Below are 115,343 nucleotides of genomic sequence, written 5' to 3'. Positions count from 1 at the left end.
CGACCCGATGGAAATCTTCGCCACCCAGAGCGCGGTGATGGTTGAAGCGCTGGCCCAGGCCGGTCTGCATCACGATCAGGTGGCCGCCATCGGTATCACCAACCAGCGTGAAACCACCGTAGTCTGGGACAAGACCACTGGCCGTCCGGTGTACAACGCGATCGTCTGGCAGTGCCGCCGCAGCACCGAGATCTGCCAGCAGCTCAAGCGCGATGGCCACGAAGAATATATTCGCGACAACACCGGCCTGGTCACCGACCCGTACTTCTCCGGCACCAAGCTGAAGTGGATCCTCGACAACGTCGAAGGCAGCCGCGAGCGTGCGCGCAACGGCGAACTGCTGTTCGGCACCATCGATAGCTGGCTGATCTGGAAATTCACCGGCGGCAAGGTGCACGTCACCGACTACACCAACGCCTCGCGCACCATGCTCTTCAACATCCATTCGCTGGAGTGGGATTCGAAGATGCTGGAAATCCTCGACATCCCGCGCGAGATGCTCCCGGAAGTGAAGGCTTCTTCGGAAATCTACGGTCGCACCAAGAGCGGCATCGCCATCGGCGGTATCGCCGGTGACCAGCAAGCCGCACTGTTCGGCCAGATGTGCGTCGAGCCGGGCCAGGCAAAAAACACCTACGGCACCGGCTGCTTCCTGCTGATGAACACCGGCGACAAAGCGGTGAAATCGCAGCACGGCATGCTCACCACCATCGCTTGCGGCCCGCGCGGCGAAGTGGCTTACGCCCTGGAGGGTGCGGTGTTCAACGGTGGCTCGACCGTGCAGTGGCTGCGCGATGAACTGAAGATCGTCAACGACGCTCACGACACCGAATACTTCGCCAATAAAGTGAAGGACAGCAACGGCGTGTACCTGGTACCGGCCTTCACCGGTCTGGGCGCTCCGTACTGGGATCCGTATGCCCGTGGCGCACTGTTCGGCCTGACGCGCGGCGTGCGCGTGGATCACATCATCCGCGCCGCGCTGGAATCGATCGCCTACCAGACCCGCGACGTGCTCGACGCCATGCAACAGGACTCCGGCGAACGCCTCAAGGCCCTGCGTGTGGACGGCGGTGCGGTCGCGAACAACTTCCTCATGCAGTTCCAGGCCGACATCCTCGGCACCCAGGTCGAGCGCCCGCAAATGCGCGAAACCACCGCGCTGGGCGCAGCGTATCTGGCCGGTCTGGCGTGCGGTTTCTGGGGCAGCCTGGACGAACTGCGCGGCAAGGCTGTCATCGAGCGCGAGTTCGAGCCGAGCCTGGATGAAGTCGAGAAAGAGAAACTGTACAAAGGCTGGAAAAAAGCCGTCAGCCGCACCCGTGACTGGGCGCGTGAGGACGCTGAATAAGCCAACCTTCAGAGACTGATAGGCAACTAACTGGTCGGGAGGAGATTCCTGCGGCATCATGGGCAAATTTTGCACGGCAGCCCAAAGGAAGCCCCATGAATCTGCCTCCCCGTCAGCAGCAAATCCTCGAGCTGGTCCGCGAACGCGGCTATGTGAGCATCGAGGAAATGGCTACGCTGTTCGTTGTTACCCCGCAAACCATCCGCCGCGATATCAATCAGCTCGCGGAAGCCAATCTGTTGCGTCGCTACCATGGCGGCGCGGCCTATGATTCCAGCGTCGAAAACACCGCCTATGCGATGCGCGCCGACCAGATGCGCGATGAAAAACAACGCATCGGCGAAGCCATCGCCGCGCAGATCCCCGATCACGCCTCGCTGTTCATCAACATCGGCACCACCACCGAATCGATTGCCCGCGCCCTGCTCAATCACAACCATCTGAAGATCATCACCAACAACCTGCACGTCGCCTCGATGCTCAGTGCCAAGGATGATTTCGATGTGCTGCTGACCGGCGGCAGCGTGCGCCGTGACGGCGGTGTGGTGGGTCAGGCGAGCGTGGATTTCATCAACCAGTTCAAGGTTGATTTCGCGCTGGTGGGCATCAGCGGTATCGACGAAGACGGCAGCCTGCTCGACTTCGACTATCAGGAAGTGCGCGTCTCCCAGGCGATTATCGCCAATGCGCGGCAGGTGATTCTGGCGGCGGACTCCAGCAAGTTCGGGCGCAATGCGATGATTCGATTGGGTCCGATCAGCCTGATCGACTGCCTGGTGACCGATCAGCAGCCGGTGCCGGCACTGGCGCAACTGTTGAGCCAGCACAAGATTCGTCTGGAAGTCGTTTAAACCCTACTTGGCGCAGCTCCCCTGTGGCGAGGGAGCTTGCTCCCGCTGGGCTGCGAAGCGGCCCCAAAACCATCCAGCCCAATTCATCCAGCCACGCCTTGCGCACCGGATTTACGACGGCTGCGCCGCCGAGCGGGAGCAAGCTCCCTCGCCACAACAGTGCTTCAGCAAGTCTAAATGTTCGAAAATTTTCTTTTAGCCGCCCTTCGATGAGTTTTTTCAATCGAACGTGACTGGCTGTGCGCGTCTTTATGGGCTACCATTTTCGCAAATGAACATTTATGTTCGATTTCCAAGACAGAAAATCAAAAGAGCCCGAGGCCAGCCGATGTCCACCTCTACCTTGCGTACGCCCCCTATCGCCGAGATCTACGATGTTGCCGTTATTGGCGGCGGGATCAATGGCGTGGGGATCGCAGCGGATGCCGCCGGTCGCGGTCTCTCGGTGTTCCTTTGCGAAAAGGATGACCTGGCCAGCCACACCTCGTCGGCCAGCAGCAAGCTGATCCACGGTGGCCTGCGCTACCTCGAACATTACGAATTCCGTCTGGTGCGTGAAGCGCTGGCCGAGCGCGAAGTGCTGCTGGCCAAGGCGCCGCACATCGTCAAACCGATGCGCTTCGTGCTACCGCACCGTCCGCACCTGCGTCCGGCGTGGATGATTCGCGCCGGCCTGTTCCTCTATGACAATCTCGGCAAGCGCGAAAAGCTCCCGGGTTCGAAGAGCCTGAAGTTCGGTGCCGACAGCGCGCTGAAAAGCGAAATCACCAAGGGCTTCGAATATTCCGATTGCTGGGTCGATGACGCCCGCCTCGTCGTTCTGAACGCCATGGCCGCCCGGGAAAAAGGTGCCCACGTACACACCCAGACCCGTTGCGTCAGCGCCCGCCGCGCCAAGGGCCTGTGGCACCTGAACCTGGAACGCGCCGACGGCAGCCTGTTTTCGATCACTGCCAAAGCCTTGGTGAACGCCGCCGGCCCGTGGGTCGCCAAGTTCATTCGTGACGACCTGAAAATGGAATCGCCGTACGGCATCCGCCTGATTCAGGGCAGCCACATCATCGTGCCGAAACTGTACGAAGGCGATCACGCGCACATCCTGCAAAACGAAGATCAGCGCATCGTCTTCACCATTCCGTACCTGAACCACTTCACCCTGATCGGCACCACCGACCGCGAATACACCGGCGATCCGGCGAAAGTGGCAATCACCGACGGCGAAACCGATTACCTGCTGAAAGTGGTCAACGCTCACTTCAAGAAGCAGATCAGCCGCGACGACATTCAGCACAGCTACTCGGGCGTGCGTCCGCTGTGCAACGACGAATCCGACAACCCGTCCGCCGTGACCCGCGATTACACCCTGGCGCTGTCTGGCGGCGGCGAAGAAGCACCGTTGTTGTCGGTGTTTGGCGGCAAGCTGACCACCTACCGCAAACTCGCCGAGTCGGCGATGGCTCAGTTGATGCCGTACTTCACCCAGATGCGCCCGAGCTGGACCGCGACCGCGACCGCGACCCTGCCCGGCGGCGAAGACATGACTACCCCGCAAGCCTTGAGCGCGCAGATCCGCGACAAGTTCGACTTCGTCCCGACCGAGATCGCCCGCCGCTGGGCCACCACCTACGGCAGCCGCACCTGGCGCATGCTCGAAGGCGTCGAGTCGCTGAATGACATGGGCGAACACCTCGGCGGCGGTCTCTACACCCGCGAGGTCGATTACCTGTGCAGCGAAGAATGGGCCACCACCGCGCACGACATCCTGTGGCGCCGCAGCAAGCTGGGCCTGTTCACCACCCCGGCCGAGCAAGAGAAACTGGCGGCGTACCTGAGCAAGGTCGAGCAGAACCGCAAGATTGAAGCGGCCTGACGTTTACAGCGCTTGAAACGAAGCCCCTGAATCTGACGATTCAGGGGCTTTTTTGTTTATCCGCGCCGGACGCTTTACCTGTGGCGAGGGAGCTTGCTCCCGCTGGGTCGCGTAGCGGCCCCATTCATAAAAGCGGGCCTGCTGCGCAGTCCAGCGGGAGCAAGCTCCCTCGCCACAAAGGTCGCGCTACCGAAAACAACCGACGATTGATCGTTCGGTTTTCCGAACGCGACCTCCCGGTCGATTCGGATAACCGGATCAGTTTCAGCCAAAAACACCGACACAAAACTTTAATCACCTTAAAAATCAATCAATTAGCTGCCATAGACTGCTCTGGCACGACTCATGCTCTACACTCTCTCGACGAATGCCTGCCGTGCCAACACTTCAGGAGCCGTCAGGCATTCGAAGCACAAAAGGGCCGACGAACTGGCTCCATAAAAAAAACAATTCGAGGAAAATTTGATGCGCATCGTTCCCCATATCCTGGGTGCAGCCATTGCTGCCGCTCTGATCAGCACACCAGTTTTCGCCGCCGAACTCACCGGCACCCTGAAGAAAATCAACGATTCCGGCACCATCACGCTCGCTCACCGCGACAGCTCCATCCCGTTTTCCTACATCGCGGATGCTTCCGGAAAACCCGTGGGCTACTCCCACGACATTCAAGTGGCCATCGTTGAAGCCCTGAAAAAAGACCTGAACAAGCCAGACCTGCAGGTCAAGTACAACCTGGTGACCTCGCAAACCCGTATCCCGCTGATCCAGAACGGCACCGCGGATATCGAGTGCGGCTCCACCACCAACAACGCCGAACGCGCCCAGCAAGTCGACTTCACCGTCAACATCTTCGAAATCGGCACCCGTCTGCTGGTCAAGAAAGACAAGGATGGCAAGCCGTCCTACGCTGACTTTGCCGACCTGAAAGGCAAAAACGTCGTGACCACCGCCGGCACCACGTCCGAGCGCATCATCAAAGCGATGAATGCCGACAAGCAGATGGGCATGAACATCATCTCCGCCAAAGACCACGGCGAATCCTTCAACATGCTGGAAAGCGGCCGCGCCGTTGCCTTCATGATGGACGACGCGCTGCTGGCCGGTGAAGAAGCCAAAGCCAAGAAGCCGACTGACTGGGTCATCACCGGTACTCCACAGTCCTTCGAAGCCTACGCGTGCATGGTTCGCAAAGACGACCCGGCGTTCAAGAAGGCTGTCGATGACGCCATCGTCGCCCTGTACAAATCCGGCGAGATCAACAAGATCTACAGCAAGTGGTTCGAGAGCGCGATCCCGCCAAAAGGCCTGAACCTGAACTTCCCGATGAGCGACAAGGTGAAAGAGCTGATCGCCAATCCAAGCGACAAGCCTGCGCCTGACGTAAAAATCTGATTCCTGACTAACCTGTCGTCTGAGGGAGCAACCTCCCTCAGACGTCTGTTACTACCTGCTGGCTTTACAGTGGAACACTCGACCTGGCGGTTTTCGAGCCGATCGCGTGTGCCCGGCGTTCAACGTCGGACGGGAAAGGATCTTCCCCAAGCGGGTGCTTGTACATCGATCGATTTCGAGGGGAGACCCTAATGAATTACAACTGGGACTGGGGCGTGTTCTTCAAGTCCACCGGCGTGGGCAGCGAGACTTATCTCGACTGGTTCATCTCCGGACTGGGCTGGACCATCGCCATCGCTGTCGTGGCATGGATTATCGCCTTGCTGCTGGGCTCCGTTCTTGGGGTCATGCGCACCGTACCGAGCCGCCTCGTGTCGGGCATCGCGACCTGCTACGTCGAACTGTTTCGCAACGTGCCGCTGCTGGTTCAGCTGTTCATCTGGTACTTCCTGGTACCCGACCTGCTGCCGCAGAACCTGCAGGACTGGTACAAACAGGATCTGAACCCGACCACCTCGGCCTACCTGAGCGTCGTCGTGTGCCTGGGCCTGTTCACCGCCGCCCGGGTCTGCGAGCAAGTGCGCACCGGCATCCAGGCGCTGCCACGCGGCCAGGAATCCGCCGCCCGCGCCATGGGTTTCAAGCTGCCGCAGATCTACTGGAACGTGCTGCTGCCCCAGGCCTACCGCATCATCATTCCGCCGCTGACCTCGGAATTCCTCAACGTCTTCAAGAACTCCTCCGTGGCGTCCTTGATCGGCCTGATGGAACTGCTGGCGCAAACCAAGCAGACCGCCGAATTCTCGGCCAACCTGTTTGAAGCCTTCACCCTGGCCACGCTGATCTACTTCACCCTGAACATGAGCCTGATGTTGCTGATGCGCCTGGTCGAGAAGAAAGTCGCAGTGCCCGGCCTGATCTCCGTGGGGGGTAAATAATGGACTTCGATTTCAGCGGCATCATCCCCGCGATCCCGGGCCTGTGGAACGGCATGGTCATGACCTTGCAGTTGATGGTCATGGGCGTGGTCGGCGGCATCGTGCTGGGGACCATCCTCGCGCTGATGCGCCTGTCGTCGAGCAAACTGCTGTCGCGCGTCGCCGGCGCCTACGTGAACTACTTCCGCTCGATCCCGCTGCTGCTGGTGATCACCTGGTTCTACCTGGCGGTGCCGTTCGTGCTGCGCTGGATCACCGGCGAAGACACCCCGATCGGCGCGTTCACCTCCTGCGTCGTGGCCTTCATGATGTTCGAAGCCGCGTACTTCTGTGAGATCGTCCGGGCCGGCGTGCAGTCGATCCCCAAAGGCCAGATGGCCGCGGCCCAGGCGATGGGCATGACCTATGGCCAGACCATGCGTCTGATCATCCTGCCCCAGGCGTTCCGCAAGATGACCCCGTTGCTGCTGCAACAGTCGATCATCCTGTTCCAGGACACCTCGCTGGTCTACACCGTGGGTCTGGTGGACTTCCTCAACTCCGCCCGCTCCAGCGGCGACATCATCGGTCGTTCCAACGAGTTCCTGATCTTTGCCGGTGTCGTCTACTTCATCATCAGCTTTTCCGCCTCGCTGCTGGTCAAGCGTCTGCAAAAAAGGTTTGCCGTATGATCTCCATCAAGAACATCAACAAGTGGTATGGCGACTTCCAGGTGCTGACTGATTGCAGCACCGAGGTCAAGAAAGGCGAAGTGATCGTGGTCTGCGGTCCGTCGGGCTCGGGCAAGTCGACCCTGATCAAGTGCGTCAACGCGCTGGAGCCGTTCCAGAAAGGCGACATCGTTGTCGACGGCACCTCGATTGCCGACTCCAAGACCAACCTGCCGAAACTGCGTTCGCGCGTCGGTATGGTGTTCCAGCACTTCGAGCTGTTCCCGCACCTGACCATCACCGAGAACCTGACCATCGCGCAGATCAAGGTGCTGGGCCGCAGCAAGGAAGAGGCGACCAAGAAAGGTCTGCAACTGCTTGATCGCGTCGGTCTGTCGGCGCATGCCCACAAGCACCCGGGGCAACTGTCCGGCGGCCAGCAACAGCGTGTGGCGATTGCCCGCGCGCTGGCGATGGACCCGATCGTCATGCTGTTCGACGAACCGACCTCGGCGCTCGACCCGGAAATGGTCAACGAAGTGCTCGACGTGATGGTGCAACTGGCGCAGGAAGGCATGACCATGATGTGCGTGACCCACGAGATGGGCTTCGCCCGCAAAGTGGCTGACCGCGTGATCTTCATGGACGCCGGCAAGATCATCGAAGACTGCCCGAAAGAGGAGTTCTTCGGCGACATCAGCGCCCGCTCCGAACGCGCGCAGCATTTCCTCGAGAAAATCCTGCAGCACTAAAAGCAACACACTGAACTCTGTGGTGAGGGAGCTTCTGTGGTGAGGGGATTTATCCCCGATGGGCTGCGAAGCGGCCCCAGCATTCCAAAGTCAGACCGCATGCAATGGTTTGACGACTGCTGCGCAGCCGATCGGGGATAAATCCCCTCGCCACAGGTTCCGCGCTCGAACAAACCAGGATGCTGTTAGCCATGCTGGTTGACCCAAGGCAACTGTGATGAAATGCGACCCCAATCTCTATCGCGCAGCGCCGCCATCACTTGCCGTGAAGCCCCGTCTGATTCGCCATCTGTTCCTGCCGCCGCTGATCATCATCCTGATGATCGGACTGGGTTACATCGGCTTCTGGACCAGTGAACATTTCGGCATCCGCAGCCTCAGCGAAAACGGCCAGCGTCAGCTCGAACTGCACGCGCGCACGGTCGAAAGCGAGATCAGCAAATACACCTACCTGCCCAGCCTGCTGGAACTGGAAACCAGTGTCCCGCAACTGCTGGCCGACCCGACCCCGGAACACCGGCAGACGGTCAATGCTTACCTCGAAGGCCTGAACCGGCGCAGCCGCAGTCGGGCCATCTACGTCATGGACACCACCGGCCGCGTGATGGCCACCAGCAACTGGCGCGACGTCGACAGTTACCTCGGTGAAGACTTGTCCTTTCGCGCCTATTTCCAGAAAGCCGTGCGCGGCGAGCCCGGACGTTTCTACGGGATCGGCAGCACCAGCGGCGAGCCCGGTTACTACCTCGCCCATGGCCTGGAAGAACACGGCAAGATCATCGGCGTCGCCGTGGTCAAGGTGCGCCTCGAAGCGCTGGAAGAGCGTTGGCAACGCGCCCGCCTGGAAGCCTTCGTCAGCGACGAGAACGGCATCATCATTCTTTCCAGTGATCCGGCGCGACGCCTCAAGTCCGTAGTACCGCTGAGTGATGAAACCAAAGAAAAACTCGCGCGCAGTCTGCAGTACTACTGGTTCCCGCTCAACGAACTGCAACCGCTGGCCCGCGAAACCCTCGCCGAAGGTGTAGAGAAACTGACTTTCCCGGCCAACAGCGAACTGAGCGCCGATGACGACAGCATCAGCTATCTGGCGCAGACCCGGCCGCTGAGCGACACACCGTGGAATTTCACCCTGCTCACGCCATTGCAGGACTTGCGCCGTGAAGCGATCAACCAAGGCATTCTGGTGGCGGTGGCCTTCGCCCTGGTGGCGTTCCTGCTGATCGCCTGGAACGAACGGCGCAAGGTCATCGCCACCCGCCTCGCCGCTCGCGAAGCCTTGCAGGAAGCCAACAATCAACTGGAGCGTCGGATTACCGAACGCACCGGCGATCTGCGCGCCAGCAACGAACGGCTGAAGAGCCAGATCCGCGAACGGCGCCAGGCCGAGGAAACCCTGCGCCGCGCTCAGGACGAACTGGTGCAGGCCGGCAAACTCGCGGCCATCGGCCAGATGTCGACCAGCATCGCCCACGAACTGAACCAGCCGCTGGCGGCGATGCGCACCCTGTCCGGCAACACCATTCGCTTTCTGGAACGCGGCCAGCTCGACGTCGCCAGCACCAACCTCAAGACCATCAACGACCTGATCGACCGCATGGGCCGGATCACCGCCAGCCTGCGCTCGTTCGCCCGGCGCGGCGACAACGAAGGCCAGGCCAGTCTCGGCAAAGCCGTGGACGCCGCCCTGCAACTGCTCGGCGCACGGGTCGAGAGCATGGCGCTGCAACTGCACCGGCAGTTCAGCGACGTGCAGGTGCAGATCGACCAGACCCGCCTCGAACAGATTCTGGTCAACCTGATCGGCAACGCCCTCGACGCCATGCAGGCGCAACCCGCGCCGCAGCTGTGGCTGGAAGGCGAAGAGTTCAACGGCAAATATCGCCTGCGGGTGCGCGACAACGGCCACGGGGTCGACGCCGAAGCGCGCAAGCATCTGTTCGAGCCGTTCTTCACCACCAAACCCGGCGAACAGGGGCTGGGCCTCGGCCTGACCCTTTCCGCCAGCCTCGCTGCCGCCACCGGCGGGCATCTGGGTGTCGAACACCCGGCCAGCGGTGGCACCACCTTCGTCCTCAGTTTACCGTTGGTAAGCCCTACTCCTGCCGAGCCAATATGAACCACGACCTTAGTGTGCTGATCGTCGAAGACGACCCCCATGTGCTGCTCGGTTGCCAGCAGGCGCTGACCCTGGAAGACATTCCCTGCATTGGCGTCGGCAGTGCCGAAGAAGCGCTGGAGCGGGTCGGCGACAACTTTGCCGGGATCGTCATCAGCGACATTCGCCTGCCCGGCATCGATGGCCTGGAACTGCTGACCCGCCTCAAGGCGCGCGACCGCAGTTTGCCGGTGGTGCTGATCACCGGTCATGGCGATATCTCCATGGCGGTCGGTGCGATGCAGAAAGGCGCTTACGATTTCATGGAGAAACCGTTCTCGCCGGAGCGTCTGGTGGATGTCGCTCGTCGCGCGCTGGAGCAACGCAGCCTCGCCCGCGAAGTCTCCTCGCTGCGTCGGCAACTGGCCGAACGCGACTCCCTCGAAGGCCGGATCATCGGGCGCTCGCCAGCCATGCAGAACCTGCGCGAGCTGATCGCCAACGTCGCCGACACTTCGGCCAACGTATTGATCGAAGGCGAGACCGGCACCGGCAAGGAACTGGTCGCCCGTTGCCTGCACGACTTCAGTCGTCGGCATGCCAAGCAGTTCGTCGCGCTGAACTGCGGCGGCCTGCCGGAAAACCTCTTCGAAAGCGAGATCTTCGGCCACGAGGCCAACGCCTTTACCGGTGCCGGCAAACGGCGCATCGGCAAGATCGAACACGCCGACGGCGGCACGCTGTTCCTCGATGAAGTGGAAAGCATGCCCCTGCCGTTGCAGATCAAATTGCTGCGCGTGTTGCAGGAACGCACCCTCGAACGCCTCGGCTCGAACCAGAGCGTGGCGGTGGATTGCCGGGTGATTGCCGCGACCAAATCCGACCTCGACGAAGCGAGCAAGGCTGGCGAGTTTCGCAGCGACTTGTACTACCGCCTCAACGTGGTGACGCTGGAACTGCCGCCGCTGCGCGAACGCCGTGAAGACATCCTGCAACTGTTCGAACACTTCACCCAGCAGTCGGCGCTGCGTTTCGACCGCGCCCTGCCGGAGCTGGACAACCAGACCCTGTCGAACCTGATGAGCCACGACTGGCCGGGCAACGTGCGCGAACTGCGCAACGTCGCCGAGCGTTTTGCCCTCGGCCTGCCGGCGTTCAAGAAGTCCGGCGCCAGCAGCGGCGGTCAAGGTCTGGCGTTCGCCGAAGCAGTCGAAGCCTTCGAGCGCAACCTGCTCAACGATGCCTTGCAACGCAGCGGCGGCAACCTGACCCAGGCCAGTCTCGAGTTGGGCATGGCCAAGACCACGCTGTTCGATAAAGTGAAAAAGTACGGGTTGAGCCACTGATGGATCTGATACTCAAAGCGGCACTTGGCGCGGCAGTGGTGGTGATTCTCGCCGCGCTGTCGAAGACCCGAAACTATTACATCGCCGGACTGGTGCCGCTGTTTCCGACCTTCGCGCTGATCGCCCACTACATCGTCGGCAACAGCCGTTCGATCGATGACCTGAAGGCGACCATCGTGTTCGGCATGTGGTCGATAATTCCGTACTTCATCTATCTGGCGACCCTGTACGTGATGGTTGACCGCATGCGCCTGGAGGCGTCGCTCGCCGTGGCCGTTGTCGCGTGGTTGATCGCCGCCACCGTGCTGGTCTCGGTGTGGGTGCGCCTGCACGCCTGAGGCAATGGCTGGCCCGGCCCTTGCATTTACCCGCAAAAGCCCTGCCCGGCTGGTGCTCATGCTCGATGAGGCCGGTGTCTGGCAGGGTCTGCCAAGGGTAAATAGCGACCTTGAATATTTTAGATCTCGACCACAGCCTGACCGCTCAGGCGCCGATTGCGCGACTGCTCGACAGTGGCCGCGCCAGACGCCTGGACCTGCTCGACCTCGGCCCGAAACTCCGGCTCTGGTCCAGCGAACGCACCTGGCGACGCTTCGCCGAACGCTTGCAGCAGCGGCCGCGGCACACCGGCCCGGCGCCGGAAATCTTCTTCGTCGGCTCCGGTGACTATCACCACCTGACCCCGGCGTTTCTTACCGATCTGCCAAGCCCCGTCAGCCTGATCCATTTCGACAATCACCCCGACTGGGTGCGGTTTGCGCCGCGTCGGCATTGCGGTTCCTGGGTCAATCAGGCGCTGAAACTGCCGAACATTCGCCGCATCGTGACCCTCGGCCCGTGCAGCGATGATCTGCAAAACCCGCAACTGAAGGGTGGCAACCTCACGGCCCTCAAACGCGGGGTTCTGCAGCTGTTTCCGTGGCAGCACGCGCCTTCCAAAGTCTGGGGGCGGATCGGTGACGGCGCCGGGCATGAGCAACAGGAAAACATGCTGCACTGGCACAACCTGTCGCAAGTGGACTGGACCCTGTTCCTCGACAAAATGATCGCCAGCCTGCCGACCGATGCGGTGTGGATCACCATCGACAAGGACGTGCTCGCCAGCGAAGACGCCGCCACCAACTGGGATCAGGGCGGCATGCGCCTGAACCATATGCTCCAGGCCCTGCGCGCGCTGGCGGCGAGCAAGCGGATCATCGGCATCGACATCTGCGGCGAGTACGCCCGTCCGGCCTTCAGCAACGTATTCAAACGCTGGGAGGCGAAGACCGATCAGCCGCCGGCCGAACGCTGGAGCGAGGCCGATATCCTGCGCAACTCCACCACCAATCAAGCCTTGATCGACCTGTTCGAGGAACTGTATCCATGACTTTCACCGTGATCGTGCTGGTGGCCCTGTCCATTGTTCTGGATGTGCTCGGCCAGCTGTGTTTCAAACTGGGCCTCGATCGCTTGCCGGAGCTGGAGGGTGGTTTTCGGCTTCAGGTGTTCTGGGGCCAGGTGTTCAACGCGCCGCTGCTGTGGGCCGGGATCGGCGCTTATGCAATCGAGTTTTTCGTCTGGCTCGGCGCCCTGTCGCGGGCGCCGTTGAGTCTGTTGTTTCCGGCAGCCGCGCTGGCCTATTGCGGCGTGGTGCTGGCGGGCAAACTGGTGCTCGGTGAAACCGTCAGTCGGCGGCGCTGGCTGGGCACGCTGGTGATTACGGCGGGCGTGATGCTCGTGTGTGCCGGCCATGTCTGACGCGCACCTGGAACTGCAAAGGAACGACGCAATGCATTGGCTACACGGGCGCGTGGGCACCATCGTGCTCTGGGCGCTGTTGATCATTCTGGAAAGTGGCGGGCAGATCGCGAGCAAGGTCGGTGGCGATCAGTTGGGCCAGATGGACTTCAGCCTGCAATGGCTGCAAGGCATCGTCATGACGCCCGGGGTGTGGGTCGCGGTTGGCTGCTACATCGGCGCGTTTTTCGTCTGGATGCTGATTCTGCGACGCAGCAGTCTGTCGCTGGCGTTTCCCCTGAGTTCGCTGGTATTTGTCGGCGTGCTGCTGGGGTCGTGGCTGGGGCTGGGCGAGCAGATCAGTCTGCTGCACTGGCTCGGCGTGGCGGTGATCATGGGCGGGATAGCCTTGCTCGCCGAGGGCGAAGAGCACTGAAATCCCCCGGTAGGAGCTGCCGCAGGCTCGGGCCGCGATCGGACGATCTTTGCTTTTCAAGATCAAAAGATCGCAGCCTGCGGCAGCTCCTGCACAAATCGGTCAGGCGTCAGGCTTTTGGTGGTTCAGCAGGAAGCCCAAACCGTGCGCCAGCGGAATATCCTTCACCCCCGCCTCCTGCTGTTGCCGGGCGATCTGCCGGTGATAGGCCTTGATCTGAGTCCAGTGCATTTTCGGCCGGTAGTGGTGCTCGGCGTGATAGCCGTTGTTCATCCACAACAGATTGTACAGCGGGCTGTAGGCACTCACGCCCCAGGCAATCGGCAAGTCCGGGTTGCCGCCAAAATGCTCGTAGTAACCGTTGAGCGATGACAGCGCCTGGCCCAGATACCAGAACGGCAACAACACCAGCACCGCCTGCCAGTCATACACCGCCAGCAGCAGATAAAACGCTACCGTCACATAGATCTCGACCTGAACCCAACGCGCATCCTTCGGGCGTTTGCGGCGCATTTCGTTGTAGATCGGCTTGGGATCGTCGCGAAAAAAACTCAGGAAGGTGTAGGCCCAGGGATTCTCCGGCTGACCGTTCTTGCCGCGCAGATAGATCGACAGCGGATCAATGGTCTTGCCGTCCGGCCCCGGCAGGTCCGAATTGCCCCGGTGATGGCGGTTGTGGATATCGCGATAGAGGGTTTGCGAAAAACCAATGGTCACCGACAACAGCAGATCGAACGCCCGGTTCAGCCACGCCGGGGTGAAGTAGGCGTTGTGAATCTGGTTGTGGGAAATGCTGTTGATGCTCCACGACAGGCTGATCGCATAGCCCAGCGCCAGCGGCACAAAGGCCCACCAGGACAGATCGTGAAAGGCCGCAACCAGCCACAGGACGAAAGCGAAATGGGCCAGGCCCAAAGCGACGGGGATCAGGTCCCACAATGAATGAGCCAGCAGACGGTAAGCAGGGCGAGCCATGAAGGACATCCTGAAGGAATGGATTCGACATGGCTGTCTGCAAACCGCAGACCAATTTGCCCGCGCGCGTAATCAGTCGAACTTGTAGGCGATGGCCGCCTGCACTTCGCCCTGATTGGTATCGCCCACCGCTTTGACGATGCTGCTGTCCGCCGCCGAGCGAGTCAGGTGAATCCAGCTCGCGCTGGTGACCAGCGACCAGTGTGGCGCCAGAGGGAACTCGAAGCTCTGGGTCAGCGCCACGTTCTGCAAACCGCCGCCGGCGTTGTAAGCGCGGATGCCCGAGGCCTGCGCCTCGCGATCACTGACACCGAAGAAGGTCTGGGTGCCCTGCGCATCGGAAAAATGCGCGGTCAGGTTGCTGCTGCCGATCACCCCGCCGCCCAGTGGATAGCCAATTTCACCGCCCACTTTGCCAAACACGCCGCCCTGCCCGCTGCCACCGCCGACGGCCTGGCCAACGAAGGCGAATACGCGCCAGAAATCGGCCGGAGCGTATTGCACGAAGCCGCCAGCCTCGGCCATGTCGGGCACATCACGCAGGCCGCGCAACTCGCCGTTGGCGGTGCGCCCGGAGAGGTAATTGATGTACGGCCCGGCGCTGAAGCCGTTGCTTTTCAAGGCGCTCCAGGTCAGGCCGTCGTCGGTGCCGAGGCTGACATCGCCCCAGTCCAGATCGAGATACGGTATCGGCCGGGTTTCGTAACGGCTGCCGGTGGGATCATGAGGTTGGTAACTCAGTCCCAGGCCGGCTTCGCCGGTGATGCCATCCGCCAGCGCAGCCCCGGAAAAGCAGGCCAGTGCGGTCATTAACGCCAGTGTATTCCTCTGCATGAGGCCATTCCTTTTCTGAACTTGCGCGCATCAACCCCCGGATAGAGCCCTCGGCGCAAGCACTCATGTTGTTTGTAGCAAGCTACAAAAATTGTAGCTCCACTTCACGAAAACCGTGCGTAGGCCCCGCCATTACGGGGTTTTGCAGATTTGGCACAGTCCCTGCTCCCACCCTTGCCAGGCGCAGACCGCGCACCCTGACAACTGCCTCGACCCAACAGGTACTGCAGATGATTGACTGGCATATCGTGTGTGATTTCGACGGGACGATCACCCGTACCGACGTAATCGACAGCATCCTTGAACGCTTCGCCGACCCGAGCTGGGAAGCCATCGAAAACGAATGGCTGGAGGGCAAGATCGGTTCCCGTGAATGCCTCAGCCGTCAGCTGGCGCTGATCAAGGCCACGCCTGCGCAACTGCTCGAATTCTTCGACAGCATCGACATCGATCCGGACTTCCCCGACTTCGTCGACCACGTGATCGGCCTCGGCGCTTCGCTGGAAGTGGTCAGCGACGGCATCGAACAAGGCATCGCGCGGATTCTGGCGCGCAACTACGTGACGCTGCTGCCGATCCTCGCCAACCGCCTGCGCCAGATCGATCACGACAAATGGCGCATCGACTTTCCCTACGCCAGTGACGCCTGCCGCGCGGCCTCCGGCAACTGCAAATGCAAATCCACCCCCAGCAGCAAACGCGTGCTGGTGATCGGTGACGGCCAGTCCGACATGTGCGTGGCGTCCACCGCCGATTTCGTCTTCGCCAAGGACCGCCTGGCCGAGCACTGCGAGCGCAACGGCATCGCCTACGCGCGCTTCGACAGCTTCGCCGAACTGCCGCAACTGCTGGCCCGCCTGCCTCTGGCCCCGGCCGCCAACGCCGTCAATTTCAGCACCGAATCCACTTCTGAAGCACAGGAAACCCTGCACCATGTCTGATATCCGCATTGCGACAGCCGAAGACAAAGTCCTTCTGGAAAAAGAAGCCAAATACTGCTCCTACGGCGACACCGTTCACTACATCGAACCGCCGCGCATCTTCAGCCGCTGCGAAGGCTCCTACGTCTGGGACACCGAAGATCAGGCCTACCTCGACCTGCAAATGTGGTACTCGGCGGTCAACTTCGGTTACGCCAACCCGCGGCTGAACAATGCGCTCAAGCAACAGATCGACACCCTGCCGCAGATCGCCAGTCAGTACCTGCACAAAGGCAAGATCGAGCTCTCGGAAATGATCGCGGTCGATGCCAAGAACAAGTTCGGCCTCGACGGTCGGGTGCACTTCAACGTCGGCGGTTCGCAGTCGATCGAGGACTCGCTGAAGGTCGTGCGCAACGCCACCAACGGCAAGAGCCTGATGTTCGCCTTCGAGGGCGGTTACCACGGGCGCACCCTCGGCGCGTCGTCGATCACCTCCAGCTACCGCTATCGCCGCCGCTACGGTCACTTCGGTGAGCGTGCGCAGTTCATCCCGTTCCCGTATCACTTCCGCGGCCCGAAAGGCATGACCAAGGAAGAGTACGGCAGCCACTGCGTGCAGCAATTCGCGCGGTTGTTCGAGACCGAATACAACGGCGTCTGGGACCCGAAAGTCGGCCAGAGTGAATACGCCGCGTTCTACGTCGAGCCGATCCAGGGCACCGGTGGCTACGTGATCCCGCCGATGAACTTCTACAGCGAACTCAAGCACGTGCTGGATCAACACGGCATCCTGATGGTGGTCGACGAAATCCAGATGGGTTTCTATCGCACCGGCAAGCTGTGGTCGATCGAACACTTTGACGTCAAACCCGACGTGATCGTCTTCGGCAAGGCGCTGACCAATGGCCTCAATCCGCTGGGCGGCATCTGGGCCCGCGAAGAGCTGATCAACCCGAAAGTCTTCCCGCCAGGCTCGACCCACTCCACCTTCGCCTCCAACCCGCTGGGCACTGCCGTGGGTCTGGAAATGTTCAAGATGACCAGCGAAGTCGATTACGGCGCAATGGTCATGGCCAAGGGCAAATACTTCCTCGAAGGCCTGCAGGATCTGAAAAAACGCTACCCGATCATTGGCGATGTCGACGGTCTGGGCCTGGCGCTGCGTTGCGAGATCTGCACCGAGGACGGCTTCACCCCGGACAAGGCCACTCTGGATTACATGGTCGAAGAAGGCATGAAGGGCGACATCGAAATCGACGGTCGTCGCCTCGGTCTGATCCTCGACGTGGGCGGCTACTACAAGAACGTCATCACCCTGGCACCGTCGCTGGAAATCAGCTATCCGGAAATCGACCTGGGCCTGGCCCTGCTCGACCGCCTGCTGCATCGGGCGATGAAACGATGATCGACGCAGAGATCGATATGGGCGAAGGCAACGCCGGTTTCGTTCTCGGCGACGGGGAGGTCGCGGTGCTGTTGATCCACGGCCTCACCGGCACCCCGACGGAGTTGCGTCGGGTGGCCGTGGGCCTGGCGAAAGCCGGGCACACGGTCTATGTGCCGACCCTGGCCGGGCACTGCGGCGGCAATGCCGACCTGCAAGCCACCGGCTGGCGCGACTGGTACGAAAGCGCACGCAACACCTTCGTCGGTGTACGCCGCAAACACCACAAGGTGTATGTCGGTGGTTTGTCCATGGGCGCGGTGTTGTCGATGTACCTGGCCGCCGAACACCCGGGACAGATCGAGGGTTTGCTGCTGTATTCGACCACCCTGCGCTACGACGGCTGGAGCATCAACAAACTGGCGTTCCTCACCCCGTTGCTGATGAAAATCCCGTTCGGCGTGCACCTGTGCAGTTTCGAAGAAAAGCCGCCTTACGGCATCAAGAACGAGCGCCTGCGGGCCATCGTCGAACGCCAGATGAAAGAAGGTCAGAGCAGTCAGGCCGGGTTGCTGACCATGGAAGGCGTCACGGTGCGCGAACTGCACCGGCTCAACGCCGTGGTGAAAAAACGCATGCCGTCGATCACTACGCCGGCGCTGGTGCTGCACTCCATCGAGGACGACATCACTAGCCGCTGGAATGCCGATTACGTCGAACGCAAGCTTGGCGGACCGGTGACCAAAGTGTTGCTCGACGACTGCTATCACATGATCACGGTCGACCTGCAGTACCGCCGTGTCGTGGAGTTGAGCATCGACTTCATACAGCGACGTTTCATGCAGCAGATCAGCAGCCCCGTTGCGCCGCTGGAGTACCGGCAACTGGCTTGAGCAGTTGCCGGCAGACATCCTGCGACACAGGCCGAACACCACGACTCGCCGACATAAGGAAACGACGTGATCACCGCTCAAGCCTTCTCAACGATCGAAGCGATCGACCGCTGCGCCTGGAATGACTGCTTCGTCGATGAGCTGGAGGACTGGGATTACTACCGCGCCGTTGAACGCGCCGGCATTGACGGCTTTCACTGGCGCTACCTGACGCTGCACGAGGACGGCCGCCTGATCGCGGCCACCGTGGCGTTCATCACGGCCTACTCACTCGATACCACGCTGCAGGGCGCGGGCAAACGCGTCAGTCAATGGCTGCGCCGACATCTGCCACGGCTGTTCGACATCCGTCTGTACGCCCTCGGCTCGCCGGTGGCGGAGCAGTGCCATGTCGGCACGGCTTCGCACATTGGGGCGACGCACCGCCCGTCACTGCTCCGTAAGTTGCTGGAGCTGGCAAGACAGGATGCCGAACACGCCGGGATCGGCCTGTTCGCGGTGAAGGATGCCTCGCACCGCGATCCACAGTGGCTGGAGGTCTGTCAGCAGGCCGGCCTGCAAAGCATGCCCGGGTTGCCCGGTGCCGAACTGCCGATCAGCTTCGCCTCGGTGGACGCTTATCTGGGTAGCCTGGGGAAATCCACGCGCAAGGATCTGCGCCGAATCTTGCGCAACCAGGGGCCGCGTACGGAATGGCGACGCTCGGTGCACGACTTGCTGCCGCGCATGATGGAACTCTACGAAGCCACCCTCGCCCGCAGCGATCTGGCCTTCGAATGCCTGCCTGCGGCGTACTTTCGCGAAGTCCTCAATCACCTCGATAATCGATCGGCGTGCGTGCTCTATTGGGTCGGCGACGAACTGGTGGCGTTCAATCTGGTATTGCTCGACGAGCAGCGGTTGGTCGACAAGTTTTTTGCCCACGATCTGGCCCGCACGCGGCAGTACAATCTTTACACCCGTAGCTGGCTGGAAAATGTCGACTACTGTATTGAGCACAAACTGGCGATCTATGTGTGCGGGCAGGCCGGCTATGCCAGTAAGCTGCGTCTGGGCTGCTCGTTTGTCGGTAACACCGTGTTCTTCCGCCATCGCAATCCGCTGTTCGACCAACTGTTGCGTCTGGTGAAAATATTCGTCCGCCCGGATCGCAGCGATCCGGCCCTGGCAGCTGCAATAAGCGAAATCCAATGATCAATGACCGACGCGCCACGCCCCGACCTTTCGCCCTTTCCGGCTGGAGCCTGCAACGCAAACTGGTGTTGGCCTTCTGGCTGGTCAGCGTGATTCCGACCATGATTGCTGCGGAACTGGCGGCCACCACGCTGTCGCAGATCTTCGACAGCAACGTGCGCATCTGGCTGCAGGAATCGTCGAAGATCGTCGAGGACGAAATCAGCGAAATCCTGCGCGACAACGCCCGCGCCGCTCAGCTGTTTCTGCGTTACACGCGCCCTCCCACCGATCGTCAATCGGCCAAGCACAACAAGCTGACCGCCGACGTCGCCGACTCCATGGGCATCGACGTCGTGGCGCTGGTACGCAACAGCGATCACAAAGTGGTGTACAGCACCGCCGCCGACGACATCGTCAGCCAGATCAGCACCGCCCCGAAAGCGGTACTGCAAACCCTGCAGGTGGGCGGTGTGGCCACCGGCACGGTGATTTCGACGTTCGAGACCGAACAGAGCGGCATCGAATACAAATTGATCATCGGCACTTATCTGGACGACAGCTTCCTCACCAGTGTTGCCGACGTGCATTCGCTTGATCTGCGCCTTTACCTGGCCAAGGGCGATGACTTCTCGGAGATCTTCTCGACCCAGCGCTTTGAGGATCACCCCTTGCAAGTGCCGAAAGGAATTGAACAGAACCTGCGCGAAAGCAAGCGGCCGTTCGAGCAATTCACCAACCGCTACAGCGGCATCTACCGGCCGATCTTCAACGAAAACGGCCAGCTGCAAGGGGTGATTTTCAGCGGACTGCTGCGCCACACCAGCCTGGTCGGCCTGGTCAATCAGAGCAACCTGTTCATCCTGATTTTCCTGCTCAGTTCGGCGGCGTCGCTGGCGGTTGGCTGGCTGGTCTCGCAACGTCTGACCAAGCCGTTGCGCGGTCTGGCCAGAGGCGTACAAGCGGTGATTGCCGGCGACTATCATCAGCGCCTGAGCGTGAATGGCGGCGACGAACTGGCAGAACTGAGCAGCACGTTCAACCACATGAGCGAACGTCTGGAGGAGTTGCAGCATCTGGAGTCGCAACTGCGCCGCCGTGATCGCCTGCACGCGCTGGGCGAAGTCGCCATGGGTCTGGCCCATGAAATCCGCAATCCGCTGGGCATCATCAAAACCGCCACGCAACTGCTGCACCGCCGTGCCGACCTGCCGGAAACCGACAGGCGACATCTGGAATACGTGGTCAAGGAAGTCAGCCGGATCAACGATCTGATCACCGAGTTTCTCGACTTCGCCAAACCCAGCGCGCCGATCCGCGCCACCCAGTCAGCGCGCGCCCTGGTCGACGAACTGGCCGGTTTTTGCGAGCCGGAGCTGGCCAGCCACAACATTGATCTGCACATCGACGATCAGGCGCCGGGGGCGACGATCTACGCCGATGCCAAGCAACTCAAACAGGCCGGCCTGAACCTGATCGTCAACGCCATCGACGCGATGCCTGATGGCGGCCGACTGACCCTGAGCATCGCCAGCGACGCCAAATACACCATCGTCAGCGTGGCGGACACCGGTCAAGGGATAGAAGCCGACATGCTGGAGCGCATCTTCACCCCGTTCGTCACCACCAAGGCCTCGGGCACCGGGCTGGGCCTGGCCAAAGTGTTTTCGGTCATGGAAAACCATAACGGGCGCGTAGAATGTGTCAGCGAAAAAGATGCCGGCGCGACCTTCAGCCTGTACATTCCGGCCAATGGCGAGGACTTCGACGAGAGCGACGATGACGCATAACATTCTGGTGGTGGACGACGAACCGAAACTCTGCGATCTGCTGGCCTCGGCCCTCGGGCAGAACGGCATCAGCGTGTTCACCGCCGGCAATGGCCTGCACGCACTCAAGGTGCTGGAAAGCGAAGACATCGATCTGCTGATCAGCGACTGGCGCATGCCCGGCATGGACGGTCCGCATTTGCTGGCAGAGGTGAAGAATCGCTATCCACAGTTGCCGGTCATCGTCATGACCGCCTACAGCACGGTGAAAAATGCGGTGGAATCAATGCGCAATGGCGCATTTGATTACATCGCCAAACCGTTCGACATCGACGAGCTGGACATCACCGTCAGCAAAGCCCTGCAATTTCGCGACATCCTCAAAGACAACCAGCGCATGCGCGCCGAGCTCGACGAGCATCAGCAGATCGACAGCCTGATCGGTGACAGCCCGAGTTTTCGCAACGTGCTGCAAGCGGTGGACTCGGTACGCGAAAGCGCCGCGACGGTGCTGCTCAGCGGCGAAAGCGGCACCGGCAAGGAGATGGTCGCCCGGGCCATCCACAAGCATGGCAACCGCGCCGACAAGCCGTTCGTGGCGGTGAACTGCGCGGCCATCCCCGAGGGGCTGCTGGAAAGCGAAATGTTCGGCCACCGCAAAGGCGCGTTCACCGGCGCCGTGGCCGATCGCATCGGGCGCTTTCAGCAGGCCGACAAAGGCACATTGTTTCTTGATGAAATCGGTGAAATGCCGCTGGCACTGCAGGCCAAGATCCTCCGCGCCCTGCAGGAGCGGGTGATCGAGCCGGTGGGCGATACCAAGGAACGCAAAGTCGATGTGCGGGTGATCGCCGCCACCAACAAAGACCTGTTGCAAGCGGTGGCCAACAAGGAGTTTCGCGAAGATCTCTACTACCGCCTCAACGTGTTTCCGATCCCGCTGCCAGCGCTGCGCGATCGGGTCGAGGACATCGCCCCGCTGGCCCGGCATTTTGCCCACACCCTGGGCGCCGCGGCCGGCAAACGCATCAGCGGTTTCAGCGCGCAAGCCTTGCAGGCGATGACCCGCTATTCATGGCCAGGCAACATCCGTGAACTGCAGAACTGCGTGGAGCGCGCGACCATCGTCGCCTCCGCCAACATCATCGAGGAGCAGGATCTGCCGGCCTACCTGTTCGCCGCGCAAGCCTCGGACAGCAGCGGCCCGCTGAGCGAAATCAACGGCGTGCCGGCGGATCTGGACGCAGCACTCGCCGAAGTCGAGAAGGCCTACATTCTTGCGGCCCTGCAACAGAGCAACGGCGTGCAGGCCGCCGCCGCGCAGTTGATCGGCATCTCCGAACGCAGCTTCTGGTATCGCCTGAAGAAACTCGGGATCCACGTCGACAAGATCGTGCGTTAAGAGCGCTGGCTCAATTGACCGTGCCGCCTTTGGTTTCACTCATGATCTGCCGAATCGCCCCGACAAAGGTGTCCACCGGTTGCCCGCCCGTCACCGCGTACTGACCGTTGAACACCACGGTCGGCACCGAACTCACGCCGCGTTGCAGCCACAACTGCTCTTCTGCACGCACCTCATCGGCAAACTCGTCGGAGGCCAGAATCGCCTGCGCACGCTGCCGATCCAGGCCCACGCTTTCGGCAATCTGCGCCAGTTGCGCGTGATCGGACGGATTACCGCCATCCGTGAAATACGCCTTGAACAGCGCCTCTTTCAACTTCAACTGCAAACCTTCAAGACCCGCCCAATGCAGCAGCCGATGAGCATCGAAGGTGTTGTAGATGCGGCTGTTGCCATCGGTGCGAAAGGCAAATCCGACCTCGGCGCCACGGGCACGAATCGCCTCGCGGTTCTTCTGTGACTGTTCCGGGGTCGAGCCGTATTTCTCGCCGATGTGCTCGGTGATGTTCTGCCCGTCCGGGCCCATCTTCGGGTTCAGTTCGAACGGCTGGAAATGAATCTCGGCCTGCACTTCATCGCGCAGAACCTCCAGGGCTTGCAGCAGGCTATTGAGGCCGACGACGCACCACGGGCAGGAAACGTCGCTGACAAAATCGATTTTCAAAGCTGAACTCATCACACACCTCGCGGGCGGAAATCGTGCGGGAAAGTTTGCACGATACACCTGCCTGCTCTTGCGATGACAGTGATGGCCCCTTCGCGAGCAAGCCCGCTCCCACATTCGGAATACGGTTCCCCTTGTGGGAGCGGGCCCCTTCGAGCAAGCCCGGCCCCACATTCGGAATACGGTTGCCCTTGTGGGAGCGGGCCCCTTTGAGCAAGCCCGGCCCCACATTTGGAATACGGTTGCCCTTGTGGGAGCGGGCTTGCTCGCGAAGAGGCCCGAATCAACACCGCCAAAACCTCGCCTACAGCAGGTTGCCGCTTGCCACCGGCTCGATCTGCGCCCAGTGCGACGTGTCCTCACGGTGCTGTTGCAAATACGGCAACACCGCCGCCAGCAACGGCGCCTTGAACGCCTCTTGAAAACGATGGGCCAGCCCCGGAATCAGCTTAAGCTGACTGCCACGGATATGCGCCGCCAGATGTACGCCGTGCATCACCGGCAACAACGGATCGGCCGTGCCGTGTACCACCAGGGTCGGCACCCGCAGTTGATTGAGCAAGGTGACACGGCTCGGCTCGGCAAGGATCGCCATGATCTGCCGCTTCACCCCTTCAGGGTTGAACGCCCGGTCGTAGGCCACTGCAGCCTGATGCAGCAACGCCTGCCGATCATCAGTGACTGACGGGCTGCCGAGCGCCGCCAGCAGATCGGCCTGCTGCTCCAGTGCCACCTCGCGATTCGGCGCGCCGCGCCGCGCCAGCAGTTGCACCAGCGCCGCACTCGGCGCCGGCAATCCTTCGGCGCCGGAACTGGTCATGATCAGCGTCAGACTCTCCACCCGCTGCGGCGCCATCGCCGCCAGGTGCTGGGCGATCATCCCGCCCATGCTCGCGCCCAGTACGTGAAACTGGTCGACGTGCAGCGCGTCCATCAAGCCCAGCGCATCGTCGGCCATGTCGGTCAGCGAGTAAGGCGCCGACACCGGCAAGCCGAGCTTGTAGCGCAGCACTTCAAAGGTCAGGTTGGCCTCGGCGGGCGCTTGACGCCAGGTCGACAGACCGACATCGCGATTGTCATACCGAATCACCCGAAAACCCTGCTGACACAGCGCAACCACCACTTCGTCGGGCCAGTGGATCAACTGACCACCCAGGCCCATGACCAGCAACAGCGCCGGATCCGAGGCACGGCCGATGCTCTGGTACGCCAGGCTCACCTGTGCCAGATCGACCCGTTGGGTCGGTACATTGACGTCGCAACGCGAAGCCGCCATCGACGGCAGGCCGAACAACAGCGCGGCCAACAAAAGAAATAAACGCATGAAGAAACACCGAAACGCAGAACCCCAGTAGAGCGCGAGTCTGATGAAGTTTGTTCAAGCGCGCTGCCACAGTTGCGTGACAGTTTGATGAAGTTTGCCGAGTGGTCATGCGCCACGAGCCGTGACGTTCGTCGCGCCTGTCATTTCTGTCGGTGGTACGCAGCAGGACGTCGGTCAGACCTGTTCACCTTGACCGCATGAGGGTGTGGCTGAACGCCTGACCGGGACACCCTCTGAAACGAATGCCCGCGCCAGCGATAAATATGTACCGCAAGGCCCTGTCACAGCTCGCCTCTAATGGGCATGACCAGCGGAATCACCCGGTGGTCATGCCTTTTGGAGCCCCGGCGCATGTTCGATGCCCTTTCCCCTGTAACGGTCGACTTCGGCCTTGATCCGCCACTGCGGCCAACCCCTGACCAAAACCTCTGTCTTCTGGCGACGACGCGCTTGAACGCCTGTCACCAGCAATGGCTCGACCTCATGGCGCAGCATCACGGGTTGCCCGACAGCGGCTGGTGGAGCGCTCGTGCGCGCGGTACTGCGCTGTCACGGCGCGATCATGCCGCAAGCCTGTACCGCCGGCATTTCGAAGCGGCCTGTGAGCTGGCGATTGCCGAAGGCCGGCTCAGCCGTTCACAACAACCCCGGCTGGCGCAGTTGCTGACGCCATCGAACAAAATCGCGGCGGATCTGCGGGTCGCGCAACCGGTGCTCAACCGTGTCGGTGGCAACCGTGTGCGCCTGCACGGTGCCCTGATGATCCGTCTCGAGGACGCGGTGTATCTGCTTTATATACCTGCCCAGGCACAACCGCTGATCCGCTTCGAAGATCAGGCCGGGCTTGAGCACTGGCTGATTGAGCAGTACCCGCATCCGGTGCTTGGCACTTCGCTGGACTTCATCGAATTCGGCCACGAACCGTTCACCCGCGGGCTTGAGCCGCTGATGTCCGGCTCGGCAAGCAGCGTCGGTAGCTGGATCGAGGTGGGCAGGCTTTTCCCCGCGGCGCCAGCCCTGCCCGATAGCTCCGGGCAGAATGCCGACGAGGTTGCACCGTTCGGTTTGCTGGTCGCCGACATTCCTCTGGACCTGCGGCGGCAGGCACTGGCTGTTGAACACCTGGCGCTCGATCGTCTGTTTGGCGAGTCCGATCTGCACGCCCCGCAGCGTCAGCAACTGGCCGGTGCTTTCGATGCCTTTGGCCAGGCCCGGCAAGCCAGCCACGATGCGGCGTCGGCGCTGCTCGACAGCCGGGATCCGCTGACGATGCTCGAACTGCGCCGCCACGCGAACGTCCATTACACCGCCCTGTTGCAGGCCCGGATCGCGGGGCTGCGCGCCGAAGTCGAATGGCAACGGGCACTGGAACAACTGACGGCGCAGGAGCATCGGCAGCTCATCACACTGCTGGACGCACCGGGGCACAACCTGCCGGCATCCGAAGGGGTGATCGCGCGCGTGTCGTTGTCGGCGACAGACCAGGGCCTCACCCGGGTCGAAGACCTGCCCGGCGTACTGATCATCGCGGCGCCTTCAGCGCTGGCGCCGGACTCCACAGACAGTCTGCTGCTTTACTGGCCCGGGCAGTGCGGTGGACTGCAACGCTTCACCTCGCGTCAGGCGCTGGAGCAAAAGCTGTTCAAGCGCTCGCCGTACGACCGTGAACTGGCCCTGCACCTGACGCCACTGTCCGGCGATGCCCTGACCTGGTCCCTGGATCAGCAGCTCTATCAGTGCGAACAACAGGCCGCGACCATCATCCGCGATCACCCGCTGCCCACGCATGCCGAGACGCGCAAAGCCGCGATGGAACAGCTGTGTGAACAGCATCTGTCACGCTTGACCGTCGCGCTGGCGCAAGCCCGCGCACGGGCGTTTGCCGAGCGTCAGGAGCAAGACCAGAGCGCTGCGCTGGCCGGCAACCTGCCCGCATGGTTCAACACACTCGACGACGACAGGCGTACACGGCTCAAGGCGCTGATCAATCGCTATCTCGCAGCAATGCGACACGCTCATGCGCTGCTCGAACGAGAACTGCCACCGCGTCAGACCTTCGCCGATAAACGCATCGACGCGCGCTTGCGCCACGACTTTGCACTGGTGAAAAGCGCGCGTGTGAGCCTTGATCTGCCCGACTCCACCTCCTGGCAAAAAACCCTGATCGAGGGCGCCGCGCCCGGCACGCCGCAACGCAGTGTCCTCACCGCCAGCGCCGGGCGCAGTGATCTCAGCCTGGAACAACTGGCCCAGAACAACATCGACCAGGACATGTGGTGGCGACTGTCGTTCATGCAAGTCAAGGTCAGTGCCGAGGACGAAGGTGATCGGCAGCGTGTCGAGGCGGGCATCAACCCGGTCTATCTGCGTCAGCTGGTGACGCAACTGGATCTGGCCGGACGCTACGAAATCCTGATTCGCCAGGCGTTTTTCGGCACGCCGACAGAACCCGCGTTCACCCAAGCCTGGCGCCGCGAATGCCTGAGCGAGCCGTGGCGCCTGATGCTCGAACTGCAGGGTGAGTTCGCCTTGCTGCAGCAGCACATCGACAGCGCCGGCCATGCCGTGCTGAAAATCGCCATCGGCGCGACAACGGCTCAGGCCTATGCCGTCGACGGCAAGCGCATCGCGTTGCTGCCGGTACACCTGACGGTCGGCGGTACGGACACCGCACATCAGGGACCGAGCACACTCGCCGGGGTCACCTTCATCGTCGAGCAGGTCAGTGGCCTGACCCTGCTGTACCTGCCCGACAGCAGCGACGCGATCTTCCTGCGGCAGTACGCAACACTCGAGCAGGCGCGTCTGGATCTGTTCCGGCGCTGCGTTGACCGCAACATGGTCAACTACTTGGCCGGGCGTGCCCTGAGCGGCGATTTCGCCAGCCATGTCAGCCGGATCAATGAAGCGCAACTACGCAACTTCGATGCCCTGATCGGCGTCGGCATGGCCTGGCCGGCGACCACTTCGCTGGCCAGTCATCTGCTGAACGTACACATGGGCCGCTTGCTGGAAGCTCATCGCGACAGTTCGCGCTCCAACGATGCGTTGTATCTGGAACATTGCGCACTGAAGTCCGGCGCCCTGTTCAACTATCTGAAAATGGCCATCGGCATGCTGCCGTTCGTGGGCACAGCGGTGGCGTTGTATGACGCTTGGCAAAGCGCCAACCTCGCCGTGGCGGCGTTCTTGCGCGGTGAACTCGGCCACGGTCTGGCGGAAGTGGAAGCGGTTCTGTTGTCATTGATCGACGCCGCTATGGACGTGCTTCCGGGCACTGTCAGCGCGCCCGCCGCCGCACGCCTGGCAACCCGGCAGCGGCAACAGGCGACACTGGGCAGGTCCGCCGCACTGCGCACGTCCTGGCAATGGTCCCGCCAGGCGCTCGACCGTTTCAAGGGCTACGAATACGAACACGACATTTCCCTGGCCGGCCTGAGTCCGGCGACCGAAGGCGTTTACCGCAATGTCTACCGCCATGCCGAGGGTGACTTCATCCTGCGGCTGGGCCGCGTCTATCGCGTCCAGCTCAGCGAACAGCCACGCGGCTGGCGTTTGTACGGGACGTGGATGCGCGGCTACAAACAGCCGATCGCCCTCGACGAATTCGGCCAGTGGAACACCCACTACGCGGTATACGGCACGGTGATGGACGGTGGCGGCGCAGGCGGTGGCGCGGTGCTCGGGCATCTGGCCGATGGCCTCCAACCGCTCTGGCCCGAGGCCATCCGCCGCTGGCTGCCAGAGTGGTGGACCAATCGCCAATTGCGCCGGCAATTGACCCTGAACAACACCATCGACGCCTACGCCCGCCGCCTGCAGAACCAGACACGCACCACCAATCAGTTGCTGGAAAACTACCAGAGACTCGACTTTGTCCAGCGCAAGCCGCTGCTGGCAGAGGTCGACACGGCCTGCGTCAATGACATCGACAAAGCCATCGAGCTGTTCCAGAGCTCGGACGAACTGCTGCACCTGAGCCGCGGCAACAAAGTCCAACAGCTCAAGGAATTAAAGAGCCGCAGTGCCCTGGTGGTGGTGGACCGCGCAGTACAACGCGCGACCGTGGCCCGCGATCGCTTGCTCGAATACCTGAACCGGGTCGATGCGCTGGTCGCCGAATCCGATGCCACGCCTTACAACCAGACGGCAGCGCACGTGCAACTGCTGGCCCGACGCAAATGGGTGCGCAAGGCTTTTCTCGAGGAGTTCGATCAACTGCACGCGATCATCGAACAGGCCAACCTGTGGAACAGGCGCATCACCAACAATACCCAGAGGGCGAAGATGGCCGCCGACATCACGGCCCTCAACCGCAACTTCGGCGATCGCAATCACCACTACCTCAGAACCGCCCACCTGCTGGAGATCATCACCCGCTACGAAGCGGTCGACGATCTGTACTGGATGTACTTTCACACACAGATGAAGGACGCCCGGATAAAAGTCGGACGCGCACTGCTGACCCAGCATCATCTGCCCGAGACCAATGCCAGCGTGGCCCAGCGCAACCGGATCATCGAGGATTCCCTGGAAATTTATGCCGGTTTCCGCCGTCAGTTGAAGGCCTGGACACTGGGCTATCCGCAGCATCTGGAGCTGGAGCAGATCGCACCGTTTCTCGACAGTCTGAGCAAGGTCGAAGAGCACGCGCGGCATGCGCTCAAACAGCCGCCGCCGATCAGACGCCGCGAGCCTGGGGCCAGGCAACTGTTCGAAACCGAGGACAACCAGTTGCTGATCGGCACCGAGACCCTTGATGAAAGTACCCGCCAGGTACGCTACATCGTGGCTGGCGACGGCTTCCATGAAACCTGGCTGCGGCGCCCGAGCGGCAAGTATCACTTACAGACGCGCCACACCGCGACCACGCCGTCCCTGCCTAGCGATGTCAGACCCTTGCTGGCCGAAGCCCGGCAGCGGCTCGCCGCTGTCACCGCCTACCAGGACAAGGTGAATGGCTACGCCCGTCAGGACATGTTGCCGGTGGACCTGGAACACATGCTCGTCAGCGAAGCGACGGAACTGAGCTCTCGGGCGCAGGCGATCGAGCGGCTGTCGCCGACCGACCCACTGGTCGCGCAGTTGCACTCCACGGCGCAGGCGTTGCAACGGGCCGGGCGCACGTTGCGCATCGACCAGTCACTGCGCAGCAAGACCCCCACTGAAGGCTATCTGGACTATCTGCTGCAACAGCAAGTGGTGGATATCCGCAAGGAAGGTGAACTGCGGGCCCTGGGCAGGCGCGCCGACAGGAACAAGGATTTCCTCCAGGAGTACGAAGTCCGCGACCTGACCAGCCATCCGCCGCGCACGCTATGGTATGCGCACTTTCACTACACCTCGGACAGGGCGCCGTTCGGGGATTTCGCCAAAGCTCATCTGAAATTGCCTGAACAACGCAATCTCGGCCTGCAATGGCAACAGGCCCAGGGTGCTGGCGGCGCACAGGTCGAGGCAATCTGGCGTGGGGATATCGGTAAACCGCTGGGCATCCAGCACTTCGCCCACCTCTGAAGCAAAAAACAGCGGGGCACGGGATGTGCTCCGCTGTACTCCAAGCAGTCGACAGCCCCGCTAACATGAGACAAACTCACCGCATTAGCCTCAATCACAAATTTTGTTCATGGAGCCTGCGGTGCTTGAAATCCGTCATCTGAAAACCCTGCATGCCCTGCGCGAGGCCGACAGTCTGGTGGATGCCGCCGACCGCCTGCACCTGACGCAGTCGGCGCTTTCGCACCAGTTCAAAGAGCTGGAGGAGCGCATGGGCATGCCGCTGTTCGTACGCAAGACCAAACCGGTGCGCTTCACCAGCGCCGGCCTGCGTCTGCTGCAACTGGCTGACGCGACCCTGCCGCTGCTGCGTGCCGCCGAACGCGACATCAGTCGCCTCGCCGGTGGCACCGCCGGGCGCCTGCACATGGCGATCGAATGCCACAGCTGTTTTCAGTGGCTGATGCCGACCATCGACCAGTTCCGCGACGCCTGGCCGGAAGTCGAACTCGACCTCGCCTCGGGCTTCGCCTTCGCCCCGCTGCCGGCGCTGGCCCGGGGTGATCTGGACCTGGTGGTGACCTCCGATCCGCTGGACATCATCGGCATCACCTACGTGCCGTTGTTCACCTACGAAGCCATGCTCGCGGTCGCCAACCAGCATCCGCTGGCAAGCAAACCGTACATCGTTCCGGAAGACCTGCTGAGCGAAACCCTGATCACCTACCCGGTGGAACGCGATCGGCTGGACATCTTCACCCGCTTCCTCGAACCGGCCGACATCGAACCAGCGCAAGTGCGCACCTCGGAACTGTCGGTGATGATGATGCAACTGGTCGCCAGCGGCCGTGGCGTCTGCGGCATGCCGCACTGGGCGCTGCACGAATACAGCTCACGCGGCTACGTGAAGGCCAAGCGCCTGGGCGAGAAAGGCCTGTTTGCCACGCTGTACGCGGCGATTCGTGCGGACATGCTCGATGCACCGTACATGCGCGATTTCCTGCTGACCGCCAAGGACACTTCGTTCTCCACACTGGATGGCGTCAGCGCGGTGCGCTGACACACATCCCCCTATGGGAGCGGGCTTGCTCGCGAAGGCAATCTGTCAGTTGACGGGTGCTGCACTGACCCACCGCATTCGCGAGCAAGCCCGCTCCCACAGGGGAACTGTGTGATTTCAAGAGGTGGTGATGGGCGGTGAAGCACAGGCTCGACAACATTGATCCCCCTGCCTGAAACACGCATCCCCCTGTGGGAGCGGGCTTGCTCGCGAAGGCGATCTGTCCGTTGACGGGTGCTGTACTGAACCACCGCATTCGCGAGCAAGCCCGCTCCCACAGGGGAACTGTGTGGCGTCAGAGCTGGCGCCACATGTGGATCTTGTCGAAGTAGTCTTCACCCACCCGTACCGCCAGCGGCTCCAGTCCGAACTGGATGAAGCCGCAGCGCTGGTACAGCTTGAACGCGGCGTCGTTACCGGCGCTGACGGTCAACTGGATCAGTTTCAGTTCCGGATGGGTGTGTGCTTCGGCGATGGCGGCCTGGACCAAATCCTGGCCCAGACCGTGCTGGCGAAAGTCAGCTGACACGTACATGCCGAACAAGGTGGATTTGTGCCGGGCCTTTTCTCTGGGTTCGAAAGCCAGGCCGACGATGCCGGCCAATGTGCCCGCTTCGAACGCACCGAGCACCACGTCGAGTTTGCTGGTCAGCCGCCCTTCCCACCAGCTCAACGGCATCACCGCACGCTCGCGCACGCTGGAGGTGAACGCCTGCGGGTGGCGGTCGTAGGCCTCAAGCATCAGCTCGCGGTAAGCCAGGGCATGACTGGCGTCCAGCCGCTCGATCCACATGCTCACGCCGTCCTGCGTTGTTCAAGCATCAGGCGCACCGCCAGACCGGCGAGTACAAAACCCATGAAATAACGCTGCAGCGCCAGCCATGTCGGGTTGCGCACAAACCACGAGGCGATACCCGCCGCGAACAGCGCGATCAGCAAATTGACGCAGAAACTGACGCTGATCTGGGTCAGGCCAAGGATGATGCTCTGGGTGAACACCGAGCCGTGTTCCGGGCTGATGAATTGCGGAAACACTGAAAGATAGAACACCGCAATCTTCGGGTTCAGCGCACTGGTGAGAAAGCCCATGGTAATGAGTTTGCGTGACGAGTCCGGCGGCAATGGCTGCGCTTCGAACGGCGAGCGCGCGCCGGGTTTCACCGCTTGCCAGGCCAGCCACAACAGGTACAACGCGCCGGCCCATTTCAGCACTTCATAGGCCATCGGCACCGCGAGAAACACCGCCGTCAAACCGGCGGCAGCCGCGAACAGGTGCACGAAAAACCCCGCCACCACGCCAAGCAACGAAGTGACCCCGGCCTTGCGCCCCTGACAGATCGAACGCGAGATCAGGTAAATCATGTTCGGCCCCGGCGTCAGTACCATCAACAGCGCGGCGGCAGCGAAGATCAGCAGGTCTGGAAGCGGGATCATGGTGGGCGTCCTGTGCGTGAATGATCAGGCAATCGCGGTGAGCGAGTGGCGATAAAACGGCAGGATCAGATCCCGTGTCAATGGCGCCAGAACGACAGCAGGATCAGTGGCCGGATCGACCCAGATCATTTCCTCGATTTCGGCAGCGGGCGTCACGTCGGCATCGATCGTCAGCTGAAAAATCTCCGCGTGAACAACAAACCCCGGCTCGTTGGCAGCAGGCGCCGAGAACTGCCCGAGAAATGTCGCCTGCGCCGGATCAATCGCCAGCCCCAGCTCTTCTTCCAGCTCGCGGGCCAGTGCGTGCACCGGCAACTCATGGGCTTCGATCTTGCCGCCCGGCTGCATGAACGCCGTGGTGCCGCGCTTGCGCACCAGCAGGGTCTGACCGTCGGGGTTGAGCAACAGGGCAGCAGCGATGCGAATGATTTTTTCGTTGGGAAACGTCGACATGAAGAGCAGGCCCCTGGCGCAAAAGCCACAAGCATCACATGCCCGGCGCCGGACGCAAAGTCTCTGTGGTAGCGGGCGCGGTTGCACTGATTTTTTGGGGCAGGCAGGTGTGTTGTCCATCAGGCCGCCTTCGCGAGCAAGCCCGCTCCCACAGGACGTACGCGATCATTGTGAGAGTGTATTCCCAAAGGGGAACGCGGTCACTGTGGGAGCGGGCTTGCTCGCGAAGGCGTCAGCTCGCTCGACACGGAATCCGGATCAGCGCAAAGGAATCAGCAACTCGCGCAGTCCCGAAGCGTGCTCCAGCACTTCCCCCGGCAGCTTCAGGCGCTGATCCTGCAGATAGCGATAATCCTTGCGCGCAACCTCCAGTTGACTGAAATCCAGCTCGACGCTGAACTGCCCTTCTTCACGACCGGCCTCGAACAGCAGCGTCCCCAGCGGATCGACCAGCGCACTACCACCGGCAAACATCAAGCCGTCGTCCCCGGCCTCGACGCGGTTGACCATCAGCGCAAACGCCTGGTTCTCCTGAGCGCGGGCCATGATCGCGGTGCGATGGGTCGGGCCGTACGGGTCCATGTTGCCGTTGGTCACGATCAGCCACTCGGCGCCCAGTTGCGCCAAGGCGCGGGCGGATTCGGGGAATTCGATGTCGTAGCAGATCAGCAGTCCGACGCGCACGCCGTTCCACTCGCAGGTGGAATAGCGGTCGCCCGCCTCGAACACGCCGCGATCCGAGGCCCACAAATGGGTCTTGCGGTATTTCAGGGCGATGCCTTCTGGGGTGATCAGCAGCGTGGTGTTGTAGAAGCGCCCGTTGTCATTCTCGGCCAGGCCGATCACCACGGCGATGTTGCGCTCACGGGCGGCGGCCAGCACGGCGGTGACGGTCGGGCCGTCCACCGGCTCGGCGATCTGCGCCACGGTCTCGGCCGTCGGGAAGCCCATCAAGTGGGTTTCCGGGAACACGATCAATTGCGTATCGGCCGCGCACGCCGCAATCGCCGCGAGGGCGCGTTCGAGGTTGTACGCGGTGCCAGTGTCACGGCCCGCCAGTTGGGCGAGTTCGACTTTCATGAAGATTCCTTGTTGTGGGCAGCGGGCGCCGAAAGATTGCCCGGTGGCTGACTGTGGGCCAGTATGCGCAGCTGCGACCGGCCGGGGAATCACGCGGCCGGGGTAACCCGACAGGGGTAGATCCATGACCGTTTCACTTGATGACATCACCTGGCACCGCGCCGTCGGGCAACTGATCGAGGCGCTGGACAAGCCGAATTTCTGGGCGCAACTGGTGCGTCTGCTCGACCAGTACGTGGCGTTCGATAGCTGGGTGGTGCTGCTGTTCAGCGCCGATCAGCACCCACAGGTCTTCGCCGAATGCCCCGGCGAGGACGGCAGTCCCGACCCGTTGTTTCAGGACTATCTGCGCGGGTTGTACCGGCTCGACCCGTTCTACATTGCCTGCCGCGAGCAGTCGCGCACTGGCATGTACCGCTTGTCGGAGGTGGCGCCGGAGCATTTCGAGCTGACCGAGTATTACCAGCGATACTTTCGTCTGAATGTGGTCGCCGACGAAATCCAGTTCAATTGCCAGCTCGAAGGCGAGCGCACGCTGTGCCTGTCGCTGGGCAGTGAAAAACGTTTCACTGGCGAACAGATTGCTTTGCTGTCTTTGATCCAGCCTTGGGTACTGGGCCTTTTGCGCCAGCGCCTGCCGTACGAAATCAATGAAACCGTGGCCCTCGCTGCCGCGCCGGCGCAGGTCGACTGGCGGGTGCAACTGGAAGCATCGGTGCAACGACTCAAGGGCACGCAACTGACCACCCGGGAACTGGATGTCGGGCGTTTGATGCTCAGCGGTTGCTCCAGTAAAGAAATCGCCCGTAAGCTGGAAATCTCCGTAGAAACCGTGAAAGTCCATAAGAAACACATGTACAGCAAGCTGGGGATCAAATCCCAGTCGGAGCTGTTTTCGATTTTTCTCCAGGCGCAGAACGCCTGAAAAGCCTTGGCACGCAGGAGATCTCTGAAGCTTGGAATCCCCTGTGGCGAGGGAGCTTGCTCCCGCTCGACTGCGCAGCAGTCGCAAAGCCTGGTCACGCGATGCATCAGACAGACCGTGATGGCCAGGTTTGGGGCTGCTGCGCAACCCAGCGGGAGCAAGCTCCCTCGCCACAAGAGCAAGCCAGTCTGCGCGCCATGGGTAACCATTGAGTCCGAACCAAGGAAACCGTATGAGCCTGTCACTCCTGAGCCGCTACGCCTTCTTTGCCGTCTGCGTGATTTTTACCCTCGCCAGCCTGCCCTTTCTCGAACACGACTGGCTGTGGCCGATCACCGCCGTCACCGGTGTGCTGAGCCTGCTCGGTGTGTTCGATTTGATGCAGGCGCCGCACGCGGTGCGCCGCAACTACCCGATCCTGGGCAACATCCGCTATCTGGTCGAAGGCATCCGCCCGGAAATTCGTCAGTACCTGCTGGAATCCGACAGCGACGCCCTGCCCTTCTCCCGCGCCCAGCGCTCGCTGGTGTATTCGCGGGCGAAAAATGAAAGCGCCGACAAACCCTTCGGCACGCTGATCGACGTCTATCAATCAGGCTTCGAATTCATTGGCCACTCGATGCGCCCGGCACCGTTGAGCGACCCCAACAGTTTCCGCGTCACCGTCGGCGGCCCGCAGTGCACCCAGACCTACTCGGCGTCGGTGTTCAACATCTCGGCGATGAGCTTCGGCTCGCTCAGCGCCAACGCGATCCGCGCGTTGAACCAGGGCGCCAAACTCGGCAACTTCGCCCACGACACCGGCGAAGGCAGCATCAGCCCGTATCACCGCGAACACGGTGGCGACCTGACCTGGGAACTGGGCAGCGGCTACTTCGGCTGCCGCACCAGCGATGGCCGATTCGACCCGGAGCGCTTTGCCACCCAGGCGCAGAATCCGCAGGTGCGGATGATCGAAATCAAAATGAGCCAAGGCGCCAAACCCGGCCACGGCGGGATTCTGCCCAAACACAAGGTCACCCAGGAAATCGCCGACACCCGTGGTATCCAGATGGGCGAAGACTGCATCTCGCCGTCACGCCACAGCGCGTTTTCCACGCCGATCGAAATGATGCATTTCATCCAGCAACTGCGTGAACTGTCCGGCGGCAAACCGGTGGGCTTCAAGTTCTGTCTCGGGCATCCGTGGGAGTTCATGGGCATCGCCAAGGCCATGCTGGAAACCGGCATTCTTCCGGACTTCATCGTGGTCGACGGCAAGGAAGGCGGGACCGGTGCCGCACCGGTCGAATTCACCGACCACATCGGCGTGCCGATGCGCGAAGGCCTGCTGTTCGTGCACAACACCCTGGTCGGCCTGAACCTGCGCGACAAGATCAAACTCGGCGCCAGCGGCAAGATCGTCAGCGCCTTCGACATCGCCAGCGTCCTGGCCATCGGCGCCGACTGGGCCAACTCGGCGCGCGGTTTCATGTTCGCCATCGGCTGCATCCAGTCGCAAAGCTGCCACACCAACAAATGCCCGACCGGCGTCGCCACGCAAGACGCCCTGCGCCAACGCGCCCTCGTCGTCCCGGACAAGGCCCAGCGCGTCTACAACTTCCACCGCAACACGCTCAAGGCGCTGGCAGAAATGCTCGCTGCCGCCGGCCTCGAGCATCCGTCGCAACTGTCGGCCAAACACCTGGTGCGACGCATGTCGGCAACCGAGATCAAACTGTTTTCGCAGTTGCATGTGTTTCTGAAACCGGGGGAATTGCTCACCGGCGAGGTGAATGGCGAGTTCTATTCGCGGATGTGGCAGATGGCGCGGGCGGACAGTTTTGAGCCGCAGGAAGTGGCAGTGGCGTAATTGCACTTGGGCGTACATACGCTGTTGAGTATGTACGCTCCCCTGCAGGCTCATGGTTTCAGTGAACGAAGCTCTAACAAGCGCACCTCATTCATCTCTTCCTTGCTGACAAGTACCAAATTGAATCGCTTTAAAAACTCCTCATTCAGCGCCAAACTTTTGAAATAGGTCGTCTCTAGAAAATAAAATTCTTCCGGCGGACTGGCAGACCCCAGATCGGTCTCAAGCTTGGCTAAATCTTCAACATGCACTTTAGACCCTAGCAGCTTGAAATAAACTCCGAACTGAATATCATCACTCGAATAAACCGGAAGTGCACTTTTTTTGCCAATAACCGACCTGACAATTTCACGTATCTGCATACCATTAGCACCTGAACTTTTTTCATCCGCGAACTTACTAATATCTTTAAGTATTGGTGTCGCAGAAAAACACAAGAAAAGTGTCAGCACCAATGCCTTTATCACCTTATCTCTGATGCTATCGACAGCAAAAGCCATGACTAACAAAACAGCTGGCAGCAAAATGATGAAATTTCGATAGGTTGTCACTGGCAAAAAATAAACTGAACATATATACGGCACAGCCACACCTAATACCAACCAAAACACCAGCAATCGAAAAGGCTCTTTTCTCTGGTCATTTATTGTGAACAAAATGAACCCTGCAATGAAAATCATCGCTGCCAAAAATGCCAGAAAGGCATCACCGAAATAGACTAAAAAAATTCGAAAGAAAAACATGTCTTCCGGCGGAGAAATCCAAAAATCATGCCGCGCCAAAGCCCTTTTCGTATAAGAAAAACCCGGAACAAACGTTAACGCTGTAAAAAAGCCTGCTCCCATAAACCTGTAAAAAACACCAGCAGGGAGACTCTTTTCCAACAGTGAACAGAATACCCAGCTCGCCTGAACAAGCACTATCAAGTAGCCATAATAATGCGTATTAACCAATAGAGCGGAAACAACAGAATAACAACAAAAATCAAAAAAACCTGATTGCCTGACGCAACGTAAAAATACAATAAAAGAAACAACCGTCAAAAAAACCAAAAGCGCATAAGAACGTGTCTCATGAGAATAACCAATCAAGAAATAATTAATCGCCACAAGCCAGGCGAACACCAGAGCTACTCTTTCATCCAGTAATTTTCGCCCGAGGACGAACACACTCGGGATCAACAACACCCCCAGCCCGGCGGACAAGTATCGCCCCGAGAATTCACTAAAACCAAAGCAATGATAATAGGCCCATAACAGGATCTGGTAAAAAGGCGGATGAACATCACTCAACGTCGCCCGAAAAACATCAATAAAGCTATTATCTGGATCACTGACCGCAACACTAAATGCCTCATCAAGCCACAGACCTGTATCCTTGATATTACGCAGTCTCAAATAACAACCTACTAATACAGCGACTGCGAGAGCGCAATAAGTCGCTATCGAACCTTTTCTAAGATTAATCCCCATGCTAATCATGCTCCTTTAAATCGTCGGGCGAATCGCCCATCTTCAACCTTGGATTCTGGATAACGCGACCGCGCCCAACCCCACCGCCATCCACAACGTCGCCAATCGCAACAACACCGTCGCCGCAATCGCATCCGGCAACGCAACACCACCCGACACCAGCAATGCCGCCATCACCGCCTCGGCACTGCCCAACCCACCGGGCATGAAACTCAAGGCACCGGCCAACATGGAAACGGCATAAATGAACATCGCGAACGTCAGAGGTACGTCCGTGCCCATGGCATCGAGAATCCAGTAAAACGCCAACGCTTCCAGGCCCCAGGCCAGAAGACTCAACAGCGTCGTGCCGATCTGCCGGCGTGGGGTGTGGCAACTGCGAGACTGGTGCAACACTTGAACGACGTGGCGCAACAAGCGGGGGAGCCAGCCGCTGCGTTGATCCATCTGTCGATCAATGGCACTGACAAGTGCTGGTCGGGACACCAGCAATAGGCAGCACGCCAACAGCACAAGACAGGCAACGATCATCGATAACCATTCGGGGTGGGCGCTCAGGCCGAACAAGGCCAACGCCACCATTGCCAGCAAATCCGACAGACGCTCACTGAACAGCGCAGCAAAACTGTGTGGATAAGGCACGTCCCAACGCTTGAGCAAAACCCCGCGCAATGCTTCGCCCGCCTTGCCTGGGGTAGTTGTGAGGGCGAATCCTGCCAGATAGATTTTCAGACTTGGCCACCACGGCAGTGGATGACGCAAAGCGTTGAGGTAGACCTGCCACCGCAAAAAACGCAGAGCATAGCCAAGCAGAACCAGCCCGACTATTTGCCCCCCCCTCCACCACCCCACTCGACTGACAGCCGCACTCACCGCCGGCCACCCGCCCCACAGGGACACTGCCAGATACGCGAGAGCGGAGCAGACCACTGAACCGATCAGGATCCGATAGCGCCACCCGGCTAGCATCAGTACCTGGCTCACAGGTTCAGCCTTTTGAACAGCGGTTGCGGTATGGCCTTGATTGCCCACATGACCCACTGCCAGAACCCAGGCACGTAAAGCACCGCCGATTTGCGCTCTATGCCTGCTACGATTCGGCGAGCTACGGTATCCGGTTGCGCGATCAGCAGTGCCGGTAGCTTCAGCCCCTGCGTCATCGGGGTGGCGACAAAACCGGGTTTGATGGTGATGACATGCACGCCCGACTTGAACAGGCGCGCACGCAAACCTTCGCAAAATGTCGAAACCGCTGCCTTTGCCGCGCCATACAAGTAATTGGAAGGACGACCGCGATCCCCGGCAACTGAAGAGATGACCGCCAGCGTGCCGCTGCGCTGGACAGCCATTCGGTTCGCCAGCAACGTCAACAGTGCGATCACCGACCCGGCGTTGTTGGCAAAGGCTTCCATGGCTCGTCCAACGCTTTGTTCGCACTCGTGTTGATTTGGCAAAGTGCCGTAGGCAATCAAGCAGATATCCACCGTTTGCAACGTCGTCAGGCCTTGTTCAAGCATGACCGGATGCGCTGCAACATCGCTGGCATCCATCACGTACGGGGTGACCGCTCGCGCACCTCGGATCTGCAAATCAGCGCATATTTGCTGGAGTTTCTGCTGGTCTCTTGCGACCAGGAAAAACTCGTTCTCCTGCGCCGCCCATCGCTTCGCGCAAGCAATGGCGATAGCGGATGTAGCCCCCACAATCAGTATTTTTTTCATTGGATGACTCGCTGCCAGAAACGTGAAATCAGGGCCGGGTCGCGCATTGCTTCCAACTGCTCCCAAGCAGGATAGGCCTGGCGAAAATCACTGCCGCTCATGTGCGCATCCTTGGCGGGATACAAACGGCCCCCTGCCTCTCGGACGATGGCATCGAGACGCGGCAGGATTTTTTTTGTCAGGGCGCTGTTCTGCGGAAAATCCAGTGCCAGTGAGGTACCCGGCATCGGAAACGACAGCCAACCCACTGACGGGATGTCGCCACAACGCTTGAGCACTGCGAGAAAGGAGCCGGTGCCACTGCGAGCGATGGATTTGAGCAAATCGGCCAATGCAGCCTCTGCCACCGTTGTCGGCAATACACACTGAAACTGCTGGAAGCCTTTGCGTCCGTAGATACGGTTCCAGTGCTCGATACGATCCAGTGGATAGAAAAACGGGCTATAGGCGAGCGTTCGGGATTGTCTGTTCAGCGGTTGCCGTTGCCAGTAATGACGGTTGAACAATTTCAGGCTGACTGGATTGATCAGTGATACCGGTGGCCGGATCGGCACAGAGAGTGGATACGGCACCGCGGGCACAAGCGGCCCCGTTTCACAATGATCACCAGCGGTGAATACACCACGCCCTTGCGCACTGCCTTTGGCCAGACAATCGATCCACGCGACGCTGTATTCGTGCCGGGCATCCATTTCAGCCGACAGGGCAAAGAAATCATTCAGACAGTCAAAACGCACACGTGTCGTGTCGATCAGACTGGACTGGATCCTGCGCAGACGGATGCTGACCCAGGTGATCACCCCCGTCAGACCCAGTCCTCCGATGGTGGCGGCAAACCACTGTGGGTTTTCCACAGGAGAGCAGACCATCGGCGGCTGCATTGATCGGTGCAGGCCGAAACTCATCACCGAATGAGCAAACGTACCGCAGCGATGGTGATTCTTGCCGTGCACATCATTGGCCACTGCTCCCCCCAGGGTTACATGCCGTGTACCAGGCGTGACTTGCAAGAACCATCCGCGCGGGATGGCCAGTTGCAGAATCTCGCCCAAAGTCACTCCTGCTTCGGCGCAGATCTCACCGTTTTCCCAGTCAGCGTCGATAAAGCGATTCAGCGGGTGTATCTGCAACACATGGCCGCTGCCGGCCAAACAGCTGTCGCCATAACTGCGGCCATTGCCGAACGGCAATGTTGTGCCATGGGCCTCACTCACCTGCTGCATCAGCGGCCCGATATCGGTTTGCCAATGGCAGGGATGGCCGCTTTGCGGGGCAAAGGGGTAGTTGCCCCAGGAACTCAGTGGTGTGTTCATGCGGCGGACCAGAAAATCAGACAGAACACCACGCCCATTGCCAGACTCAAGCGATCACGCAGTGCGAAGACCACAGGGTCGTCGTTCATTCGGCCACGGTGGGTGAGCAGCCAGATCCGGGTGATCCACAGCAACAGCACAGGGCATGCAAGCCAGATCCACCGGGGATGCGCGTACAGCACGGTAGTTGCACTGTCATGAATGTAGAGCGCCAGCACCATGACAGCGAGGTAACCGGATGCCGCACCCAAAGAGGAGATCATCGCCAGATCGGCGGGAAAGTAATCCCGTCCACCGGTTTTCCCGGTAATGCCGCTGTGTAGCGCCAGCAACAGTTCGGCATAGCGTTTGACTAACGCCAGGCTCAAAAACATGAACATGGAGAAAGCCAGCATCCAGCCCGTCAACTCCAGCTCGAAAGCAGCGCCACCAGCAATGATGCGCAAGGTATAAAGCAGTGCCAAAGCAATCACGTCGAGCGCCATCAACCGTTTCAACACCAGCGAATACACCAGAGTCAGCAGGTAATAACAGGCGAGTGCCGCGACGAACTGACGAGGAAGCCACAACGAGGCGCCGATGAAAGACACCAGCAAAAGCGCCGGAAAAAGCACCAGTCCTGATCGGATCGACAAAGCCCCGCTGGCAAACGGTCGGTGGCGTTTGTTTGGATGCTTGCGGTCATCGGCAAGGTCAAGCAGGTCGTTCAGGACGTAAACACCCGATGCACATAATCCGAATAACACGAAGGCCAGCGCCCCATGCCACAGCATCAGCGGATTGGCCAGTTGATGCGCAGCAAGCAGAGGGACAAAAATCAGCGCGTTCTTCATCCATTGATGAATGCGCAAGGCTTTGTAAAAACGACTCAGGCTCCTGGCCTCAGAGCGAACCACCTGGACAACGTTGCCCAAATGCCGAGTGGCGCGCTCAACGCCGGGTGACGGATTGACGATGTAAGCCTGGCGGGCCGAATGCCAGATCGGTAGATCGTCAAACGAGTTACCGACGTAATCAAAACCTCCTTCACCATACAACGTCACCAGCACATCTCGTTTGTGCGTCCCGGACAAGTTGCGCTCAAGGGTTGTCCCGAATACCTCATCAAATACGTTCAGATGCTCGGCAATGCGCAGTGCCAATGAGTGATGGCTGGCCGTGGCCAGGACGACTTTCCGGCCGTTGTTGCGCTGTGCCTCAATCATCCGGAGCACGTCGGGATCGTAGGGCAAGGTGCAGACATCGACGTCCGAAGCCTGAGCCAATCGTTCTTTCAAGTACGCCTTGCCGTGAGTGAGCCAGGCCAGAGGCTTCAGAAATTGCAAAGGCTTATTGCGCACGAAAGACATTGCGCATTCAAACAGAAGATCGGACTTGAGCAAGGTTCCGTCCAGATCAACCACAAAGGGTATTGACGCTTCGCAAGAGACTGCGGGTCTGAAATGAGGCAGAGGTACGGTCATACCTGAGACCTCCGAAACAGCACAAAGCGGAAAAAGCCGTAACCCAACATCAGGTTCAACGCGGTAAACACCGTGACCGTCAGCAGCCCACTCCAGTCACGCGTATCGGCAATCCTGCCGATACCAAAGCTTGCGCCCCCCATCAGCCCCATAAACAGCAAGTAGCCGAATACCGGGGTTTTGCTGTCGAAGGTGTAGAGCATGTTCACGTAAAACGAGAACGCCGCCGCCACGCAGAACGCAGCGAAGTTGCTGGCTGCCTGGGTCAGCCCGGCGGCGCTGCACAGGACGAAAAAAATCTGCCAGTGGATCAGGGCATCGGCAATTCCAATCACTGTCAGCGCAGGAAATCCTTTCATTACGGTTCCTTGCCATGGCTTCGTCCGGGGGACTTTCGAAGCTAGGGCAAGGCGCTTGAACGGTCTACTGTCAGAAATTACAGGTGGTGGCCATAATCAGATGAACGGTCGCTCATTCACCACTGCAACAATCTGCCGTGGGGCGGTTCCTTCATGACGATGAAGCCGTAATCACCGATCAGGTAAATCCGGTAATACAGGCTGTCCACCAGCGCTGGAAAACCCTGGTAGCCGACGTGGGTGGCGTTGCGCCGTTCGCGTTCGGCGACCACGTTGGTGATGCCCGCTGCCGGCAGATTTTCCGCAAGCACGAAGTAATCGACGTTGAGCAGATAGGGCAGCACCGGTAACCGTTTGAATGAACCGGCCGCACTGGCCAGCCAGCGGTCGGAGTAGCTCACCGACAGATAAATCCGCTTGGCTTCACGCAGTTCGCGATGTTCGGCGATGTCGTGGCTCAGGCTGTACAGCGCACTGGTGGAGAAGGTTTTCTGCAGGCTCAGCACCCGGCCGTACGCGAAGGACAGCGAGAGTGTCGCCAGCAGCGGGATGATCAGCAGCAACGGCAAGCGACGGTGCCCGGATGCCAGCTCAACGTGCGCCAGGTAGAACAAGCCCGACAGCAACACGCCGAACCCCATCAGGGTCCGCGCACCTTCATTGAAATCCCGGAACAGCAGGGTGATCCCCGGCACCAGCAAGGCCAGAACGGGCAGCGTCAGCAAGCCCAGCAGCAAGCTTTGCCAACGAGGCTGACGACGCTGAACCAGCCGCACGCAGCCGGCGAGCGCACACAACACCAGCGCAGCGAAAACCCACAGGTAGCCGCCGTGAAACAACAGCGCGACTTTCTCCAGGACCCGCGCGAAGTTGACGCCAATCTGCAGCAGCGGCTGGGCGTCTCCGTTCAGCAGATCCGTTTTTCGTAATGTATCCATGAACGGGTAAGCGGTGACGCTGTAGATCAGGATGCCCAAAACCGCTTGTGCGAGTTTCCAGCCCAGCATGCGCAAGGTGTCCGTCCATCGGCTCTGCTGGTGAACGGCCCTGAGCAGTTCCACGCAACACAGGCCGAGAAACACATTGAAGCTGATCTGATAAAGACCGATCGCCAGCGCCAGCAACGCCGCCGGCACCAGCCAGCGCTGCACCCGCGATGAACCTTCGAACGTGATGGCGTAGATCACCGCGACCATGCTCAGGGCCATGATCGGGCCGTCGTATTGATAAGACAGGTTCTGCAACAGGAACGGGTTGTACCAGAGCGGCAACGGCACCAGACAACAGGCCAGCGTCGGTTCGGCGAAGTAGTGAAAGGTCAGGCGGGTCAGCGCCAGCGACATGGCAAGGGTGGCGAGCAGCAGGGGTAACGGATAGATGTTCGGCGCGGCACCCGTGAACGTCAGCGCCTGATAAAACCAGTCGGCAAACAACCGCCCCTGCCCGGCCCAGGCATTGCCGGCGGCCAGCGTGCGCCAGTTGTCGTCGATATAGGGGAAGTCGGCGAGGATCAGTGGCAGGACGTACAACGCGGTGGCGAGCAGGAAGAACAGCAGGGCTTGCCGGTGACTGAGCTCTCGTTCGAGAAGTGCGCTCGCCCTCATGTCTGCGCCTCGGTTCACTGCCGCGCGGGATTGCAAAGTGATACAGGTTTGAGCCTTGGATGCGGGGTTTGTATCGCTCTTTCAGACCGGCGGTAAAACGGCAAAAGATCGCAGCCTGCGGCAGCTCCTACAGGGTGAATACATATCCCGTGTAGGAGCTGCCGCAGGCTGCGATCTTTTGCTTTTGCTATCGCGCTACATCAACTGGCCGAACGCACCGCGCCTTGCGATTCACCAGTCGGCTGCAACTTGAACACGTAGAACAACACCGTCAGCAGCACCAGGAACGCCGGCCCCACATAGAGCGCCACGCGGGTGTCCGGGAAGTACGCCATCAGACCGACCACCAGCACCAGGAACGCCAGCGCGAAGTACGAGCTGACCGGGTACAGCCACATCTTGTATTTCAGGCCGGCACGTTCGCTGGCGCTCAGGCCTTTGCGGAATTTCAGTTGCGCCAGCAGGATCATCACCCAGGTCCAGATCGCGCCGAAGGTCGCAATCGAGGTCACCCAGACGAAGACTTTCTCCGGCACCAGGTAGTTGAGCAGCACGCCGATCAGCAAGGCGAAAATCGACAGCAGCAACGCCCGACGTGGCACGCCGTTGGAGGTCTTGGCGAAACCGGCCGGAGCCTGACCGTTCTGCGCCAGGCTGTAGAGCATGCGCCCGGTGCTGAAGATGCCGCCGTTGCACGACGACAGTGCCGCCGTGATCACCACGAAGTTGATGATGCCGGCGGCGGTCTTGATCCCCAGACGTTCGAAGGTCATCACGAACGGGCTGCCCTGGGTGCCGATTTCGTTCCACGGGTAGATCGACAGGATCACGAACAGCGCGCCGACGTAGAACAGCAGAATGCGCCAGAACACCGAACCGATCGCATCGGGAATGGTTTTCTGCGGGTTCTTCGCTTCACCGGCAGTCAGGCCGATCATCTCGACACCGAGGTAGGCGAACATGACCATTTGCAGGGACATCAGCACCCCGGTCACGCCGTTGGGCATGAAGCCGCCGTGGGCCCACAGGTTGGAAATCCCCAGTGCCACGCCGTCGTTGCCGAAACCGAAGGCGATCACGCCGATGCCGCCAATCACCATGGCGATGATGGTGACGATCTTGATCAGGGCGAACCAGAACTCGAATTCACCGAAGGCTTTTACCGCGATCAGGTTGATCGAACCCATGCTGACCAGCGCCGCGAGGGCCCAGATCCAGCGCGGTACATCGGGGAACCAGATGCCCATGTACACGGCGACGGCGGTGATTTCCGCGACGCAGGTCACCAGCCACAGGAACCAGTAGTTCCAGCCGGTGAGAAAGCCCGCCAGCGGGCCGAGGTAGTCCTGGGCGTAGCGGCTGAACGAACCGGCCACCGGGTTGTGCACGGCCATTTCGCCGAGGGCGCGCATGATCACCAGGATCGCCAGGCCGCCGAGAATGTACGACAGCATGATCGCCGGACCGGCCATTTCAATGGCCTTGGCCGAACCCAGGAACAGGCCGACGCCGATACAGGCGCCGAGCGCCATCAGGCGGATATGCCGTTCACCGAGTTCGCGTTTGAGCGGGCCGCCGTGAGCGGACTCGCCATGGGGCAGGTGATTGCCGACTGGCATAGGGATACAACCTCGTCTTGTTATTGGATATGACCACCGAGTGGCGAAGCGTCGGCCGATAGGCCTCATCTTCCCGAAACCGCATCCACCTCGTGGGCAGACACGTCTCGCAGGTCCCGACCTGCAAGATCAGCGGGGCGTGCAGTATAAAAAGCTTGTGACAGGGCTTTTCACTCTATAAGCAACAACATTCAGCGGGAACTCTCGGCGCAAAGCCGGTTTACGGAGAGGCATTAACTGCTTCACGTAGGAATAGTCGCCACCAAAAAGGCCGGCGAGTATTGCACAGCGTTGGTGCATCGTCATGTCCCTGCATTGGTGGTATTGCACAGGGGGATGGCTCTATTCAGGCTGTTTCGATGAACTTGACGGTCTAGCCCCCTGTGGCGAGGGAGCTTGCTCCCGCTCGGCTGCGAAGCAGTCGTAAACCTGCGTACGCGGGTTTTCAGAAAGATCGCGATTACAGGGATTGGGGCTGCTGCGCAACCCAGCGGGAGCAAGCTCCCTCGCCACAGAAGGCGCGACATCTGGATGTTTTCGGAAACTTCGTACAGCCATCGCAGACCCAAGCCTTGAACGAGGCGACTAGCGTGAATCAGGATTGAATTCGCAAAGGACGCACGGAATGCGTAAACACCTACATTCACATCGGCTTCGCCGTGGGCGCTGTTCGGAATACGGACGTGCTTATCTGATTACCGCCGTGGTGTATCAGCGCCGCAGGATCTTCAGCGATTGGCAGATGGGGCGTTTATTGGTAGCGGAGCTCAGGCGAGCTCATGACCAACGATGGGTGGACTCGATTGCCTGGGTGGTGATGCCTGATCACTTCCACTGGCTGGTCCAACTGGAGGAAATGCATATGGAAGGCCTGATGCAGGCAGTGAAATCCCGCAGCACATTGTCGATCAATCGCACCCTGATTCGAAAAGGCGCGTTCTGGCAAACCGGCTTCCACGACCGTGCCATCCGTGATGGTGAGGACTTGAAACCGTTTGCCCGTTACATCATCGCCAATCCCCTGCGCGCCGGATTGGTGGAGCGGATTGGCGCGACTACCCGCTCTGGGACGCCTGCTGGCTCTAAAGCTCCCACTCCCCCTGTGGCGAGGGAGCTTGCTCCCGCTCGGCGGCGCAGCCGTCGTAATACCCGCGCACGCGGTGTTTCAGACAAATTGCGACTACAGGGATTGGGACTGCTGCGCAGTCCAGCGGGAGTAAGCTCCCTCGCCACAGGTGCAGTTTTCTTCAGAAACCACCCCACTCAAACCCCGCACTTTTTTTTCCCCATCACCAACCACCGTCTAAGCTTCAGTCAAGTCCGATCAATCTGCGTGAATGGATCAATCGACTATGGGCGCTTTGTGGCAAACCGATTCGAGTAAAGCCGTGGTTCCGACTGAACGTGTGGATGAAGCGCCTATCCCCCCAAAAAAACGCCGCAACCGGCATGGCTGGAAGGCGTTCTGGTTATTGCTGCTGATTATCGCGGTTGTGGTGGGTCTGGCCGCGAACAAGGAAATGCGCACCTCGCGCTTTCAGTCCAGGGAGCTGAGCCAATACGCCGCCTCGCTCAAATATCAGCTGGAACCTGGCCCCAGCGAAGCGATCCGCTATCCGGGCAACGGGCCGTTCGATCTGCGTCTGGGCTACAGCTCCCTCGATGAATTCCTGCCGCGCCTGCTCAAGCGCGACTATGTGATCACCGAGCAGACACGGTTTTCTCCGGCGCTGCTCAGCTACACCGACAAGGGCCTGTTCGTGCCCTATTCGGAAAAGATCCAGGCCGGGCTGTCGATCACCGATTGCCGCGCTGCGCCGTTGTATCAGTACAAGTACCCGCAGCAGCTGTACTCGAGTTTTGCGGCGATTCCGCCGGTGGTGGTCAGCAGTTTGCTGTTCATCGAAAACCGCTTTCTGCTCGACCCCAAACAACCGCTGGCCAACCCGGCGGTGGACTGGCCGCGTTTCGGCATGGCCGCGTGGTCTCAGGTAGCGAAGTTGCTGCACCTGCCGGGGCAATCGGCGGGTGGCAGTACCCTGGCGACACAGCTGGAAAAGTACCGGCATTCGCCCGATGGCCTGACGGTGTCTGGCGCCGAGAAGATCCGCCAGATGATCTCTGCCAGCGTGCGCGCCTATCAGCCCGGTCCCGAAACCCTCGGCGCACGGCAGAACATCATCCGCGACTATCTCAACAGCGTGCCGCTCTCCGCCGTGCCGGGGCATGGCGAGGTACACGGCATGGCCGAAGGTTTGCGGGTCTGGTATGGCAGCGATTTCAACAAGGCCAATGAACAATTGAACAGCCCGGCCACCGATCCGAAAACCATGGCCGACAAAGGTCTGGCCCTGCGCGAAATGCTCTCGCTGATGATCGCCCAGCGCCGCCCTTCGCATTACCTGACCAAGGGCCGTGAAGAACTCGCCGACCTTACCGACAGCCACTTGCGCCTGCTCAAACAGAACGGCGTGATCGACAGCGCGCTGGCCGATGCCGCGCTGGCGAGCAAGGTCACTTACCGCGACTGGCAGACCCAGCCGACCATTCAGCCGATCGAAACCAACAAGGGCATCAGCGTCGCTCGCAGCCGTCTGGCGACGATGCTCAATCGCCCACTGTACGACCTCGATCGCCTCGACCTGTCGGCCACCAGCACTTTACAGGGCGATCTGCAGACCCAGGCCACCGAGTACCTGAAAAAACTCGCCGAACCCGCGTTTGCCGGGCAGATCGGTTTGATCGGCGAACGCCTGCTCACCCCCACCAGCACCACCCAGGTGCGCTACAGCTTCACCCTGTTCGAGCTGACCCCGGACGGTTCGCGAGTGCGCGTGCAGACCGACAGCACCGACCAGCCGTTCGACATCAACGAAGGCAGCAAACTGGAGCTCGGCTCGACGGCGAAGATGCGCGTGCTCACCACGTACCTGCAGATCATCTCCGAGCTGCACGACAAGTACGGCGCCATGACGGTGCCGGAGCTGAAGAAAGTCGAGGTGCCGGATCAGGACCGCCTCAGCCAGTGGGTGATCGACTACCTGATCCAGAACAAGGACCACGACCTGTCGAAAATGCTCGGCGCCGCGCTCGACCGCAAATATTCGGCCAGCCCCGGCGAGGCGTTTTTCACCGGTGGTGGCCTGCATGTGTTCCACAACTTCCGCAACGAAGACAACGGCCGTATGCCGAGCTTGCGCGATGCCCTGCGCGAGTCGATCAACCTGCCGTTCATTCGCCTGATGCGTGACGTGGTGCGCTATGTCACCTACTCCGGCCCCAACAGCAGCGCGGAGTTGCTCAAGGATGACCGCGATCCGCGCCGTCAGGAATACCTGGCCAGTTTCGCCGACCGCGAAGGCACTTCGTTCCTGCTCAAGTTCTGGAAGAAGTACAAGAACAAGGACACCCCGGCGCGCCTCGACACCTTCCTCGACAGCATGCGCCCGACGCCGATCCGCATGGCCGCCGTGCACCGCTATCTGCTGCCCAACGCCAGTCAGGAAGATTTCAACAGCTTCGTGCGTTCGCACCTCAAGGGCGCCAAGCTCACCGAAAAACTCACCGATGACCGCCTCATCCGACTGTATGACGCCTATGGCCCGGGTAGCTATGACCTGCCGGATCAGGGCTTCATCGCCAAGGTTCACCCGCTCGATCTGTGGCTGATGGGCTACCTGCTGAACCACCCGGACGCCACCTTCAGCGAGATCGTCAAGGCCAGTCAGTTCGAGCGTCAGGAAGTCTACAGCTGGTTGTTCAAGAGCAAGCACAAGGGCGCCCGCGACAGTCGTATTCGCACCATGCTCGAGATCGAAGCGTTCCTGGAAATTCACCAGCGCTGGCAGAAAGTCGGCTATCCGTTCGACCATCTGGTGCCGTCGCTGGCCACCGCCATCGGCAGCTCTGGCGACCGCCCTGCCGCGCTGGCCGAACTGATCGGCACCATCCTCAACGACGGCGTACGCATGCCGAGCCTGCGCATCGACAGCCTGCACTTCGCCGCCGGCACCCCCTATGAAACGCGCCTGACCAACGACCCACACGTGGGCAAACGGGTGATGCCATCGGAGGTTGCCACGGCGATGCGCGAGGCGTTGTCGCAAGTGGTGGACTCGGGCACGGCGAAACGGGTGTCCGGCAGTTTCAAAACCGCCGACGGCACGCCACTGGTCATGGGTGGCAAGACCGGCACCGGCGACAACCGCATCGAAGCCATCGGCTCCGGCGGGCGGATTCTCAGTTCGAAGTCGATCAACCGCACCGCGACCTTCGTGTTCTACATCGGCAATAACCACTTCGGCACGCTGACCGCGTTCGTCCCCGGGCGCTCGGCGGAGAACTTCAAGTTCACCTCGGCGCTTCCGGTACAGGTGCTCAAGGGCATGGCGCCGATCCTCTCGCCGTACCTGCAACCGGGCACGCACACGATGTGCCAGGCACCGCAGGTCACTGCGGCGCGCTAAGGCATATCGGCACAGAGCCGGTGCGGTAACTGTGTATTTTTCAGCGTTCATTTTTCGAAGTGTCCGCGCCAGACCTACGCCATTCAGAGCGGGTATTTGCGCTTTTTTCGACAGCGGTCGTTGCCTAGTCTGATCGTTCCATTTCGATCAAGGACGATCAGCGCCATGCCCATCCAGCCCCTGCAAGAACCTCAGTCCGAATTGCCCCGCACGCCCGCCGCTCCCGGCGTTCACCATGAGGTGATCGCCAAGGCCCTGCCGGCGTGGCTGCGCGAGACCAGTGTCGCGCGCGTCAACCAGCTTAAAACCCTCAAACCGGGCATCGAGCCCTGGCATCGCGACATCGCGCCCGCCGATCATCAGCACCTGCAACAGGCACTGCAGAGGGCCTGGAAGGCTCAGAACAAAGTCGACCAGGCCCTGAACAATCTGCAAGACGTCTACGCCTTTGCCAAACCGCTGCTGCAACAGGCACTGACGGCGCGCTTCGGTGTCAAGGACGATGTCGAACAGACCTGGCTGCGCCTCTACGCCCCGGTGAACACGTCCTGGTGGGTGCATGATTTCGCCGGCGCCACCAACAGCCGCACGGTCTCGCTGCTGGATGCCGCGCTGCATAACTTTTCCAGCGGCGAGGTGTTCAGCGAGGACTCGGAATTCATCAGCCGCCCGGATGCCAATGGCCACTTCACGGTCAAACCGCTCAAGCACAAAATGCGCATCGAACAGTTCAAAACGCTGTGCCGTGAACTCGACCTCGGCGCGCGCTACCAGCACCACCTGAACGCTTTCCTGTTGCCCGGCGATGGCGTCGCACGCCAGGTTCTGCGGCATAAGGTCGGGCTCAGCCAGAAGAGCGCACTGCACCTCGCCGCACGCATGGCTCTGGCGAAAAAACACATCGACGCGGACGCCTATGACGTCGTGCAAGGCATGCTCGACGACCGCCGTAATTTGCGATGGAAAGGCCGGGCCGTCAGTTACTACAACCTGACGATGATGGACACCACGCTGACCGGCATCGTCCTGATCGCCCCGGATCTACTCGGCGCCCGCACGCCGGTGCCACTCATCGCCTATGTCCCCCACGACCCGGAACACCCGCTCAAGCAATACCCCTCGTCACTCGCGCTGATGGCCGAACTGACCCGGCAATTGCGCGACAGCACATCCTCTGAGAGCTACCAGAAATTCTTCAGCCAGTTTGTCGCTCAGCAGCAGCGCGGGCATTTTTTCGCGCAGCTCAATGACCGTCTGGCGCAGGTCAGATGGCAGCCGGTACAGGCCGAAGCCAATATGCCAACCTGGCGCGAAACGCCGGTGGACAACCCCAATCTGCGGTTTCGCCTGAGCAACATCCGCGACGACCGCGAGACCCGCTTCAACGGTGATCTGTGGGGGTATCTCTATCGCCAGAAGCTCAACAAGATCCTCAATGATGCCGCCGAGATCGCGATTTCCACGGCGTATGCCGACCACATGGCCCGTTGGGCCTGGTGGGACAACCTGGAAAAAATGCTCTCGGACATCCTCAACGTCGCGTTGCTGGTGGTGACGCCGTTTATGCCGTTCCTCGGCCAGTTGATGCTCGGCTACACGATGTACCAACTGCTCGACAGCACATTCGAATGCCTGGTGGATCTGGCCGAAGGACGTAAGGCCGAGGCCGGTGAACAGGCGATTGGCGTGCTGGAAAACATCGTTCAATTCGGCGCCTTTGCCGCGGGCACGGCCATTGGTCAGACCTTCCGGGTCAAGTTGTCGGCGTTTGTCCAAGGGATGAAACCGGTGCAATCGGCGGATGGCCGCACGCGCCTGTGGAGCCCTGACCTGACGCCCTATCACTTGCCGGAGCAGACACTGCCCGCGCACAGCCAAGCGGATGCGCAGGGCCTGCATGCAGTAGGGGACAAACAGTTACTGAAGCTGGATGGGCAACTGTTCGAAGTGGCGAAGGACCCGGTCACCGGTGAACATCGCATCCGTCATCCACAACGGCCCGAGGCTTACGCACCGAGCCTGACGCACAACAGCGACGGCGCCTGGGTCTGTGAAACGGAGAACCCGCGCCAGTGGGAGGGAACCCTGTTGATGCGCCGCATCGGCCATCGCACCGAGGGTTTCAGCAGCACCCAACTGGAGCACATGCGCCTGCTCACCGGCACCGACGATAATCTGCTGCGGCGTATGCACGTGGACAACACTGAGCCGCCGCCCCTGCTCAGCGACACCCTCGATCGCCTCGCTGCCACACCGCCGCAGGCTTCAGCCACTGCACTTTCGCCGGCAGCCCGCCAGTTGCTGGTGGACTGCCCGCAGTTGACCTCGACCCTCGCCGAACGCGTGGTGGCCCAGGCCACGCCGATGGAGTCGCAGGCGATCGTGGCCCAGCGGCGCCTGCCATTGCGCCTGCGCACGCTGGCGCGCGAGGTGCAATTCGAGTTGCAATCGGTGCGCGCCGCTCAGGGCTTGCAGAGCGAAGCCCTGAGCAACATCGACAGCGAACGGCTGATCCTCGGTGCACTGCGGCACTACAGCGATACCTTCGGCGCATTGCGCGTGGAAATCCGCGAGGGCAGCTTCGATGGCCCGTTGCGGTGCGAGGCCGGTGCCGCGTCCGCCGAGCGGGTGCGCGTACTGGTGCGGATCGCGGCTGATCGTTATCAGGTGCGCGATGGCGCCGACCAGCCGATCCATGCCCCGAGCGGTCTGTATGAAGCGATGGCGCAGGCCATCGACCATGAGGGTGGCAATGCCCTGGGCATGCGCACCCACGACGTCGAGCAGTTCCGGCAATGGGTCATCGACAAGACCCTGCCTCCCGAGGAACGCCGCACACTGCTGGCCACCCCGCCGATCCGCCCGGTCGCTGAACACGCCACGCTGTTTCTGCTGCGCGGCCCGGCCCTGAGCAGGAACGCGGCGACTCTGCAGGAACGCATTCAGGACCTGCATCCGCACTTCAGCCCGGGCGAGGTCAATGCGTTTGCCGATGCCCTCACCGCACAGGGCGAGCCGCTCAAGGCCATCGCAACCCATGAAAACGATCTCGATGAGCTGCGGGCCATCGTCCATCGCTGGCGCTATCAGCAACCGGACAGCTGGGGACCGGGCAGCCAGGGCTTTCGCGACGGTGGCGGGCTGCATATCTACGACAGTCTGCTGGACTGCTTCGAACGCAAGAACCCGGACCTCGGCAATCGTGCCGATCCCTCGTCCTTTGCCCTCGATCTGTCCCGGGAACTGCTCTCCGTGGATCTGGAAGTCTGGTGGGCGAAGCGTCCGGGGCTGAAAAAATTCCTCGATAAGGTCACGGTGCTGAAACTCGACAACACGCGGTTTTCCACCAACCCCGACGGCTTGCTCAAGGACTTTCCGAACCTGGTCGAACTCAGCGCCAAATACTGTGAGCTGACCCGTTTGCCGGAGCGCATCGGCACCACACTGCGGCGCCTCGAACGGCTGCGTCTGAGCAACAACCACATCGTGCTCGATCCGGTCGCGGTCGAACGGCTGCGCAGCCTGAGCTACCTCGAAGTGCTGAAAATGGACGACAACCCGTTGGGCCTGTCCCCCGATCTTTCACGCATGCCGCGTCTGAAGGTGGTCGTGCTGAAAAACACCGGGCTGACGACCTGGCCCGAAGGCATCCTGGCCAGGCCGCGCCCCCGGGCGTTGCTGCTCGATTTGCGCGGCAACCCGCTGACGCAGATCCCCGAAGCTCCTACGGGCTCCGATGCGCAGTGGCTGGTGGCCCGCACGCGTCTGGACGTGGTGGCCCTGTCCGACATCAACCGCCTGCGCTACCAGGCCCATCGCCGGGCAATGGCCTTGCCTGAGGAACCGTTGCTGTCCCCGGCCCCGGGGCAGAACACGGCGATCGTTTCCAACTATGGCGCCGACTATTGGAGCGATGTCCCCGGCTGGGGCGTCGACCGCGAAACCCCGTGGGCGGAACTGGTGGAGGAGCCCGCCGCACAGCCATTCATGGCGACGCTGCTCAGCGTGCGTGACTTCGCCGACTACCGGGCCGATGGCGCCGCGCGCGCGCAACTGATGCAGCGCGTCTGGCGCATGCTCGACGCGGTGCACGTCGACAGCCGCCTGCGGGAAAAACTGTTCACCATGGTGGTCGCACCGGTGGACTGCGCCGATGCCGGTGCGCAGCTGTTCAATCACATGGGCATCAACGTGCTCGCCTACGAGGCCCATGCCTATTCGGTCGACCCGAAGGAGCTGGAGCTGAAACTGGTGACGCTGGCCAAAGGCGCGGCACGCCTTGAGCATGTCAACGAGATCGCCCGGGCCGACGTCGCCAGCCGCGGCGGCAACCCGGACGATGTGGAAATCTACCTGGCCTATCAGACCGGCCTGGCGAAACGCCTCGGCTTGCCGTGGCAGTCCGAAGGCATGCTGTATCGACAGGTGTCCGGCGTCAGTGACGCGATGATCGATCAGGCCTATGGCACCGTGCTGGCGCTGGGCGAAGGCGACGGTCTGGTGAACGCGATGCTCGAACTCGACTTCTGGACGCAGTACCTGGAAGAAAAGTATCCGACACGGCTGGAAAGCAACAAGCGTCGCTTCCAGGCCAACTATGACAAGCTCGAATCGCTGCGCGAAGTGCAGCGGCAGTGGAGCGAGTCGACCCAGACCGAGCAACGTAAAGCCTTGCGCGAACAGCTCCTGGACCTGATGCAGGACCTCCCGGTCCCCCCGACGGTGGTGTTCGACGAAGCACCGATCAGCGACGCGGTGTTCGATCGTTTGCTGGTTGATCTGGCCGATGACGAAAAAGAACTGGCACGCCGCCTGACCCGTGAGGCACTGCGACGCGCCGGGCTTTGATGCCGGCGTAAACTTCCACGGCCTGCCCACTGGAGAGCGGACAGGCCCGTGGATTCAGGGCGCCGCGGCATTGAAAATCAGCTGTACGTTGCCGTAATAACTCCCCGGTTTGTAGCCACCGGCGGGCACGATCGGCTGGATCTCCAGCACATAGCGCCCACCGGTCCGAGCCTGCTCCGCCGAGACCACCTGGCGCGGCGACTCGTGACTGAGTTCGGTATCGGCGAAGCTGACGCGCAGATAAATGTTCTGGTCGGGGCGGCCATTGGACAGGTACGCCTGGCTGTCCAGTCGGGCCTCGATGGCACTGGTGTCGTGCCGCACGTCGAAGTGTTTGCGCAATCCACCGAGGCTTTTGCTGCTGACATTCCACGGCAGAATCTGCGCCCGATGAATCCAGTCCGTCTCGGCCGGTATGACGTAAAAACCCAGCGTCGGGATATCCACGGACACCTCGAAGCGGTGCTCTTCGCGCGCCGCGAACAGCGTGCTGCTGAACAGCGTCAGCAGGCCCGCGCTCACGGCCATGAACGATTGTTTGATCATCTCAGGTCATCCCGTGATTAGCGGCCGGCAACGCGCAAGGTTTTCTTGCTGGCGCCTTCCACCAGATTGAAGCGATATTCGCGCCCGGGTTTCTTCTCGAACTCGAAACTGTTGCCGGCGCGCACGTGGTGCTTCGTGGTCGGTTCGCAGGCGGTTTCGTCCGTCAGTGCGCAGTTGCGAAACTCGTCGACCACGACCACGGTGTTGCCGTTGTTGCGCACGCGATAGGTGGTCGGGGTGTCTTCGATCACGCTGTCGAAACGGCTGTCTTTCGGGCGTACGAAGAACACCGTACCGAAACCGGTCATGACGTTGACCCCGGCTGACAAGGTGTTTTTGTACTGTTCGCGCTCATCGGCGGACACCGCGAACTCGTCTTCTTTTTCCGGAACCACGGGGATGAAGCGCACGCGGAAATAGCGCTCCCGGTCGCGCTCGCCCAGCAACACCAGGCGCGTGCCCTGCATGCCATTGGCCGGGACGATCAGCCGCGCCGGGCTGGCCATCAGGCCGTCACGGCTGCTCATGTCCGCCTGATTCCTGACTTCGATCTCCCGCGATTTGCCGTCGGCGTCGTAGATGATTTCGAGGATGTTGACCTTGACGAACGCGGTGCTGTCACCGCTGTTGAATACGCGCTTGAGGTAGGTGCTTTTGTCACCCTCGAGATAGTCGTACACCGTTCCGACATTGATCTGTGGAGCGGCCTGCAGGGCGAAGGACAACCCGCTCAAACCGATTGATAACAACAAACGTTTCATCACCTTGATTCCTTGGTCATTGAACACACTGCCGACGTGGCGCTTCGATAGGCGGCCCATCAGATATCCGAATCCCAGATCACAATCACCGTGCCCCTGTAGCTGCCGCTCTCGCCGGGGCGCAGCATGGTGGCCATCGAATGGGGCGGCACTTCGAAATGCAGGACGCCGGGAGCCCGATCCACATAGAACCCGGGTTTGAAATACAGCGCGTTCTCCTCCCCCGATTTCAGGCGCAAGCGTTTTACCGGTTGGCCGGACAGGTCGGAGAGGCCATTGGGCAGACTGACACTGACGAACATCTCGGCCCGGCGATTGGTCTCGGCATCCTCGATGGCGCACTCGCCATTCAATCCGGGCCCGCACATCATTTGCATCTTGAACCGCGACGAGGCCGAGATAGTGAACGTCTGGTCACGGAACAGGCTCACCGGCCGCCGCCCGGCCTGCAACCAGCCCTGCCAGCCACCGGCGGGCACCAGGCGGACTTTTTCCCCGCCGGGCGGGATATCGACCTTGAGCTCATGTTCAACGTCGAGGCGAAAGTCCAGAACGATGATGTCGTCAGTCGGAACCATGACATCGCCCAGGTCAAAGTCCTGATTGGGTCCGATCCGAAACACGTGCTGCCCGGTGTATTGCCCCTCAACCATCGCCAACGGATCAGGCGTTACCAGCTCGTAGGTGATATCGAACGTTTCATATTTGAAGGGTTGGGGAATATTGAACATCGCTTTCTTCGAGCAGGTGCCTGCGTCGATCGGATGCCGCCAGAAACTGTTGAAGCCGATGTTGTTGCCCGCTCCCATCAAGCCAGTACAGGGCGGACCGGCGAAGCTCCAGGTGCCGTTTTCAAAAAGAAAACTGTGCCCCAAGCCGTTGGTGAGTTCTGGCGCAGGCAGTGGCAGCTTGTAAGCAACGCCCATTCCCGCGACACGAAACCTGACCACCTGAGGCGGGGCAGTCGGGTGAGTGACGGTGATGGTTTGCCATTGCGACGGAATGTTGAACATCGCGCCCTGTCTCTCGAGGCTGTGGCCGCCCTGAATGGTCGCATTCGCATGGGACTGAATGGGCAGACGCAGACTGAACAGATTCTCCGCCCGGCATTGCGGCGGGTTATCAAGACAAAAGCCAGTGACCGGGGTTCTGTTCTCGAACCGGTTGAATTGAGGGTTAGCGGGGTTGGGCTTGAACACTGCGCGGATTTCTTGAGTAACCGCTTCGGCGGATGAAGACAACGTCATCATCAACACCCCCGACATGACTAAGACACGTTTTACCGAGCTCCAGGCTCCTGTCATATGCATCACTGATCCAGTCCTCGAGATCCTGTGTGGGGAGTTTTTCATCCTGATTGCTCTGCGCTGAAACCGGCCTCGGCCAACGTGTCCGGCGAACAGCGCAAATCACCGATCATCAGCACGTTGTTTTCACGGCGGTGTCTGTCGATATCGAGCCGGAACCGGCAAAGCAATTGATCGGCGTAGCGCACTTCGAGCGTCGGTGCGCCGGCGTGCATTTCCATCGAGAAAAATCCGTCGACTTCGCTGACCCCACGGCTGGCGTGATTGATCACGTGGTGGCCCTTGAGCGGCCGGCCCTGCGGGTCGAGCAGGCGCCCGAGCACGGTGACGGTTTGCATCACGCGGACCTTGCGGTACTCCACGCCGCCCTTGTTCAGGTGATAGCGGGTACGGGCCGGCTCGATGCTGGCCGCCGGGACGTGATTGCCTTCGAAATCGAAGCTCACCGAGCTGTTGCGATACGCCGTGAGCGGGATGAAATTGCGCCCCGGGCGCAGCGCCGCGCTGCCGCCACTGAGGTCGTCGGCGCGCAGGGCGACGTCGGTGATATCCGACTCGACATCGACGATCATCCCGGCGCCGCGGCCCTGATGCTGACTGGTCAGCACCAGCCGCTGAGCGCCGACGATCACGCTGCTGTCGAGGTTCACGCCACCGGTGAAGTTGCCGTTATAGGACGAGCGCTGCAGGAAGCCGTCGCCATTGATCCAGTCGGTTCGGAAGTTGGCCAGGCTCGCCAGACCAACGCCGTAGGTATCGGTCAGCGCCGTGAGCGAAACGCTTTGCAGCACGTGGTCCTGCCAGTCCTTGCGATAGCCGAGCGAGGCATTGTTGTCGCGCCCGCCGTCGCGTGCCGTGCGGCTGCCGATGCTGCCCGAGACCTGCTGGCCGGGGCCGCCCAGCGCCATGCTGATGCTCAGGTCGACCCCGCGATTGCGCGCATCGCCGCTGCTGTAGCTGCCCGGTCGATCGAACAGCGACAACCGCCAGTTGGCATCGCTGCCGAACAACTCGGTGCGCTGGCTCCAGCCAAGGTCCATGCCCACGCCTTCGACGTTGCCTTCGCTGTGCGAAACCCGTGCGCTCAAGGAATTCTTGCGGCTGAGGCGATGGTTGATCGCCAGCGACGAATTGCTGGTTTCGCCGATGAACACATTGCGCTGACGCACGCGGGTGCCGTCGGGCAGCGTGTCGTAACTGTTGCGGGTGTCGAGCCAGCTGCGGTTGTGGCTGACCACCAGGCTGCCGGCGCCGTAGTTGTAAAGGCCCTGCACATCGGCGCCGGTGCCGTGATCCTCGGTCTGATAGAGGTTGGCGAAAAAGCTGACGCTGTCGGCCAGGCTCCAGTCGATCGAGGTGCCGTACTGCAAGGTGTCGCGCACCTGACGTGCCGACAACCCGAGGATCACTCGCGGGTGCAGCAGGTAGTTGAGCGCGGCGCCGGCGGTGAATTCACCGCTGTTCTGTTCGTCCCAGTTGCTGAGCAATTTGCTTTCCTGCCCGGCGAACAGGTTGTAGCGCCAGCGCTCGTCGAGGTTGCGCCAGTTCACCGGTTTGTACACCAGTTCCTGGGTGGTCGAGGTGGTCTGGCCGTCTTCGATCAGGCGCACTTCGACCTCGTAGATGCCGCCGGGCAATGGCCGGGTGTCGAGGGTCTGCAGGCCGGCAGTGACTGATTGGGTGTTGATCAGCAGGCCATCGCGATAGATCTCCACCGACGCCTGGCGATTGGCCGTGACGAAAATCGGGTACACGCTGGGGCGCGGGCTGTCGACAGCGAGGCTGTCGGAGCTGCCGTACATCACGCCCACCGCCGTGTCCGGGCTGGTGCCGAACGACCGTGGCTGGCGGGTCAGTCCTTCGGAATTGGGGGTGAAATAGCCCAGACGGAAAAAACTGCCCTGCAATTCACGCTGGGTGTAGAGCTCGTGTACCGCGTGATAGGTCCGGGTGTCCGGCCCGCCGAGGCGCGCCAGCTGCATATTGAAGGACTGGCTCCAGTTGCCGAGGCTGGCACTGGCTTCCAGACCGAAACGGCCACCCAGATCCTGATCCTGGCCACCGTTGAGATTGAGCTGATTGCGCAGCATCAGACCGCTGCTGCCGCCCTCCGGCTGCTCATGGAAACGTTGCGCCTGCAAATCACGCTCGGCGTTTTCCGTGACGATCGACAGCAGCGAGCTTTCGAGGTTGTAGTGCACCGCCAGCAGTTGCTCCGGGCATTGGCTGCTGCAACTTCCCAGGGCGATCCCGGGTTTGAGGATGCTCGCCCAGGTTTCACGCTCGACGGCGCTGATGCGACTGTCACTGGTGTCGGTGAAGTCGAGCAGGGTAATGCGGTCGTCACGCGACAAGACGATCATTGCCTCGCCAAGAGGTTGCTGATCAAGTTCTACGCGAACAGCCAATGGAACATCAAAGAAGTGCTCTTCAAAGTCTGCCGGCAACCCTTTGGCCTGGGCCAACAAACTTCGCGGCGTATTATCAACGGATGCGGGCGCCGCGAGTACGCCGCTGCAAGTCAGCAACGCAAGCGCAGCCGCGATGGGCGTCATCGGAAACATGAACGAATACTCTGATTACCGGAAAGTAAAAGTCCGGCCGGACAACTACAAAGTTGCAAGTTGCCGACCGGTTACGCCACTTGAACAAGTAACGTCAGGTATTGCCGTTATGCCTCAGACCGAAGGTTCCACGACCAGCATGACCACGCCGGTGTAGTCGCCAGGGGCGGGTTTGGCACCGGTAGCGCTGATCTTGAAGGGTGCGCGATAGCGCGTATTGGACTCGGTGTCACCGACCACTTCCTGAGAAAGGGTGGTCAGTGTCTTGCCGTTGAGTTCGACCTTCAGATCGACGGTCTTGTTGCCGGCGATCAGCTTCGGCACGCCTTCCAGACGGGCGTGAACCTTGCCGGCGGTGTGCAGCACGTCGAAGTGACCGTTGACCTCGCGCATCGAATCGGTGGACGGGTTGTAGCTCATGTCCTGATCCTTGTTGACCAGGTCGGCATCCACCGGCACCGCGTAGAAGTCATCAGGCGGCACGTGCGCCACGATGCTGATCGAGTGCTTGGCTTCGGTGGCGGCAAACGCCATCGAGGCGCTCATGGCCAATACGGTCAGAGGGGCGGCAAAGGCGAGTTTCTTGAGCATCATTGAATACCTGTCTTATATAAATTAGTTGATTCATCGAAAGATCAAGATGAGCACAACAGTCACGAGCAGTTAGTGACTCACCGTTAACTTTCAACGCCGAGGCATGGTCAACCAATTTATATTTAAAGTAAGCAGGCAATGTCCTGCGACCTTGTAGCCTGAGCGCCATTAGATGAGAGAGAAAAAACCGCGAAAATCAGGAAAGTTCCTGTTCAACTGTAAGAGACAGGCTACAACGCGCCACCCGTGTGACTCTACGCGCCAGAACTTTGCGGCAACTTCCGTAAGACCGATACCACACTTTCCCGAGATTAAAGGGCGAAACCGGACATTAGAGAGTTAGCACTAAACTGCGCCTTTGCCGCGGGATTTAATACCGGTTTTTTTTGATCGTTTTCCGGTTTTTGCGCCTGCGGATTCGATGAATCAGATCTGCACCGTTGGTCAGGACCTCTTGCGCCGGCGTAAAGATATATCTTAAGTTGTATCTAAACACGACGAGAGAGAAGGCAAAAATGAGAGACCATCATTCCCCCCACCATCACCGCGAACACGGCGACGGCCGTGACGGCTTCGAAAAACGCCCCGGCCGTGAACGCGGCGGGCGCGGCCCACGGGTCTTCGCCCCCGGTGATCTGAAATTGCTGCTGCTGGCGCTGATCGCCGAGCAGCCCTGCCATGGCTATGACCTGATTCGCCAGATCGAAGGCATGTTCGATGGCGCCTACAGCCCCAGCCCCGGCGTGATCTACCCGACCCTGACGTTCCTCGAAGAAAGTGACCTGATCAGCGGCGACGCCGAGGCCGGCAAAAAACGCTACAGCGTGACTGAGGCCGGTCGTTTGTCTTTAAGCGAGCAAGCGGTAGCGCTGGATGGCGTGCGCATGCGCATCGACGTCAGCAAGCGTTCACTGCGCGGCCATGACCGGCCGCCGGAAATCCACGAGGCGGTGCACAACCTGCGCCACGCCTTGCAGCTGCACCACGGACGCTGGAGCGCGGAAGAAATCCAACGGGTTGCCGTGCTGCTCAACGACACCGCCAAAGCCATCGTCGACGGCCCTGCCGTTCAATTTGCCCCGGAGAAAGCCGAATGACTGCAGTCGATACGCAAACCATTCACCGTGTGATGCACGAAATCAAACGCCGCAAACTCGAAGTGCTGCGCGTGGTCGACCTGACCCCGCGCATGCGCCGCATCACCCTTGGCGGGCCGGAACTGGCCGGTTTCATCAGCCTGGGCACCGACGATCACGTCAAACTGCTGTTCCCGCAGAACGCCGAACAAACCGCTGCGCTGGAAACCATGGTGCTCGGCGCCGGCAAGGACAACGGCCCGCTGCCCGAGATGCGCGACTACACCCCGCGCCGCTACGACCTGGAAAAACTCGAGCTGGACATCGACTTCGTCCTGCACGGCGACGGCCCTGCCTCGACCTGGGCTGAACAGGCCAGACCCGGGCAATTCCTGCACATCGGCGGGCCACGCGGTTCGATGATCGTGCCGGACATCTTCGACAGCTACCTGCTGATCGGCGACGAAACCGCCCTGCCCGCCATCGCCCGCCGCCTCGAAGGTCTGGCGGCCAATCGCAAGGCGCTGGTGGTGATCGAAGTGGAGAACGGTGCCGAGCAACAAGTGCTGGAGAGTGCGGCGCAGGTCAATGTGATCTGGGTGTTGCGCGAGGGCGGCAAGGACAACCTGCTGACCACGGTCAAAGAGCTGCAGGTGCCTAAAGGCAATCTGTATGCGTGGGTGGCGACCGAGACCAAGGTCTCGCGGCAGATCCGTCGGGTGCTGCTGGATGAGCATGGGCTCAATGAACAGTTCGTCAAAGCCGTCGGCTACTGGCGGGCTGAGGGTTCGGCAGAAGAGTGATTTGCCCTTGTGGGAGCGGGCTTGCTCGCGAATGCGGTCGATCATTCAACCATGATGTTGACTGACCTGACGCCTTCGCGAGCAAGCCCGCTCCCACTTTGACCTTTTAACTTCGTCCTGACTGCCAGCGGTCGACCCCGATCACCAACAACCCAATCAGCACAAACCCCACCAATATCCCTCCGGCATTGATGAACACCTGTGCATAACCCAGCAGCGCCACATCGATGAACGGATACGCATACGCGCCGAGCAGATGCCCGCGCAGCAGCGCGTAAACGAAGTACAGCAGCGGATAGATCAGCCACAGCGCCAGGTGCTTCAGGCGCAACGAACCCTTCGGTACGCAAAACCACCAGTAGCCAAGAAACAGCAACGGCATCACGTCGTGCAACAATTCATCGGCAATAAACTGCCAGCCTTCAGGGTGCCATAAATGCCGCAGCAAAATGCTGTAGGCCAACCCCACCACGGCAATGCTCACCGCCACCCCACTGCTGACCCATGGCTGCAGAAACCAGCGTTGCGCAGCGGATTCACGCCGGGTGATCGCGCAGGTCAGCACCGTCGCCACCAGCGTGTTGGTCAACACCGTGAAGTAACTGAAGAAACTCACCAGCCCGCCCAGCAGACTGGCATCGACACTCAGTCGCGCAAGGAAAATCAGGTACAGCTGAATGCTCAACCCGGCCCAGCCGAGGCTGGCGAGGAGCGTGATCAGGCGTCGCCGCGAAACGGCGTTCATCTCAGAGCGGACGCTTGGTGCGCATCAGCTTCACGTACAGGCGCTCGACCTTCTCCCGCGCCCACGGGGTTTTGCGCAGGAACGTCAGGCTCGACTTGATGCTCGGGTCGCTCTTGAAGCAGCGGATATCGATGCGCTCGGCCAACCCCGACCACTCGTAATGCGCCACCAGCGCATTGAGGATCTGTTCAAGGGTTACGCCATGCAGCGGATCGGGAGTGTGGTCGTTCATGCCAGGCCTTTGGACGGAGTGAAAATGCACAAGCCGCGCACCTTAGCCGAGGGGCCGGTCAGGTGGAAGGCCTTGCATCAAATGTAGGCCAACCCGAGAAGATCGCAGCCTGCGGCCATCGCCACAATGCGCCCGTTTGCCGCACTGTTACCGAATCCGAAACGCTGCATGTCTGCAAAAGCCCTTTGTCTTTTTGTTACAGATCATTATCCTGCCGCCCTTCAGCTGAATCGCTTCACTGCCTGCGTCAAATTGAAGCGCTCGGTTTACCCCCGTAAAACACCAAAAAAAGACTGACCCATGCCTGATTTTTCCTTCTCCCGAGACAGCGCTATCTCAACCCTGCGCCTGCTCGGCGGCTGCACCGCGCTCGGCTTCGCCACCTACGCCCAGGCGGCACCCGCCTTCGACAGCGACTCACCGTGGATGCTCGGTGACTGGAACGGCACGCGTACCGAGCTGGCGGAAAAAGGCTACGACTTCAAACTCAATTACACCGGCGAAATGGGCAGCAACCTGCACGGCGGCTACGACCACGATCGCACCGCGCGTTACAGCGATCAGTTCGGTCTGGGCACCCACCTGGACCTGCAAAAAATCCTCGGCTGGGACGACGCCGAATTTCAGCTGACCATCACCAAGCGCAGCGGCAACAACATCAGCAATGACCGGATCAACGATCCACGCGTTGGCGGCTTCACCTCGGCCCAGGAAGTCTGGGGCCGTGGCCAGACCACACGCCTGACGCAGATGTGGTATCAGCAGAAATTCTTCGACCAGAAGCTCGACATCAAGGTCGGCCGCTTCGGCGAAGGCGAAGACTTCAACAGCTTCCCGTGCGACTTCCAGAACCTGGCGTTCTGCGGCTCGCAGGTCGGCAACTGGGTCGGCGGCATCTGGTACAACTGGCCGGTCAGCCAGTGGGCACTGCGGGTCAAATATCACCTGACCCCGGAGCTGTACGCGCAAGTCGGCGCCTACGAGCAGAACCCGTCGAACCTCGATCGCGGCAACGGCTTCAAGCTCAGCGGCAGCGGCACCCAGGGCGCCGTGCTGCCGGTGGAACTGGTGTGGACGCCGAAGCTCAACGACCTGCCGGGCGAATACCGTGCCGGTTACTACTACAGCAGCGCCAAGGCCTCTGACGTCTATAAAGACCAGAACGGCCAGCCCGCCGCACTGAGCGGCGAAGCCTACCGCAGCGCGTCGAGCAAGCACGGCGTGTGGTTCGGCGCCCAGCAGCAAATCACCAGCATCGCCAGCGATCACTCGCGCGGCTTGAGCGTGTTCGCCAACGCGACGATGCACGACAAGAAAACCAACGCGATCGACAACTACGTGCAGGCCGGCGTGGTCTACAAAGGCCCGTTCGATGCCCGCGCCAAGGACGACATCGGTTTCGCCCTGGCCCGCGTCCACGTCAACCCGGCCTTCCGCAAGAACGCCGAAGCGAGCAATCAGGCGCACGCGGTTTACGACTACGACGATCCGTCATTCCTGCCACCGCAGGACACCGAATACAGCGCCGAACTGTATTACGGCGTGCACCTCGCCAACTGGCTGACCGTGCGCCCGAACCTGCAATACATTCGCCATCCGGGCGGCGTGAACGAGGTCGATGACGCACTGATCGCGGGGATCAAGATCCAGTCTTCGTTCTAAAGATTTACGCAAATCCCCCCTGTGGGAGCGGGCTTGCTCGCGAAGGCGGCGTGTCAGTCGATGCATCAGCCTTCTGACATACCGCTTTTGCGAGCAAGCCCGCTCCCACAGGGGGATTTATGAAATTTGTTAGCTACACAAGTTTTATCTGAACCATACCTGCGCCCAATCGTCATCTAGAGTGACTAAAGCGCGGGACTAAATAAACGTCACGGAGAATCACACTATGAGCACTGAAAGTGCTTCGAGTCGGGGCCGTCTGTTACCGAGCCTGCTCGGCATTCTGCTTCTACTGATGGGCCTGGCCATGCTGGCCGGGGGAGTCAAGCTGAGCATGCTCGGCGGCTCGCTGTACTACCTGCTGGCCGGTATCGGCATTGCGCTGAGCGGCATTCTGTTGCTGCTGCGTCGTCGCGCAGCGCTGGGCCTGTACGCCATCGTGTTGTTCGCCAGCACGGTCTGGGCCTTGTGGGAAGTCGGTCTGGACTGGTGGCAACTGGTGCCGCGTCTGGCACTGTGGTTTGTCCTCGGCATCGTGATGTTGCTGCCGTGGTTCCGTCGTCCGCTGCTGCTTGCCGGCCCGGCGCCGATGGGCACGGGTGGTCTGAGCGTGGCTGTGGTGTTGGCCGGCGTCACTGCCCTGGCCAGCCTGTTCACCCACCCCGGGGAAACCTTTGGCGAACTGGGCCGCGACACCGCAGACATGACCAGCACCGCGCCAGCCATGCCGGATGGCGAATGGCAGGCTTATGGCCGCACCGAGTTCGGTGACCGCTACTCGCCGCTGAAGCAGATCACCCCGGCCAACGTCGGCAAGCTGAAAGAGGCCTGGCGCATCCAGACCGGCGACCTGCCGACGTCTGATGACCCGGTCGAGCTGACCAACGAAAACACCCCGCTCAAAGTCAACGGCATGATCTATGCCTGCACCGCGCACAGCAAAGTGCTGGCACTGGACCCGGACACCGGCAAGGAAATCTGGCGCTTCGACCCGCAGATCAAGAGCCCGGTGGGCTTCAAGGGCTTCGCCCACATGACCTGCCGTGGCGTGTCGTACTACGACGAAGCCGCCTACGCGAAAGCTGATAACGCCGCCTCGGCCGTTATCTCCGAAGCCGGCAAAGCCGTTGCCCAGGCCTGCCCGCGTCGTCTGTACCTGCCAACCGCCGATGCACGCCTGATCGCACTGAACGCCGACACCGGCAAGATTTGCGAAGGCTTCGGCAAAAACGGCGTGGTCGACCTGACCCAGGGCATCGGCCCGTTCACCGCCGGTGGCTACTACTCCACCTCGCCAGCGGCGATTACCCGTGATCTGGTGATCATGGGCGGTCACGTCACCGACAACGAATCGACCAACGAGCCATCGGGCGTGATCCGCGCCTTCGACGTGCACGACGGCCACCTCGTGTGGAACTGGGACAGCGACAAGCCAGACGCCACCGAGCCTTTGGCGCCGGGCGAAATCTACAGCCGTAACTCGGCGAACATGTGGTCGCTGGCCAGCGTCGATGAAAAACTCGGCATGGTTTATCTGCCACTGGGCAACCAGACTCCGGACCAGTGGGGCGCCGACCGCACCCCTGGCGCCGAGAAATTCAGCGCCGGCATCGTCGCGCTGGACCTGGCCACCGGTAAAGTGCGCTGGAACTACCAGTTCACCCACCACGACCTGTGGGACATGGACGTTGGCAGCCAGCCAACCCTGCTCGACATGAAAACCGCCGACGGCGTGAAACCGGCGCTGATCGCCCCGACCAAACAGGGCAGCCTGTACGTCCTCGACCGTCGTGACGGCACGCCAATCATCCCGATCCGCGAAATCCCGGTTCCGCAAGGCGCCGTGAAAGGCGACCACACCGCACCGACCCAGGCCCGTTCGGACCTCAACCTGCTGGCCCCGGAACTGACCGAAAAAGCCATGTGGGGCGCGAGCCCGTTCGACCAGATGCTGTGCCGCATCCAGTTCAAGGAACTGCGCTACGAAGGCCAATACACGCCTCCGTCGGAGCAAGGCAGCCTGATCTACCCGGGTAACGTCGGCGTGTTCAACTGGGGCGGCGTCTCGGTCGACCCGGTTCGCCAGATGCTGTTCACCAGCCCGAACTACATGGCCTTCGTCTCGAAGATGATCCCGCGCGCCGAAGTGGCCGCCGACAGCAAACGCGAAAGCGAAACCGCCGGTATCCAGCCAAACACTGGCGCGCCATACGCGGTGACCATGCACCCGTTCATGTCGCCCTTCGGCGTACCGTGCCAGGCCCCGGCCTGGGGCTACGTCGCCGGTATCGACCTGACCACCGGCAAAGTCGTGTGGAAACGCAAGAACGGCACCAGCCGCGACAGCTCGCCAATCCCGATCGGCTTCACCCTTGGCGTGCCAAGCATGGGCGGCTCGATGGTGACTGCGGGCGGCGTCGGCTTCCTCAGCGGCACCCTCGACCAGTACCTGCGCGCCTACGACGTGAACACTGGTAAAGAGCTGTGGAAATCGCGTCTGCCTGCCGGCGGCCAAGCGACCCCGATGACCTATACCGGCAAGGACGGCAAGCAATACGTCCTGCTGGTGGTGGGTGGTCACGGTTCGCTGGGCACCAAGATGGGTGACTACGTGATTGCGTACAAACTGCCGGAATAAGTTTTAGCGGCGGTAATAGAAAGGCGATGTTCCGTGAGGGACATCGCCTTTTTTGTTGCACACAGCTTTTCTGAACTCACTGAAAAACCTGTGGGAGCGGGCTTGCTCGCGAAGGCGGTGTGTCAGCCAATTAATTTGCCACTGACACACCGCTTTCGCGAGCAAGCCCGCTCCCACAATGGACGGTGTCCGTCCTACAGAAGCGCGTTACATGCGGGAGTTTTCTGACAAGTCGCGTCGGTTGTGCTTCGGAAGTCGGCTGGATAGGCTTTGAAGATCGCTGGAAATTCAGCGAACGGGCGTCGCGGCCTGATAACTGATGCATAATCGCCAACCTGACAGCACCTGCCGGTGCCTGTTGGTTGTTTCATGGCGGCTGTGCGCGGGATACCTTTCTAGGGGGGTATGCCGATTTCTCAGTTATCGGTCCGCGAACCCGCGTACAGCTGCCACCTCAGATTGCGTCGCGGCAATCGAAGGTAGCTCCACTTCACCAACTGAGAACTCATCATGATCAAACCCACACCGAATCCCCCCGAAACCTCCCCCTACGAATCCCTCGATTCCAGAAAACTCCACGACGCCGCCGAGCGTGCGCTGGATCACTACCTGAAACCCTCCGCCGCCGCTGTGAGACTCCACAAACCCAGCAGCATGTTCCAGGTCGCCCCAGACATGGACAACGAAAGCCTGCTGGTTCACGCCTGCGAATCACTGGCCTCGGCGAGCATCATGACCAGCGACATCGCAGCCTATGTGGACAGCCCGCAGCGGCAGACGATTCTGGCGATCCAGCAGATCATCATGCTGGCTGAACTGGCGGTGAATCGGGTGCTGGATAATGTGGAAATCACCCAATCTGCGGCGCACAGCTGAGCCATAGTGGGAGCGGGCTTGCTCGCGAAAGCGTCAGCACACCCAACACTTGCGGTGACTGACACACCGCTTTCGCGAGCAAGCCCGCTCCCACAGTAGAATTGGGTGAGTCAGGTGGAGACTGGTCGGCTCGCAGGCCGCCATCGCGAGCAGGCTCACTCCTACAGTTGGAATGGGTGTGGTCAGTTGGAGATCGGTCGGCTGTCAGGCCGCCATCGCGAGCAGGCTCACTCCTACAGTTGGAATCGGTGTGGTCAGGTGGAGATTGGTCGGCTCGTAGGCCGCCATCGCGAGCAGGCTCACTCCTACAGTTGGAATCGGTGTGGTCAGGTGGAGATTGGTCGGCTCGTAGGCCGCCATCGCGAGCAGGCTCACTCCTACAGTTGGAATGGGTGTGGTCAGGTGGAGATTGGTCGGCTCGTAGGCCGCCATCGCTGGCAAGCCAGCTCCCACAGTTTTGATTTGTGTATGCCCCATGCGGCGCAGCCGCCCCACTCAACACAATGAGCGCAAGCTCGAGTACCGCTTTTGATCTTGATCCACGGGCGACGTCGGAAGGCTGAGTGGAGGGATTGATCCGGGGGTGGGAGCGCAGCGACCGTTTGGCGCAGCCAAACACAGCGAGAGGAGGTGCAGCGAAGCAAACCGGAGACGCTGCGCCCGGATCAATCCCGGAACGAAGGAACCCCGAGCCCCAGCGAGCGGGCCGAACGCAGGAGCAAGCGTTTTTTGCTTACTTTTTTAGGCGCTTGTAAAAAAGTGAGTCGCCGTAAGGGCGAAACCCTAAGTAGCCGTTACCAAAAAAACGGATATGTACACAAAAAACCAAGAACCTGGTCGGCCCAAAGGCCGCCAAGTCCAAAGCGAGCCCCCTGTCAAAACCCTGAACACACAAGCAGAAACACCCACCCCCATTGAAACCACCCAAAGCCTGCCCCATCTAAGACCCATACCCCATTGCGCAGGTGCCCCAATGAGCGACCAGCAAGAATTCCCGGACAACCCCGACGACTACACCGAAGCTGACCACATCGAACACCACTCCACCGGCAAAGGCCTCGCCCTGCCCGGCCAGAACCTGCCGGACAAGGTCTACGTCATCCCGATCCACAATCGCCCGTTCTTCCCGGCCCAAGTGCTGCCAGTCATCGTCAACGAAGAACCCTGGGCCGAAACGCTCGATCTGGTGAGCAAATCCGAACACCACTCCCTGGCCCTGTTCTTCATGGACACGCCCCAGGAAGACCCACGCCACTTCAACACCAAAGCCCTGCCGCAATACGGCACGTTGGTGAAGGTGCACCACGCCAGCCGTGAAAACGGCAAACTGCAGTTCGTCGCCCAGGGCCTGAGCCGCGTACGCATCAAGACCTGGCTCAAGCACCATCGTCCACCGTACCTGGTGGAAGTCGAATACCCGCACCAGCCGACCGAGCCGACCGATGAGGTCAAGGCCTACGGCATGGCGCTGATCAACGCGATCAAGGAACTGCTGCCGCTGAACCCGTTGTACAGCGAAGAGCTGAAGAACTACCTCAACCGCTTCAGCCCCAACGATCCGTCGCCGCTGACCGACTTCGCCGCCGCCCTGACCTCCGCCACCGGTTCCGAGCTGCAAGAAGTGCTCGACTGCGTGCCGATGCTCAAGCGCATGGAAAAAGTCCTGCCGATGCTGCGCAAGGAAGTTGAAGTCGCGCGCCTGCAGAAAGAGATCTCCGCCGAGGTCAATCGCAAGATTGGCGAGCATCAGCGCGAGTTCTTCCTCAAGGAACAACTCAAGGTCATCCAGCAGGAACTCGGCCTGACCAAGGACGACCGCAGCGCCGACCTTGAACAATTCGAGCAACGCCTGGAAGGCAAAGTCCTGCCGGCGCAGGTACAGAAACGCCTCGAAGAGGAAATGAACAAGCTGTCGATCCTCGAAACCGGATCGCCGGAGTACGCGGTCACCCGCAACTACCTCGACTGGGCGACCTCGGTGCCGTGGGGCGTGTACGGCGAGGACAAACTCGACCTCAAGCACGCGCGCAAGGTGCTCGACAAACACCACGCCGGCCTCGATGACATCAAGGATCGCATCCTCGAATTCCTCGCCGTCGGTGCCTACAAAGGCGAGATCAGCGGCTCGATCGTGCTGCTGGTCGGCCCGCCGGGCGTGGGTAAAACCAGCGTCGGCAAATCCATCGCCGAATCCCTCGGCCGACCGTTCTACCGCTTCAGCCTCGGCGGCATGCGTGACGAAGCCGAGATCAAGGGCCACCGCCGCACCTACATCGGCGCGCAGCCGGGCAAACTGGTGCAGGCGTTGAAAGACGTCGAAGTGATGAACCCGGTGATCATGCTCGACGAGATCGACAAGATGGGCCAGAGCTACCAGGGCGACCCGGCCTCGGCGCTGCTGGAGACTCTCGATCCGGAACAGAACGTCGAATTCCTCGATCACTACCTCGACCTGCGCATGGACCTGTCGAAAGTCCTGTTCGTGTGCACCGCCAACACCCTGGATTCGATTCCCGGCCCGTTGCTGGACCGGATGGAAGTGATTCGCCTGTCGGGCTACATCACCGAAGAAAAAGTCGCCATCGCCAAGCGCCACCTGTGGCCGAAGCTTCTGGAAAAGGCCGGCGTGTCCAAAGCCAGCCTGAGCATCAGCGACAGCGCGCTCAAGGCCTTGATCGACGGTTACGCCCGTGAAGCCGGGGTGCGCCAACTGGAAAAACAGATGGGCAAACTGGTGCGCAAAGCGGTGATGAAGCTGATCGACGACCCGAAAGCGGTGATCAAACTCGGCCCGAAAGACCTCGAAGCCTCGCTGGGTCATCCGGTGTTCCGCAACGAACAAGTGCTGTCCGGCACCGGCGTTATCACCGGTCTGGCCTGGACCAGCATGGGCGGCGCGACCCTGCCGATCGAAGCGACGCGAATTCACACGCTCAATCGCGGTTTCAAACTCACCGGGCAACTGGGTGATGTGATGAAAGAGTCGGCGGAGATCGCTTACAGCTACGTCAGCTCGCACCTGAAATCGTTCGGCGGCGATCCTAAGTTCTTCGATGAAGCCTTTGTCCACCTGCACGTGCCGGAAGGCGCGACACCGAAGGACGGTCCAAGCGCCGGCGTGACCATGGCCAGTGCCCTGCTTTCGCTCGCACGCAACCAGGCGCCGAAAAAAGGCGTGGCGATGACCGGCGAACTGACCCTGACCGGGCATGTGCTGCCGATTGGCGGGGTACGCGAGAAAGTCATCGCGGCGCGGCGGCAGAAGATTTTCGAGCTGATCCTGCCCGAACCGAACCGCGGTAACTTCGAAGAACTGCCGGACTATCTGAAAGAGGGAATTACCGTGCACTTTGCCAAGCGCTTTGCGGATGTGGCGAAAGTGTTGTTCTGACAGTTATCCAGAGCCTGACACACCGCCTTCGCGAGCAAGCCCGCTCCCACATTGGTTGTGTGGTGATCACAAATCCTGTGTTCATCACAAAACCCTGTGGGAGCGGGCTTGCTCGGGAAGGCGTCTGTAGCGACACCACTAAACCGCCCGACGGTCACACTTTGTCTCATCTTCAGTTATGCTCGCCGTTCGTCGCCAACACCGGAGCCACTGAGCCTATGTCCCCCACTCGCCTGTTCATCCCCCTCGCCCTTTCCCTGCTGGCCGCCTGCGCCACGCAGCCGAAACACAACGTGACCGTGGAAAAACAGAGCGAATGCCCCGTGCGGCTGACCAACGGACAAAACCTGATCGTGATGCTGCCAAGCAATCCGACCACGGGTTATCGCTGGGCGATTCAGGATTCGGCGGGCGGTGTGCTCCATGCCCTCAGCCCCGAGGTTTACAGCAGCCCGAAAGATTCCGGCATGGTCGGCGCGGGCGGTTTTTCCACCTGGCGTTTCCAGGCCTTTGCCACTGGCACCGGCCGCCTGCGCCTGACCTCGCAGCAACCTTGGGAGCCCGAAGTAACACCAGTGGAAACCTTCGACTGCGCCATCTCGGTGAACTGACCGTGGGCTGGCTGATTCTGGCGCTGATGGGCGCGGTGACGTTTCTCTACGGCGTGAGCACCCATGCGGCGCTGCTCTGCCTGTTGGTCAAACCGCTGCCGGTGCTGGCGCTGCTCGGCTGGCTGCACGATGCGCCACCCAGCGACTATCGGCGCTGGATCAGTCTGGGGCTGATTTTCTCGTTACTCGGTGACGTGTTGCTGGCGTGGCCGGGGGATTTGTTCGTGTTTGGCCTGGGTGCGTTTCTGGTCGCGCACCTGGCCTATCTCAAGGCTTACCTCAGCGATTGCAAGCGTCTGGCGCTCTTGCCGCTGGTGCTCGCGCTCGGCGTGGGCGCGGTGCTGCTGGGGCTGCTGATCTCCAGTGGTCTTGGGCCATTGCTGGTGCCGGTGGTCGTCTACGGCACCGCGATCAGCGCCATGCTCTGGCGCGCCCTCGCCCGCCTCGGCACCGACGTGCCCAAGCGTTCGGCGCTGCTGGCGGCAGCGGGTGCGGTGGCGTTCGTGTTCTCCGACAGCGTGATCGGCATTGATCGCTTCGTATCGCCATTCCACGCGGCCCCATACGTGATCATCCTCAGCTACTGGCTGGGCCAGTGGGGGATTGCCGCTTCGGCGTTTTCCCCCACCAAACGATGAAACCGTTGTGGCGAGGGAGCTTGCTCCCGCTCGGCTGCGCAGCAGTCGTAAAACCTGAGTACGAGGTATACCTGCAGTATCGCGTGCCCCGGAATTGGGGTCGCTTCGCAACCCAACGGGAGCAAGCTCCCTCGCCACAGGTATGTGTTTCAGGTTTGCTTGCGGCGGTTTATCAGACAACCCAAGCATCCCGACGCCACTTTGGCTAAAATGCCGGCCTTTTCCACCGACACCGCCGGAACCGCCGTGAGCAAAGAACCCGATCGCATTTTCGCCCAGCCGATGGCCCAGGTGCCTGACTTCGCCTTCAACGAGGACGTGGTGCGGGTGTTCCCGGACATGATCAAGCGCTCGGTGCCGGGTTACCCGACCATCGTCGAAAACCTCGGCGTGCTCGCCGCGCAGTTCGCCCAACCAAACAGTGTCCTTTACGATCTCGGCGCCTCGCTTGGCGCGGTGACTCAGGCCCTGCGCCGCCACGTGCGCACCGACGGTTGCCGGGTGATCGCGGTGGATAACTCGGCGGCGATGGTCGAACGCTGCCGCGAATACCTCAACGGTCAGGATTCGATGTTCCAGGAGTTGCTGCCGGTCGAAGTGATCGAAGGCGACATTCTCGCGCTTGAGTTCAAACCGGCCTCGGTGGTGGCGCTGAACTTCACCCTGCAATTCATCGCCCCGGAACAGCGCACCGCGTTGCTCTCGCGTATCCGTCAATCGCTGCTGCCCGGCGGCGCGCTGATTCTGTCGGAGAAGCTGCGCTTCAACGATGCGCAAGAGCACGCGCTGCTCACCGATCTGCACGTCGCATTCAAACGCGCCAACGGCTACAGCGAACTGGAAATTGCCCAGAAGCGCAGCGCCATCGAAAACGTCATGAAGCCCGACAGCCTCGAAGAACACCGCGAACGCCTGCTGGCCGCCGGGTTCTCGAAAGTCGTGCCGTGGTTCCAGTGTCTTAACTTTGCCTCGTTGATTGCCTTGCCATGATTGATCTGTCCCCCCTCGCCCGCCGTCTGGCCGGCACGCCGCTGGCCGACTGGGCCAACACCCTGCAAGGGCAACTCGACAAGAAAATGGAGAAAGGCCACGGCGATCTGGAGCGCTGGCAGAGTGCGCTGGACGCGTTGCCGAAGATCCAGCCGAGCGAAGTCGATCTGCTCAACGGCCTGAAACTCGACACCGATTGCGACGATGAAACCCGTGCACAAATGCGCACCGCACTGATGGGCCTGTCGCCATGGCGCAAGGGGCCGTTCGACCTGTTTGGCGTACACGTCGACACCGAATGGCGCTCGGACTGGAAGTGGTCGCGGGTCGCTCCGCATCTGGATCTGAAGGGCAAACGCATCCTCGATGTCGGTTGCGGCAACGGTTACTACATGTGGCGCATGCTCGGCGCCGGTGCCGACAGCGTGATCGGCGTCGATCCGAACTGGCTGTTCTTCTGCCAGTTCCAGGCCGTGCAGCGCTATCTGTCCGAGCCGAACGCGTGGCACCTGCCGTTCCCGTTCGAAGACCTGCCGCCGAACCTGGAAGGCTTCGATACGGTGTTCTCGATGGGCGTGTTCTACCACCGTCGTTCACCGATCGAGCATTTGCTGGCGCTCAAGGATTGCCTGGTCAAGGGCGGCGAACTGGTGCTGGAAACCCTGGTGGTCGAAGGCGACAAGCATCAGGTGCTGGTGCCGGAAGACCGTTACGCGCAAATGCGCAACGTGTGGTTCCTGCCATCGGTACCGGCGCTGGAATTGTGGCTGCGCCGAGCAGGCTTCACCGATATTCGTTGTGTCGACGTCAGCATGACGACGGTCGATGAACAACGAGGCACCGAATGGATGAAGTATCAGTCGTTGAGTGACTTCCTTGATCCCGACGACCACAGCAAGACCATCGAAGGGCTGCCGGCGCCGATGCGGGCGGTGATTGTCGCGAAGAAATAACCCAATCTCCCCTGCACAGGAGATCCCCCCTGTGGGAGCGGGCTTGCTCGCGAAAGCGGTGTGTCAGGCAACATTTTAATCGCCTGACACACCGCTTTCGCGAGCAAGCCCGCTCCCACATTGGAGGTGGTGTTTATTCAGATGGCTTTGCGCGCCGGGCGCGGAAGAATTCGGTCAGCACTGCTCCACACTCTTCGGCCAGTACCCCACCCTCATACAACACCCGGTGATTCAAAAAGCCCTGGGTAAAAAACTGTCCCTGACTCTGCACAATCCCGGCCTTCGGCTCCAATGCGCCATACACCACCCGCGCAATGCGCGAATGCACGATCAGCCCGGCGCACATGCTGCACGGTTCCAGCGTCACGTACAGCGTACTGCCGGGCAGGCGATAGTTGCTGACGGCTTGCGCAGCGGCGCGGATCGCGACCATTTCCGCATGGGCACTCGGGTCGCTGGTGGTGATCGGGCAGTTGTAGCCACGCCCGATGATTTCGCCGTCCTGCACCAGCACCGCGCCCACCGGCACTTCGCCCAGGGCTGCGCCTTGCTCGGCGAGGGCCAGTGCTTCCCGCATGAAATCGCGGTCACGGCTGCGGTCGATGATCGCGGCGGGGCGAATCTGGCGCATCACTTCACCTCGATGGCGGCCATCAGGCCGGTTTCCATGTGGTCGATCACGTGGCAATGAAACATCCACACCCCCGGGTTATCCGCCACCAGCGCTACTTGCGCACGCTCGTTCTTGCCCAGCAGGTAGGTGTCGGTGAAGTACGGGGTGATCTTGTGCCGGTTCGACGCAATCACCTTGAAGCTCATGCCGTGCAAGTGGATCGGGTGCTGATACTGGGTCATGTTTTTCAGTTCGAAGATGTAGCTCTGGCCCAGTTTCAGGCTGGCAATCGGCCGATCGGCGCAGGTCTTGTCAGTGATGTCCCAGGCCTTGCCGTTGATCTGCCACAGGCTCGGCGGTTTGCCGTTGTCGACATTCACCGACACCGAACCGACCCATTCGAAATTGAAGTTGAGTTTCTCGGCATTCGCCAGATCCGGCTCGGCCACCGGGTTGGCGGGCAAGGCTTTCGGCCACTCGGTCGGCGCATCGTTATTGGCCACCGAGCGCAAAGTCCCCAGACGCACCGGGCCATTGCGCAGCGACAACTCTTCACCGGCCGGCGGCGCCTTGATCGCCAGGCAAATACGCATGCCCGGGCCGAGCCAGTATTCCTTGCCCAGCGGCCGCGGCTCGATCGGGTTGCCGTCCAGCGCATAAATCTGCGCTTCGACGCCGGGGATGTTGATGCGATAGGTCAGCGTGTTATCGAGGTTGAGCAAACGCACCCGGGTGATCTGCCCCGCCGGCAATTCGATGACCGGCGAGGGCACGCCGTTGATGGTCGACAGCCGCCCCGCCGTACCGCCACGCGCCGCTTCGCGCGGAACACTGAACTCGACGAAATGCCCCTCATCGTCGATGTGCCAGTTCTTCAGACTCAGGGTCTTTTCGTACTTGAAACCGGTCGGCTCGCGCTCTTCGACAATCAACGGCCCGACCAGCCCGCGTCCCAGCTCTTCGCTGCTGCTGACGTGCGGGTGATACCAGTAGCTGCCGGCGTCCGGCACGCGGAATTTGTAATCGAAGTATTCACCGGGCAGCACCGGCAGTTGCGAGACGTACGGCACACCGTCCATCTCCAGCGGCAAACGGATGCCGTGCCAGTGAATGGTGGTCGCCACCGGCAGGTGGTTGATGAAACGCACCCGCAGCCACTCGCCCTGCCGCACGCGCAGTTCAGTGCCCGGCGCCGACGGGCCGAACGCCCACGCCTCGGTCTTGTGCCCTGGCACCAATTCAACGTCCAGTGGCGCCGCAATCAGCTCGTAGTCGTGGCCCGCGTCAGCATCGGCCATCTTGCCCAGCCAGTAGCGCGACGCGCCTCCTGCTCCGACACCAACGACAACAAGACCGGCCAGGCCACCGAGGATTTGGCGACGGGTAAAGGACATGAACTCAACTACCTCACGTATCTGCTTCGGGCGCCGGGCCCGCAAAAGGCAAATACGATACACCTGCAATTGCGAAACAGTAAGGGCAGCGCGGCGGATGGACGCAGTTGCGCCTCGCGCGTACACGATTTCGAGCGCTCAAGTGACATAACTATGTAGTGCACATGCATCGAACAGCCGGGCGATCCTGTGCCACCCGTTTCTCATGGATAGAGAGTTCAACCACATGCCAAGCCCGATGCCCAACGCCGCCGACAAGGCCGCGCTCAAGGCGATTGCCGCCACCGTCATCCAGACCTGCCCGAGCCTGCAGGATGCCGCTCGACAGGTCGCCAACGACTTGCTGAGCAAATACCAGGTTCACGGCCTCGACCCGGATCAAGTGTATTTCCACCGCTTCGACGCCTCGCAAAGCAGTTCGAAAGCCTTCACCGGCTGGGAGCATGTGCACGCCACGCCCACTTCAAGCATGACCCTGACCCAATTGGTGATTCACCGCTTCCGCGTCGCTGATCAGGACAACGCCGACCTGCTCGACGTCTATGGCGGCTTCTACACTGCCGGCCCCGAGGCCCGCACCTTCGATGAGCGCAATGAAGTGCGCCTGCACGGCAACGACGTGCTCAAGGACTTCTGGAGCATCGACTTCAGCGCGCTGTACGACGATCAACTGAACGCGTTCTGGAACACCAGCGGCAGCGACTTTCGTACCCTGGCCAAGTGCAATTTCCTGATCAAAGCGCTGCAGGCGCGGGACCAACGTCAGCTGAGCGACGCGGATTTTCTGTTCGTCACGCGAGCGGTGATCGGCCCGCTGACCTGGCCGGTGAACCTGGCCATGCTGCAGGCACAACAGCGTTGTCCGAACAGCGTGCGCAGGCTGGATCTGGCCGGTTATGCCGCGATCAATGTTCTGCGTTTCGTCGCGCCCCAGGGTCGGCAGATCCTCTATCTGCCCGGTGACAGCGACGCCTTTCAGGTACTGGAAACCGCCACCGACCTGCACTTCTGGATCCTGCAGCGGATGAACAAACGCGCTGCCCGCGAAACATTCCTTGCGCATTTTTCGCTGGCCGACCGGCAGCAGATCAACGCCAACCTTGGCGAGCTGATGAATCGCCTGGTAGCAACGTGGGGCCGCTACGACCACTCGCTGATCAATCAGGACAACCTCGCGGTCAGCGGCGACGCCTTCACCTGGCTGAGCGACTCGACCCGCGCGGCGATGTTTGCCGAGGCCAGCCTGGCCCTGACCTCCAATGGCGACCAGCGCAAGAAACTGTGGATCGGCTACCTCAGCGCCGGGGTCAAGGTGTTCGGGCCGATGGCCGTGGTCGGCTGGCCAATCGCATTGCCAGTGATTGGCGCCAGCATTGCCAACATGGGCTTGAATATTGATCAGGCGGTCAATGGCAAAACCGCCACCGAGCGCAAGGCCGGAATCCTCAGTGCAGTCCTCAGCGGCATCGACATGCTGTTCAACCTGCTGGTCCTCAAGGGCCCGGGATCGCTGGTCGAAGTCGGCCCCGAGGTGGATGCCGCCGAAGCGGCGGAAATGGCCGACCTGATCGAGAGCAATCAACCTGAACCTGCACCACCGGCGGTGCAGGCGCCCTCGATCCCGACTGATCTTCCCGTAGCCCAGACACCTGCCACGGACATCCCGCAATCGTTCAAGATCAACCGGGTCTTGGGCGAGGACACGCTGATCAGCGAGCCGGGCAAATTTCGTGGTATCCATCGACTGGCATCCAATCCCTCATCCGCAATCAGCCTTGGTGACAGCGCCTACTACGTGCGTTTTGAAGAAAACCTTAATGGACGTGGCAACTGGGCAATCATTGATCCCGCCCGGCCCGACGCCTTTTCCGGCTCGATCCCCGTCCGGCTGAACGCTGACGGTGCCTGGGAGGTAGCGCCCAGGTTGGGGCTTCGCGGCGGTCTCGATATCCCCATGATCGCCGGTGGCAGTGAAGCGAGCGGTCCCGCCGTCGAACCATGGGCGCAAACGCCGGGCATCCATGTTCCCGGACTCGATGATCCCGACATGCGCGCCTGGGCGCTCGGCGGTCCGGATCTGCAAGCCCAGTTCCGCCGCGCCTGGACCCTGGGCGGCATCGACATGCACAGCGTGATCAGGCCCGAAACCGAAGCAGGCAATGCACTCATGCCGCATGCGCATGAGGTGATCTCGTTAAGCGAGTTCGACCTGGCGCAGGAACAAGCACGTGCGACGCTGATCAGCGATGCCAACGCCTGGTATGAACTGCACCCGCCGGCTCCACGCCTGCATGTACTGCCGCCGGAGCCCGTCGCCTCCCCGAGCGAATTGTTCGACGTCGCGCTGGCGGAGAAACCCGGGCTGGTGATCGGTGAAAGCCGCGGCAGTATCGGCAGCAAGAAACTGCTGATTGAACACATGCCGCATCTCGCCCGCAGCGGTGTGAAGACCCTGTACGTGCAAGAGTTGCTGGCCAACGTCAATCAACTGGATCTGGATGCGTTCGCCCGCACCGGGGAAATGTCCGAGGAACTGCGAGACTACCTGAACAGAATCGACTTCCGGGCCGGCAACGACCCGGACGGCAAATTCAACCTGATGGCGCTGGTGAAGGCCGCCAACGCCCAGCGCATCCGACTTCAGGCGATCGACCTGTCGACCACTTACAACATCAACAAAGATTCGCTGCAGCCCTTCCCCAACAACCAGATGGCGCGCAGCTTCTTTGCCGGCGAGGTCATTCGCTTTCATCAGGAACTCAATGGCCCGGGCAAATGGGTGGCATTGGTCAATCAGGAAAACATGAGCGCCTTTCGCGGCTATCAAGGCATCAGCGAGCAGACCGAGGCCTTGAGTGTACGCATCGACGATGTAACGCCGGGACAAGCCGAAGCCATCGGTAGCGACCCTGGGCTGGCGGTGGAATATGCCGATTACCCCGACTCCCCGGTCGAGGAAATTGCCGGAGGCCTGAGCGATCCCGACAGCATTCAAAATCTGATCAAGGGCGACTGGCGGGTGCAAATGGAAACGCCGTGGGCATACCGCACGCCGCAAAATCTGCGCGCACTGTTGCCGGAACCGGGAATGTTCACGTTTCAGCGCTACCGCAGCAGCCTGCTGGTGGTCTACCGCAATGCCGAACGCCACATGGCTGACAGCGCGATCAGAATCACCCCCGCCGGCAGGCTCAACCTCGATACACCGCTGGCCCCGCCCCCTGAATCGCTGACCGTGGACACACTGGACGAGTTGAAACAGACGCTGATCGAAAAAGGCCTGAAGCCGATGGGTTGGCCTCAGGCGAGCGCCACAACGCTGCTTGAAGACACTCCGCGACCAGTCATCCCGCCGAACTGGCAGGCCAATGAGTTGCTGGACGGGATTACTCCGGTGAACGAGCCAGGAAAATTCCAGGGCATTTATCTGCTCGATTCGAATCCTTCGACCGCAATCTCGATCGACGACACCGCCTATTACGTACGCTACGAAACCGACATCAACGGCAACGGACACTGGGCTGTGATTGATCCCGAGCATCCCCACGGCTTTACTCGCTCGATCCCGGTACGCCTGAACCCTCAGGGCGAATGGGAAACCATACCCCGCGCCGGCCTCAGTGGCGGTGGCAAGCCTGCGATGACGGCCGGATCGAGCAGCCGCAGACCGGTGCTCGCCCTGCCCGCCTCGCAGTACGACATGCCGGCGCCGCTTAAAACGGAGCTGGAGGAAGGCGCGGACGGCCTGAATGACGAAGCATTGCGTGATTTCTACGACAGCCTGAACGAGTTCGATGCCTACCGCGACTTCAAGGGCATCCGTAAACGCCTGTACCGCGACGCCCGGGATTTCTACAGCACCTTGCGCCTGCCCGAACGCCCTCCCGTCCCCACCCTGGCAGCCGACGCGACCGCCGAGGAGATCATCGAGAAAATCCTCGAACATGCCCGGGGCCTGGTGATCGGTGAAAGCCACACCGCGGTTGGCAGCAAGCAATGGCTGATCGAGAACATGGCGTTGCTGGCGAGCAAACAGGTGAAGAGCCTGTACATGGAGCATTTGCTGACGGACTTCCATCAAGCCGCACTGGACGAGTTCTTCCAGACCGGCAACCTGCCGAAAAAACTCGAGGCGTATCTCAAGGCGCTCGACGTCGGCAACATGACCGATCCGCTGCAGCGCTACACGTTTCTGGAGCTGGTCAGGGAGGCCAGAAAACAGGGGATCCACGTGCAAGCCATCGACTGCATGGCTAGTTATCGCCTCAACGGCATGGACATTCCGTCCGGCGATGAGGCGGCGCGGCAGAAAATGATGAATTACTTTGCCCGCCTGGTGATCCGCGCCGACCAGGCTGCACGGGGCGCACACAAATGGGTGGCGCTGATGGGCAATTCCCACTCCAACAGTTTCGAAGGCGTGGCCGGCGTCAGCGAACTGGAGGAGGCCGTCGGCATTCGCGTCGAGGATGTCCCCGAAGGGACTGCACGGGGCATCGAAGTCGACCCGGGGAAAATCCTGCCGTTGGGCGGCACCGAGCATGATCGCTCTGCACTGGTCAGGGGCGACCTGCGCCTGCAGATGGAAACGCCCTGGACCGCGCACACCATGACGGAATTCGAAACCCTGTTGCCGCGCTACGGCATGTACTCCCTGAAGCAGCAACCCAACATGACCTTCATCGTGCATCGCAGTCGCACGCGAGAGCTGGTACGGACCATCATCGAGACCGACGGCAAGCGCTTCTACATCGAACGCCCCGGCTGGCCTTCGGTGAGCGGTAAACGCTACCCGAGCATGAAAGCGCTGCTGCAGGCACTGGATGACATGGGCATGCAACTGGGCGGCTGGTCAAAACCGCTGTAACGCAGAAACGCAAAAAGCCGTGTGAAACGGATTTCACACGGCTTTTCGGTTGCAGCGATCAAGCCTTTACAGCTCGCACTGGATCAATTCGGTTGGCTCGACTCGTCGCAGTTACCAGTCGTTGAACCGTGCAGAATCAATCAACGTGCAACGCTGTAGTTCTGAACAACATCGTTTTCAAAATAGATGGTCAAAACAATGCCTTGGCGCGTGGTTTTGCCACTGGTCACGCTGCCCACCTCATTCAATGTTCCCTGCGCATTGGATACGTGGGACGAAACCTGTGCAAGTTGGCCGCTTGTCTCGGGCGATACGAATCTGTGGGCGAGATTCATATACTTCTCGACCCCTTCCTCGCTCTTCACATAAGTCCAGTTAGTTATAGTGTCCGAGTCTGCCGCCTCCTGCATGGGAGGGCCAAATAACTGGGATATCTGGCTCTTGGTGGTCTTGCCACGAATGATGGTGGTCTTTAGATAAGCTTCGTCATATTTCTTCGCACCTACACCATTGGGATTCAACGATCCCATTAAATCGTTTGAGTTTGCGCAGCCGATTAAAAGCCCCGTCATCAGACACAGCGCAATTCCGTTTCTAAACGCTTTTCCATGTGTTGGCGACATACGCTTACCTGCATGTATTTCAGGAATTATGGAGATGACGAGCAACGGAGCTCGACGCGATGTTGTTGATCAACACGCATGACTTTGTTATCCGTCAAGACAGTGGCTGTACTTCCGTCAATAGAAGACGCTTCCAGCTTAGGGAGCGAAGATCGACTTAGCTATAGGGCAAGTGTGCTATTGCCGGATGGCCGTGATTGCCAAAAACGCCAAAGCCAAAAACCAGAAAGCCCGCAATTACGCGGGCCTCATGGTCTTTGTTGCTAGTGGGTGCCGGTCAATGCCGGCTTGGAAAGTCGCCGCCCTTGAAGCCACAGTTGGCCAATAACGCCAATATCCGCCTGGATGATAGACAAGCGACTTGTCGTTCCTCCCCCCTTCATATCGTGAATCAGCTTGTTACCGTTGAGAGAAGCAACGACCTGACAAAAATCGAAAACCTTACGTAGAATGCCTCCGTGGCTATGGAACACCTTCCTTCTAACCCCCTATGAACTAGGGGTTCCGCTCTCCACACCGCGCCTGCTTCTAGCAGGCGTTTTCATATCAGTTGCAGGCATGATGCTGCGGCTCGCTCACGACGACGACCCAAGGAGAAAATCAAGCATGAATCAAGAGCTATTCCTGCGTCGCCGTAGCAAAGTTCACGTACCGGTGGGTACTGGCGGTGCAACCCGCGCTCAGGTCGCGTCGGCTATCCGGGAGGTCGCGGCGTTCCGGTGTGTACTATCAGAAACGCTGATAGAGCAGATCGGCATGTTGTCACCGACAGAGCTCAAGCACTGGTTGCATGGCATTGTTGAAATCCTTCGGCGGAGGAGTGGCGCGCATGTGCATCACCGGCCGTTCTATCCTGACTTTCCAGAACAGGTTCTGAGGGCCACAGAGGCGGAGTTGTATCTTAACGCGGTCATACATTACCTCACGCTTAGGCGCCTACCACCGACTGAAGAATCTCGACCTCCACTGCTTGAAGGCAACTTCATACACTGGGTTATTGAACCGGGAAGCGTCCATGAGTTCGAGTCACTGCTCGAGCCGCTGGTTTCATCACGCACTTCACTTTCCGAAGAGGAAACGGCTGATGTTGTCTGGTTCGTCAGGGAGTACAAAAGTGATGTGTTCCGTCTGCTGCCCGAGTCCATCCCTTTCCGGGAGATACGTGCACAGGTTGGCGGCGCACTTATCCTGCATGTAGCCGGTGACGCACGGGTGGACGCATTCCTGGAGCGCAACGTCGAAACGGCGACGGATGTGCTGCGACTCGCGGTCGCCCTGAGTGGAGGTGACGTGTCACTTACGACAGCTACGACACGTTTCAAAGCGATGAAGCGCTCGATGCGCCGTCTGTTATTACGCCTGCTCGACTCAATACCCAATGCTACAGAAGATGTGATGCGCCACGCCGAGCGCTGGAAGCGTCTGGCTGAAGTGCTGCATCCGGGCGACTACGCCGATAAGTACCCACGAGCACTCGACGCGATCACGGCAGCGCGCCGCGACGAAGCGCCAGCCACCTTTGGTTCACGTGTCGAAACACTGCTGGCCCAGCGCGACATCGCCACGCTCACGCCCTTACTACAGAGCCGTCCCGGTGAATTCGCACGACGGCTGGACGTGAGCCTGCGGCGCGCGACGAACCCCGAGTCGGTTCTCGACGCATTCGAGGCTGTTGCAACACAAGTGTCCTCACCTGTCCTGCTGCAATTGCTCGCCCAGGTACGCGCTCCACGCCCCCTGTCCCTGCGCGCCTTCACCCCAAAAGGCGCATTCGCCAAGGTCTATGGCATCAAGGATCACCGCGAACCTCTCACCGCCGAAGTGTTGGCTCGCGCAGCCCGAATCTGCGAAAACGCGCTTGTAACGCGTTTTGCATCGCTGCCGCCACTCGGTCGTTGTTTCATCGATCCCGCATTACGCGAATACAAGGTGCCGCTGGCGCAGCGTGCATCGTCGAAATCGCTACGTACGCTGGTGCGAGGCAGTCGGTTGCCTATGCCTGATGCACGCTTCATTCGCCTGTTCTTGTGGTGGAAGAATGGCACCGGGCGCACGGATATTGACTTGTCCGCCGCTTTTTTCGACGCCGACTTCGTATTCAAGCAAACGGTCGCGTACTACAACCTGAAGGATTTCGGCGGTTGCCACAGCGGCGACATCACCGACGCGCCCGATGGCGCTTCGGAGTTCATCGACCTCGATGTAGATGCCCTCGTCGACAGAGGTATTCGCTACGTCGTCACGTCCATCAACTCATACACCACACAACCGTACTGCGATCTTCCAGAATGTTTCGCTGGCTGGATGGCCCGCACCGATACGGCATCGGGTGAAATATTCGAGCCGCGAACCGTGTTCGACCGTGTCGATATCGCATCCGACACAATTATCTGTCTGCCCTTCGTGATGGATTTACAGGAACGACGCACGATTTGGGCCGATCTGGGACTCACTTCGTCGCCGCGGTGGAACAACGTCGGGAACAATCTCAGTGGGGTATCGTTGATGCTGCGGGCCTTGGTTCATACGCCACGGCCGGATTTGGCAACGCTGTTCGACTTGCATGTACGAGCACGCGGGGAACGAGTTGCTTCGCCGGAGCAAGCAAATGCAGTGTTTGCGCCTGAGCAAGGGATAACACCGTTCGATACAGATTTGATTCGATCACAGTTTCTCTGATAGGTACGCCAGCCTTAGCGATCGATTGAGAACTACGCCCCTTGCTCCAGTGCTCCCACCAAAAATGCCAGCAAGTCTCACTGAGTAGCCGTTCGCTCCGAAGCACTAATAGAACCCCAAAAAAAACGCCTGATGCATAAGCACCAGGCGTTTTTTGTTTCAACCGATCCGCCCTGAGGCCGAGGGCATTATTCCCACTCTATTATCAATTGAGCCATCCAGGCCTTATAAATCGACACATGCAGGCCTCACCGAAAAAAAAGACCATGAAAAATGCCATGCTGAGCCAAAAACCGGTCAAGACGCGGTGTTAGAGCTACTCGCGGCAAAGGCAGCCGATAACTGCCGCTCCAGGATCGCCAACTCATCAGCATCCCCATCACGAACAACCTCGGCCCGCAGCTCAGCCGCATACAAGGGATCAGCCTGGAAAAGCTCTGACATTGCCTCATCGTGACTACGGTCTTTCATCGTTACCTCTGCATTCGGCCTAGCGTATGACACGCTCAAGTGATCAGATATCGAGAGCCGGTAAACCGTTCACAATGTCCTGGGTTTTGAGACTCACAGTAACCACTCGCTGGAACAGCTCCAACGGGTACTTGGGATTGCCCATGGTCTCAACAGCCCAGTCATTCGCATCATTGACGATTCCACTGTCTTTGTCTGTACGCACAGCCTGACGTTCCATCACCCAGTCCAGCGCAGCCTTACCGTTCACCACATAGTCCCAGGCTGCTTCGGGGATGCCCTTGAGGATGATGTGGTGGTTGTAGATGACGGTGCTCTTGTCGCCCTTCTTGGCGAACTTCATCTTCTCCACGCGGTAATCGGAATTGGTGAGCGCGCCCTTGGCCTCGATAGTCAGCGGGTACCGCTCGACGGTTTCGTAGTTCAGGTGGAGATCGGCCAAGGCGCAGCCAGCCTTGCTGAAAGCCCAGAAATCAGCTGCTTTCTTCACAGCCGGGATGCGCGGCAGCTCCTTGCTCAGGTTGTCGGCAAAGCGCTCACGGTAATCCGCAGAGTGGAGGATGCCGTAGACGTAATAGAACAGGTCTTCCTTACTAATCTTCTCGCCAGGATAAGCACTCTGGAAATGGGTAAGGCCGGCGTCGGTGATTGCACCGCGGCGGCGTAAGCCATGTTCAGTCGGCTCAGAAAACAGATCATCTTTTGCGGTCTGGGCGGCTTCGTCGTAGAGGTAGAGGGGGAAGCATTGCACCTTTGCAGGCCCCTGCAGATCAGGGACACAGTCACTCATAAAGCAGGAAAACGCCATTGAAGCGCTGACTCCTGTTATCCAAATAACCCGATTATCCGCGGAGGCATCCGGGAAGATGCGCGGCATCTGGTATACGCAGTTATTGAAGTGCTTATCGAAATACATCCAGCTCTTCAAGAACGGTCGGTAAAGGGATTCTGCGATACCCTCCGGGCGAAATGGGCGAAAATTTTGCCGAGCTAAATCTTGCTTGACCTCTCGCGTCCAGCTCAGTTTTTTGGAATCAAAGTCTACAAATGCGTCAGGATCTGGCCACACCTGCTTCGGCAACCCTGAACAGGCTGCGCGGTAGCGATCTACCTCGCTGTTGTAGAATCCGATCATTTTATCTAAGGTCTGCTTCAGCGAGTTTTGTGATGCGTTGTAGACCCAAGCATCGCGGTTTGTTTTCACTCCATTCGAGTAATTGTCGAAGAGAACGATTTCAGTGACATCTGTTTTACCCCCCAACACTATGTGGCTGGCAAAGCTGTCATCGCGCTGCTTCAGCCAGTCCCCATGCTCATCTGGGATGATTTTCTGCCACTGCTCGATACCAGCCAAGCTGCTAAAGCCTGCGATCTTCTCCAGCTTTTCCTCACGACTTAAATAGTCGCCAATGTCGTGGAAATGAATCTGGCCGTGAGCCTGTGCGTTAGGATTCTTGACCAGCAGTGAGATGGCAATAGGGGCACGACTGCCGCTGCCGAAAATCTTGCCGCCTTCCTTGCGTGAGGTTTCGCCACTGGTGCGCTGGTTGCCGCGCAGGTGGAACACATAGAGACTGGAAAACTCATCCGCCAAGCACTTGCGCAAACCATCCGCAGTGTTGGCCTCCACCCAGCCAGCATTGGTGACAAAGCCGATGATGCCGGCATCACCGATACGGTCGCTAGCCCAGCGGATGGCGCGGATATAACTGTCGTACAGGGCGTTTTTGAGCGTGGCTCTAGAGCCTGCCGCATAGGTGCTGCGAATACGCTCATCCAGCACCGGATACTCAACATTGGCGTTATTGTCATTAGCGCTGGTCTGCCCTGCCGAATAAGGGGGGTTCCCCACAATCACCCGAATATCCAGCGCCTTCTGCCGCTTACGCCGCGCACTATTGTCCTCCAGCAGGGCATCCACCAGATCGTCTTTCTCGTACATCTGGAATGTATCGGTCAGGCAGATGCCTTCAAACGGGGTGTACTCGTCGATGACTTCGCCGTGGTAGGCCGCTTCGATATTGATGGCGGCGATGTAGTAAGCCAGTAGCACCAGTTCGTTGGCATGGATCTCGTGCCTGTATTTGTGCGGCAACTCTTCCGGCTTGATCAGGCCCGACTGGATCAGGCGGGTGATAAAGGTGCCGGTACCAGTAAAGGGGTCGATGATATGCACGCCCTTGCTACCCAGGGTTTGACCGAATTCCTGTTTTAGCAGGTGATTGACGCTGTGGAGGATGAAGTCCACCACTTCGACCGGGGTGTAAACGATGCCCAAGCGCTCGGTCATTTTGGGGAAGGCGTTGCGGAAGAATTTGTCGTACAGCTCGACGATGATCTTCTGTTTGCCTTGAGCGTTGTCGATGCCGGCTGCGCGCTGACGCACGCTGGCATAGAACTTCTCCAAGGTGTCCGCTTCCTTGGCCAGGTGGTGCTCATGAAGCGCGTCCAGCACGCCTTGCATGGCCTTGGACATGGGGTTGTGGCTGGCAAAGCTGTACTCATCAAACAGGGCATCAAACACTGGCTTGGTTACCAGATGCTGAGCGAGCATTTCGACAATCTCGCCATCGGTGATGCTGTCGTTGAGGTCGTCGCGCAGCTCAGCGGCGAAGGCTTCGAAAGTGGCTTTTTCGTTGGTGTATTCCGGGTTCTCCAGAATGCCCTGAATACGGTCGATGTGGGTGCGGGCGATCTTGGCAATGTCGTTGGCCCAGTCTTCCCAGTGGTGGCGGTTGCCGCACTTGTCGACGATCTTGGCGTAGATGGCCTTCTCGATTTCACCGACCTCATAGGTCAGCTCAGCCTGCTGAGTCATCTGACCTTCGGTATCGTATTTAGCGCTCTTTTCGCCAATGCCGTACTGCCCTTTGCCAGCCTTGCCGTTGCTGGTGCCAGAGGCTTTCTTGGCCTTCTTCTCGGCCTTGTCGGTGATGGCGATGACTTCCATTTTGCGTGGGTCTGAGCCAATCAGGTCGAGCTTGTTGACCATGGCGTCGAAGCTGTCATCGTGCGAGCGCAACGCTTGGAGTACCTGCCAGACCACCTTGTAGGTCTGATTGTCGTTGAGCGCTTCGTGAGGTTCCATCCCAGCCGGGATAACCACCGGCAACACGACATAGCCACGCTTCTTGCCCGGTGCGTTACGCATCACGCGGCCAACGGACTGAACCACATCGACCTGGGAGTTACGCGGGGTGAGGAACAGCACAGCGTCCAATGCTGGCACATCCACGCCCTCAGACAAGCAGCGCACGTTGCTGAGGATACGACAGGTATTGGCCGGCGCCTCAGCCTTCAGCCACTTCAGCTTGGCTTCCTTCTGGCTGGCATTCATACCGCCATCAACGTGCTCGGCCTCGCAGGTCAGCCGCGCAGCCTCGTCGATTTCCTCGGACTCCTGATAAGCCTCCACGACCGACTGGAACATGTCGGCAATGTTGACGGAACTGACCTTGTGCTTGGTGCCCTTGTAATTGGGCGAAATGACCTGGCAGAACGCGACAGCACGCTTCATCGGTTCATCATCACCGACTAGCTGCTCATGCAGCCCCTGCTTGGCCAATGCCTTCCAGCAGCCGACGATCTTGGCCGCGTCATCCACTTTGAGCTGGTTGTTCTCGTCCTTCAGCATGTCCTGAAGGCGGCGACTGATGGTGCTCTCCTCGACGGTGAGTACCAGCACCTTGTAATCAGTGAGCAGGCCACGCTGGACAGCCTCGGAGAAGTTGATGACGAACAACTCCTTGCCGTACAGGGCTTCGTCATCCATCGAGCAAAGCGTGACTTCGCCGGACTCTGCCTTAACCTTGGCACTGTCACCGTAGATGCGTGGCGTGGCTGTCATATACAAGCGCTTGGCAGCGCGAATATCGGCACCATCGTGAATCCGTACGAAATTGCTTTCGTCGTCATCACCGAAGGTCGCGCCTGTAGTGCGGTGTGCTTCGTCGCAGATCACCAGATCGAAGTCAGCCAAGCCATGCTCATGCTGGGCACGGCTGATCACGTCGATAGAGTGATAGGTCGAGAACACAACGCTCATATGCTCCGCGTCGTGACGCTTGAGCATTTCCGCAGCCAGACGATCAGCCTTGGTCGTCGCCGGGTAACGCAGCTCATGTGTGAATACCTGAACCGCGTCGTCCTCAGCCTTGCGCTTCTTCCCTACGTCACTGTCAGAGCAGACTGCGAAGCTGTGCAGCGGGGTTCCAGTTTCCTGCGTCCACTCAGTGAGAGTCTGAGATAGCAGCGACAAGCTAGGCACCAAAAACAGCACACGCTTGCCTTTGCCGGCCAGACGCTCAGCGATCTTCAAGCTCGTGAACGTTTTGCCAGTGCCACAAGCCATAATCAACTTGCCGCGCTCCACGTCCTTGAGGCCAGCCTCCACTGCGTTCAATGCCGTCTGTTGGTGCTCGCGCAGCTGCTTCTTGGTTTTGAGCGTGACCGCTTTGCTGGACTGGTACTTAACCCAGTCGATCTGGCTGTCTTCCAGGGCTTGCAGATCGATCTTGCTGACCGGAGGCTGCTGGCCCTGCAAGGCGTCCTCGGCGTGCTCGCTCCAGTTATTGGTGGTGGTGACAATGACGCGGTGCGAGAACTGGGCTTTGCCTGAGGCGGTGAAGAAACTATCGATGTCCTTTTTTTGGACTTTGTAGTCCTCGGCGTACAGCTTGCATTGGATGGCGTGGTACTCGCCAGTGCCCTGGGTGCGTGCGACCAGATCAATGCCCGCATCCTTGCCGCTCAAACCCTGCTCTTTAGCCCACTCGGCATAAGTCCAGACTCTATCGTATAGATCGCTGTAGGTCGCTTCGTTGCGTAGGTAGACGCAGATCAACTCCTCAAAATACGTACCCTTCTCACGCTCGGAGACAGACACAGCGCGATACGCCTCGAGCAAGGCTGTTAGAGCCGACATGTGATTTCCCTTTTAGACGGCAGCGCTTTGTGAGCGCCAAAAAGTACGGAGTTTACCAATAGGGGGAAGTGAAAGCAGCTAGGGTGCTTGAGACGGTTGCTACTTCGGGGGAGCTGGTGATGCCCTGTGTCTGCCGTTCACGCCCACCAGTGGCTGAAAGCAAAATCTACCTGACCCCCACATCATGGTTGCCATAGCCCCAGAAATTGAACTACTTTCGCACAAAGAGATGGCACTCTGCCTTTAGGCAACCTCACCGCGATTGAGGACAGATAAACGGGCGTCATACTCTAAAATGCTGATTATTTTTTCACATCTGAAAGGAGCAACATCATAAATGGAATACTTGAAGGTTTTCTTAGCCGATCCCGTCGTAGGATTCGTTGGTTATGCAATAGGGGTCGTATCGGGACTGATTGCCTTAGCGCAGACGTTCGGAAAAGCAAAAGCGAAAAAGCAGGTAAAAGAAGTCGAAACCAAATTAGCAAGAATTACTCAAGAGAACGTTAGCCTAAAGCAAAAAATTGAAAATATGAACGTCACACAAGGAGATAAATCACAGTATTTCCAGCAAAACTCTGGCCCTGTCAGCATCGACAATAGAGGATAATATGGGCCAGGGTGTATTATTTAAAGACAATAACGGGCCAGTTCACATTGAAACGGACCGCCGGGTAGCTCGTTCCAGCGTGCTAGGTAAACTGATTGAAATTATCGCGACGGCAGAGCCTGCCTTAGTTGACCTTACCAGAGAGCCTGCCGAAATAGAGAAAAAAATACAGTTTAATGACCTCACTACTCATCGCTGGATAATCCAGCAATATGTAGAGAACGCCCTCCTAGTAGATAGCTCAGTCACACAACTTAACAAGATGGTAAACAGCGGAAGCACCAAGCTAAAGCGCCAAATGAAACTATTTTATTGGCAAGCATTGGCTCAATTCGGAATTTCAAATTTTCCAGATGACCTTCAAAAGCTAAAAACACACTCAGATAATGTCGTCGCTAAAGTTCTTACCTTAACGGGTAATTTTGTCCGATCCTCATCAGACCTACAAAGCGGTTACTTTGATGAAGACATAGAGTTCGGTGTAGTATTGATAACTAGCTATTCCATAATTGAATGCATCGTGCTAGAAAACCCAAATGATCACAATTGATTCGGACCCAATTTTAAATCCCGTATATATCGGTGCGACCATATTACATGAATTAGCACTCAGTGCCTTCATAGATATAAATATCGAAAACCTTTACGAAAAAATCAAGTTAAAGCTTGATATTTCTTACGAAGTATTCGCCTACGCACTTGACTGGCTATACATTATTGGAGCTATAAACTTGAATTCGAATGGATGCATTGAAAATGCAATTGCATAGTCTGCGAGTATTCAAAAACAATCAACTTCTTAGAGAAGTCCCCTTTAAAAGGGGTCTAAATCTAATCGTAAACGTTGACTCCGCCAATGCCAAAAGTGGAAATAGCGTTGGAAAATCTACTCTTTCAAGGCTTTTAGACTACATATTTATGTCTTCTGGGGAGGACATTTACACGGACTCTGAGTTCAAAAAAATCATCCCAGAGGTTGCTAACTTCATCGACTCCAACAACATACTTATAGAGCTTGATTTTCAGGGATTTGACGGCAAGAAGCACTCTATAGGAAGAAACTTAACTAGAAACCCTAAGGAATATTCGTTTTTCTCGAACAACGAGGCAACATCAAAGCTAAAGTACCAGGATCTGATTGCGCAACAGATATTTGGACAGCGCGAAGACAAACCTTCCATCAGAAACTTGAGCCATAAATTCATCCGAAACACTAATGAAAAAATGCAAAATACCGCGCGTTTTTTGCATGTGAACACCAAGCCAGATATTTACGATCAAGTTTATCTTTTTCTGTTTGGATTTCATGGCTTAAGCTTACTAAAGGAAAAAGCTGAATTTAACAATAAAATCTCACTAAAGAAAAAACATCTGGCCGCTTATAGAAATCCCCATCGGGAAAGCGCGCTACTGAAAATGATAAAGCCCCTCGAAACAGAGGAGGAGGATTTGAGATCTAGAATATCTAAATTCGATTTTAAAGACACTCAGGAATCAAGCGTCAAAGAGCTGGTGAGAATTCAAGGTGAAATAGCAGACCTCACCATCAACTACTCTGAAACAGAGTCAAAAATCAACCACTTTAAAAAATCGGTTGAGAAACTCCATAGTGGCGCGTCCAGCGTCAACGGAAAAGAGCTATCCGAAATTTACGCCGAGGCAGGTGTATCTATAAGCAGCAGCTTAAGCCGATCCTATGAAGAGCTCGTAATCTTTCACAACAAAATCCTCTCAAACAAAATAAAGCTAATTCAAAAAGAACTAACAACAGCCGAGGAGAGATCGACGCACATTCGTTCTCTGATAAATAGTTTACAGGAGATGGAATCAAACGTATTTCGGAACATTAACGAACCCGACACCTTAAAGTCAATCGGCCAAATGTATAACGCCCTCTCAACAATTAGAGAGGAAATTGCAAGTACGAAGACACTTCTACAAAAAATTGAGGATACAAAAGAAGCGATAGAAGCACTTGAAGACAGCAAAGATCTGATTGTGAAGGAAATCCAAAACAACATCACATCCCTTGAACAAAATGTCGAAAACTTCAACAGGCATTTTGGCAACCTCAGCAAACTATTCTACGACGAAAGATACATTTTTGATCTCAGCTTCGACGTAGAAAAGGAAAAATGCGGATTCGATGTAATATGTGTAACGCCGAATTCAACTGGTGGGAAAAAGAAAGGTGAGCTAAGTGCTTTCGATTTGGCATATATTGACTTTGTCAATGAGACCAAGCTTAAGCGCCCTACCTTCGTTATTCACGATAGCATTGAGGACGTCGATATCAATCAAATATTTGATATCTTCCAAGCCGCTAACAACGTCGATGGCCAGTATATAGTATCAGTGCTAAGCGACAAAATTTCGGACTCAAGATTTGACGGCTTTAAAAAACGTTCGATAATTCTAGAGCTTTCAGAAACAGACAAATTTTTCAAAATCTGATCAAATTCCACACAATAAATATGCAACTAATTTAGCTTAAGGTATGTTAAGAACACATAAATAATATAGGGCCGCTTAGCTGGAAAACTTGACTTTAGTTTTCAATGAGGAGCTCTGTATTTCTCCTTATTTGGCCCTAATAATTGAACTCATTTTCCCGAGCATTTCCACCTGTAAACGCCGAAACTCGGTCATAATTGCATCAACCTCAATCGCTGCTGCACATTGGCCTCGCTTTGCTGTAAGCCACAGTTTTAGCAGGCCGGCGACTCTACCAAGGTCGCCGTTCACCTTAGCTAAGTCCGATACTACGGCCAGGTCTACAACCGACCGTATCGGGTAGTGCAATCCGACAGCGCGTAGGTATCCAGACCGGGACAACCCGGCTTCGGCCGCGCGCGCCGTTATCAGTTCTTTTTCCTCATCGTTCACCCAAACTTCTATCGGCTTGCCGCGTCTACGGGCTTTGGGCCTGCTTGTCTGTTCGCCGGTCATGCTTCCTCCTTTGGTGCCGCTTCTATCTCGTCGCGGTAGCGACTGTATGCCTCGCAGAGCAAGAGACACCATTGAGCCGCAGGCGAATACGGGGGGAGTTGGGAGGGGATGGACAAAGTCCGCACCCGTACAACACACATCTTGCCGTCTTTGCTATTGCGATTCTATGCGATTTGGGCAAAACAGCCAGTTCCTCTTTTTTTAATCGCATACATTTTCCTAAGCTCGCATTGAATCGCATTGAATCGCATTGAATCGCATTGAATCGCATTAGTTAGAACAATTAATCGCGGAAAGTTGCGCTGTTTTTTCTTAAATGGATATATTGATTGGTACCAGACAGCGCGAACGGAGAAATACACATGAGTAACCACGAACTGCCCCCTGACAAGCACCACCTACAACGCCGCGGGTGCGGCCGTGTGTCGTTCTTAGCTGTCATGGATGAGGTGCGGGCGGAAGTCGTGCGAGGGGTGCCTCTGGTGCAGATTTACGAGGCTTTCGAGAATCGATTAGACCTCGGCTATACGCAGTTCACCAAATACATCACCCGGTTCATCAAGCAGGGACGACCAGTTTTCGAACCTCGGCCCCGGCGGACTAATTAAAAATATCTTTTGCGTGACCAGAATCAATATAAGTAGCTAAAGTGCCGATTACGATAAAAGTGGCGACACCAAAAAAAAGCACGCCAAATAAGATTTAAGATATTGGTAAGAAAGACACATTTAAGTTCCAAGAAGCAGTTTTCGCAGCATCTACGGAGCCTTCTAACAGATGCAGGGGCTACATTGTCCAGATGCCCCACTTCTAATGCCAACCCTGGTGCATCGGCAATACAGTGAACTAGGGTTGTCAAGGTGGGAAGCAACATGACAACATAAGCGACTTTTCGTGATCACGAGGTCAGTATGCCCTGCATTAAGCTCCACACTTATTGGCAGAAGTGGATGACGTTCGATTTCAGCTACGACCAACTATTCGCACTTAAACAACATCTACGTTCGGACACGGACTCAACCATTCGAATTGGCGGTCACGTGTTTCGCTACGCGGACGGCTATCTTTACTTCGCCAACAGTGGAATACCTCACAAATACTATTTTGACACACCTTTAAGCGAAATTTTGGAACTCATCGATCAAGCCATCGCCACTGATTGTTGAAGTACCTATGAATTAGCCTTCTTTGGTTTCAATTCCCCACAACTGTCTTGCCCGAATGGTTGTGGACATACTGGCCGGTTGATGGCGTATCTTAAACATAATGTTTTCTGGATTTCACATCGTACACCTGGGACACATGCCAAAAGCCAAGTTGCATTAATTCAATATCTTATGTGAGCCACATGGAAAATACTATATTTGAAACAAATCTCCTCCCACAAAAACACTCATTAATAAAAATCTCTGATGATGAGGGAGAAAACATTTACTTGGGCTCACCTTTTTATGGGACTCCAAATTTTTCCGGAATCAAGGCAAAGGTGAACACCCTATTGATTCTAGATCTAAATATACTGAGTGATCTTCGCAGTAGAAAAAATTCCAATAACATTAAACGCTTATTGACCTGGGCGGCCGAGCACAACGCCAAAATCACGCCACTAGTTGCACTATCGGAACAGCAGAGAACTCACAAAAGTCCTCGCTATGCATACGACGAATACCTAGACGCCCTTAAAGCTGAGTATGGATGGAGTATAAACAAGAAAGAGATCGAAAAAAATTATCTAGCGATAGAAAAAATTTCGCCAAACATCTCAACAAATACTGCTTTATGGCGAGACTACCTACTACTCATAAAAAAATTCTACCACTCAAAAGCAGGGTTTAAACGAAAGACAGAAGAGTTCATAACCTTTCTTCTGGATAAGGATCTACCAATATTTACCCTAGGGCTTTACGCTGGATGCTCTTACTTCCACATGAAAGTCAATCCTTCCCTCTATGACGAAGGACTAATCTCGAAGGTTCAGAGCGACATGGACATCCAAGGTAAGAACCATGAAAAACGCCTGATGAACGTGGCTAGTGATATGGCTCTAATTCAATCTTCAGCAGAGCTTTTCTATATTAGGCAAACACAAGAATACAACGTGGCCTTTATTGCATCTAAGGATATAACTATCCCACATATATTGACCGAACTTTGTTGGGCTGAGGTCCTAGTTAACTCAGCGGGCAACTTTGGCCGCATGGGTTTCAGACCCGAAAGCAAGTCAGGGAAGGAAATTTTTAACATACTATCTCCGCATTCAGAAAGCATTAATAGTCGATCTCAAGATGCTAACTCTGTAGACGCTCGAAAGAAAAATTTAAAGGTAATTGCCAATGAGATTTTTTCTATGCTTTAAGCAATACTTAGAATGCAGCAGATGATCAAATAAAGTGCTATTTCGCGCTGGTGACTACTTTGGTGGGGCATAGTTTAAGAAGGGCATTCTGGCGACGCCTGTCGCTTTTTTGTCAGTTGCGAATAACCCCCCCACAGCCTTTCCTTTTGGTGCTCAACGGCCGCAGGCCACTAGGGCCGCAAGCGATGGGCCGCGCCCTCAAGGCGCGGTGCTTCGCGCGCATGGTAGAAGTTCTATTAGAACTTCTTAGACCAGAATTTTGAGGAAAGGCTGGAAGCCAGACGGGACGCGGTTCTACTCCCGATTTTTGGATATGGCCGGTAAAGAGTTAGGGCTAGAGCGGTAAAGGGTTAGGGCTGGAGTGGTAAAGGGTTAGGGCTAGGGTGCGTCGGGCGACCCAGCGTCCAGTCCTGCCAGTTGAACGGCTCCGAATCGGGCGGCTGGCTCATGATCTCGTGATACTCGCTGGGGGTCATGCCGTGCTCGCCTTCAAGGAGCGGCAGTTCCTTGGGGCGGCTCACCAGCACAAGCCCGCTGCTGGTCTGGTCGATGGCCCAACCTATGCCGCCTTGCAAGCCGCGTGTGCGGTCTGCTATCTCCTCCAAGGCATCCCGCAACAGCCCGCGCTTCTGGCTCTTACTCTGTTTCGAGAAGCCTTCCCATGCCGCTCGGCCCCAGACATGGGGCGCAAGAGTGTCGAGGTGTGCCCCGTTACTGTTGCCGAGCGCCCGGCCAAGCCGGATGTTCGAGCAAAGCCAGCAGTGCAGCAGCTTGGCGACTTCGCTTTCCAGTTCGTTGCGCTCAAACAGTGAGACTTTGACGTGCTGCCCCCGGAAAACCGCGCCAGTCAGGCGAGGATTGGCCGCGACGTGAATTTCCCTAGTCTTATGATTGAAGCTGACGGAGATCAGGTTGCAGACTCGATCCCAGCCGGTTTCTCGGTCGATCTCCCGAATCTGCGTAGCCCGTAGCCTGTTTAAGCTGTCCTTGGCCTTATCGGTGCTAGTGTCCGGATTGTATCCGGCGTCGATCAGCAAGCTCCGTAGGCTGGTGCGCTTGCTCGCCAGCGGTGCGCCGTCGTCTTGGTTGAAGTCCAGCGCAAGGCGTAGTTGCTTGCTCACCGGCCCCTCCGAGGTAGCGTCGATCACAAGCCGGGCAATGCCAAGCTGGGCGGTCAGGGCCAGCAAAATCGATTGGTCCTGGGCCCCAAGCTGCTCATAGCCATGAAACCCGATCTCTAGCTTGCCGAACCGGCGCGGCTCTACAAGCAAGCGCCCATGCTTCTTGCCCTTGGTCGGTACGAATAGCCCGTCGAATAAATGAGCAGGATCAAATCGGGCGTAGGCAGGTTTAATACGTTGCTGTGCCATAACCCTTACCCCCGCTCCCACTTCCCGTGTCGCGTCTCGTCTCCGTTAACTCCACGGGGAGCAACACGCCACCGCTGTGCTGTGAGTACCAGCGGTCAACCGGCGTGGTGGAATAATTTTGCTTGGACACGCCGAAGCGCACAAAGAAGCGGCGCCTGTCATTGTCGATTGGCTGTCTATCAAAGGAGCGGTCGCTCAGGCGCTTCGCCTCGTCCTCCGTCATCTTGGCGACGAAACCGCACCAGCGGGCATTGTCGATTAGAGCAGACGCGCCTCGCGCTGCCTGTTGCTGATCGGTCTGGCCCTCCCGGGCACTGCCCTTGCTAACGTGGTGCAGGTACAGGACTGAGGCCCCGGTGCTAGCCGCAACGTGTTCCAGCGTGGCGACAAGCCGCGCCATGTCGCCATTGCTATTCTCATCGAGGCTGTGAATCCGGCTTAGGGTGTCCAGCACGATCAGCCGGGCACCGGTGCAGAATTCGATGACGCGAGCAAGGTGCCGATCATCCATGACGTTCAGGCGCTTGCCCATGATCGGCTCAAGGGCCAGGTTCTCCGCGATGGCTTGACGTGCCTGCTGGTTTAGATGCTGGCCGATGGCATGAATGCGGCCCACCAACGCGATCTCCGGATCCTCTCCGGCGAGATAGACGACGCGGCCAGCGCTCCGGGGGGCAAGCCCCACTAGGTCACCACCGGCAGCCCTGCACTCGACGGTTGCGCCGCAAGCGACGGACATTGCGGCTTCCAACGCCCAAAAGCTCTTACCCGTGGCTCCGGGAGCTACCAGAGCCCCTACCGTTCCCGCAAGGAAGCCGGGCCATATGAAGTCGAGCACCGGCGGCTCATTTTCGAAAGCTATCCGTAAATCAATTGCCACGGTTCAGGCCCCCATACCGGGACGGATGGCTTGAACACCAGACACCCTGCGACCTTCAATCCAGTGCTCAATCTCGGCCAGATCCCACGCGACATTTCGACTCGTGAGCGCGATGCGGCGCGGAAACTCTCCCCTTTGCTCCATGTTGTAAATCGTACGCTCAGCCAACGGGATCATCGCCAGCAGCTTTTTACGGTTGATGAGGGTCTTGTTCGTCATTGCTTGCATGCTTGTACCCCTTTCAGTCACTTGCGAATGAGTGCCTGATAGTGCCCTGCAATGCAGATTGCATCGACCGTATAATTGGCTAAAATGGTTGACATGAAAAATGAGCAGACCATACCCATCTGGGACGGATGCGCCCCCACTGTCGCTGAAGCTATTGGACAGTTTCAGGATCGCTGGCAGCCGTACTCCAAGACCGCGAAGCGTTACCCCATCACTCGATTAGTAGAAGAACTTATCGACCCGGCTGTAGCGGCTTACTCCACAACACTTCCCATGCGCTGCTTGGGGCACATCCCCGGCGCAGGAACAGGGGTAGCTTTCAGCGAGATCATTCGACTGGTAGGACTTGATGCAATGGTCCGCTTACAGCGGCAATTGCTCCGAGCGTTCGTCCTCACAGAGGACCAACAGTCCGCAGTAGATCAACAATTTATCGCAACCCTCGAATCGTTGATTGAGTTGGTAGGAGCCAGCAACCGCAAGCAACCAGCGAAAAGCCAGGTGCGCAATACTCGTTTGAATGGACAGCGCCTACAGGGGTTTTGCCGATTCTGTGGCGAACTTGCGGAGCTAGCCTCATTCGCAGGAGGAAGCGACGCCCCCAAAGTGGACGATGCAGACGAAAAACTTCGACTGAGCAACCTGTACTGCGTTGCCCACCGTCCCAAGCTACCAAGCGAGGCGTGGAATCCCGCATACAGAAAAGCGAAGCGAGCTGTGGCGCAATTTGATCTCGAACTCGCCCGACTAAGCCGCCAATGTGCGGTGCGGGGCACCTCTCAGGCTAAGTCAGGTGACGTGTTAGTCGACGGGTATATTTTCCACTACATGCTTGGCCAGACCCTTCAGCCAGCCGATGAGGCCGAGCTACGCAACCAAGCACGACTGATGGTGGACTTAAAATTGTCGGATCGAAAAAAGCAAATATTGATGCTTCAACGGTCCGCCTTCAATCAGTCGGAAATTGCACGCAGGCTAGGTATCGAACGCCAAGCTGTATCGAAGGCCGTTGCTTCGATCCCTGAAATATTTCGACTGGATCCGGCGAAGCATTCTGGCCAATGAGGTACCTACCCACGCAAAGCACCTTCTCTTGTCAACCAATTTGACCAACCACATCAAATTAACAAAACCGGACCTGTACGCGAATCACTCATCTAAGCGAGCCCGTTTCAGCGTCCACTCATCAATCATATCCGCCCAATCTTGTAACATCGCCCGTCGCTGATCACGATACTCAGCCTTGTTGTATACAGCCCTCACGCCCTTCTGGTCGTGCGCAAGGCACTTTCCAATCAGTGTTATAGCCAGCCTCATGCCGCACACTAGCGCGATGGATAACCTGGTTGCACATAGCACCATGAGTCAAGCTGAAATAGCGCCAGCTTGGCGAAAATATAATTTCTCCCTCTCATTTAGTACGTACTAGTCTAGGAATACCAGAGTAACTTTTCGAAACCTCATCACAGTAGGTAAAATTATTTGATACGAACACCGCAAGATTAGAACGCCAGCTTATATTTTTTGGACTATTTCGTGGCCAAGAAATTTTCGGCTTGCCTTTATCCTGCGTATAAACGCCTACGAAAGGATGGAAACCATGCTCATAGTGAATAAATTCATATCTTTCTTCGTCCACGGCGCTGAACAGCATTAATTCCGAATGAATTAGACTGCCATATGCTTTCTCTATGTTTGTTATAGCGTCGCTTGGTTTAGTCTTTCCATCCCATGCCCACCCGCCAAAAAAGATTATATCAGCCTTTCCTTTTTCACTGACCGTAAGCTTGAAATGAGACAGACCGCTGCTTGGATAATCCACTGCCTTGTAAACAGAATAAAAAAAATGTCTTTCGTCCCAAGCCTCGAACTCAACTTTGGCCGAGACTGAAATTCTCTTTTCAAAAGCTGTAACTTCCTGTACCCAAAAGTCAGAATAACTCAAAAAATCCTTAAAAGCAGAAACACTGTAGATCCAGTTATTGAGAGATTTTTTACTCGACTTAAGCGAAAACTCATGGCGATTAGCACGACGCCCTAGTGAGGAGACGTCCCTAGCAATTACGCAGCGCAATACCTCTTCCAAGTTATTGACAAGATCATTCTTCGGCCAGTCGCCAAGCTTAATCAACTTAGTAAAATTATAAAGTTCTTGGTAATTTGAAACCTTTTCTGGTGTCGCTCGTTCGTCCTCAGCGAAGACAACCAGCGCTTTATCACTTTTTGACATCACCCAGTTTAGAACGTCTGTTTCGAGTTCCCAGCCGCTGAAATGATAGTAATCTTCGGCCAGTTCAGGATCTTCTATAAATTTTTCGATAGTTTCTATTCCATATTCCGGCACCCTCCAGACACAGAGCAAACCTCTAAATTCTGGACAGACATCACTCAATGGCTCCATGACTAAAAATGCCAATCTTAGGAGTTTTATATTGCTTAATTCCCGATTGACATCCTCCGCATACTCAATGAGCGTATCCATATCTGAAAAGAATATGAATCTCATATCAGGCGAAAGCTTTGGCAATACGTCGACACCAGGAAGAATTCTTTCTGACACGTGTAACTGGCCATCTAATGCGGTAGCAATAAAACCTGAAATATCAACAGGACTGTTCATTTTGAAGTAGGACAATGGAACATCCAGCTCATGCCACTCGGTAGACACAACGAAACATCTAATTTTATGCTGATCTACTTTTTGCCCTTCCATGAACAAAGAAATATACTTACTTAACTCATGTAGCGCCTGCCTTGCAGCCTGGTTACTTCTTTTCACTTCGATTATAACGAAGTTATCAAATTCATCTTTAGCCAGAATATCGAAACTTCCGTCAGCGCCATGCACATTCTCAACAACATAGTTCGTACCAACAAGACGCAACCCTTCTTCGATAGCCGTAAGCTGCTCAGACAAAGCATCTCTCAGACCAGCCTCGTCGTCATACAATCCTAATACCGCTTTCATTCATGACCTCCATTTCATAGTTCGAATCGAGTGCTATAAGGCATCTAATATCCGGTAATTAATCAGCACTATAACCGCTTAAGCTCACTCCTCCACTCTTGGGTCTGAGATGTCAATTATGACTTACCGCCCAATGCCGGTTTTGGCCATTATCGGACCATCGGTGCGCTTGGAGGGTACGATCAAAACGGGTAATCGGACTCATCGAACCACGCTCAAGATGGTGCATACATATTAGGCTTGTGAGCTTGACTCAACCGATTGAGCGTCCACTCATCAATCATATCCGCCCAATCCTGCAGCATCGACCGGCGCTGATCACGATACTCAGCCTTGTTATAGACCGCCCTCACCCCCTTCTGCTCGTGCGCAAGACACTTCTCAATCCAATCAGTGTTGTAGCCAGCCTCATGCAGCAGCGTGCTAGCTGTTCTTCTGAGGTCGTGCGGCCCAAACTTGGTAAGCGCCTTCCCTTCTTTCTGCGCAAGCCGGTATGTCAGCGTCAGCACTTGGTTGATCGTAGCGGCGCTCATAGGCAGATCCGAGTCGTACCGTGACGGCAGCACGTAGTCCGATCCGCCAGCAAAAGTTTTGAGAGCAATGAAAATATCTAGCGCCTGCCTGGATAGGAAAACGAGGTGGGGATTTCGGCGCTTCATTCGTTCCTTGGGAACGGTCCAGAGAGCCTCGGTGAAATTGATCTCGCTCCAGGTCGCATTGGTTAGCTCACTCTTGCGCACCATTGTGAGCAACAGCAGCTTAGCCGCAGCACGGACAGACGATGCGGTACCAATGCGCTCCATGTACTGGTACATCAAGCCGATCTCTTCAAAGCTCAGCGCCCGGTCGCGTGGCTCAAACTTAGCGATGCTGGTAGGACGTACTAAGTCTGCCGGATTCTCGACCTTGTGCCCGCGTTCAATGGCCCAACGATAGACCTGCATCACCACCTCGCGGACGTGTACTGCCGTGGCCGGCGCACCTCGCTCTACGATGGCATCGGTCAGTGCCCGCAGATCCTCGTGAGTGATCTCCACAAGCTTCTGATTACCGAATTTCGGCTTTAACTCACGCTCGTAGATGGAGCGCCGCATATCGCGGGTGGAATCGGCCATTTGGTAGCCGCGCAGCCACTTTTCAGCCCAAGCGTCGAAAGTCTCCGCATCCTTGACACGAGCCTTGTCCCTCGCCTTCTCCTTCGCTGGCGACTTCCCGGCCGCGACCATCTTCTTGGCCTCATTCAGCCGCTCACGCGCCTCCGCAAGGGTGATCCCGCCACTGCCGTACCGGCCGAAGGTGATGGTTTCTTGCCTGCCGTGGATCGAGTAGTTGTAGCGAAACGAGATGGCTCCAGCGGCAGTGACGGCTACATAGAGGCCGTCACGGTCGTTCACCTTGTAGAGTTTTTCCCTCGGCTTGAGGTTGCGCAGCTTGGTATCGGTAAGCATGGTCCCTGCCTTTTTTCGGTCAAAATACCATGTCCTAAAAACCTACAAAATTTCAGCATTAATTACTTATAAATCAATTACTTGATAATTTTTAATACCATGAACGCTTTTTAAAGCTTCACATGGTATCAGGGCATGGACATGGCATCAGGCTCAGATAATACCAGCTACCATGCCACGGATAGGGGTTGCTTGGCGATGCTAAAAACTGCCAGATATTGCCAGACGCAAAACGAGAAAAGCCCGCAATTACGCGGGCTTAGGGGTGTTTCTATACCTGTCGGTGCCAGCCTATGCCGGACATCCAATCATTCCCACTCAATCGTCGCCGGCGGCTTGCTCGACACGTCGTAAGTGACGCGGGAGATGCCTTCGATTTCATTGATGATGCGGCCGGAAACGGTTTCCAGCAGTTCGTAAGGCAGGTGAGCCCAACGTGCGGTCATGAAGTCGATGGTTTCTACGGCACGCAGGGCCACAACCCAGGCGTAACGACGGCCATCGCCGACCACGCCAACCGATTTCACTGGCTGGAACACCACGAAGGCCTGGCTGACCTTGTGGTACCAGTCGGCTTTGCGCAGTTCTTCGATGAAGATGTGGTCGGCACGACGCAGCAGGTCGGCGTATTCCTTCTTCACTTCGCCAAGGATGCGAACGCCCAGACCCGGGCCCGGGAACGGGTGACGGTAGACCATGTCGTACGGCAGGCCCAGTTCCAGACCCAGACGACGGACTTCGTCCTTGAACAGTTCGCGCAGTGGCTCGACCAGTTTCAGGTTCATCTCTTCCGGCAGGCCGCCCACGTTGTGGTGCGACTTGATCACGTGGGCCTTGCCGCTTTTCGCGCCAGCCGACTCGATCACGTCCGGGTAGATGGTGCCCTGCGCCAGGTACTTGATGTTGTCCAGCTTGCAGGATTCGGCATCGAACACGTCAATGAAGGTACGGCCGATGATCTTGCGCTTCTTCTCCGGGTCGGCTTCGCCGGCCAGGTTGTTGAGGAACTGCTCTTCAGCATTGGCGCGGATCACCTTGACGCCCATGTTCTCGGCGAACATGGCCATCACTTGCTCGCCTTCGTGCAGACGCAGCAGACCGTTGTCGACGAAGACGCAGGTCAGCTGGTCGCCGATAGCCTTGTGCAGCAGCGCCGCAACCACCGATGAGTCAACGCCGCCGGACAGACCCAGCAGCACGTTGTCGGTGCCGACTTGTGCGCGGATGTTGGCGATGGCGTCTTCAGCGATCTTCGACGGGGTCCACAGGGCTTCACAGCCGCAGATGTCCAGCACGAAGCGCGACAGGATGCGACCGCCCTGCTTGGTGTGGGTCACTTCCGGGTGGAACTGCACGCCGTAGTAAGCGCGTTCGTCGTTGAACATGCCGGCGATCGGGCAGCTTGGGGTGCTGGCGAGGATGTGGAAGTCTTCCGGCATCTTGGTGACCTTGTCACCGTGGCTCATCCACACGTCGAGACCGAACAGGCCGTCGGCGTCGATGTGGTCTTCGATGCCGTCGAGCAGGCGGCTCTTGCCGACCACGTCAACGCGGGCGTAACCGAACTCACGCAGCTCGGAACCTTCAACCTTGCCGCCCAGTTGCTCGGCCATGGTCTGCATGCCGTAGCAGATACCGAAAACCGGCACGCCCAGGTCAAACACCGCTTGCGGGCAGCGCGGGCTGTTGGCTTCGTGTACGGACTCGGGGCCGCCGGCGAGAATGACGCCTTTAGGCGCGAATTCGCGGATCGCCTCTTCGTCCATGTCGAACGGGTGCAGCTCGCAGTACACACCGATCTCGCGCACGCGGCGGGCAATCAGTTGGGTGTATTGCGAACCGAAGTCGAGGATCAGGATGCGGTGAGCGTGAATGTCGAGGGCCATGATTCAGTCTCGTCTAAGTAATTCAGAAACAGTCGTGATTCAGAAACAACTCGGGGCTGAATAAAACAGCCCCGGTTGCTTAACGATTTGCTTGAAGCATCAACCTACGCGGTAGTTTGGCGCTTCCTTGGTGATCTGCACGTCGTGAACGTGGGATTCGGCCATACCGGCACCGGTGATCCGCACGAACTCAGGCTTGGTACGCATTTCTTCGATGTCGGCGCTGCCGGTGTAACCCATCGAGGAACGCAGACCGCCCATCAACTGGTGGATGATCGCGGTCAGGGTGCCTTTGTACGGCACACGGCCTTCGATCCCTTCCGGAACCAGTTTCTCGGCGCCTGCCGAGGAGTCCTGGAAGTAACGGTCGGAGGAACCTTGAGCCTGGGACATGGCGCCCAGCGAACCCATGCCGCGATAAGCCTTGTACGAACGGCCCTGGAACAGTTCGATCTCGCCCGGCGCTTCTTCAGTACCGGCGAACATCGAGCCCATCATCACGCAGGACGCACCGGCCACGATGGCCTTGGACAGGTCACCGGAGAACCGGATGCCGCCGTCGGCGATCAACGGCACGCCAGTGCCTTCAAGGGCAGCGGCGACGTTGGCGATGGCACTGATTTGCGGCACGCCGACACCGGCGACGATACGGGTGGTACAGATCGAGCCAGGGCCGATACCGACCTTGACTGCGTCGGCGCCAGCTTCGGCCAGAGCCTTGGCGGCAGCGCCGGTGGCGATGTTGCCGCCGATCACCTGCACTTCAGGGAAATTCTCTTTGACCCAGCGAACGCGGTCGATCACGCCTTTGGAGTGACCGTGTGCGGTGTCGACCACCACCACGTCCACACCGGCGTTGACCAGCGCAGCAACGCGGTCACCGGTGTCTTTACCGGTGCCGACAGCTGCGCCAACGCGCAGACGACCTTGATCGTCCTTGCTGGCCAGCGGGTAGGCTTTGGCTTTTTCGATGTCTTTGACGGTCATCATGCCTTTGAGGGCAAACTTGTCATCGACGATCAGAACTTTTTCCAGACGGTGCTTGTGCAGCAGCTCGCGGACTTCGTTCTTGTTGGCGCCTTCACGGACGGTGACCAGACGCTCTTTAGGCGTCATCACTTCACGTACGGTGGCTTCCAGACGAGTTTCGAAGCGTACATCACGGGAAGTGACGATGCCGACCAGGTCGCCATCGTGCAGCACCGGAACGCCGGAAATGTTGTGCATGCGGGTCAGTTCGAACAGGTCACGTACCGTGGCATCAGCCTCGATGGTGATCGGATCCTTGACGACGCCGGCTTCGAACTTCTTGACCTTACGCACTTCGGCAGCTTGCTGCTCGATGGTCATGTTCTTGTGGATGATACCGATACCACCTTCCTGAGCCATGGCGATTGCCAGACGGGCTTCAGTGACGGTGTCCATGGCGGCAGAAACCAGAGGAATATTCAGCTCGATGCCACGGGTAAGGCGGGTCTTGAGACTGACTTCGTTAGGAAGCACCTCGGAATAACCGGGCACTAGGAGAATGTCGTCGAATGTCAGAGCTTCTTGGCTGATACGCAGCATCGCGGGGGCTCCCGAGCGGGAAAATGGAAGCGCGCCATTATAGTCAGACACCCCCTGCTGTTCAACGTAAAACTCTGTCTATTATCGATGTTACTGATGTACGGGAACCGCGGCCGCTACAGCTCCACCTTGACCCAAGAGACAGGTTGATCCAGCCAATCGGCGAACTCATCGATAAAGCTCTGCTTGAAACCGGCTTCCAGCCAGTTGTTGAAGATGAAACCCAGGTTGGAAAACGCACATTCCTGCAAGAACAGAAAGCCGTTGATATCGTCTTCATGCCCGCATTCCGGGCAGGTGAAGTTATCGGTGCGCCCGGGCATCCAGTCTTCCAGACTCTCGAACAGCGCTTCGCCGACTTCGCGGCGGCACTCGGCGCACCCGGCCTCTTCGAGAAAACCCTTGGCCGGGGTGTAGATGCAGCGCTTGACGATGATCTCCAGGCCATTGATCGGTTCACCGAAAGGCAGTGCCTCGGGATGCAGTACCACCGCACGCGCGCCGTCGGCAATCGCATGGGCCATGCGGTTGCCGGTGCGGCCGCAGGTAGTCAGCTGTTCTTCGATGATGTTCTTGCGCACCAGCCAGCGCACGATCGCCCGGGCCCGGGGTTCGTGGACCGGCAGGGTGGAGATTTTCGGGACGATGATGCTTTGCGAATTCATGGAAAGTCCTGCGGTATGGCTTCTGACGCCTTCGCGGGCAAGCCCGCTCCCACATTGAAATGCAATTCCCTGTGGGAGCGGGCTTGCTCGCGAAGGGGCCCTGAAGGCCGGCAGCTTAATCCCTGACGAAATCCGGTCAAGTGCTCACGCCACACTAATAATGTAGCGCCCGATCAACGCAATCCCGCTCGCCAGCACCAGCCAGGTCACCAGCCGCACGAACGCCTCGCGCGACAGACGCATGGTCAACCGCCGCCCGATCCACAACCCCAGCGCCATGGCCGGCAACAGACACAGCGCCAGCATCAACAAGGGTAGCTCGGCATACACCCCGGCGATGGCGAACAGGCTCAAACGCACCACCGTGCTGCAACTGATCAGCGCACTTTGCGTGGCCCGCGCCGCATCTTTCGGCAAACGGCTGTTGAGATAGATCGCATATAAGAAGCCGCCACTGCCAAACAGCGCGCCAAACAGCCCGCCCACCGTGCCCATCGGCAGCGCCCATGCGGCGGACAGCTGCGTCGGCCGGGCTTTGACCCACAGGCTGTAAATCGCGTAAGCACTGATGAACAGCCCCATCAACAGCAGCAACAGATCGGATTTGAGGTTAAGCAGGAAAATCACCCCCAACGTGCATCCCACCGCCATGCACGGCAACAGCCGCAACAACTCGGGTTTCGCCACGTCCCGGCGCGAAGGCAGCAGATTGCCGAACGCCGCGATGAAATCCAGCAGCACCAGCAGCGGCACTATTTTCGACAACGGCATGAACAGAATCAGAATCGGCCCCGCGACCAGTGCGGTACCGAACCCGGCAATCCCGAAGACGATATAGGCCAATGCGATGCCCAACCCGATCACCGCCCAGCCGCCCGCGCCCCACGTCCACTCGCTCAACAACCCCGCCACGCTCATCGGTCCGCTTCCTTTATAAGCCTGTGATGACTTTAGCCAGCGCCAAGCCTTGCGACTAATATGATCAAAGTCGCCCACCCATCTCAAAAAGGCATACCTGGTGCTTTCAACCCGTCAACTGCGCTATTTCGTGGAAATCGCCGAATGCGGCAGCTTCAGCGCCGCGGCTGAACGCTTGTTCATCGCGCAGTCGGCGCTGAGCCGGCAGATCAAGGACATGGAAGCGCGCCTGCAAACCCCGTTGTTCGAACGCACTGCACGCCAGCCCCGGCTCACGGCGGCAGGTGAGGCGTTTTTGCCGCGAGCCAGAAACCTGCTCAATGAACTGAGCAAAGCCAGCGCAATGGCGACCGAAGTCGGTAACGGGCAATCGGGTACTGTACGTCTGAGTCATTCCAGCACCGTGTCGATCAGCGGGCATCTACTACGTCGGATCAGCACTTATCTCGATCAGCAGCACGGCGTGTCGCTGGACATCGGCAAATTGTCCTCCGAGGCGCAGCTTGAGGAACTCGCCGAAGGACGTCTCGACATTGGTCTGTTGCGCCTGCCGGTGTTGCGTCAGCGTGAGGGCATTCAGGTTGTGCATCTGTTCACCGAGCGCCTGCTGTTGGCGGTGCCGAGCGATCATCCGCTGGCCGATTCATCCGCTGTCGAACTGGCGCAACTGAAGGACGAAGCGTTCATTTCGATCCCGCATCCGCAGCGCGGCGGACTCAGTTATTTGTGCGCTGACCTGTGCATGCGTCAGGGCTTTTTCCCCAAAGCCGCGCGGGTGATGTCGCGCAAGACCACGCAGTTGCAGCTGATCCAGGCTGGATTCGGGATTGCCCTGCTGCCCGAGTCGATGCAGGACATCGCGCCCAGCGGCGTACGATTTCTACCGCTGAGTGATGCCGATTGCCAAAGCACCGTTGCCCTCGCCTATCGCCAGAATCCCACGCCACTGATTCAACACTTCATCCAGACCTTCACCCACCCCCTGTAGGAGCTGCCGAAGGCTGCGATCTTTTGATCTTGATCTCAAAAAAAACCAGATCAAAAGATCGCAGCCTCGTTTCACTCGACAGCTCCTACAGGGATCGTGCAATGACGGCGACAATGCCTTTAAACTGCGCCCCATGATTAAAGATCCCTTTGCAAGACTTGGCCTGGACCGTGAGGTCCTGACCGTCAGCCAGCTCAACGGCCGCGCGCGGGTGTTGCTCGAAGACGTGTTCAGCAACATCTGGGTCGAAGGCGAAATCTCCAACCTCGCCCGCCCGGCGTCCGGCCACGTGTATTTCACCCTCAAGGACAGCGGTGCGCAGGTGCGTTGCGCGCTGTTCCGCAATAATGCGGCGCGGGTGCGTCAGGCGCTGAAGGACGGCTTGGCCGTGAAGGTGCGCGGCAAGGTCTCGCTGTTCGAAGGGCGTGGCGACTATCAGCTGATTCTCGATACCGTGGAGCCGGCCGGCGACGGCGCGCTGCGCCTGGCCTTCGATGCGCTGAAAGAAAAACTCAGCGCCGAAGGCCTGTTCAGCGCCGAACGCAAAGTGCCGCTGCCGGCGCATCCGCAACGCATCGGCATCATCAGTTCGCCGACCGGCGCGGTGATTCGCGACATCATCAGCGTGTTCCGCCGCCGGGCGCCGCAGGTGCAACTGACGCTGATTCCGACCGCCGTGCAGGGGCGCGAAGCCACTGCGCAAATCGTCCGCACGCTGAAACTGGCCGACGCTCGTGGTTTCGACGCACTGATCCTTGCCCGCGGCGGTGGTTCGCTGGAAGACCTCTGGTGCTTCAACGAAGAAGCCGTGGCCCGCGCGGTCGATGCCTGCGTGACGCCGATCGTCAGCGCGGTCGGGCACGAAACCGACGTGTCGATCAGTGATTTCGTGGCTGACGTGCGCGCCCCAACGCCCTCCGCTGCCGCCGAATTGCTGGCCCCGGATTCGAGTCACCTGATCCGTCAGGTCGAAAGCCTGCACCGACGTCTGGTGATGCGCATGCGCGACCGTTTGATGCGCGATCGCCTGCGCCTCGAAGGCATGGCCCGCCGTCTGCGTCATCCCGGCGAACGCCTGCGTCAGCAAGCGCAACGCCTGGATGACCTGGACATGCGCCTGCGCCGGGCGTTCGAGCGCCAGCTCAATACCCGCCGCGAACGCCTGATCCGTCTGGAAACCCGCCTCGCCGGGCAACACCCGGGACGCCAACTGGCGATGCTGCGCCAACGCCTCGACAGCCTCGCCGAACGCCTGCCGCGAGCCATGCGCGAAGGCCTGAAAAGCCGTCGCCTGCAACTGCACAGCCAGATGCAGACGCTGCATGTGGTCAGTCCGCTGGCGACGCTTGGCCGCGGTTACAGCATTCTGCTGGATGAACGCGGTCAGGCCATCCGTAACGCCGCGCAGACCCACAACGGGCAGCGCCTGAAGGCCAAACTCGGCGAAGGCGAACTGCAAGTGCGCGTCGAGGACAACCACCTGACGCCTGTCACCCTCTCTTTACTGGACTGATCCATGCCGCGTTTTTTCGCTCCGTTATTGTTGCTGTGCCTGACCACCTTCAATGCCCACGCCGACAGCTACATCACCCGTCTGCTGAACAAACCGGTGCCGGGCGGCGTGGCCGTGGTTGATCTGGGCAGCGCCACTCAGGCGCCTAAAGCCACCTATCAGGGCAAACCGGTGCTGGTGGTGAAAGAACAGAACAACTGGCTGGCGATTGTCGGTGTGCCGCTGACGGTCAAACCCGGCAGTCAGCAGATCAGCAGCGGCGGACGTAATCTGCCGTTCACGGTCGGCAACAAGAAATACCCGGAACAGCACATCACCCTGAAGAACACTCAGCAGGTCAATCCGAACCCGGCCAACCTCAAGCGCATCGAGGGCGAACTGGCCGAGCAGATCAAGGCTTACCGCAGCTTCAGCCCGAACACCCCGAGCAACCTGCTGCTGGACAAACCGGTCAACGGGCCGCTGTCGAGCAAGTTCGGTGTGCGCCGCTTCTTCAATGGCGAAGAGCGCAACCCACACGCCGGCCTCGACTTTGCGGTGCCGGCCGGCACGCCGATCAAGACCCCGGCGGCGGGCAAAGTGATTCTCACCGGCAACTACTTCTTCAACGGCAACACAGTGTTTGTCGATCACGGCCAGGGCTTTATCAGCATGTTCTGCCACATGTCGAAAATCGACGTGAAGGTCGGCGATCAACTGGCCCGTGGCGCAGTGGTGGGCAAGGTCGGTTCGACCGGCCGGGCGACCGGGCCGCACATGCACTGGAACATCAGCCTGAACGATGCGCGGGTGGATCCAGCGATTTTCATTGGTGCATTTCAGCCCTGACTTATGCAGTGAGGCCTCTGGCTTCATCGCGAGCAGGCTCACTCCTACAAAAGATTTGTGTGGTGAACACGATCAACTGTGGGAGCGGGCTTGCTCGCGAAGGCGGCCCATCAACTACCGTAAATCCTGCTGACACCCCACCAGTTTCAATTGCGCCCCAATCAAACCCCGCGCAAACATCAACACGATCATTCGCCTGAAGCACAATAAAATCGCGCAAAACCTCGCTTTTCGAGTATTCCTCTCAATTTTTTTCGACTGCTTGCCATCCTCTCCCCTCGCGGTTAGGGTTGAAGACATGAAAACCTCTCACACCCTTATTCAGCTTCGCCAGCACCGCAGTCTGTGCCTCGTCAGCGCACGACTGCCGGGCTGAATCGCTGCGCCTCGTCCCAAGCTGTTCCCCGAACATTCGTTCCACCGGCAGGCCGCCTCTTTTCGGCCCAGACAATAAGGATTTTCCCGATGAGCATGCTCAAAGACCCGTCTTCGAAATACCGCGCGTTCCCCGTCATCAATCTGCCGGATCGCACCTGGCCGTCGAAAACCATCGACGCCGCGCCGATCTGGTGCAGCTCCGACCTGCGTGACGGTAACCAGTCGCTGATCGAGCCGATGGACGCGGTGAAGAAGCTGCGCTTCTGGAAAACCCTCGTGCAAGTCGGCGTGAAGGAAATCGAAGCCTCGTTCCCGGCCGCTTCGCAAACCGACTTCGACTTCGTGCGTACCCTGATCGAAGAAGGCCACATCCCGGACGACACCACCATTCAGGTGCTGACCCAGGGCCGTGAAGACTTGATCGAGCGCACTTTCGAATCCCTGCGCGGGGCGAAGAAAGCCATCGTTCACCTGTACAACGCCACCTCGCCTTCCTTCCGTCGCATCGTCTTCAACCAGGACAAGGACGGCATCAAGGCCATCGCGGTCAACGCCGCCAAGCTGTTCGTCAAGTACGCGGCGATGCAGCCGGACACCGAGTGGACTTTCGAATACTCCCCGGAAACCTTCAGCGCCACCGAGCTGGAGTTTGCCAAGGAAGTCTGTGACGCGGTGATCGAGGTCTGGAACCCGACGCCTGAGCACAAGATGATCCTCAACCTGCCGGCCACCGTTGAATGCGCGACGCCGAACGTCTACGCCGACCAGATCGAATGGTTCGGCCGCAACATCAATCGTCGTGACAGCGTGATCATCAGCCTGCACACCCACAACGACCGTGGCACCGGCGTCGCCGCCACCGAGCTGGGCCTGATGGCCGGCGCGGATCGCGTCGAAGGCTGCCTGTTCGGCAACGGCGAGCGTACCGGTAACGTTGACCTCGTCACTGTGGCCCTGAACATGTACACCCAGGGCGTCGACCCTGAACTGGACTTCTCCGACATCGACGGCGTGCGCAAAGTCGTCGAAGAGTGCAACCAGATCCAGGTGCACCCGCGTCACCCGTACGTCGGCGACCTGGTACACACCGCATTCTCCGGCTCGCACCAGGACGCGATCCGCAAGGGCTTCGCCCAGCAGAAACCGGATACCCTGTGGGAAGTGCCGTACCTGCCGATCGACCCGGCCGACATCGGCCGCAGCTACGAGGCGGTGATTCGTGTGAACAGCCAGTCGGGCAAGGGCGGTATCGCCTACTTGCTGGAGCAGGAATACGGCATCAGCCTGCCGCGTCGCATGCAGATCGAGTTCAGCCAGGTCGTGCAGCGTGAAACCGATCGCCTCGGCCTGGAAATGACCGCCAAGCAGATCCACTCGCTGTTGATCAGCGAATACCTGCAAGCCAACACCCCGTACGCGCTGGTCAGCCATCGCCTGCAGGAAGAAAACGGCAACAGTGCCGTCGAAGTGGAAGTGGCGAGCAAGGGTCAGGGCGAAACCAACCTGCACTGGCGCGGCAAGGGCAACGGCGCGCTGGAAGCCCTGGTGGCCGGTCTGCCGATTCCGGTGGAAATCATGGACTACAACGAACATGCGATCGGCGCGGGCACCAACGCCAAGGCAGCGGCCTACATCGAACTGCGTGTGAACGGTGAGCGTGCAGTGCACGGCGTGGGTATCGATGAAAACATCACCACCGCCAGCTTCAAGGCGCTGTTCAGTGCGCTGAACCGCTCCCTGAGCCAGCCGGAAGCGAAAGCGGCCTAAGCCTTCGCTGACATGCCAAAAGGCCCCGGAGTGTGAACTCCGGGGCCTTTTTTATGCCTGCTGGTTTTGTGTTGTCTGATCGGGCCTCTTCGCGAGCAAGCCCGCTCCCACAGGGGATTGCGTTCAACCTGTGGGAGCGGGCTTGCTCGCGCAAC

At 59.0% G+C, this 115,343-nt stretch carries 86 protein-coding genes and 2 pseudogenes (1 of these 88 running past the window's edge); 49 read left to right on the top strand and 39 right to left on the bottom strand.

Going from position 1 to position 115,343, the window contains the following annotated elements; translation table 11 throughout:
- The 13 genes from glpK to NTD85_RS11850 form a co-directional block, all read left to right on the top strand.
- Positions 1-1,351, top strand: the 3' portion of a protein-coding gene (gene glpK / locus NTD85_RS11910) for a glycerol kinase GlpK (RefSeq protein WP_003227744.1). The gene continues 152 nt to the left of window position 1, outside the view; the window shows 1,351 of its 1,503 coding nt (coding positions 153-1,503); the start codon falls outside the window, past its left edge; the stop codon is at positions 1,349-1,351.
- Positions 1,352-1,446: 95 nt separating this feature from the next.
- Positions 1,447-2,202, top strand: coding sequence for a DeoR family transcriptional regulator (locus NTD85_RS11905; RefSeq protein ID WP_262142242.1), 756 nt, complete (start codon positions 1,447-1,449; stop codon positions 2,200-2,202).
- 328 nt (positions 2,203-2,530) lie between these two features.
- Positions 2,531-4,072: a glycerol-3-phosphate dehydrogenase gene (gene glpD / locus NTD85_RS11900; protein ID WP_262142241.1), complete on the top strand. Its 1,542-nt coding sequence runs from the start codon at positions 2,531-2,533 to the stop codon at positions 4,070-4,072.
- A 465-nt stretch (positions 4,073-4,537) separates the two neighbouring features.
- Entirely contained in the window at positions 4,538-5,464 is a 927-nt protein-coding gene (locus tag NTD85_RS11895) for a glutamate/aspartate ABC transporter substrate-binding protein (protein ID WP_262142240.1), read from the top strand.
- 191 nt (positions 5,465-5,655) lie between these two features.
- Positions 5,656-6,402, top strand: a complete 747-nt coding sequence (locus NTD85_RS11890; protein WP_003227754.1) for an amino acid ABC transporter permease — start codon at positions 5,656-5,658, stop codon at positions 6,400-6,402.
- Entirely contained in the window at positions 6,402-7,073 is a 672-nt protein-coding gene (locus tag NTD85_RS11885) for an amino acid ABC transporter permease (protein ID WP_003227756.1), read from the top strand. The genes NTD85_RS11890 and NTD85_RS11885 overlap by 1 nt, the downstream gene beginning before the upstream one ends.
- On the top strand, positions 7,070-7,804 hold the full coding sequence (locus NTD85_RS11880) for an amino acid ABC transporter ATP-binding protein (RefSeq protein ID WP_003227758.1): 735 nt from the start codon (positions 7,070-7,072) through the stop codon (positions 7,802-7,804). The genes NTD85_RS11885 and NTD85_RS11880 overlap by 4 nt, the downstream gene beginning before the upstream one ends.
- 217 nt (positions 7,805-8,021) lie before the next feature.
- On the top strand, positions 8,022-9,923 hold the full coding sequence (locus NTD85_RS11875) for a sensor histidine kinase (RefSeq protein ID WP_003227760.1): 1,902 nt from the start codon (positions 8,022-8,024) through the stop codon (positions 9,921-9,923).
- Complete coding sequence (locus NTD85_RS11870) at positions 9,920-11,248, top strand: sigma-54-dependent transcriptional regulator (RefSeq protein ID WP_003227762.1); 1,329 nt, start codon at positions 9,920-9,922, stop codon at positions 11,246-11,248. Before NTD85_RS11875 ends, NTD85_RS11870 begins: the two co-directional genes overlap by 4 nt.
- Before the next feature lie 8 nt (positions 11,249-11,256).
- Complete coding sequence (locus NTD85_RS11865) at positions 11,257-11,586, top strand: GlpM family protein (RefSeq protein ID WP_177434768.1); 330 nt, start codon at positions 11,257-11,259, stop codon at positions 11,584-11,586.
- Between the two features lie 110 nt (positions 11,587-11,696).
- Positions 11,697-12,617, top strand: coding sequence for an arginase (locus tag NTD85_RS11860; protein WP_262142239.1), 921 nt, complete (start codon positions 11,697-11,699; stop codon positions 12,615-12,617).
- The gene (locus NTD85_RS11855) at positions 12,614-12,988 is read left to right on the top strand and encodes a transporter (protein WP_226499473.1); all 375 of its coding nucleotides are present in this window, start codon (positions 12,614-12,616) and stop codon (positions 12,986-12,988) included. Before NTD85_RS11860 ends, NTD85_RS11855 begins: the two co-directional genes overlap by 4 nt.
- 31 nt (positions 12,989-13,019) lie before the next feature.
- On the top strand, positions 13,020-13,403 hold the full coding sequence (locus NTD85_RS11850; RefSeq protein ID WP_103486466.1) for an EamA family transporter: 384 nt from the start codon (positions 13,020-13,022) through the stop codon (positions 13,401-13,403).
- 102 nt (positions 13,404-13,505) lie between these two features.
- Here the strand turns inward: NTD85_RS11850 and NTD85_RS11845 are convergent, their stop codons facing one another.
- Positions 13,506-14,378, bottom strand: coding sequence for a fatty acid desaturase family protein (locus NTD85_RS11845; protein ID WP_262142238.1), 873 nt, complete (start codon positions 14,376-14,378; stop codon positions 13,506-13,508).
- A gap of 72 nt (positions 14,379-14,450) precedes the next feature.
- Positions 14,451-15,212: a MipA/OmpV family protein gene (locus NTD85_RS11840; protein WP_262142237.1), complete on the bottom strand. Its 762-nt coding sequence runs from the start codon at positions 15,210-15,212 to the stop codon at positions 14,451-14,453.
- Between the two features lie 230 nt (positions 15,213-15,442).
- Between NTD85_RS11840 and NTD85_RS11835 the strand changes: the two genes are divergently transcribed.
- From NTD85_RS11835 to NTD85_RS11810, 6 genes are all read left to right on the top strand, one after another.
- Positions 15,443-16,153, top strand: a complete 711-nt coding sequence (locus NTD85_RS11835) for an HAD-IB family phosphatase (RefSeq protein WP_003227777.1) — start codon at positions 15,443-15,445, stop codon at positions 16,151-16,153.
- Complete coding sequence (locus tag NTD85_RS11830; RefSeq protein WP_003227779.1) at positions 16,146-17,540, top strand: aspartate aminotransferase family protein; 1,395 nt, start codon at positions 16,146-16,148, stop codon at positions 17,538-17,540. The genes NTD85_RS11835 and NTD85_RS11830 overlap by 8 nt, the downstream gene beginning before the upstream one ends.
- Positions 17,537-18,412, top strand: coding sequence for an alpha/beta hydrolase (locus NTD85_RS11825; protein WP_003227781.1), 876 nt, complete (start codon positions 17,537-17,539; stop codon positions 18,410-18,412). The genes NTD85_RS11830 and NTD85_RS11825 overlap by 4 nt, the downstream gene beginning before the upstream one ends.
- Positions 18,413-18,478: 66 nt before the next feature.
- Positions 18,479-19,606 (top strand): GNAT family N-acetyltransferase, encoded by a 1,128-nt coding sequence (locus NTD85_RS11820; RefSeq protein WP_262142236.1) that lies wholly within the window; start codon positions 18,479-18,481, stop codon positions 19,604-19,606.
- Positions 19,603-21,375 carry a sensor histidine kinase gene (locus tag NTD85_RS11815; protein WP_003227784.1) on the top strand — a complete coding sequence of 591 codons (1,773 nt, stop codon included), beginning with the start codon at positions 19,603-19,605 and terminating at the stop codon, positions 21,373-21,375. The genes NTD85_RS11820 and NTD85_RS11815 overlap by 4 nt, the downstream gene beginning before the upstream one ends.
- A complete protein-coding gene (locus tag NTD85_RS11810) occupies positions 21,365-22,756 on the top strand; it encodes a sigma-54-dependent transcriptional regulator (protein WP_262142235.1) in 1,392 nt (463 codons plus the stop codon). The genes NTD85_RS11815 and NTD85_RS11810 overlap by 11 nt, the downstream gene beginning before the upstream one ends.
- Before the next feature lie 10 nt (positions 22,757-22,766).
- Here NTD85_RS11810 and NTD85_RS11805 read toward each other — a convergent pair whose 3' ends face one another.
- Positions 22,767-23,432, bottom strand: coding sequence for a DsbA family oxidoreductase (locus NTD85_RS11805; protein WP_103486461.1), 666 nt, complete (start codon positions 23,430-23,432; stop codon positions 22,767-22,769).
- A 292-nt stretch (positions 23,433-23,724) separates the two neighbouring features.
- Positions 23,725-24,744, bottom strand: coding sequence for an alpha/beta fold hydrolase (locus tag NTD85_RS11800; RefSeq protein ID WP_262142234.1), 1,020 nt, complete (start codon positions 24,742-24,744; stop codon positions 23,725-23,727).
- Positions 24,745-25,095: 351 nt separating this feature from the next.
- Here NTD85_RS11800 and NTD85_RS11795 point away from each other — a divergent pair, with 351 nt between their 5' ends.
- Together NTD85_RS11795 and metR are read left to right on the top strand one after the other, a co-directional pair.
- Positions 25,096-30,261, top strand: coding sequence for a dermonecrotic toxin domain-containing protein (locus NTD85_RS11795; protein ID WP_262142233.1), 5,166 nt, complete (start codon positions 25,096-25,098; stop codon positions 30,259-30,261).
- A 121-nt stretch (positions 30,262-30,382) separates the two neighbouring features.
- Positions 30,383-31,300 (top strand): transcriptional regulator MetR, encoded by a 918-nt coding sequence (metR, locus tag NTD85_RS11790; RefSeq protein WP_045122615.1) that lies wholly within the window; start codon positions 30,383-30,385, stop codon positions 31,298-31,300.
- 295 nt (positions 31,301-31,595) lie between these two features.
- On the opposite strand, the gene NTD85_RS11785 is transcribed toward metR, so the two are convergent.
- The 4 genes from NTD85_RS11785 to NTD85_RS11770 all read right to left on the bottom strand — a co-directional run bounded on the left by NTD85_RS11785 (position 31,596) and on the right by NTD85_RS11770 (position 34,267).
- Positions 31,596-32,093 (bottom strand): GNAT family N-acetyltransferase, encoded by a 498-nt coding sequence (locus NTD85_RS11785; protein ID WP_262142232.1) that lies wholly within the window; start codon positions 32,091-32,093, stop codon positions 31,596-31,598.
- A 2-nt stretch (positions 32,094-32,095) separates the two neighbouring features.
- Positions 32,096-32,734 (bottom strand): LysE family translocator, encoded by a 639-nt coding sequence (locus tag NTD85_RS11780; protein WP_003227795.1) that lies wholly within the window; start codon positions 32,732-32,734, stop codon positions 32,096-32,098.
- 24 nt (positions 32,735-32,758) lie between these two features.
- The gene (locus tag NTD85_RS11775; protein ID WP_003227797.1) at positions 32,759-33,187 is read right to left on the bottom strand and encodes an NUDIX hydrolase; all 429 of its coding nucleotides are present in this window, start codon (positions 33,185-33,187) and stop codon (positions 32,759-32,761) included.
- A 258-nt stretch (positions 33,188-33,445) separates the two neighbouring features.
- Complete coding sequence (locus NTD85_RS11770; RefSeq protein WP_262142231.1) at positions 33,446-34,267, bottom strand: carbon-nitrogen hydrolase family protein; 822 nt, start codon at positions 34,265-34,267, stop codon at positions 33,446-33,448.
- A 124-nt stretch (positions 34,268-34,391) separates the two neighbouring features.
- Here NTD85_RS11770 and NTD85_RS11765 point away from each other — a divergent pair, with 124 nt between their 5' ends.
- Together NTD85_RS11765 and NTD85_RS11760 are read left to right on the top strand one after the other, a co-directional pair.
- A complete protein-coding gene (locus tag NTD85_RS11765; protein ID WP_262142230.1) occupies positions 34,392-35,192 on the top strand; it encodes a helix-turn-helix transcriptional regulator in 801 nt (266 codons plus the stop codon).
- 232 nt (positions 35,193-35,424) lie between these two features.
- Positions 35,425-37,044 (top strand): FMN-binding glutamate synthase family protein, encoded by a 1,620-nt coding sequence (locus NTD85_RS11760; RefSeq protein WP_262142229.1) that lies wholly within the window; start codon positions 35,425-35,427, stop codon positions 37,042-37,044.
- Between the two features lie 50 nt (positions 37,045-37,094).
- Here NTD85_RS11760 and NTD85_RS11755 read toward each other — a convergent pair whose 3' ends face one another.
- From NTD85_RS11755 to NTD85_RS11720, 8 genes are all read right to left on the bottom strand, one after another.
- Positions 37,095-38,516 (bottom strand): glycosyltransferase family 39 protein, encoded by a 1,422-nt coding sequence (locus NTD85_RS11755; RefSeq protein ID WP_262142228.1) that lies wholly within the window; start codon positions 38,514-38,516, stop codon positions 37,095-37,097.
- Between the two features lie 42 nt (positions 38,517-38,558).
- Positions 38,559-39,500, bottom strand: coding sequence for a YbhN family protein (locus NTD85_RS11750; RefSeq protein WP_262142227.1), 942 nt, complete (start codon positions 39,498-39,500; stop codon positions 38,559-38,561).
- Positions 39,497-40,237, bottom strand: coding sequence for an SDR family oxidoreductase (locus tag NTD85_RS11745; protein WP_262142226.1), 741 nt, complete (start codon positions 40,235-40,237; stop codon positions 39,497-39,499). Before NTD85_RS11745 ends, NTD85_RS11750 begins: the two co-directional genes overlap by 4 nt.
- On the bottom strand, positions 40,234-41,550 hold the full coding sequence (locus NTD85_RS11740) for an FAD-binding oxidoreductase (protein WP_262142225.1): 1,317 nt from the start codon (positions 41,548-41,550) through the stop codon (positions 40,234-40,236). Before NTD85_RS11740 ends, NTD85_RS11745 begins: the two co-directional genes overlap by 4 nt.
- Positions 41,547-43,013 carry a UbiA family prenyltransferase gene (locus tag NTD85_RS11735; protein ID WP_262142224.1) on the bottom strand — a complete coding sequence of 489 codons (1,467 nt, stop codon included), beginning with the start codon at positions 43,011-43,013 and terminating at the stop codon, positions 41,547-41,549. The genes NTD85_RS11740 and NTD85_RS11735 overlap by 4 nt, the downstream gene beginning before the upstream one ends.
- Complete coding sequence (locus NTD85_RS11730) at positions 43,010-43,372, bottom strand: GtrA family protein (RefSeq protein WP_103522179.1); 363 nt, start codon at positions 43,370-43,372, stop codon at positions 43,010-43,012. Before NTD85_RS11730 ends, NTD85_RS11735 begins: the two co-directional genes overlap by 4 nt.
- Before the next feature lie 116 nt (positions 43,373-43,488).
- Positions 43,489-44,976, bottom strand: a complete 1,488-nt coding sequence (locus tag NTD85_RS11725; protein ID WP_262142223.1) for a glucosyltransferase domain-containing protein — start codon at positions 44,974-44,976, stop codon at positions 43,489-43,491.
- Between the two features lie 200 nt (positions 44,977-45,176).
- Positions 45,177-46,595 carry an amino acid permease gene (locus NTD85_RS11720; RefSeq protein ID WP_262142222.1) on the bottom strand — a complete coding sequence of 473 codons (1,419 nt, stop codon included), beginning with the start codon at positions 46,593-46,595 and terminating at the stop codon, positions 45,177-45,179.
- 625 nt (positions 46,596-47,220) lie between these two features.
- Between NTD85_RS11720 and NTD85_RS11715 the strand changes: the two are divergent.
- From NTD85_RS11715 to NTD85_RS11705, 3 genes and pseudogenes are all read left to right on the top strand, one after another.
- Positions 47,221-47,681, top strand: a pseudogene (locus tag NTD85_RS11715) (REP-associated tyrosine transposase).
- Between the two features lie 266 nt (positions 47,682-47,947).
- Positions 47,948-51,061: a transglycosylase domain-containing protein gene (locus NTD85_RS11710; protein WP_262142221.1), complete on the top strand. Its 3,114-nt coding sequence runs from the start codon at positions 47,948-47,950 to the stop codon at positions 51,059-51,061.
- Between the two features lie 165 nt (positions 51,062-51,226).
- The gene (locus tag NTD85_RS11705; RefSeq protein WP_262142220.1) at positions 51,227-55,909 is read left to right on the top strand and encodes an NEL-type E3 ubiquitin ligase domain-containing protein; all 4,683 of its coding nucleotides are present in this window, start codon (positions 51,227-51,229) and stop codon (positions 55,907-55,909) included.
- 54 nt (positions 55,910-55,963) lie between these two features.
- On the opposite strand, the gene NTD85_RS11700 is transcribed toward NTD85_RS11705, so the two are convergent.
- The 5 genes from NTD85_RS11700 to NTD85_RS11680 all read right to left on the bottom strand — a co-directional run bounded on the left by NTD85_RS11700 (position 55,964) and on the right by NTD85_RS11680 (position 61,678).
- Positions 55,964-56,455 carry a fimbrial protein gene (locus NTD85_RS11700; RefSeq protein ID WP_262142219.1) on the bottom strand — a complete coding sequence of 164 codons (492 nt, stop codon included), beginning with the start codon at positions 56,453-56,455 and terminating at the stop codon, positions 55,964-55,966.
- Positions 56,456-56,472: 17 nt separating this feature from the next.
- The gene (locus tag NTD85_RS11695; RefSeq protein ID WP_262142218.1) at positions 56,473-57,216 is read right to left on the bottom strand and encodes a molecular chaperone; all 744 of its coding nucleotides are present in this window, start codon (positions 57,214-57,216) and stop codon (positions 56,473-56,475) included.
- A 59-nt stretch (positions 57,217-57,275) separates the two neighbouring features.
- Positions 57,276-58,526: a hypothetical protein gene (locus tag NTD85_RS11690; protein ID WP_262142217.1), complete on the bottom strand. Its 1,251-nt coding sequence runs from the start codon at positions 58,524-58,526 to the stop codon at positions 57,276-57,278.
- A gap of 38 nt (positions 58,527-58,564) precedes the next feature.
- Positions 58,565-61,087 (bottom strand): CS1-pili formation C-terminal domain-containing protein, encoded by a 2,523-nt coding sequence (locus tag NTD85_RS11685; RefSeq protein ID WP_262142216.1) that lies wholly within the window; start codon positions 61,085-61,087, stop codon positions 58,565-58,567.
- Between the two features lie 114 nt (positions 61,088-61,201).
- A complete protein-coding gene (locus NTD85_RS11680; protein WP_177434765.1) occupies positions 61,202-61,678 on the bottom strand; it encodes a CS1 type fimbrial major subunit in 477 nt (158 codons plus the stop codon).
- A 518-nt stretch (positions 61,679-62,196) separates the two neighbouring features.
- Between NTD85_RS11680 and NTD85_RS11675 the strand changes: the two genes are divergently transcribed.
- Both NTD85_RS11675 and NTD85_RS11670 read left to right on the top strand, forming a co-directional pair.
- Positions 62,197-62,778, top strand: a complete 582-nt coding sequence (locus NTD85_RS11675) for a PadR family transcriptional regulator (protein WP_262142215.1) — start codon at positions 62,197-62,199, stop codon at positions 62,776-62,778.
- The gene (locus tag NTD85_RS11670) at positions 62,775-63,560 is read left to right on the top strand and encodes a siderophore-interacting protein (RefSeq protein ID WP_262142214.1); all 786 of its coding nucleotides are present in this window, start codon (positions 62,775-62,777) and stop codon (positions 63,558-63,560) included. The genes NTD85_RS11675 and NTD85_RS11670 overlap by 4 nt, the downstream gene beginning before the upstream one ends.
- Before the next feature lie 106 nt (positions 63,561-63,666).
- Here NTD85_RS11670 and NTD85_RS11660 read toward each other — a convergent pair whose 3' ends face one another.
- Together NTD85_RS11660 and NTD85_RS11655 are read right to left on the bottom strand one after the other, a co-directional pair.
- Complete coding sequence (locus NTD85_RS11660; RefSeq protein WP_262142213.1) at positions 63,667-64,305, bottom strand: Pr6Pr family membrane protein; 639 nt, start codon at positions 64,303-64,305, stop codon at positions 63,667-63,669.
- Between the two features lies 1 nt (position 64,306).
- Positions 64,307-64,537 (bottom strand): VF530 family DNA-binding protein, encoded by a 231-nt coding sequence (locus NTD85_RS11655; protein ID WP_003227831.1) that lies wholly within the window; start codon positions 64,535-64,537, stop codon positions 64,307-64,309.
- A 300-nt stretch (positions 64,538-64,837) separates the two neighbouring features.
- On the opposite strand from NTD85_RS11655, the gene NTD85_RS11650 reads away from it, so the two are divergent.
- The 3 genes from NTD85_RS11650 (at position 64,838) to NTD85_RS11640 (ending at position 69,713) form a co-directional block, all read left to right on the top strand.
- Entirely contained in the window at positions 64,838-66,199 is a 1,362-nt protein-coding gene (locus tag NTD85_RS11650; RefSeq protein WP_262142212.1) for a carbohydrate porin, read from the top strand.
- 226 nt (positions 66,200-66,425) lie between these two features.
- Complete coding sequence (locus tag NTD85_RS11645) at positions 66,426-68,837, top strand: glucose/quinate/shikimate family membrane-bound PQQ-dependent dehydrogenase (protein WP_003227834.1); 2,412 nt, start codon at positions 66,426-66,428, stop codon at positions 68,835-68,837.
- 510 nt (positions 68,838-69,347) lie between these two features.
- Positions 69,348-69,713, top strand: a complete 366-nt coding sequence (locus tag NTD85_RS11640; protein ID WP_003227836.1) for a DUF6124 family protein — start codon at positions 69,348-69,350, stop codon at positions 69,711-69,713.
- A gap of 204 nt (positions 69,714-69,917) precedes the next feature.
- Here NTD85_RS11640 and NTD85_RS11635 read toward each other — a convergent pair whose 3' ends face one another.
- Positions 69,918-70,145: a hypothetical protein gene (locus tag NTD85_RS11635; RefSeq protein WP_262142211.1), complete on the bottom strand. Its 228-nt coding sequence runs from the start codon at positions 70,143-70,145 to the stop codon at positions 69,918-69,920.
- Between the two features lie 541 nt (positions 70,146-70,686).
- Between NTD85_RS11635 and lon the strand changes: the two genes are divergently transcribed.
- The 5 genes from lon (at position 70,687) to cmoB (ending at position 76,296) form a co-directional block, all read left to right on the top strand.
- A complete protein-coding gene (lon, locus tag NTD85_RS11630) occupies positions 70,687-73,104 on the top strand; it encodes an endopeptidase La (RefSeq protein WP_003227839.1) in 2,418 nt (805 codons plus the stop codon).
- Between the two features lie 218 nt (positions 73,105-73,322).
- Positions 73,323-73,715 (top strand): protease inhibitor I42 family protein, encoded by a 393-nt coding sequence (locus NTD85_RS11625; RefSeq protein ID WP_262142210.1) that lies wholly within the window; start codon positions 73,323-73,325, stop codon positions 73,713-73,715.
- Positions 73,716-73,717: 2 nt separating this feature from the next.
- Positions 73,718-74,353 carry a lysoplasmalogenase gene (locus NTD85_RS11620; RefSeq protein WP_262142209.1) on the top strand — a complete coding sequence of 212 codons (636 nt, stop codon included), beginning with the start codon at positions 73,718-73,720 and terminating at the stop codon, positions 74,351-74,353.
- A 210-nt stretch (positions 74,354-74,563) separates the two neighbouring features.
- Complete coding sequence (cmoA, locus tag NTD85_RS11615; protein WP_003227846.1) at positions 74,564-75,343, top strand: carboxy-S-adenosyl-L-methionine synthase CmoA; 780 nt, start codon at positions 74,564-74,566, stop codon at positions 75,341-75,343.
- Positions 75,340-76,296: a tRNA 5-methoxyuridine(34)/uridine 5-oxyacetic acid(34) synthase CmoB gene (gene cmoB, locus NTD85_RS11610; protein ID WP_103522386.1), complete on the top strand. Its 957-nt coding sequence runs from the start codon at positions 75,340-75,342 to the stop codon at positions 76,294-76,296. The genes cmoA and cmoB overlap by 4 nt, the downstream gene beginning before the upstream one ends.
- A gap of 133 nt (positions 76,297-76,429) precedes the next feature.
- On the opposite strand, the gene tadA is transcribed toward cmoB, so the two are convergent.
- Positions 76,430-76,927, bottom strand: a complete 498-nt coding sequence (gene tadA, locus NTD85_RS11605) for a tRNA adenosine(34) deaminase TadA (RefSeq protein WP_103522385.1) — start codon at positions 76,925-76,927, stop codon at positions 76,430-76,432.
- Positions 76,927-78,303 carry a multicopper oxidase family protein gene (locus NTD85_RS11600; protein WP_103484074.1) on the bottom strand — a complete coding sequence of 459 codons (1,377 nt, stop codon included), beginning with the start codon at positions 78,301-78,303 and terminating at the stop codon, positions 76,927-76,929. Before NTD85_RS11600 ends, tadA begins: the two co-directional genes overlap by 1 nt.
- Positions 78,304-78,529: 226 nt before the next feature.
- Between NTD85_RS11600 and NTD85_RS11595 the strand changes: the two genes are divergently transcribed.
- Positions 78,530-83,170 (top strand): membrane-targeted effector domain-containing toxin, encoded by a 4,641-nt coding sequence (locus NTD85_RS11595; RefSeq protein WP_262142208.1) that lies wholly within the window; start codon positions 78,530-78,532, stop codon positions 83,168-83,170.
- Between the two features lie 140 nt (positions 83,171-83,310).
- Here the strand turns inward: NTD85_RS11595 and NTD85_RS11590 are convergent, their stop codons facing one another.
- Positions 83,311-83,838 carry a hypothetical protein gene (locus NTD85_RS11590; RefSeq protein ID WP_262142207.1) on the bottom strand — a complete coding sequence of 176 codons (528 nt, stop codon included), beginning with the start codon at positions 83,836-83,838 and terminating at the stop codon, positions 83,311-83,313.
- Positions 83,839-84,399: 561 nt separating this feature from the next.
- Between NTD85_RS11590 and NTD85_RS11585 the strand changes: the two genes are divergently transcribed.
- Positions 84,400-86,472, top strand: coding sequence for a TerD family protein (locus NTD85_RS11585; RefSeq protein WP_262142206.1), 2,073 nt, complete (start codon positions 84,400-84,402; stop codon positions 86,470-86,472).
- Between the two features lie 514 nt (positions 86,473-86,986).
- Here NTD85_RS11585 and NTD85_RS11580 read toward each other — a convergent pair.
- Entirely contained in the window at positions 86,987-91,867 is a 4,881-nt protein-coding gene (locus NTD85_RS11580; protein ID WP_262142205.1) for a DEAD/DEAH box helicase, read from the bottom strand.
- A gap of 337 nt (positions 91,868-92,204) precedes the next feature.
- Between NTD85_RS11580 and NTD85_RS11575 the strand changes: the two genes are divergently transcribed.
- The 4 genes from NTD85_RS11575 to NTD85_RS11565 are packed head-to-tail and all read left to right on the top strand — an operon-like array spanning position 92,205 to position 94,931.
- Positions 92,205-92,477, top strand: a complete 273-nt coding sequence (locus NTD85_RS11575; RefSeq protein ID WP_262142204.1) for a hypothetical protein — start codon at positions 92,205-92,207, stop codon at positions 92,475-92,477.
- Between the two features lies 1 nt (position 92,478).
- A complete protein-coding gene (locus NTD85_RS11570) occupies positions 92,479-93,027 on the top strand; it encodes a hypothetical protein (protein WP_262142203.1) in 549 nt (182 codons plus the stop codon).
- Positions 93,014-93,247, top strand: a complete 234-nt coding sequence (locus tag NTD85_RS27755) for an ABC-three component system middle component 6 (RefSeq protein WP_410017536.1) — start codon at positions 93,014-93,016, stop codon at positions 93,245-93,247. The genes NTD85_RS11570 and NTD85_RS27755 overlap by 14 nt, the downstream gene beginning before the upstream one ends.
- Complete coding sequence (locus tag NTD85_RS11565; protein WP_262142202.1) at positions 93,219-94,931, top strand: DUF2326 domain-containing protein; 1,713 nt, start codon at positions 93,219-93,221, stop codon at positions 94,929-94,931. The genes NTD85_RS27755 and NTD85_RS11565 overlap by 29 nt, the downstream gene beginning before the upstream one ends.
- Positions 94,932-95,057: 126 nt before the next feature.
- On the opposite strand, the gene NTD85_RS11560 is transcribed toward NTD85_RS11565, so the two are convergent.
- Positions 95,058-95,426, bottom strand: a complete 369-nt coding sequence (locus NTD85_RS11560; protein WP_262142201.1) for a plasmid mobilization protein — start codon at positions 95,424-95,426, stop codon at positions 95,058-95,060.
- A gap of 362 nt (positions 95,427-95,788) precedes the next feature.
- Between NTD85_RS11560 and NTD85_RS11555 the strand changes: the two genes are divergently transcribed.
- Together NTD85_RS11555 and NTD85_RS11550 are read left to right on the top strand one after the other, a co-directional pair.
- Positions 95,789-96,034, top strand: coding sequence for a TraK family protein (locus NTD85_RS11555; RefSeq protein WP_262142200.1), 246 nt, complete (start codon positions 95,789-95,791; stop codon positions 96,032-96,034).
- Between the two features lie 740 nt (positions 96,035-96,774).
- Positions 96,775-97,782 (top strand): hypothetical protein, encoded by a 1,008-nt coding sequence (locus tag NTD85_RS11550; RefSeq protein ID WP_262142199.1) that lies wholly within the window; start codon positions 96,775-96,777, stop codon positions 97,780-97,782.
- 350 nt (positions 97,783-98,132) lie between these two features.
- Here the strand turns inward: NTD85_RS11550 and repC are convergent, their stop codons facing one another.
- Genes repC through NTD85_RS11535 form a run of 3 tightly spaced genes read right to left on the bottom strand, consistent with a single transcriptional unit; the run spans position 98,133 to position 100,260 of the window.
- Positions 98,133-99,152, bottom strand: a complete 1,020-nt coding sequence (repC, locus tag NTD85_RS11545) for a replication protein C, IncQ-type (protein ID WP_262142198.1) — start codon at positions 99,150-99,152, stop codon at positions 98,133-98,135.
- On the bottom strand, positions 99,133-100,032 hold the full coding sequence (locus tag NTD85_RS11540; protein WP_262142197.1) for a helicase RepA family protein: 900 nt from the start codon (positions 100,030-100,032) through the stop codon (positions 99,133-99,135). The genes repC and NTD85_RS11540 overlap by 20 nt, the downstream gene beginning before the upstream one ends.
- A gap of 3 nt (positions 100,033-100,035) precedes the next feature.
- Complete coding sequence (locus tag NTD85_RS11535) at positions 100,036-100,260, bottom strand: helix-turn-helix transcriptional regulator (RefSeq protein WP_370655187.1); 225 nt, start codon at positions 100,258-100,260, stop codon at positions 100,036-100,038.
- A 93-nt stretch (positions 100,261-100,353) separates the two neighbouring features.
- On the opposite strand from NTD85_RS11535, the gene NTD85_RS11530 reads away from it, so the two are divergent.
- A complete protein-coding gene (locus NTD85_RS11530; protein ID WP_262142196.1) occupies positions 100,354-101,325 on the top strand; it encodes a LuxR family transcriptional regulator in 972 nt (323 codons plus the stop codon).
- 84 nt (positions 101,326-101,409) lie between these two features.
- Here NTD85_RS11530 and NTD85_RS11525 read toward each other — a convergent pair.
- The 7 genes and pseudogenes from NTD85_RS11525 to NTD85_RS11495 form a co-directional block, all read right to left on the bottom strand.
- Positions 101,410-101,590 (bottom strand): annotated as a pseudogene (locus NTD85_RS11525) (integrase); the annotation flags it as partial.
- Positions 101,591-101,671: 81 nt separating this feature from the next.
- Positions 101,672-103,228 carry an endonuclease NucS domain-containing protein gene (locus NTD85_RS11520; protein ID WP_262142195.1) on the bottom strand — a complete coding sequence of 519 codons (1,557 nt, stop codon included), beginning with the start codon at positions 103,226-103,228 and terminating at the stop codon, positions 101,672-101,674.
- Between the two features lie 215 nt (positions 103,229-103,443).
- On the bottom strand, positions 103,444-104,676 hold the full coding sequence (locus tag NTD85_RS11515; protein ID WP_262142194.1) for a tyrosine-type recombinase/integrase: 1,233 nt from the start codon (positions 104,674-104,676) through the stop codon (positions 103,444-103,446).
- Between the two features lie 308 nt (positions 104,677-104,984).
- A complete protein-coding gene (gene guaA / locus NTD85_RS11510) occupies positions 104,985-106,562 on the bottom strand; it encodes a glutamine-hydrolyzing GMP synthase (RefSeq protein WP_003227864.1) in 1,578 nt (525 codons plus the stop codon).
- 99 nt (positions 106,563-106,661) lie between these two features.
- Positions 106,662-108,131, bottom strand: coding sequence for an IMP dehydrogenase (gene guaB / locus NTD85_RS11505; RefSeq protein WP_003227866.1), 1,470 nt, complete (start codon positions 108,129-108,131; stop codon positions 106,662-106,664).
- 116 nt (positions 108,132-108,247) lie between these two features.
- On the bottom strand, positions 108,248-108,796 hold the full coding sequence (locus NTD85_RS11500) for a sugar ABC transporter ATPase (protein WP_262142193.1): 549 nt from the start codon (positions 108,794-108,796) through the stop codon (positions 108,248-108,250).
- A gap of 144 nt (positions 108,797-108,940) precedes the next feature.
- Positions 108,941-109,714: a sulfite exporter TauE/SafE family protein gene (locus NTD85_RS11495; protein WP_262142192.1), complete on the bottom strand. Its 774-nt coding sequence runs from the start codon at positions 109,712-109,714 to the stop codon at positions 108,941-108,943.
- A gap of 100 nt (positions 109,715-109,814) precedes the next feature.
- On the opposite strand from NTD85_RS11495, the gene NTD85_RS11490 reads away from it, so the two are divergent.
- From NTD85_RS11490 to leuA, 4 genes are all read left to right on the top strand, one after another.
- The gene (locus NTD85_RS11490; RefSeq protein WP_262142191.1) at positions 109,815-110,702 is read left to right on the top strand and encodes a LysR family transcriptional regulator; all 888 of its coding nucleotides are present in this window, start codon (positions 109,815-109,817) and stop codon (positions 110,700-110,702) included.
- A gap of 133 nt (positions 110,703-110,835) precedes the next feature.
- The gene (gene xseA / locus NTD85_RS11485) at positions 110,836-112,215 is read left to right on the top strand and encodes an exodeoxyribonuclease VII large subunit (protein ID WP_262142190.1); all 1,380 of its coding nucleotides are present in this window, start codon (positions 110,836-110,838) and stop codon (positions 112,213-112,215) included.
- 3 nt (positions 112,216-112,218) lie between these two features.
- The gene (locus NTD85_RS11480) at positions 112,219-113,043 is read left to right on the top strand and encodes a peptidoglycan DD-metalloendopeptidase family protein (RefSeq protein WP_003227874.1); all 825 of its coding nucleotides are present in this window, start codon (positions 112,219-112,221) and stop codon (positions 113,041-113,043) included.
- 465 nt (positions 113,044-113,508) lie between these two features.
- A complete protein-coding gene (gene leuA, locus NTD85_RS11475) occupies positions 113,509-115,188 on the top strand; it encodes a 2-isopropylmalate synthase (protein WP_027612129.1) in 1,680 nt (559 codons plus the stop codon).
- The last annotated feature ends 155 nt before the right edge of the window (positions 115,189-115,343 follow it).

Origin of the sequence: Pseudomonas sp. 13B_3.2_Bac1 (assembly GCF_025466205.1) — a bacterium.
Taxonomy (GTDB): Bacteria; Pseudomonadota; Gammaproteobacteria; order Pseudomonadales; family Pseudomonadaceae; genus Aquipseudomonas; species Aquipseudomonas fluorescens_H.
Note: the sequence above shows the minus strand (reverse complement) of the source record. Positions and strands in the feature narration are given on the sequence as shown.

What these genes read in the sequence shown, in the direction of transcription:
- NTD85_RS11905 (WP_262142242.1), top strand. Translation starts at nt 1,447, where the DNA reads ATGAATCTGCCTCCCCGTCAGCAGCAAATCCTCGAGCTGGTCCGCGAA.
- NTD85_RS11670 (WP_262142214.1), top strand. Translation starts at nt 62,775, where the DNA reads ATGACTGCAGTCGATACGCAAACCATTCACCGTGTGATGCACGAAATC.
- NTD85_RS11585 (WP_262142206.1), top strand. Translation starts at nt 84,400, where the DNA reads ATGAATCAAGAGCTATTCCTGCGTCGCCGTAGCAAAGTTCACGTACCG.
- NTD85_RS11875 (WP_003227760.1), top strand. Translation starts at nt 8,022, where the DNA reads ATGAAATGCGACCCCAATCTCTATCGCGCAGCGCCGCCATCACTTGCC.
- NTD85_RS11695 (WP_262142218.1), bottom strand. Translation starts at nt 57,216, where the DNA reads ATGAAACGTTTGTTGTTATCAATCGGTTTGAGCGGGTTGTCCTTCGCC.
- NTD85_RS11575 (WP_262142204.1), top strand. Translation starts at nt 92,205, where the DNA reads ATGGAATACTTGAAGGTTTTCTTAGCCGATCCCGTCGTAGGATTCGTT.
- NTD85_RS11760 (WP_262142229.1), top strand. Translation starts at nt 35,425, where the DNA reads ATGAGCCTGTCACTCCTGAGCCGCTACGCCTTCTTTGCCGTCTGCGTG.
- guaA (WP_003227864.1), bottom strand. Translation starts at nt 106,562, where the DNA reads ATGGCCCTCGACATTCACGCTCACCGCATCCTGATCCTCGACTTCGGT.
- NTD85_RS11770 (WP_262142231.1), bottom strand. Translation starts at nt 34,267, where the DNA reads ATGAAAGTCGAACTCGCCCAACTGGCGGGCCGTGACACTGGCACCGCG.
- NTD85_RS11800 (WP_262142234.1), bottom strand. Translation starts at nt 24,744, where the DNA reads ATGCGTTTATTTCTTTTGTTGGCCGCGCTGTTGTTCGGCCTGCCGTCG.
- NTD85_RS11740 (WP_262142225.1), bottom strand. Translation starts at nt 41,550, where the DNA reads ATGAACACACCACTGAGTTCCTGGGGCAACTACCCCTTTGCCCCGCAA.
- NTD85_RS11845 (WP_262142238.1), bottom strand. Translation starts at nt 14,378, where the DNA reads ATGGCTCGCCCTGCTTACCGTCTGCTGGCTCATTCATTGTGGGACCTG.
- NTD85_RS11840 (WP_262142237.1), bottom strand. Translation starts at nt 15,212, where the DNA reads ATGCAGAGGAATACACTGGCGTTAATGACCGCACTGGCCTGCTTTTCC.
- NTD85_RS11745 (WP_262142226.1), bottom strand. Translation starts at nt 40,237, where the DNA reads ATGAAAAAAATACTGATTGTGGGGGCTACATCCGCTATCGCCATTGCT.
- NTD85_RS11565 (WP_262142202.1), top strand. Translation starts at nt 93,219, where the DNA reads ATGGATGCATTGAAAATGCAATTGCATAGTCTGCGAGTATTCAAAAAC.
- NTD85_RS11650 (WP_262142212.1), top strand. Translation starts at nt 64,838, where the DNA reads ATGCCTGATTTTTCCTTCTCCCGAGACAGCGCTATCTCAACCCTGCGC.
- NTD85_RS11855 (WP_226499473.1), top strand. Translation starts at nt 12,614, where the DNA reads ATGACTTTCACCGTGATCGTGCTGGTGGCCCTGTCCATTGTTCTGGAT.
- NTD85_RS11655 (WP_003227831.1), bottom strand. Translation starts at nt 64,537, where the DNA reads ATGAACGACCACACTCCCGATCCGCTGCATGGCGTAACCCTTGAACAG.
- NTD85_RS11555 (WP_262142200.1), top strand. Translation starts at nt 95,789, where the DNA reads ATGAGTAACCACGAACTGCCCCCTGACAAGCACCACCTACAACGCCGC.
- NTD85_RS27755 (WP_410017536.1), top strand. Translation starts at nt 93,014, where the DNA reads ATGATCACAATTGATTCGGACCCAATTTTAAATCCCGTATATATCGGT.
- NTD85_RS11730 (WP_103522179.1), bottom strand. Translation starts at nt 43,372, where the DNA reads ATGAAAGGATTTCCTGCGCTGACAGTGATTGGAATTGCCGATGCCCTG.
- lon (WP_003227839.1), top strand. Translation starts at nt 70,687, where the DNA reads ATGAGCGACCAGCAAGAATTCCCGGACAACCCCGACGACTACACCGAA.
- NTD85_RS11765 (WP_262142230.1), top strand. Translation starts at nt 34,392, where the DNA reads ATGACCGTTTCACTTGATGACATCACCTGGCACCGCGCCGTCGGGCAA.
- NTD85_RS11680 (WP_177434765.1), bottom strand. Translation starts at nt 61,678, where the DNA reads ATGCTCAAGAAACTCGCCTTTGCCGCCCCTCTGACCGTATTGGCCATG.
- NTD85_RS11580 (WP_262142205.1), bottom strand. Translation starts at nt 91,867, where the DNA reads ATGTCGGCTCTAACAGCCTTGCTCGAGGCGTATCGCGCTGTGTCTGTC.
- NTD85_RS11635 (WP_262142211.1), bottom strand. Translation starts at nt 70,145, where the DNA reads ATGGCGGCCTACGAGCCGACCAATCTCCACCTGACCACACCCATTCCA.
- NTD85_RS11500 (WP_262142193.1), bottom strand. Translation starts at nt 108,796, where the DNA reads ATGAATTCGCAAAGCATCATCGTCCCGAAAATCTCCACCCTGCCGGTC.
- NTD85_RS11755 (WP_262142228.1), bottom strand. Translation starts at nt 38,516, where the DNA reads ATGGGGATTAATCTTAGAAAAGGTTCGATAGCGACTTATTGCGCTCTC.
- NTD85_RS11675 (WP_262142215.1), top strand. Translation starts at nt 62,197, where the DNA reads ATGAGAGACCATCATTCCCCCCACCATCACCGCGAACACGGCGACGGC.
- NTD85_RS11785 (WP_262142232.1), bottom strand. Translation starts at nt 32,093, where the DNA reads ATGTGGATCGAGCGGCTGGACGCCAGTCATGCCCTGGCTTACCGCGAG.
- NTD85_RS11570 (WP_262142203.1), top strand. Translation starts at nt 92,479, where the DNA reads ATGGGCCAGGGTGTATTATTTAAAGACAATAACGGGCCAGTTCACATT.
- guaB (WP_003227866.1), bottom strand. Translation starts at nt 108,131, where the DNA reads ATGCTGCGTATCAGCCAAGAAGCTCTGACATTCGACGACATTCTCCTA.
- NTD85_RS11895 (WP_262142240.1), top strand. Translation starts at nt 4,538, where the DNA reads ATGCGCATCGTTCCCCATATCCTGGGTGCAGCCATTGCTGCCGCTCTG.
- NTD85_RS11850 (WP_103486466.1), top strand. Translation starts at nt 13,020, where the DNA reads ATGCATTGGCTACACGGGCGCGTGGGCACCATCGTGCTCTGGGCGCTG.
- NTD85_RS11530 (WP_262142196.1), top strand. Translation starts at nt 100,354, where the DNA reads ATGAAAAATGAGCAGACCATACCCATCTGGGACGGATGCGCCCCCACT.
- NTD85_RS11805 (WP_103486461.1), bottom strand. Translation starts at nt 23,432, where the DNA reads ATGAGTTCAGCTTTGAAAATCGATTTTGTCAGCGACGTTTCCTGCCCG.
- NTD85_RS11705 (WP_262142220.1), top strand. Translation starts at nt 51,227, where the DNA reads ATGCCCATCCAGCCCCTGCAAGAACCTCAGTCCGAATTGCCCCGCACG.
- NTD85_RS11600 (WP_103484074.1), bottom strand. Translation starts at nt 78,303, where the DNA reads ATGTCCTTTACCCGTCGCCAAATCCTCGGTGGCCTGGCCGGTCTTGTT.
- NTD85_RS11795 (WP_262142233.1), top strand. Translation starts at nt 25,096, where the DNA reads ATGTTCGATGCCCTTTCCCCTGTAACGGTCGACTTCGGCCTTGATCCG.
- NTD85_RS11830 (WP_003227779.1), top strand. Translation starts at nt 16,146, where the DNA reads ATGTCTGATATCCGCATTGCGACAGCCGAAGACAAAGTCCTTCTGGAA.
- xseA (WP_262142190.1), top strand. Translation starts at nt 110,836, where the DNA reads ATGATTAAAGATCCCTTTGCAAGACTTGGCCTGGACCGTGAGGTCCTG.
- NTD85_RS11700 (WP_262142219.1), bottom strand. Translation starts at nt 56,455, where the DNA reads ATGATCAAACAATCGTTCATGGCCGTGAGCGCGGGCCTGCTGACGCTG.
- NTD85_RS11560 (WP_262142201.1), bottom strand. Translation starts at nt 95,426, where the DNA reads ATGACCGGCGAACAGACAAGCAGGCCCAAAGCCCGTAGACGCGGCAAG.
- NTD85_RS11810 (WP_262142235.1), top strand. Translation starts at nt 21,365, where the DNA reads ATGACGCATAACATTCTGGTGGTGGACGACGAACCGAAACTCTGCGAT.
- NTD85_RS11885 (WP_003227756.1), top strand. Translation starts at nt 6,402, where the DNA reads ATGGACTTCGATTTCAGCGGCATCATCCCCGCGATCCCGGGCCTGTGG.
- NTD85_RS11520 (WP_262142195.1), bottom strand. Translation starts at nt 103,228, where the DNA reads ATGAAAGCGGTATTAGGATTGTATGACGACGAGGCTGGTCTGAGAGAT.
- NTD85_RS11870 (WP_003227762.1), top strand. Translation starts at nt 9,920, where the DNA reads ATGAACCACGACCTTAGTGTGCTGATCGTCGAAGACGACCCCCATGTG.
- NTD85_RS11775 (WP_003227797.1), bottom strand. Translation starts at nt 33,187, where the DNA reads ATGTCGACGTTTCCCAACGAAAAAATCATTCGCATCGCTGCTGCCCTG.
- NTD85_RS11890 (WP_003227754.1), top strand. Translation starts at nt 5,656, where the DNA reads ATGAATTACAACTGGGACTGGGGCGTGTTCTTCAAGTCCACCGGCGTG.
- NTD85_RS11835 (WP_003227777.1), top strand. Translation starts at nt 15,443, where the DNA reads ATGATTGACTGGCATATCGTGTGTGATTTCGACGGGACGATCACCCGT.
- NTD85_RS11690 (WP_262142217.1), bottom strand. Translation starts at nt 58,526, where the DNA reads ATGCATATGACAGGAGCCTGGAGCTCGGTAAAACGTGTCTTAGTCATG.
- NTD85_RS11480 (WP_003227874.1), top strand. Translation starts at nt 112,219, where the DNA reads ATGCCGCGTTTTTTCGCTCCGTTATTGTTGCTGTGCCTGACCACCTTC.
- NTD85_RS11515 (WP_262142194.1), bottom strand. Translation starts at nt 104,676, where the DNA reads ATGCTTACCGATACCAAGCTGCGCAACCTCAAGCCGAGGGAAAAACTC.
- cmoA (WP_003227846.1), top strand. Translation starts at nt 74,564, where the DNA reads ATGCCGGCCTTTTCCACCGACACCGCCGGAACCGCCGTGAGCAAAGAA.
- NTD85_RS11725 (WP_262142223.1), bottom strand. Translation starts at nt 44,976, where the DNA reads ATGAGGGCGAGCGCACTTCTCGAACGAGAGCTCAGTCACCGGCAAGCC.
- NTD85_RS11550 (WP_262142199.1), top strand. Translation starts at nt 96,775, where the DNA reads ATGGAAAATACTATATTTGAAACAAATCTCCTCCCACAAAAACACTCA.
- NTD85_RS11535 (WP_370655187.1), bottom strand. Translation starts at nt 100,260, where the DNA reads ATGCAAGCAATGACGAACAAGACCCTCATCAACCGTAAAAAGCTGCTG.
- repC (WP_262142198.1), bottom strand. Translation starts at nt 99,152, where the DNA reads ATGGCACAGCAACGTATTAAACCTGCCTACGCCCGATTTGATCCTGCT.
- NTD85_RS11625 (WP_262142210.1), top strand. Translation starts at nt 73,323, where the DNA reads ATGTCCCCCACTCGCCTGTTCATCCCCCTCGCCCTTTCCCTGCTGGCC.
- NTD85_RS11660 (WP_262142213.1), bottom strand. Translation starts at nt 64,305, where the DNA reads ATGAACGCCGTTTCGCGGCGACGCCTGATCACGCTCCTCGCCAGCCTC.
- leuA (WP_027612129.1), top strand. Translation starts at nt 113,509, where the DNA reads ATGAGCATGCTCAAAGACCCGTCTTCGAAATACCGCGCGTTCCCCGTC.
- glpD (WP_262142241.1), top strand. Translation starts at nt 2,531, where the DNA reads ATGTCCACCTCTACCTTGCGTACGCCCCCTATCGCCGAGATCTACGAT.
- NTD85_RS11735 (WP_262142224.1), bottom strand. Translation starts at nt 43,013, where the DNA reads ATGACCGTACCTCTGCCTCATTTCAGACCCGCAGTCTCTTGCGAAGCG.
- NTD85_RS11720 (WP_262142222.1), bottom strand. Translation starts at nt 46,595, where the DNA reads ATGCCAGTCGGCAATCACCTGCCCCATGGCGAGTCCGCTCACGGCGGC.
- NTD85_RS11640 (WP_003227836.1), top strand. Translation starts at nt 69,348, where the DNA reads ATGATCAAACCCACACCGAATCCCCCCGAAACCTCCCCCTACGAATCC.
- NTD85_RS11645 (WP_003227834.1), top strand. Translation starts at nt 66,426, where the DNA reads ATGAGCACTGAAAGTGCTTCGAGTCGGGGCCGTCTGTTACCGAGCCTG.
- NTD85_RS11815 (WP_003227784.1), top strand. Translation starts at nt 19,603, where the DNA reads ATGATCAATGACCGACGCGCCACGCCCCGACCTTTCGCCCTTTCCGGC.
- cmoB (WP_103522386.1), top strand. Translation starts at nt 75,340, where the DNA reads ATGATTGATCTGTCCCCCCTCGCCCGCCGTCTGGCCGGCACGCCGCTG.
- NTD85_RS11880 (WP_003227758.1), top strand. Translation starts at nt 7,070, where the DNA reads ATGATCTCCATCAAGAACATCAACAAGTGGTATGGCGACTTCCAGGTG.
- NTD85_RS11780 (WP_003227795.1), bottom strand. Translation starts at nt 32,734, where the DNA reads ATGATCCCGCTTCCAGACCTGCTGATCTTCGCTGCCGCCGCGCTGTTG.
- NTD85_RS11710 (WP_262142221.1), top strand. Translation starts at nt 47,948, where the DNA reads ATGGGCGCTTTGTGGCAAACCGATTCGAGTAAAGCCGTGGTTCCGACT.
- NTD85_RS11595 (WP_262142208.1), top strand. Translation starts at nt 78,530, where the DNA reads ATGCCAAGCCCGATGCCCAACGCCGCCGACAAGGCCGCGCTCAAGGCG.
- tadA (WP_103522385.1), bottom strand. Translation starts at nt 76,927, where the DNA reads ATGCGCCAGATTCGCCCCGCCGCGATCATCGACCGCAGCCGTGACCGC.
- NTD85_RS11685 (WP_262142216.1), bottom strand. Translation starts at nt 61,087, where the DNA reads ATGTTTCCGATGACGCCCATCGCGGCTGCGCTTGCGTTGCTGACTTGC.
- NTD85_RS11495 (WP_262142192.1), bottom strand. Translation starts at nt 109,714, where the DNA reads ATGAGCGTGGCGGGGTTGTTGAGCGAGTGGACGTGGGGCGCGGGCGGC.
- NTD85_RS11825 (WP_003227781.1), top strand. Translation starts at nt 17,537, where the DNA reads ATGATCGACGCAGAGATCGATATGGGCGAAGGCAACGCCGGTTTCGTT.